A 111,618-nucleotide genomic window follows, 5' to 3' on the forward strand; every position below is an offset into this window, starting at 1 on the left:
CGGTTCTGGAAGAACAACCAGAACCGGTCGAACCCCCTGCTGGATCGGGGTTCTAGGTTGTAATTTCATAGTGTTTCGGTGGTTATAGCGTTGGGGAAACACCCGGTCCCATTCCGAACCCGGTAGTTAAGCCCTTCTGCGCCGATGGTACTGCACTGGTTACGGTGTGGGAGAGTAGGTCGCCGCCGAACTTAATTTGGCCCTGCGGGTTGAGCGCTTCATGCGCTCCCCGCAGGGTCTTTTCGTGCTTGAGCGGCCGACCGGGTGATGGGCGCAGGCGAGCGGGTGATGCGAGTCCGGCTCGGGTTGTTCGTCCCTACCGTGATCGTCATGAACGATCAGTGGGCAGGGGAGGCACCTTTGCGGTGGCGAGCGCGCAGGAGGCGGGGCAGGCACGCCCGCGAGCCCGCGCCGTCCTCGCAGTCATTCCTGCCTGCAGTGCTCGGCGTCGTGCTGCTGGTGTGCCTGATCCTCCTCCTGCTGACGTACCTCTAGCGGGACGGCAGCGCGTCGAACGCGACGGCCTGCGCGATCACGAGCCGGCGGTCGACGCCAGGATCCTGGATCGGGACCAGGTAGTGGTCGCGAACCCAGGTCTTCTTGTCGACGCTGAACACGGGAGTGCCGTTCTCCGTGGTGAAGTCGAACTGATGCCTCATGGGGAACGGTGCTTCTCCGCCTCGACTGGGACGGGCGTCAGGCTCCCGGTCGGGAACCGCCGCTCGTTGCGTTCGATCTTGGCGAACGCGGCCTCGACGAGGTCGACACCGAGCTTGTCCGCCAGCCTGGTGAGGTAGTGCATCACGTCCGCCAGCTCGTCCCGCACGTTCCAGGCGAGGTCTGGGTCTTTCATCGCGTTGGCTGCCTCTTCGGGCGTCAGCCACTGGAAGAGGTCGGTGAGCTCGCCGACCTCCGCGGACAACGCCATCACCAGGTTCTTGGGGGTGTGGTAGCTGTCCCAGTCACGGGCGGCGGCGAAGGCCCGCAACGCGTCCCTCAGGTCCACGAGATCACGCTCACTCATGACCCACTAACTACCACGTTTGCCGAAAGACATGGGTGGACGAACGAGCAAGGATGGCGGCTGCTCAAGCATGGATCGTCCGCGTCAATGTTGATTGGCTCTAGTCATGTCAACATTGAGCGGAATCAACCAGTCGTCCATCCTCGTGCTCGGCGCCACCGGCAAGACCGGTCGTCGCGTCACCTCACTCCTCGGTCCCGCGGCCCGGCCTGCCTCACGCTCGTCGGCGACGAAGTTCGACTGGGCGACCCCAGAAACCTGGGAACCCGCCCTCGCCGGCACCACCGCGGCCTACGTCGTGCCGCCGGACAACCCCGCGGTCCTCGCCGAGTTCGTGCCGGTGGCGGTGAAGTCCGGGGTGACCCGGTTCGTGCTGCTGTCCATGCGCGGCGCTCCCGACGACGATCCCTTCGAGGCCGCGATCAAGGACTCCGGCGTCGAGTGGACGATCCTGCGTCCGACGTGGTTCATGCAGAACTTCGACGAGGACCTGTTCGCGGCGCCCGTGCAGCACGGCGAGCTCGCGGTTCCCGCAGGCCAGGGCATCCACCCGTTCATTGATGTGGTGGACATCGCCGAGGTCGCCGTCGTCGCGCTGACCCAGGCCGGCCACGCGGGGCAGACCTACGAGCTGAGCGGACCCGAGTCGTTGTCGTTCGCCGAGATGCTCGCGCGGATCGTCGCGGTGACCGGAAACCCCGTGCTGTACACCGACGTTGCCCCGAACGAGTTCGCCGCTTCGTTGCGCGGTTTCGGCTACCCGGACGAGATCGCCGATCTCGTCACGATGCTGCTCGTGCGCATCCGCACGGGAGAAGAGGCCCATCTGTCCGATGGCGTGCAACGAGTTCTCGGCCGTGAGCCGCGAACGTTCGCCGACTACTTGGGCAGCAGCAGCTTCGTCTGAAGGCCACGCGTGCCCTCGTTGGTGATCACCGCTTCGCAGAGCGCGCGCCCCGTGCGGGCGCGCCACTCTTGCGCGATGTCGCAGTAGCGCAGGCCCATCGCGTAACTGAGCTGGCCGATGCATTCGCCTTCGAGGAGCACCTCGAGCGTGTGTTCGCCGGTGTGACTGCCATGGGCGATGCGGCAGTCACGGAGCTCGGCGATGACGTGGACGGGCGTGCGGCCGTTGACCACCCGATGCAACACGTACTGATGGGCTTCCTCGCCCATGACGTTGACCTGGCGTTCCGCGGGCAAGGTCGGTGCGATGCCGAGGACTTCGTGGTCGAGCAGCAGCAGCCGTGGAACGCCGAGGTGCAGGTGCACGCCGTAGTAGCGCTGGCCACCACCCATGATGCGGGCGGGACACGAACCGACCTCGCCGCGTTCGGCCAGTTCGAGCAGCAGCGGCTGGTAGTCGGCGGCCTGGTCGCCGCGCAGGTAGCCGGCGGTGATGGCGGATCCGTCGCCGCGCAACAGGTCGACCCGCACCGACTGCTGGTCGTAACGGTTGGCCTGTTCCGGGATCAGCACGGCGGTCGCGGGGATCGCCTCGTCGAGAGGCAGCGCCGTCGAGTGCCTCGCCACCTCGGCGATGGCGTCCTGGTAGTGCGACTCACCGACGATCGCGACCCGGCCGGCCGTGGACAGCCGGCGGATGCGGGAGCGGGTGCGCATGGGCGCGACCTGGTCGGGCGCCGCTCTGTTCTTGCTGCCGATGAACATCAGGGCGAACAACGCGAGCCCGATGACGAAGCCCAGCGGGCCGAAAGCAACGGTCAGAACCAGCGCGAGCACGGCAACGGAGATCAGGACTGCGGCAGGCGAGGGCTCTGTACGTTGCTGCATCGTCATGGGGCATCCTCACGACTCGGCTTCCCGTCACTCTCAGTGTCGGGGATGCCGGACGATGCGTTTCACAAATCGCTCGTTTGGTCTAGTACAACCGAGTTCTTCGCTTCATTCAGTGACTGAATGGATACGCAACCTGATCCATCGCGATTGGTCAGTGCACCAGAGTGAGGCGCGCACGGCCTCGGGGACCTGGTTCGCCGCCACCGGGCAGTGCGGTCAGCACGAGCCCGAACACGAGGCCGTTGAGCTCTTCCAAGCCGAGGTTCAGTTCTTTGGCGACGTGCAGCGGCGTCGTGCCGTTCTCGCGGAGCACCCTGAAGACCTTGGTGAGCAGCTTCGAGGTTTCCCGGCGAGCCAGCCAGCGGCGGTAGTTCGTGCCGTAGAACTGCGTTTCGGGCATGAGGAACTCGGCGGCGAACTCCGCGGGTTCGTCGTGGCCGAGGAGGACGGCGAGTTGCCGGGTGGCGTCGAACCTCGCCTGCTCCGGCGTCGCCGTCGGGTTCAGGAACACGAACGGCGTTCCGTTGTGCCAGCAGGAGAACGCCTCCTGCGCGGCGCAGTCGACGGGCAGCGAGAACACCCGCACCCCGCGCGATTCGAGCAGCTGCACCATGTTCGGCGCCGGCCCGTCGTCGAGGCGCCAGGCAGCGCGCGTGCTGCTCGGCGACGTCCGGGGAGGTGGCAGGTTCGGCTGGGGGAGCACGAACAGACGCTCCAGCCACCCGTTGAACTCGATGGCCAGCTGGGCCGCCGCGGTCGCCTGCACGTCGTCCGGCCCGTTCTGCGGCCGTGGCGGTTCCGGCGCGGTCAGGAACGCCTCCGGAAACGCGAGCGCCCCGGCCAGCGACTCGACGGTGGCTGCCTTGGGCCTGCGCTGCCCGCGCTCGTACTCGCCGATGGCCCGCGCCGACACCCCGGACTTGCGCGCGAGCTCGGCCGCGGTGAGTCCGCGCCGGGTGCGGGCGAGCGTGAGTCGCGACGGGGTGAGCATGATCCGGTCATTGTCGCTGTTGCCGCGCCGCGCTGCCACGCGGGTCCGGTTGGACCGGTCAGGTTGCTCTCGAGCCGCCCGCGAACTTGCGGCGCCGCCTGATCCTGTTCGGTGCTTCCGCCCGAATCGCCCTTTCCCCGGGCTGCCGGATGCTCACCGCTTCAACGCGATCGGGAAGTCCACCTCCTCCGGACCGTCCACATTGGGCGCCTTGAGCTGCGGGAACTCCATCGGCGGCAACACGATCCGATGCGCCCACCGCTCGATGATCTGGTTCTGCGGCGTCGGCTCCGGCTGCGACACCTCGCGCAGCACCACGAGCCGATCCGCCAGCTGCAGCGGATACGTGACGAGGAACCACAACTTCAGCCCCTCGCTGCGCGCGTTCTCGAACAGCGCGAACTGGTCGTGGTCGTTGCCCCGCATCATCGCCGAGATGGCGGGCCCCTTCGCGTAGTCGCTGCGCAACGGCGCGTCCGTCGACCCCGTTCCCCGGTTGCCCTGCAGCGTGCCCAGCAGAATCGGCCGCGACGGGTGCCGCACCAGACCGGCGTTCCAGTGGTCGAGGCGTTGCCACCCCTCCACGGCCAGCAACTGGCGCAGCGTGCCCACCCGATGAATCCAGTCGAGCAGCCCCGGCGCGTTCGTCGGTCCGAACGGCGGCGAGGCGGCGCGTGCGTCGATACCGGCGGCGATCGCGCGGTCCAGGACCGCGAGGCGCAGCCCCAGCTCGGCGAGCCGCTCGGCGGGCGTCGGGGTCAGCTTGCGGAAGGCGGCGTTGGTCATGGGATCGACGGTAGCGACGGGGTCTGACAATTCCGGGAAACCGCAGGTCGTGTACCGCTACGTCGATGCAGGACCCGCCCCGGCCGCCTCCTCCGAGGCGACGTCGCGGGTGATGCGCAGGACCCGCCGGACCGGCACCGCGCCCGAGATGGCGGTGCGGCGAGCGCTGCACCGCCGTGGGCTGCGCTATCTCGTGGACGTCGCACCGCCTGGGACCAACCGACGGCGACGTGTCGACGTGCTGCTGCGCGGAGCGCGGATCGCGTTGTTCGTCGACGGTTGCTTCTGGCACTCGTGTCCCGAGCACGGCCAGCTGCCGAAGGCCAACCGCGAGTGGTGGCAGGTCAAGTTGCACGGTGTGGTCGTTCGAGACCTCGACACCAACGCCCAACTCACGGCGGCCGGCTGGCTCGTCGTTCGCGTGTGGGAGCACGACGACCCGGACGAAGTCGCCGACCGGATCGCCGTGCTCATAGCCTCACGGCAGGTCAGGCCGCCACGGGCGTGAGCTGGTGCAGCACGTCGCGGTCTCCCAGTCGTTCCTGCGCCCACTCCACCACCGCGCTCTCCTGCGCGAACAGCACGATCTGCCGGTCCTCCGACAGCCGCAGCAGCAGGTCCAGCACCGCGCGGGTGCGGGCGTCGTCGGCCTGCACGGTGACGTCGTCCAACAGCAACGGGCACGGCTCGGTAGCCAAGTGCTGGGCGAGGGCGACGCGCAGCAGCAGATAGATCTGCTCGGCCGTGCCCAACGACAAACGCGAGGCCTGGTGCCACGTCTCAGAAGCAGCGCACACGCGCACGGTCAGAGAGGCGGGGTCTACTGCTGCGTCGACATAACGGCCGTCGGTCACGAGAGGCAGCCAGGTGCGGAGGGTGTCTTCCAGAGCCGGTGCGATGGTGCTGTGCACCTTCTCGCGGGCGGCGGTCAGGTAGCGGGAGGCGAGGTCGATGGCCTGCACCTCGGCGGTCACCTCGGCCAGCACCCGCGCGGCGGCCTGCACGCCTTCTTCCGCGTCCGGGACGCTGGGCAGGCCGCGGACCATCTCGGTGACGGTGGCGGCCAGGGTGTCGCTCTGCGCGGCCAGCGACGGGTCGACGGGATCGCAGGCCGCGTAGCGGAGGGAGGTTTCGATCAGCGCGGCGTGGTGGTTCTGGGCCGCGGAGAGGGTTGTCTCCAGATCGTTGAGCGTGCCGGCGGCCAGCAGGGACTGGAGTTCGGCCCAGGCGTTGCGTTCTTCCTCGGCCTCGCGCAGCAGGCGGTCCCAGCCGCGTTGCCACTCGGCGATCGCGCGGAGCAGGTCTTCCGGGCGTTCGCCGCTGCCGCCGATCGCGGTCACGGCGTTGCGCAGCAGGGCCAGCGCGCGGGTGTGGGCGACGGTGGCTTCGGCGACGGTCGCCTCCGCCAGGCGGCGGTCGTCCAGCGCCTGGGCCAGCAGCGGGCGCTGGGCGGCCATCAACGCCTGGCGGCCGCGGACCTTGCAGTCGGTCTCGTAGTCGATCAGCAGGTCCGGCACGGACATGGCGGCGTCGATCTTGCCGCGGGCCGCCAGTTCCACGCGGACCACCTTCTCGGTGCGCGCGACCTCGCAGTCCAGGTCCGCCTGCACGGCTTCCCAGGCGGCGCGGTTCGCCAGGCGCCACAACGTTTCGCGGTCCGGGGGCACGCCCAGGGACGCACACGACGCGACGGCTTCGTCGTGCACGCGCACGGCTTCCGACGCCACCGCGCGCTGGCCCTCTGCCTCGGCCAGCTTGCGGTCCGCGATGAACAGCACGCCCCGCGCATCGGTTGCCATGCCGGCGCGTTCGGCGGCGAACGCCACGGCCGCGTCGCGTTGAGGGCCGTTGCCGCGGGCGAGGGCGCCGCCGACGCCGGCCACCAGTGCTGCCACCAGGACGCCCACCGCGGCGAGTTCCTGGCCGGTCAGGAACAGCAGCAGGCCGACCAGCGTGGTCAGGCAGCTCAGGGCCAGCAACGCGTTGCGCAGGAACGGGTTCGGCATCGCGATCTCCCGCACGCGCGCCGCCGCCACGTCGGCTTCCACCTGGGCGCGGGCCGCGTTGGCGGCGGCCTCGTCCTGGAAGGCCCTGGCGGTGTCCACCTCGATCGACGCGGTGGTCAGACGGCCGCCGGCGGCCGGGTCCAGACGGGTGGCCAGGCCGCGCAGCACCGACGGTTCGGCAGTGGTCGGCGGTGAAGGACGGCGTTCGTTGTGCGCGGCTGCCACGGCAGAAGCGGTCTCATAGGCCGATGCCACGACACGGAGTTCATCGTCGACCGCGGTCTCACCAACGGGAAACTGCGGAAGGGCTTCCAGCTCGTCTTCGAGAGTGGACGCCGACGGGCCGGTCAGCACACGCGGGGTTGGGGCCGCACGCCACGCGGCCAGCGCACGGTTGACCACGTGGGTCAGCTCCTCCTGCGCGGCGAGGCCGGACGGCGGTGAGTCGCCGAAACGCTCCTGCAGCTCACTCAGCCGTGCCACTCGAGCCGACAGTGTGTCGATCACGACCGCATGTTCTTGAACGTCCAGGCGCGCGCGTGCGGCTGCGGCTGCTCGGGCGTGAGCACTCAGTTCGAGGTAACGGGTGTGCTCGCGGCGGGCCAGGCTCAGATCGGTTTCGGCCTCGCGCAAGCGGTTCCGGGCCTCCCGCAACTCGTCGACCGGCGCGCTCAGTCGCAGCAACGCCTGCTCCACCGTGCCGTCGGTGCCCGCCGTGGCCGCCGCACGCCGCAGGTGATCCTGCAGGCCGTCCGCCGCGTCCAGCACGGTCAGCAGCTGTGCCTGGTCGACGCATGCGGTGGCGGCGAACGACGTGCGGTCCAAACCGAGCCGGCGGGCGACGTCCGGAGACGAGTCGTCGTTCAGATCGCGGTCCACCGCGACGACTTCGCCGGACTCCATCGACACCATCGCCGCCACCCGCCACGACTCACCGTGCCACGGGCGGTGCCGCGACGACGGTTCACCGCACAGAGCGACACGGATCGCGGCGTGCCAGGTCGACTTCGCGGACTCGTTCACGCCCGACACCACGGTCAGCCCGGGCGCCAGGGGCAACGTCCGGTCGTGCAACGGCCCGAAGGCGTGCGCGGTCACCGACTCGATCTTCATCGTTCCTCCAGCGCCCGCAGGCCGGTGGTCAGCACGCGGCCGCGCAACGTCGTGTCCAGGGACGGATCCGCCAGCACGTCCCGCACGAACTGGCCGCGCACGGTCCGTTCCGCGGCGACGGAATCGAAGTCCAGCAAGGGGAACGTCTCCGAGCGCTCGGCCAGCAGCCCGAGCGACCGCGACGCCGACACGTCGAACACCTCGCGGGTCACCGTGCCGTCGTCGTGCACCGTGCACAGCACCGCCCCGCGCTCGCCGGTCTCGTCCGCGGTCAGCGGATCGGGGTTGCCGGGGAAGGTGTAGCGAACGGCGTGCTCCGGCGTGTGCACGTGCCCCAGGAACGCGTGGTCCAGCCCGGTGATCGCGACGTCCTCCGGCGCGGAACCGTGGCACAGGGCCAGATTGACCCCGCCGCGGTTCACCGCGAAGCCGTCCAGGAAGTCCCGCGCCGGGCCGGGCCCCACGTGCGCGGCGCCCCACAGCGTGACGCCGTCGACGAGTTCCACGGGCGTCAACGACTCCGAGGAGAACACGTGCACGTTCGGCGTCCAGTCCACCTGCTGGTAAACCGACTGCGGCCCGTACCAGTCGTCGTTGCCCGGCACCAGGAACACCGGTAGCGAGCAGTCGAACGTCGACTGCAGGAACGAGGCAGTGGACGGGGCGCAGCGATCGTGCTCGTACAGGTCGCCGGCGCAGAGCACCGCGTCGGCGTTCGATTCCTGTGCGAGGTCCACGATGCGGCCCAGCGTGTCGCGCAACGCCTGACGTCGCGCGGGACCCGCGCTGGAGAAGCGCGTGTCCAGGTGCAGGTCCGCGAACAGCAGCAGTTTCACCGGTGCCTTCAGGTGAGGTCTATGTTGCCGGACAGGGTCAGGGTCGGTTGCAGGGCCTCGACGACCGAAGCCGTGTCGTCGTGCCAGCCGCGCAGTTCCGCGACGGTCGGGGTGAGCTCGTAGCCGTGGTGCCGGATCGCGCGGCTCAGTGCGTGCCACAGCTGGGAAGCGTCGTGTGCCACGTCAGCGTCCACATGAGACGGAAGGTTGATCAGCAGGGCCCGCACGGGCTGATCGGTGTTGTCGGCGCCGCACGCACGGGCGACCGAACGTTCCACCGCCGTGCGCAACAACTCGGCGCAGCACCGGATCCGCACGCCGTCGAGCTGTTCGGGGCGCGCCAGCAGGTTCGCCACGCAGGTCAAGCGGTCCTGCACGTCCGAGGGGAGGTTCATCGCTGCAGCCACCCCGCGAGCAGTTCGGTGTCGCGGATCAGCACGTCCAGGTCACCGCTGTCGCCACCGATGCGGCACGCGTGCAGCAGGTCGACCGCCCACGACCCGACGACGTCCTCCAGATGCGGCAACAGCTTGCCCGGCTCCGCGAGGTCGTCGAGCACCGCCAGCGCGATCTTCTGCCTGGTCGTCAGGGCGCACTCCAGCACGCGTTCGACCTCGGCGTGCGGCACGCCGCGGCCGAGCCGTTCGCGGCGGAAGCGCGCGTGCGACGCCACCTCCAGGGCCGTCCGGCAGCACGACGCCACCAGTTCGGCTCGCAGGGCTTCCGGCAGGTCCTCGTCGGTGCGCATCGCACGGGCGTCGTTCAGGCACCGGCCAACGGGATCGTCGGACATCCGCACCTGCACGACCGACTCCTCGCCACGGCAGACCTCCCAGACCGTCGCGCTCAACCGCAACCGCCGCAACGCCTCCACCAGCCGTTCGTCGTGGGTGAAGACCACGACCTGACGGGTGAGGCCGACGTCGGCGAGGACCTGTGCGAGTCCATCCACTTTGGACGGGTCCATCGCCTGCACCGGGTCGTCGATCACCACGAACCGGAACGGGCTCTCGTCCACCATCGCGCGCGGCAGGAACAGTGCGAGCCCCAGCGAATGCAGCTCGCCCTGGCTCATCACCGCGAGCGCCGAGTTCGAGACGCCGTCGACCGACACGTCCAGCTCGACGTTGCGGGTGTTGCCGAGTCGCACCGCGCCGAGGTCGACGTTGCTCTGCTGGCGCAGCCGCTGCCAGATCCGCTGTGACTCCTTGGCGAACGGCGCGATGCGTTCGGACCGCAGTGTCGCCGCGGTCCTGCGGATCCAGTTCTCCGCCTCGGTCACGTCGGCGAGCCCCTCGGCGTCCGCAAGCGCTTGCTGGGCCTGGGAGTGCCACTCGAACAACGCGAGCGCCATCGGCCGCCACACCAGGTCACGCCGGTCGATCTGCTCGCGCGCGACCGATTTCAGCTGGTCCACAGCCTGTATGAGGTCTGTGTACCGGTCGAACAACTCCTGCCGCAGCCGCACCGGGTCGTCGATCGAGGCGCAGTTCTCCCACGCCTGCCACGCCTGCAGCGCGGTCGTCGTGTCGAGCATGTCCTGCGCGTCCATCAGCACGTCCGGCACTGGTATGCACGAAGCTCGCGCGGCGGCCACGGCCACGTCCAGCCGGTCCGCGGCCTCGTGCAGTTCCGCAGCGGCCTTGGAGAGGTGCTCGGCGCGTTCCCTGGCCTTGGACAGCCACAGCCCGTCGAGCCGGCCGAGGTCGCACACCGGGCACGACTGGTTGCCGCCGGACTCCTGCAGCTGGATGGCGAGACGCAAGATCTCGCTGCACCTGAGGGAGTCCTGGGCGTTGTCCGTGGCCACCACGGTCACCGCGCCGAGTGCCAGGTCCAAGGTCTCGCGGACCCGGTCGATCTCGTCGTCCGGCGGCAGGGCGATGTCGACGATCTGGTGCAGCAGGCTGGTACCGCCGCCGACGTCCGCGCCGAGCGCGAGGTCCGCGATCGCGTCGAGGTCGGGGGAGCTGCTGCCGAGCAGTTCGGCGGCGCGGCGGGCGCGTTCGTCCGGGGACGCCGCCAGCTCCGCGCGCACGCGTTCGCGCCGGTCGTAGGGACGGGCGACGATCTCGGCGAGCCGTTTGCGGTGCTCGGCGAGCGACTGCTGGGCCTCGGTGATCGCTTCCAGGCCCAGGAAGCGGTGCATAGCCTCGTAGAGGTCCTCAGGTTGTGCATCGAGGACGGTGCCCAACTCGCTGTACGGCAGAAACGGCCGGTAGGTCTCCAACGCGTCGTGCCATCTGCGATCGTCGAACGGCTCGTCGTCCTGCGTCCACTCGCCCTGCGCCAGGTCTTCCTCCGGCGACCAGCGTCTTCGGATCGTCGTGCGGCCTGGGCGCGCGGCCTGGACGATGTCCAGCTCGACGGCGGTGCCTGCCTGATGCAGGTTGCGCCAGCCCTGCCGCCACACGTCGTGCCGCGCACGGGTCCAGCGGGCGTTGTAGCCGGTCAGCGCCAGTTCCGCGGCCTCGGCGAAGCTCGACTTGCCCGAGCCGTTGCGTCCGGTGACGACGGTCAGTCCGGGACCCGGTGCCAGCGGCAGTCGTGCCTGGGGACCGATGCCCCGGAAGCCGCGCACGCGGATCTCCGACACGAAGATCCCGTGTCCGGGTCCGTCCGTCCGTTCCTTCGGCGTCTCCTCCTGCGTGGGCACCCCGGCGAGCGCACTGTCCAACGCTGCTTCGCCTCGGCACGCCGCGAGCACCAGTTCCGCCGCACGTGGGGTGAGATCGTCTTTGGCCAGTCGCCCGGCCATCAGTTCGAGTAACCCGGCTTCACCCGCCACGGTCACATTTCCTCCAGCTGCCACCACTCGATAGGGCGGCAACTTAGGCACCAAATGAGACCTACTGGTGAGTACTCACACGATCGGGTGGTGTTACATAGGGTGACTAAAGTAGTCCGGGCTCGTTATGGCCCCCACACTTCCAGTCCCCTGATCACGAAGTAGGCGTCCGGCACGTAGGTGCCGTGCCTGGGGTAGGTGGTGAACTCGGCCTCGGTCGAGCAGTTCTCGCGTTGGTAGACGGTCGCGTCCCTGCTCAGACGGTTGGCGAAGGACTTGCCGACGACGTTCAGCGGGATGCATTCGCCGGGGTTCGCGGTCTCCAGGTCGAGGCGCTGGACGGAGCCCGTGTAGTCCGGTCCCGTCCAGACGCAGAACTCGCCCTTGTCGCAGGTCTTGTCACTCTGTGCAACGGCGATCCCACTGGAGGCAACCGCCCCCGCGGTGATCACCAAGGCGGCGATGAGGCTCTTCGTCGACATGGGCGCACCTCCGTCGTCTTGGAGTGTGCGTCCGTTTGGGTCAATCGGCCAGACGATCTTGGAGCGCCTTGGCGTCGCGTGGGGCGTAGGCCTTCGCGTCGTTGTCGAAGTAGACGAACACGTCACCGTGCTTGCGCCACTTCCTGACCTTCTTCGCCCACATGTCGAGTCCCTCGTCGGTGTAGCCGCTGACGTACAGCTCGTCGTGGCCGTGCAGCCGGATGTAGACGAAGTCGCTGGTGACCTCTTCGATGAGCGGGTACTTGCCGGCGGCGTCCGCGACCACCAGTGCGATGTCGTGGCGCTTGAGGAGATCGATGAACTCCGGCGTGTTGTAGCTGTCGTGCCGGACCTCGAGGGCGTACCGCATCGGGCGTTCGGCGTCCGTGGTGGTGTGTGCCGGGTCCACGCGGTGGTCGTGGCGTTCGGCGATCTTCGCGGCCTCGGTGGTGGTGCGGGGGAGACCCTCGAAGAAGCCGGTGAGCAGGTCGGCGTCGAACTGAAGCGTGGGCGGGAGCTGCCAGAGGATCGGGCCGAGCTTCGGGCCCAGGGCGAGGACGCCGGACGCGAGGTAGTTCGCGAGGAGCTCGTTGCCGTCCTTGAGGCGCTTCATGTGCGTGATGAAGCGGCTGCCCTTGACGGCGAACTTGAAGTCCGCTGGTGTCTCCGCGGCCCACTTCTGGTAGCTGGACGGGCGCTGCAGCGAGTAGAAGGAGCCGTTGATCTCCACCGAGTTCAGCTGCTCGCTCAGGTAGGCCAGCTCGCGCTTCTGCGTGACGCCCCTGGGGTAGAACACGCCGCGCCAGGGTGGGTAGACCCATCCCGAAGTGCCGATCCTGACCTCGCCCATGTGGTTATCGTGGCATGGTGGACGCCTACCTACAGCGCATCGGTGCCTCTCGCTCGTCGTCGTTGGCGGAGCTGCACGAACGGCATCTGCTGAGCGTCCCGTTCGAGAACCTCGACACCCACATGGACACCAGGATCGTGCTGGAGATCCCGTGGCTGTACGACAAGATCGTGGTGCGGCGGCGCGGCGGGTTCTGCTACGAGCTCAACGGGTTGTTCGCGGAGTTGTTGCGAGACTTGGGGTATCGCGTCGAGCTGCTGGCCGCGCGGGTGTTCAACGGCGAGACCTTCGGGCCGCCGTTCGACCATCTGGCGTTGCTGGTGGACGGTGCGTGGCTGGTCGACGTCGGTTTCGGCGCTTTCTCGCTACATCCGCTGTCGTGGGCGTCGCGCGAGGACCAGCAGGACCCGTTCGGCGTGTTCCGGCTGGTCGATCACGGCGACGACGTGGACGTGATGATGGACGGCTCGCCCGCGTACCGGCTGGAACGGCGGCCGCGTTCGCTGGAGGAGTTCGTGCCGACCTGCTGGTGGCAGCAGACGGCGCCGGAGTCCGGTTTCCGCAAGGGCCCTCGTGCGACGCTGGCGCGGTTGGACGGGCGGATCACCGTGACGAACGAGAAGGTCGTGCTCACGAAGAACGGCCACAAGACCTCGACTCCCGTCGAGGATCCTGCGGCCGCTTTCCTTGAGCACTTTGCCATCAAATTCGAACAGAGTTATTTCCGGCAGAGCAACGCGTCCGGCGTTCTGCGCCAGTTGTAGGCGACGCCGGCGATGTGCTCGTCCTGCGCGCATTGGCCCTTGTAGTGCCCGTTGGCCCAGTCGCCGCCCTGGTCGGGCCGGTTGTCGCCGCGGTCGAACCACAGCACGCGCGAGCTGCTGCCGGTGGCGATCGGCGCGCAGATCAGCGTGAAGTTCGCATAGCCGACAGCCGCGTTTCCGGGCGGGCACTGGAGTTTGGTGTAGCCGGCCGCCCAGTCGTTGGTCACGTACTGCTCGTTGGTGACCCTGGTGGTGTTGTTCCACTGTGGACTACTGACGCACAGACCGCGGTTGCCCGTGTGGCTGATGCCGACGAGCTTTTCGTTCTGCGGACACGATTCCTTGAGGAGCATGTTCCACCGGGTTTCGCGCGGGATCTGACCGGTGCGGCCCGGAGCGTCGACGAGCCGGTTCCACGCGCCGGCGCGCCAGTCGTCGCCGTCGTTGACGCTGATGCGGTTTCCGTTGGCGTCCCAGCGCAACAACGCCCAGCTGTTGCCGGTCTTGTTGGTGTGGAAGCCGACCAGCGGCCAGTAGGCGAAGTCGGTGTCCTTGGCGATCAGCTGGTCGACGAAGCGTTCGAACCAGGCCCGCGCCTTCTCGTTCGACTCGTCGATGCCGCCGACGCCGAACTCGCTGATCCACAGCGGTGCCGTGAAGTGCTTCTGCGCCTCGGTGATGTAGAACGCCTGACGCTGCAGGACGTCGGCGTGCTCCTGCGGCGACAGGTCCTGGTAGCGCGGGTCGCTCGTCTCGCCGACCCCGGTGGCGCCGCTGTGGTTCGGCCCGGTGTAGCCGTAGAAGTGGGCGGAGTAGACGAGCTTTTCGGGGTTGGCCAGCGTGTGGCTCAGGAAGCGGGCCGGCTCCAGCGTCGGTCGGCCGTGCGCGAAACCGTCGACCGGGATGCCCGTCCAGTTGATGCCCTCGACGATGACGAGCAGGTCCGGCGCGGTCTGCTGGATGCGATCCGCGGCCTGCTGCGACGCTTTGTGCCAGTCGTGGTCGTTGCCCCAGCCCCAGTTCGGGTCGTCCCAGACGTTGCGACGCACCTCGTTGTAGAGGTCGGCGCCCACGACGCGTTTGTTGGCCTTGTAGCGGTCGGTCATGAACGCCCAGTCATTGACCCACTGGTCCGTGCTCTGACTCGTGTTCCACCGCTCGTTGCCATCAACGCCGCAACACCACCTCGACGTCGTGGTGTGGTTGTTGAGGATGACGGCGAGGTTGTTGCGGGTCAGTTCGGCCACTACCGCGTCGTAGATCTCCAACGGCCGTTTGCCGTTGAGCTGCGCGTCCTTCAGGCCGTTGACCGTGTTGCTGTCCTTGATCATCTGGTTGGAGAACGGCAGCCGGATGCTGTTGACGCCGATCTCCTTGAAGCCGTTGATGATCGTGGCCATGGTGGCGCGGTCGAGGCCCAGCGGGACCTGGTCGGCCTTCTCGCCGGCGTGGTGGTTGGCGGGGTCGTTGATGTCGCCGGAACCGTTCCAGGTGCCGCTCGCACCGTGCCAGTTGCCGGACTTGAGCTTGAAGCGGTCGCCGTTGGCGTCGACGATCCACCGTCCGCGCGTGCTCAACGGGCCGGTCCAGGACGCCGGTTCCGCCTGCGCGGGAGCAACGAGACTCGCGGCCAGGAGCAGGGTGGCCGAGACGTGAGTCATCTTCACGTATATGAAGTTATCGGCACGTCGAGGCGTCGCGCCAGCCCCTGGGCGTTGTCCGGCGCGGCACCTTTCATGGTGTTGTCGAAGTAGACGTAGGTGTCGCGGTCCCAGTCGCGGATCTTCTGTGCCCACTCGTCGAGCTGCTGGTCGTCGTAAGAGCTGATGTACAGCTCGTCGTGGCCGTGCAGGCGGACGTACGCGAAGTCGGCGGTCACGGCCTCGATGCACGGAAACGTCGGTGCGTCCGACACGACGTGAGCGATGTTGTGCGCGCGCAGCAGGTCGAAGTAGCCGTCGCTGCGGAACGACTCGTGGCGCGGTTCGACGGCGTGCCGGCCTGGCGGAAGCGCCGCGAGGAAGTCTCTGAGGGTGGCGGGGTCGAACCGCAGGGTCGGCGGAAGTTGCCAGATGATCGGACCCTGCTTCGGCCCCAGTGCGAGCGAGTCGAGGAAGGTCTTGAGCGGATCCTCGATGTGCCGCAGACGTTTGATGTGCGTGACCAGCTTCGGGCCCTTGACGGCGAAGGTGAAGTCCGGCGGCGTCTCGGCTGCCCACTTGCGGTAGTTCGACGGTGGTTGGAGGCGGTAGAACGAGCTGTTGACCTCGATCGTGGTGACGTGCGAGGCGAGATGGCTGAGCCAGCGCCGTTGCGGGACGTTGCGGTAGAAGCCGTCGCGCCACTCCGGGTAGCGCCAGCCCGACGTACCGATCCTGATCACGACGTCCGGGTAGCCGGGAGAGGCTGTAGCTACTCCGTAGCACTTTTGGAGGATTTGAGCTACAGTGCTGGTATGCAGCAGCTCAAAGCCATCGGGCAGCGTGAGCTCCGCAACGACAACGCGGAGATCATGCGTCGTGTCGAGGCGGGTGAGGGCTTCGTCGTCACCCGGAACAACAAGCCGGTCGCGCAGCTCCTGCCGTACCGGGAAGAGGTCGTGTCGCGGCCGCCCCTCGGCGACGTGCAGGTGCTGTTCGGGACCCTGCCGCCGGTCGACGCGGACCGCTGGGAGGCCGACCGGCTGGCGGCCGACGAGGTCTTCGGCGCGGACGACCCGCTGGAAGACCCGTGGCAGAGCTGAGTCGCTGCCTGCTCGACACCTGTGTCCTGATCAGGCTCGAGCGGGCGGACCTGGGCGCGTACGTGAACGCCCAGCCGTTCCTCAGTGCGGTGACCATCGCGGAACTGGCGTTCGGGATCGACATCGACGACCCGGTCGAACGGGCCGCCCGCACCGAACGCTTCTACGCGGCGCAGCAGACCTTCGAGGTGCTGCCTTTCGGCCTGGAGGAGGCCAAGGTCTACGGGCTGATGGCCTCGCTGGTGCGGCGCGCCGGCCGCAGCCCGCGGCCGCGCCGGATGGATCTGCAGATCGCGGCCACGGCGGCGGTCGCGCGGATGCCGGTGCTGACCATGAACGTCAAGGACTTCAAGGACCTCGACCGGCTCGTCGAGGTCGTGCCGATCCGGCAGGTCTGAGCCCGTGAGCAACTGATATATCGCGCACCGTCGACCCGCTGACCAGCTGCTTAGCAATGAGACTTTGGACTTCGTCCGCAAAAGACTCGTTGCAAAGGGCGGCGTGAGGGGTGGCGCGACTGATATATCGGTCGGGGTCAGGCCCGCGCCGGGGCACCGGAAAAGAACGCCTGGACCTGTTCCAGGTGGTCCATGCCGATGCCTTTGCGCGGGTCGACCGGCACCAGCAGAGTGCCGGGCCGGGCCGCCGCCCACTCCGGGTCGCGCGGCTGGAACTCGTCGTCCAACCAGGCGATCGGCCGCGTGCCGGCCCACTCGGTGATCGCTGGAACCTTGCCGTGGTGGCCGTCGAGGTGGTCGGAGCCGCGTCCGCCGAAGTCGATCCACTCCAGCTCGGGCAGGCCGAGGCGTGGCCCGATGAACTCGTTCGCCTCGTGCTCCCACGTCGTTGCCCACACCAAGTCCGCGTTGGTCGCTGCGGCCAGCGAGAGCAGCCACGGGCCGTGTGACGGGTCCAGCCACACGCGCAGAGGCCGGAAGAAGCCGAAGGGGCGGATTCGGTGCGTGGTGTAGCCGGCCGGGCGTCGTGTCGGCTTCGCCATGAACGGGTTCAGCGGACCGTCGACGTCCAGCAGGATCGCGGGACGAGACATGGTCCGATCGAATCACCTTGATCGCCGGAGGTCCCGCGAGTTTCCGGGCAGATGCGCGGGCGAAGCGAAGACGACCGGATCGAGACATCTCGACTGCTAATGATCCCGGCACGGATTTCGATACGGGACACATGACTCTCACGGAGATCGCGGCCTGGGGCACGGCAGACCACGTGCGGGCCGCGCTCGAACGTCAGCTCGAAGGCGCGCTGGTAGAGGTCCCCGAGGACGACGACTCACCGCGCCGGGCGTTCAGCGAGGCGTTGCGCAAATCGTTGATGCTGCGCCAGAAGCACCCGTTCGACATCGTCGCGATCGGCCTGCCGGACCTGCTGCGCTACCGGGACCTGGTGGCCGGGTCCGAGGTGACGCTGCGCGCGACCAACATCGAGGCCTACTTCATCCGCAAGGACGGCAGCGCCGAGCAGTACCAGCCCGAAACGGAGTGAAGCCCCGGCTCCGTCGAGAGAGCCGGGGCTTCAGCACCACACACTAGGCAGGCACGGACGCCACACCAGGCGCCAGGAAACGCTTGCCCGTCACCTTCTCCGAGATGCCGGTGCGGTCCAGGTACGGCGTGATGCCGCCCAGCCAGAACGGCCATCCGGCGCCCAGGATCATGCACAGGTCGATGTCCTGCGCCTCCGCGACCACGCCCTCGTCGAGCATGATCCGGATCTCCTCGGCCAACGCCTCCAGCGCGCGCGTCTTTACCTCTTCGCCCGTCAGCGGTGCGGAGCCGAACTCCCACAGCGCCAGGACCTCGGGGTCGACGGTCTGTGCGCCGGTGGAGTCCCACTGCCAGACGGCGCCCTTGCCCGCGGCGACGAACTTCTTCATGTTCTCCGACACCGAGAAGCGGTCGGGGAACGCGCCGTGCATCGTCTCCGACACGTGCAGCGCGACGGCGGAACCGACCAGCTGCAGCAGGATCATCGGGGACATCGGCAGGCCGAGCGGCTCGGTGGCCTTGTCGGCGACCTCGAAGGAGGTGCCCTCGTCGACCGACTTGATGACCTCGCCCATGAAGCGGGTCAGCAGGCGGTTCACGACGAACGCGGGCGCGTCCTTCACCAGCACCGACGACTTCTTCAGCTGCTTGCCGACCGCGAACGCCGTCGCCAGGGTGGCGTCGTCGGTCTGCTCGGCGCGCACGATCTCCAGCAGCGGCATGACCGCGACCGGGTTGAAGAAGTGGAAGCCCACGACGCGCTCGGGGTGCTTGAGCTTCGACGCCATGTCCGTGATGGACAGCGACGAGGTGTTCGTGGCGAGGATGGCCTCGGGGGAGACGTGCTCCTCGACCTCGGCGAACACCTGCTGCTTCACGCCCAGGTCCTCGAACACGGCCTCGATCACGAAGTCGGCGTCCGAGAAAGCGGCCTTGTCGAGCGATCCGGAGACCAGCGCCTTCAGGCGGTTCGCCTCGTCCGGCGAGATCCGCTTCTTCGAAGCCAGCTTGTCGATCTCGCTGTGGACGTAGCCGACGCCCTTGTCCACGCGCGCCTGGTCGATGTCGGTCAGCACGACCGGCACGTGCAGGCGGCGGATGAACAGCAGCGCCATCTGCGACGCCATCAGTCCGGCGCCGACGACGCCGACCTTGGTGACCTTGCGCGCCAGCGACTTGTCCGGCGCGCCGGCCGGGCGCTTGGCGCGCTTCTGCACCAGGTTGAACGAGTACAGGCCCGCACGGAGCTCGTCGCTCATCACGAGGTCCGCGAGGCCCTCGGTCTCGGCGGCGTAGCCCTTGTCGAGGTCGTTCTCGCGTGCCAGCTCCAGCAGCGCCAGGGCCTTCTCCGCACCCGGAGCGGCGCCCTTGGTCTTGCCGGCGACGATCGCCTTGGCGCGTGCGACGGCGGCATCCCACGCCTCGCCGCGGTCGATCTCCTTGCGCGGCACCGTGATCTCGCCGCGGACGACGCCGGACAGCCACAGCAGCGACTGCTCCAGGTAGTCCGCGGAGTCGAACAGCACGTCCGCGATGCCCAGCTTCAACGCCTCGGCGGGCTTGAGCATCTTGTTCTGGTTCAACGAGTTCTCGAAGATCACCGTCACGGCGTCGTTGGCGCCGATCAGGTTCGGCAGCAGCTGCGTGCCGCCCCAGCCCGGGAACAGGCCCAGGAACACCTCGGGCAGCGCGATCGCGGCCGCGTTCGACGCCAGCGTGCGGTAGTGGCACGACAGCGCGAGCTCGAGGCCACCGCCCATGACCGCGCCGTTGACGAAGGCGAAGGTCGGGATGTCCGAGTCGGTGAACTTCTTGAAGACGTCGTGGCCCAGCTGGCCGATCGTGACGCCCTGCGAGCGGTCCGTCGCCTGCTCGACGGCGGACAGGTCCGCGCCGACGGCGAAGATGAACGGCTTGCCGGTCACCGCGATCGCAGCGGGACCCGCCGCGTACGCCTCGTCGAACGCGGCGCCGAGCGACACCAGCGACTGCGGGCCGAACGTCGACGGACGGGTGTGGTCCAGGCCGTTGTCGATCGTGATGAACGCGACCGGCTTGTCCAGCCCGGGCACGGAGATCAGCCGGGTCTTGGCAACGGTGACGACCTCGTCGGGGAAGATCGCCTTTGCTTCCTCAGCGGTGATGGTCACTTGCCACTCCAGTTCGGGTTCTCCCAGATGACCGTTCCACCCATGCCGATGCCGATGCACATGGTGGTGAGGCCGTAGCGCACGTCGGGGCGCTCGGCGAACTGACGCGAGAGCTGCGTCATCAAACGCACGCCGGAAGAAGCCAGCGGGTGGCCAGTGGCGATCGCGCCGCCCCACTGGTTCACGCGGGCGTCGTCGTCGGCGATGCCGAAGTGGTCGAGGAACGCGAGCACCTGGATGGCGAACGCCTCGTTGACCTCGAACAGGCCGATGTCCTCAATGGACAGGCCGGCGCGCTCCAAAGCCTTTTCGGTGGCCGGAACCGGGCCGATGCCCATGACCTCGGGCTCGACACCCAGGAACGAGTAGCCGACCATCCGCATGCCGACGGGCAGGCCGAGCTCGCGCGCGGTCTCCTCCTCGGCGAGGATGCAGCCGGTCGCGCCGTCGTTCAGACCGGCCGCGTTGCCCGCGGTGATCCGGCCGTGCGGGCGGAACGGCGTCTTGAGCTTGGCCAGGTCCTCGACCGTGGTACCCGGACGCGGCGGCTCGTCGGCGGTGGCGAGGCCCCAGCCGTTCTCGGCGGAACGGGTCGCGACGGGCACGAGCTCCGGGCCGATCTTGCCGTTCTTGATCGCGTCGGCGTACTTGGCCTGGGAAGCGGCCGCGTAGGCGTCCGTGCGCTCCTTGGTGATGTGCGGGAACCGGTCGTGCAGGTTCTCCGCGGTCTGGCCCATGACCAGCGCGCTGGTGTCGACGATCTTGTCCGACAGGAAGCGCGGGTTCGGGTCGACGCCCTCGCCCATAGGGTGGCGGCCCATGTGCTCGACGCCGCCCGCGATGGCGATGTCGTACGCGCCGAACGCGATGCCGCTCGCGGCGGTGGTCACGGCGGTCATCGCGCCCGCGCACATGCGGTCGATCGAGTAACCGGGGACCGACTTCGGCAGGCCCGCGAGCAACGCCGCCGTGCGACCGAGGGTGAGGCCCTGGTCGCCGATCTGCGTGGTCGCCGCGATGGCGACCTCGTCGACGCGCTCCGGCGGCAGCTCGGGATGCCTGCGCAGCAGCTCACGGATGACCTTCACGATGAGGTCGTCGGCACGGGTCTCGGCGAAAATGCCCTTGGGACCGGCCTTGCCGAACGGCGTACGGACACCGTCGACGAAGACCACGTTCCGAACGCGTGCCGGCGCTGCTGGTGCGGCCACGGCGTCTCCTCCACTTGTGGTGACAACTCTGTCCACTCCGGCGGGGGGTGCGCGACATCCCTACCGGTCGGTAACGCCAACTCTAACCCTAGTTACTGGTGAGTAACCACAGCGGTACCCCTGTTCGTTGCGTCACACACCTTGCGCACGATCAGGAACAGCGGCAACCCGACGGGGGCCAGCAGGATCGTGATCACCAGAACGGGTGCCATCACCAGTGGGTGGACGTTCAGCCGGCGCCCCTCCAGGTACATCCAGCGCCCGACGAACAGGTCCCACGCGATCATGTGCGCCCATACCAGCGCGGCGCCCGTGTCCGTGCTCATGAACTCGGCCAGCGGTGCGAGTTCCGGTCGCGTGACCAGTGGAATCAACTCCGGCAGCACCGGGATCATCAACGCGACGTAGATCACGACCGGCGGCAGGACGATCAGGTAGGACTCGGCGATCCGCTTCGTCCACGACCACTTCGGCGCGAAGATCATGAGCGCCCAGAACGGTGCGATCAGCAGGAACGTCAGGTCGAACAGGGTGGCGGTCATGCGAGTGCGTACTCCTTCTTGGTCTGCAGCGGCTGGCGCGCCCACACCACGCCGAGTGCGGTGGCGGCGACGAGGACGGCGGCGACGGTCAGGGTGAGCGCGTCGGGCCTGATGAGCGACTGGCCGCGCAGTGCCTGCCAGGTGACGAGCAGGGTCAGGCCGAGGTAGCCGCCGCTGATCACCCAGACGAGGCGCGCGTTCGCCCACCTCCCGGCGAGCACGATCAACAGGGGCAGCACCTGCAGCGCGTGCATGCCGACGAAGTGCCCGATCCGCAGGTCTCCGTGGACGGTGCTCCAGCCGGTGAGCGGCATGTACGAGCCGCCGTCCGGACCGCCGATCGAGTGGCTGCCGAGCACGCCCTTCGCGGGTGACTGGCCGGCGCGCGGCTGCGTCATCAGGAAGCCGACGCTCATGCCGACGAGCGAGATGAGCAGGCCGAGCCGGATCGCCCACCCCTGGGCGGGGTTGTCGAACTTCTTGCGGAACAGCGCCACCGCGATGATCAGGCTGGTGGTGAACAGGACCACCGCCAGCATGCCCATGGCGCTGAACAGCGCGGTGTCGAGCGGCGTCTCGAAGTTGAAGTGGCTGCGCTTACCCCGGACGACCTGCGTGACGATGATCGTCATCTCGGCGACGCCGGCCAGCGCGAACACCGTGCCGAACCATCCCGCGACGCGGCGCGCCCGGCCCTCCAGCAGGCTGACGAACCACGCGAGCGACGCGCTGTACAGCACGAACGACACCGCGAACTTGAACGGCTTGAACCAGATCGGCGAGTCGAGCAGCAGCCGGTCGTCCAGCAGCATGCCGAGCGCGGCGATCGGGGTGAGGACGAGCATGGACAACGTGAAGAGCATTAACGGCCGGTGCCACCGGTATGCGGTCTTCAACATCTGAGCCCCCTGCGACGAATGGATAGCGGTACTCTCCGCTATCGGAAAGGTACACTATCCATATGCGTGTTGGCGAGCTTTCGAAGAGAAGCGGCGTCCCGGTGCCGACGATCAAGTACTACCTGCGTGAGGGACTGCTGCCGGCCGGCGTGCTGACCAGCCCGAACCAGGCCCACTACGACGACGAACACCTCCGTCGACTCCGGCTGGTGCGCGCGCTCGTGGACGTCGGCGGCCTGTCCATCGCGGCCGTCCGCGAGGTTCTCACCGCCGTCGACACCCGCGACGACTCGCTGCACAACAAGCTCGGCGCCGTGCAGGAGGCCATCAGCCAGCCGGGCTCGGTGGAACTCGACCCGCTCGCGATCGAGGACGTCCAGGCGTTCTTCGTGCGGCAGGGTGAAACCGAGTGCGTCGACGTCACCGAGAGCAACGTGACCCACATGCTCGCGGCCGCACTCTCCGCGGCGCGCTCGGTCGGCCACGACCACTTCCCCGAGCTCCTCGACCCCTACCTGGAGGCGATGAAGACCATCGCGCGAGCCGACCTCGAGTACGTCGTCCGCCGCGGGGCACACGACGACGTCATCGAGGCGATGGTCATCGGCACGCTCATCGGCGACACCGTCCTCAAGGCCGTCCGGCGGCTCGCGCACGCCCAGGTGTCGCGCGACGTGATCGGCCCCGGCGCCGAGAGCTGATATCCAATATATTGGTTAAGATCTTGTGTGAGTGCCGGCAGAAGCTAGGTTTTGGGCGTGCTCGAGACTGCCCCGGACCTGCCGGCCATCGCCTCTGTTCTGCTGCCCGGCGTACGGCTGGACGACGCCGTCGTCGCGGCTGACGGCAACATCCACCACGTGCTGCTGATCCCGGGTGTCGCCGCAGTCCGGGTCAGCAAGCGGCCGCTCGCCGCCGCGTCGATGCCCCGGCGGGTGGAGGTGTTGCGGCAGCTGGCTTCCGCCGGCCTGCCGTTCCAGGTTCCGGAGCCGCTCACGCCCGTGACCATGTTCGGTGATCGGGCCGCCGTCGCCGTGTCGTGGGTCGACGGGGTCGCCCTGCCCGAGGGAGCCGGCGATCCGGCGCAGGTCGCCGAGGTGCTGGCGGCCGTGAGCTCCGTGCCGCTGGACGACTCGCTGCTGGCGGTCCTGGACGACCGGGCCAAGGGGCCGTCGTGGTCGGCGATCGTCGCCGAGGAGATCATTCCCCGCCTGCCCGCTCGCTGGCAGGCCGAGGGACGGCGGCGCCTGGACGCCGTGCTGGCCCTCGAACCCGTGCCGGACGCCCTCGTGCACGGCGATCTCAGTGGCTCCAACGTGCACTGGTCGGCGGACGGAAAGCTGCTCGGCGTCCTCGACTGGGACATGGCCATGCCCGCCGACCCCGCCGTCGACGCCGCGCAGATGGCCTGGCACGGGTGGGACAACGTCCGCCGCGCCGTCCCCGCCGCGATATATCGCCGTGCCCGCACCTGGGACGCCCTGTTCGGCATCGGTCACCTGGTGGCCACCATGAACGGCCGCCCCATGACCAACCCCGACGGCTTCATCGCCGCGATCGTCCCCTGGCTGGAGGCCAACGCCGCGTGAGCTGCGCCTTAGCAATGGCTCTTTGGACTTCGTCCGCAAAAGACTCGTTGCAAGGGCCGATCCGGAGCGGTGAAAGACCGGGCGTCCGGTCGGAGAGGTCCCGAGGTGGAGCAGGTGGACGGGGAACCGCGCCGGACGGGCTTCGAGGCCGTCGCGCGGGCGACTGTCTCGCCAACGTCGGGCTGTCAGAGCCGTCGCTGCCAGCGGACCTCGCCGTCGTGCAGTTCGCCGGTGGAGGTCAGTCCGGCGGAGGCGGCGACGGCGGCGGACGCGTGGTGCTCTGGGTGGACGTGCGCCACGACCGTGTGCACCGGCTGGGTGCCGAGCCAGCCGACCAGACCTCCTGCGGCCTCACCCGCGATACCGCGGCCCTGCCACGGCGTGCCGACGACCCACGCGATCTCGGCGACCTCGTCGGCGATCGTCGCCTGGACGGTGCCGACGAGGCAGTTCTCGTCGCGGAGGTGGATCACCCAGTTCAGCCAGCGCTGGGCCGGGTCGGGTGAGCCCGCGGCCAGCCGTTCGTAGCGGGCTCGGAGGGCGGCCGGGTCGAGCGGGGTGCCGCCGATGAACGTGTGCAGCGCCGGGTCGGACAGGACCTCGGCCATCTCCGCGGCGTGCTCGGGCCGGAGCGGGAGCAGGTCCAGCCGGTCGGTGCCGATCATCGGACGTGGCGGTGCGGGAGGGCCACGACGAGGCCGTCGTGCAGCTCCCTGCCGAGGTCGCTGTGGTCGTCCGGCGTCAGGTGCTCGGCCATGTCCTCGGTGAACTCCTCCAGCTCGGTCCTCGACCGGCTCTTCAACGCCCTCTTCAGCGCCGCCACGTCCGACGACGCCGTTCGACGCGCTGACGGCGGCGCTCGGCGGTGCACTCGGCCTGTCCGGCCGGGAGCACGTCGAGGCCGCCGTCAACGCGCAGCTCGATTGATATATCGGATATCAGCTGGCCGGCGGCGGTGCTGTCGCCGTCAGTGCCTTGGCCATCGCTTCGAGCGTGAGCTCGATCTGCCACGACCGGGCCCCGCCCTCGCGCAGCACGGCGGCCACGGATTCGGGGGAGAGATCCTCTGGCGGCTGCCAGCAGGTGCGGCGCACCAGGTCGGGCAGCAGGAGGTTCTCCACCGGCAGGGTGTTGGCCTCGGCGATCGTGGCCAGACCGGTGCGGGCCGCGGCCAGGCGGGCGGCGGCGTCCGGGTCCTTGTCCGCCCAGCGGTTGGGCGGGGGCGGGCCGTCGTGCTGGCCCGCGGGTTCCGGGAGGTCCGACTTGGCCAGCGCCGCTGCCTTGCGCAGGGCGTTCATCCAGACGCCGGACATGCGGCGCTGGGCTCGGCCGCGGAAGACCGGCAGCGAGAGCAGTTCGGCTTCTGAGGCCGGGTTGCGGGCGGCCGCCTCCATCAGGGCGGAGTCCGGGAGGACTCGGCCGGGGGCGATGTCGCGTTCACGGGCCACTGCGTCACGGGCTTCCCAGAGGGAGCGGACCAGGGCCAGTTGCCGCTGGTTGCGCACGCGGTGGATACCCGACGTGCGCCGCCAGGGGTCGGTACGGGGGCGCGGCAATGGCGCCGTCCGTACCGCCTCGAACTCCTCGAGCGCCCAGGCGAGTTTGCCCTGGCGCTCCAGCTCGGTTTCGAGAACGTCGCGCAGCTGCACGAGCAGCTCCACGTCCAGAGCGGCATACGTCAGCCAGTCGGCAGGAAGGGGGCGGCGCGACCAGTCGGCCGCGCCGTGCCCCTTCTCCAGCCGATAGCCGAGCAGTCGCTCGACCAGCGTGCCCAATGCCACGCGTTCGAACCCAGCCAGCCTGCCCGCCAGCTCGGTGTCGAACAGCACGCCGGGTCGCAGCCCGAGTTCGGCGAGGCACGGCAGGTCCTGAGACGCCGCGTGCAACACCCACTCAGTGCCATCCAGCGCCCGCACCAGCGGGTCGAGCCGTCCGCCCAGGGCGATCGGGTCGACCAACCATGTGCCGGCGCCTTCCCGGCGCAGTTGCACCAGATAGGCACGCTGTGAGTAGCGGTAGCCCGAGGCTCGCTCGGTATCCACCGCGACCGGGCCCTTCGCCCCGGCGAGCGCGTCAGCGGCTCGCCGGAGCGCAGCAGGATCGGCGACCACGGGCGGGACCCCATCAGCAGGTTCCGTCAGCGGTACCGGATCTGGTCCGGTTGGTGCGGTTGGCTCGTCGGCGGGTACATCCACAGCGGATGACCCTACGACGATCGCACCACTCACAGGTGTTCTCGGCCGGTTCAGTGCTTCAAACCGGTATCTAACGGATCACGCCGGCACGCATGGCCAGCGCGACCATCTGAGCGCGATCCCCGGTGCCCAGCTTCCGGCCGATCCGCGACAGGTGAGACTTCACCGTCAACGCGGACAGGCTCAGAGCCTCGCCGATTTCCTTGTTGCTCTGGCCATCGGCGACCAGCTGGAGCACCTCGACCTCACGCGCGGAGAGTTCCCGCGGCGTGTTGTCGGTGCCCGGCACCCGAGTACCCGCTGCGAGTACTGGTGCCACGCTCGGATCTGCGTAAACGCCGCCATCGAGAACCCGGCGCACCCCGTCGGTGACCACCATCGGAGAGGCGGACTTCAGGAGGTACGCCTGGGCGCCCGCCTGGAAGGCCGACCTGACCGCGTAGGGGTCGTCGGAGGATGCGAGGACCACGATGCGGGGCCAGCCCTGGGCACGGAGTTCCGTGACCAGGTCGATGCCGGTGCCATCCGGCAGGCCCAGATCGAGGATCGCGAGGTCGCACGGTCCGGTTGCAAGTGCCCGCGCCCGAGCCTCTGCCACCGATGCGGCCTCATGCACTGTCCCGGCTCCCATTTGGGTGAGCCGAGCTGATATCGCCTCCCTCAGCAGTGGGTGGTCGTCGACCACCAGCACTGAAAAAAGCTCTTCCCGCGGGTGCGGGACCATGTTCGCCGGCAACGAGCCGGCTGGCGTGGTACGAACGGCCTGACCTAAGCCGACGGCAGCCACGTCACTACCTCCCTGGAGTCGGTCGTGCCCCCCGACCGGCACCGGAGACTTTCGTCCAATCAGCCGCGCCACTGATCGACCGAAAGTGGTGTCGTCTGGGGCAGCGTAGCCGCCCATGCGGGTCTACGGGACGATCAATCGGGTATCTATCCCTATTGAGTTGTGACAGATGGCCTCATGTGTCACACGATTGGATGACAACTAGATAGGGGGTGTAACGCGGACCCCTCTCGGAGCGACATCTAGGAGTTGGTTGTGTCGAGCAGTTCTGGTCACGAGCGAGCGCGGGCATTGCTCCAGCGTGTGCCCCTCGTCGACGGCCACAACGATCTTCCGTGGGCTCTGCGCGAGTTCGGCGAGGGAACTGGCGAGGACGTCTACACGACGGCCGCCAAGATCGATCTCACGGAACGTCATCCCAGCCTGCACACCGACATCGTGAAAATGCGCGAGGGCGGCTTGGGGATGCAGTTCTGGTCCGTCTGGATTCCCGGCAGGCTCGCCGGCGACGGAGCCGTCACGGCGGTGCTGGAGCAGGTCGAACTGGTCTACGAACTGGCCGGCCGGTACTCCGATCACCTCGCCATCGCGACCACCGCCGCGGAGGCTGAAAAAGTTTTCGCGTCCGGGCGTGTCGCGTCCCTCCTGGGGGCGGAGGGCGGACATTCCATCAACTCTTCACTCGGTGTTCTGCGGGCCCTGCGCCGGCTGGGCGTCCGCTACATGACGCTCACCCACAACGACAACACGCCGTGGGCCGACAGTGCCACTGACCAGCCGGAACACGGCGGCCTCACCGAGTTCGGCCGCGACGTCGTGCGCGAGATGAACCGGATCGGCATGCTCGTCGACCTGAGCCACGTCGCGCCCAGCACGATGCACGCGGCGCTCGACACGAGCGTCAAGCCCGTCATCTTCAGCCACTCGTCGTGCCGCCACGTCGCGGACCATCCGCGCAACATCCCGGACGACGTTCTGGTCAAACTGAGGGCCAACGGCGGTGTGGCCATGATCACATTCGTTCCGGACTTCGTGTCACCGCGTGTCGCTGAATGGGACGCAGCCCTTCGTGACGCGATGACCTCCGCCGGCGCGAGCCATGCCGACATGGGGGAGCGCAAGACGTTCAGCGAGAAGTGGTCGGTGGACAACCCGAAGCCGGGCGCCACTCTCGACGACGTCGTCAAGCACGTCGAGCACGCGCGTGAGGTCGTCGGCATCGACCACATCGGTCTCGGTGGCGACTACGACGGCGTGAAGTCGCTCCCGCGGGGGCTCGAGGACGTCTCGACCTACCCGAACCTCATCGGCGCGCTGCTCGACAGGGGCTGGTCCGAGGACGACTGCGCGAAGCTCGCGGGCGCGAACATCCTGCGCGTCCTCGACGAGGCCGACTGAGGCCCCGCTAAGGCTGGCGCTGTCCGAACATGGTGACGCCGACCGGCGGCAGCCCCACGGCTGTCGCCATCAGCTCGTAGAACGCGGTGCCGTGCTCGGCGAGTTCTCCGTCGAGCGCGGTCCACGACGCGCGCAGCTCCAGATCATCCGTGCGAGCCGGTCCCGCGATGTCGCCGAACCGCGCCGACGACGTCTGCGTCACGGTGCCGCCCAGCGCGGTGAACCCGGCCCCGGACTGCTCCAGCGCCTCGGTCAGCCACGACCACCCGACCTCGGGCAACAGGGGGTCCGACGCGAGCTCGTGGTCCAGTTCGACGCGCACGTACGCCACAACGCGCAGGACACCGCCCCACGCCTCGTCGCCGTCCGGGTCGTGCAGCAGCACGAGCCTCCCGGTCGACAGCTCGTCCGACGGGCCGGTGACCTCCGCCGTCAGCGCGTACGCCCACGGAGCGAGCCGCTGCGGTGGGCGAACTTCGGTGAGTTCGATCTCGGGCCTGTGGCGAACCGACTTGAGCGTCCCCACCGCCCGGCGGAAGATTTCCGGCTCGGTCACACAACTGACTGTATGCCTCGCAAACCGACCGAGTGACGGCGGCACGCCGGGGCGTGGGACCATGAAAGCGATATGAGCGCACAAGTTCCCCTCCTCGTGGCCGCAAGTGGCGGCACCCCGTCGCACACCCCTGTCTGGTTCATGAGGCAGGCGGGACGGTCGTTGCCCGAGTACCGGGCACTTCGCCAGGGCACCGCGATGCTCGACGCCTGCATGGACCCGCAGATGGTCTGCGAGATCACCATGCAGCCGATCCGGCGGCACGGCGTCGACGGCGCGATCCTCTTCTCCGACATCGTGGTGCCTCTCAAGGCGGCCGGTGTCGACCTCGACATCGTCGCGGGCACCGGTCCCGTGGTCGCGAACCCGGTCCGGACGCTCGACGACGTGAAAGCGCTCCCCGAGCTGCACGCCGAGCAGGTCCAGCCGGTCGCGGACGCCATCGGGTTGCTGCTCAAGGAACTGCCGGCCGAGGTCGCCCTGATCGGGTTCGCCGGCGCGCCGTTCACGCTCGCCTCCTACCTCGTCGAGGGCGGGCCGAGCAAGAACCACGAGCGCACCAAGGCGCTCATGCACGGCAACCCCGAGCTGTGGCACGCGCTGCTCGCCAAGATCGCGGACGTCACGGCGGCGTTCCTGCACGCGCAGCTCGACGCGGGCGTGCAGGCGGTCCAGCTGTTCGACTCGTGGGCTGGCGCGCTGTCCGAGCGCGACTACCGCGAGTTCGTGCTGCCGCACTCGAAGCGCGTGCTCGAGACGATCTCCACCGTGCCGCGCATCCACTTCGGCGTCGGCACCGGTGAGCTGCTGCCCGCCATGCGCGAGGCCGGCGCGGACGTCGTCGGCGTCGACTGGCGGATCCCGCTGGACGTCGCGGTCGAGCGCCTCGAGCAGGCCGCTCCGGAACTGCCGAAGCCGGTCGTGCAGGGCAACCTCGACCCGGCGTTGTTCTTCGCGGGCTTCGACGCCGTCGAACGCGAGGTGCGCCGCATCCACGCCGAGGGCAAGGCCGCCGCCGGCCACATCTTCAACCTCGGCCACGGCGTGCTCCCCGACACCGATCCGGAGATCATCACCCGGACCGTCGAACTGATCCACAGCTTGTAATGCACGCAAGAGCGCCGCATGTCGCCGTCGTCGGGGGAGGTATCTCCGGCCTGGCCGCCGCGCACCGGTTGCGGATGCTGCTCGGCCCGGCGGCCAGGATCACGGTGATCGAGCAGTCCGACCGCCTCGGCGGCAAGCTGCGCACCATCGAACTCGGTGGCGTGCGCTTCGACGTGGGCGCGGAGGCGTTCCTGCATCGCAAGCCCGAGGCGCAGGAGCTGATCGCCGAGGTCGGGCTGCAGGACCACGTCGTGCACCCGACGGGGGCGAAGGCGAGCGTCCACGCGGCCAGGCGCACGCACCAGCTGCCCGCGCACACGTTCATGGGCGTTCCGGCGAGCGTCGAGACCGTGCGGCACATGCTGTCGTCCGAGGGCGCGCTGCGGGTCGAGATGGAACCGACGCTGCCGCCGATCGAGCTCAGGGGTGGCGACGTCGCCGTCGGCGCGCTCGTGAAGGACAGGTTCGGCCCGGAGGTCGGCGACCGGCTGGTGAGCCCGCTGCTGGGCGGGGTCTACGCGGGCCGGGCGGACGAGCTGGGCCTGCGCGCCACGATGCCGCAGATCGCGACGCTGCTGGACAAGGGCGTCGGCTCGTTGCTCGCGGCCGCCGCGATGATGATGCCCGCGCCGCCGCAGCCCCGTGCCGCGCGCCCGCCGGTGTTCGCGTCGCTGAGCAGCGGCGTCCAGACGCTGGTCGACCGGCTCGCCGAGGTCGCGAAGCCGGAGGTCCGGCTGGGCCTGCCGGTCCGCGTGCTGTCGTGGCAGGGCGACGGCTGGCGGCTGGAGATCGGCTCGGCCGCGACCCCGGAGTACCTGGAGTGCGACGGTGTCGTGCTCGCGGTCCCTGCCCCGTCCGCGCGCAAGCTGCTGTCCGAGATCGCGCCGCAGGTGTCCGCCGCGTACGGCAAGGTCGAGGTCGCCTCGATGGCCGTGGTCGCGCTGGCGCTGCCGCCGGGCACCGTGCTGCCGGACCGCTCCGGCGTCCTGATCGCGGAGGGGGAGCGGTACAGCGACCGCATCACCCCGTTCACCGCCAAGGCGTTCACGTTCTCCAGCCGCAAGTGGTCCCACTACGGCGGACCGGTCGTGCTGCGCGGTTCGGTCGGCAGGCACGGCGAGACGGCGCTGCTGCAGCGCAGCGACGCCGACCTGGTCAAAGCCGTGCGCAACGACCTGCACGAACTGACCGGCGTCACGGCGGCGCCCATCGACTACGTGGTGCAACGCTGGGGCGGCGGGCTGCCGCAGTACGGCGTCGGGCACGTCGACCTGGTCGACACGATCGAGCGGGGCATCGCCGACGTACCGGGCCTCGCCGTGGCGGGCGCCACGCTGCACGGCGTCGGCGTACCCGCGTGCATCGCCACCGCGGACGCGGCCGCCGCCCGTGTCGCAGCACACCTGCTGGGCCGCGTTCGGCGTTGAGCGGCCCGTGCCAAGATGGACGTATGGCGCGCCTGAACTACAACGAGCTCAACGACACCATCCGCTACACGATGTGGTCTGTGTTCCGGGTCGAACCCGGCAAGCTGCCGGAGGACCGTTCAGCGGCCGCGAACGAGACCCAGAGCTACCTGGACGCGTTGGAGGGCAAGGGCGTCGTCGTCCGCGGCGTCTACGACCTGGCCGGTCTGCGGGCCGACGCGGACTTCATGATCTGGTGGCACGCCGAGGAGATCGAGCAGGTGCAGGCCGCCTACACGGGCTTCCGCCGCACCCCGCTCGGCAAGGTCTCCACGCCGGTCTGGTCGCAGGTCGCCCTGCACCGCCCGGCGGAGTTCAACCGCAGCCACATCCCCGCGTTCCTCGCGGGTGAGGAAGCGCGCAAGTACGTGTGCGTCTACCCGTTCGTGCGCTCCTACGAGTGGTACCTGCTGCCGGAGGAGGACCGCCGCAAGATGCTGGCGGACCACGGCAAGGAAGCCCGCGACTTCCCGGACGTGCGCGCGAACACCGTCGCGTCGTTCGCGCTGGGCGACTACGAGTGGCTGCTCGCGTTCGAGGCGGACGAGCTGCACCGGATCGTCGACCTGATGCGTCACCTGCGTGGCACCGAAGCGCGGCTGCACGTGCGCGAGGAGATCCCGTTCTACACGGGCACGCGCATTCCGGCGGCCGAGCTCGTCACGAACCTGCCGTAGCAACGAGAAAAAGGGCCGCCCCGTGGAGGGCGGCCCTTTTCCGTCACTGCACTACGCCACCTTGTAGGCGTGGATCACGGTGATCTCGACCGTGTTGCCCTTGGCGTCCTTCGCCGTGGCCTTCAACGAGGTCCACTTGGCGCCCGCCGGGTGGTAGATCAACGCGCTGTTGCCGACCACACCCGCGTTGCGCCACGACTTGCCGTCGTCGTGCGAGTACTGCACGCCGGTGATGCGCACCTTGCCCGTGTCGCCGCTGGACTGGGTGAGCAAACCGATGCGCTGCAACGTGCCCGCGGGCACCGCGCCGTTGTCGTCGAGCTTGGGCATGAACCGCACGACGTTCAACGGAATGGTGCTGACCTCGCCCGGCACGCCCTTGGACCTGAACGTCCACACCCCGGACACCTTGCTGGTGAACTCGAACTGCGAGCTCCGGTCGAGGTTCGCCTCCACGCGGAAGTCGGCCTCCGGCAGCGGCACGTTCTGGAAGGGGCTGCCGTCGTTCTCCCCGATCAGCGCACCGTTGCGGTAGAGGGAGGCCTTGAAGCTGTCCACAGTGGAGCCACCCTGGCCGTTGTTCGCGTCGCTCAGCATCGGAACGCTGACGTACAGCTGCGTGCCGGACCGCTGGCCGTACGGGTACGGGGCCTCGGGCAGCGCCGGCGAGAACACCGGCTGGTTCTCCCGCTCCTGGTAGGTCTTGCCGGCCTCGTACGTGCGGAGTCCGGAGACGGTCTGCTCACCGGCGCCGTTCGCGTGGGTGATGCTCACGATCGACTGCCAGCGCACGTCCTCGGTCGTCACGTAGTCGACCGCCTTGCTGCCCGCCGGCACCTGGTAGAGCGCCGAACCGCCGCCCAGGCCGTACACCGACATCGGCAACTCGCCCTTGCTCGCCACGCTGTCCGGCTTGAGACCGCCGATGGTGGCCTCGACGCGAGCCAGGTCGCTCTTGGCCGGTGCGCGGTTGAGGCCGTTCGGCAGGCTGCCGCCGAACGGGTAGGACAACCGGTAGTAGACGCTCGCGTCAGCCACGGTGTTCGCGTGCAGCGTCGCCAGCGACGACAGCTCGTTCGGTGAGAGCGGTCCGCCGACCTGGGCCGCCGAGATGCCCTCGAAACCGGCGAACGAGACCAGGCCCGCCTGCACGATCTGCTGGCCGTACACGCGCCGGTAGGCGAGCTCACCTGCCACGAAGTTGCCGGTGGCTTCCGGTGCCTTCACCGACAGCGGCTGCGCGAGCCGGGCGTCCTGCTTGATCGTCAGGTCGCCGGTCAGCTTCACGGTCGGCTGGAGCACCAGGTCGAGGCCCTGTGCGGAGCTCAGCGTCGACTCGACCGAGTAGGTGCCCTTCGGCAGGCGGACCTTCTGGTCACCGGCGCCGAAGATCGCCTTGAACCCCCTGGTGTCCAGGCCGTCGATGAACGTCATGGCGCTCGCCGGGTCCTGCCCGTCCTTGGCGGTCAGGTCGATGGTGAGGGTGTAGCTCTCGACCTCGCGGTCGACGCCGACGAGCGTGCGGACGGTGTGCGTGCCGGACGTGGCGACGACCTCGCCGGTGTACGCGGCGTCCTGGGTGCCGACGCGGGTGTCACCGGTGACGTTGACCGACGCGGTGCCCTTGGCGGGGACCGTGACCTTCGTGGCGCCGAGCGAGAACATGCCCTGCGGCGCACCGCTGGTCAGTTTCACGTCGAGCGTGATCGCCGCGTCGGTCGGGTTGTTGTAGGTGATCGCCTTGGTCTCCGGCTTGTCGTCACCGTGCGGCCACTCGTGCCGGCCGAGGTTCACCGCGACGACGTCGGCGGTCAGCACCTGGTTGATCGCCTTCGACACGTCGATGCGGCCCGCACCCTGGTCGAACGCGCTGACGCCCGCCGTCGGCTTGGCCGTGGTGGCCAGCGCCGACTTGAGCTGCGCCGGCGTCCATTCCGGGTGCTGCGACTTCAGCAACGCCGCCGCGCCCGCCACGTGCGGCGTCGCCATGGACGTGCCGCTCGCCGCGAGGTGCTCGCCGTTGGTGCCCGCCTTGGCCGCGACGATGCCGACGCCCGGTGCGGTCACCTCGGGCTTGAGGCCGCTGTCTCCAACGCGAGGGCCCTTGCTGGAGAAGAAGGCGAGCGAGTCGTCGCGGTCCACCGCGCCGACCGACAGCGCGGCTTCGGCGGTGCTGGGCGAGCTGACGGTGCCCGGCGAACCGGAGTTGCCCGCCGCGATCACGAACAACGTGCCGTACTGGGCGGTCAGCTCGTTGACCGCCTGCTCGAGCGGGTCGATCTCGGGGGTGTCGCCACCACCGAGGCTCATGTTGACGACCTGGGCGCCCTGCTCGGCGGCCCAGCGCATGCCGTCGAGGATCCAGGACTCCTGGCAGCCGAACTCGACGCAGACCTTGGCGTCGATCAGCTGCGCGCCCGGTGCGACGCCGCCGTACTTCGAGTCGTGGCTCGCGACGGTCGAGCCGACGTGCGTGCCGTGGCCGACGTTGTCGGTGTTGTCGGGGTCGGTGGTGAAGTTCTTCTCCGCGATCTGCTGACCCACGAGGTCGGGGTGCTTCTCGTCGACACCGGTGTCGACGATGGCGACCTTGACCCCCTTGCCGGTGATGCCGCGCTGGTGGGCGGCCGGCGCGCCGATCTGGGCCACGCTGCGGTCCAGGCTGGGCTTGCGGATGCCGTCCAGCCAGACCTTGTCACCGGAGTCGGTCTCGGCCTTGAGAGCGCTCCAGTCGTTGGAGGAGCGCGCGGCGAGTCTGGCCTGACCGTCCACGATCAACGGCATCCGGTCGCGGTAGCCGAACTCCAGCAACGTGGTGACGTCGAAGAGTCTGCGGTCGAGCCGGCCCGCCGCCAGGGGCCCGAGCGCGTCCTTCGGGACGACCGTCGTGTGGCCGTCGGTACCGCGGTGCGTCTTGAACTTCATGCCCTGGCGACCCTCACCGGGCCGGATCGCGACGACCTGCTGTCCCTGTCCCAGCAGGACCTTGTCGCCGGTGACGAGCGTGACCTCGTCGATCGCCTTCTTCTGGGTGCTGCCCTGTGGTGCGGCGGTGGCGACCGCCGGCATCGCTGTCAGTGCGAGTGCGATGAACGCCGCACCCAGCACTTTGGATTTTCCGCGCATTCGAATCCCCTCATGGTTCGAATTTCTGCGCGCTGTGGTCCGCGCAGGCCGGAAGGCCTTCCGCGGCAAAGCGAAGGCAATGCGAAAAGGTCCCCCAACGCTTTCGAACGTATCGATGGTGGCTTGGGTCACACAGGGCTGAACGGGGGATTCTTGGTGGGGAAAAGTTCGCCCGTCAGTTCGATTGCCAGAACTTCCAGCGCGGCTTGCGATTCACCGCCAGTTCGCCGGAAGCGCGGCACCATTCGGCGAACGCGGCGGCGTCCTCGCGCGCCCGGGAGCCCGCCCGACGTGGATGTTCGACGGCGTAGGCGTCGAAGAGCGGCCGAAACCGGTCGCCGAGCTCGTCGGCGACCGCGGGGCCCAGCATCCGCACGATGCTGCGGCGTTTCGACAGCAACGCACGCCGCTCGACGGCGATTCGTTGTTCGTCGAATCCCGCCGGAACAGGTCCTTTTGCGAGCAAAGTGTTTAGCAGTTCGGCCTGCTGGGAGGCAAGCCTTTCGCGTGCGGCCGAAATGTCATTCTGGTCGATCATTTCACCCACGGTGTTTGTCCACGACGGCGCGGATCGCGGCCAGTTCGGACGCGATTTCGGAGTCGGACGGGTAGTTGTCGTCGCGCTCCAGCAGAACGCCGGGTGGCCGCACCCGCGAGCACAGTTCGTCGAGAACGCCGAGTACCTCCGGCAGCACCGCGTGGGCGTGCGTGTCGTGGTAGATGTCGCCGTGCTGTTCGCCGCCGGCCACGTGCACGTAGGCCAGGCGCTCCAACGGGATCTCGTCGAGGAACCGTTCCGGGTCCGTGCCGATGTTGCGGGCGTTCGCGTACAGGTTCGCGACGTCGACGAGCAGCCAGCAGTCCGTGCGTTCGACGAGCTCGGCGAGGAACTGCCCCTCGGACAGCTCGCCGTCCGGCCACTCCAGCAGCGCGGCGATGTTCTCCAGCGCGAGCGGTACGGGCAGCTCGCGCTGTGCCAGTTTGACGTTCGCGACGAGCACGTCGAGCGCGTCCCTGGTGCGGGGTACCGGCATCAGGTGGCCGGAGTCGAGCCCGCCCGCCCGCACGAAGCACACGTGGTCGCTCACCATCGGCGCGCCGACCGCCTCGGCGATCTCACCCAGGTGCTGCACCCTCTTGAGGTCGACCTCGTCCGCGCCGCCCAGCGACAGCGACACGGCGTGGGGGAGCACCGGGACGCCGCGTTCCAGCAGCAGCGTCACCGACTCCGGCAGGTGTCCGATGTGGAGGTTCTCGGCGACGACCTCGACGAAGTCCACGCCGGGCAGCCGTTCCACGGTCAGGTCGATCTCCGAGCGCCAGCCGATGCCGACACCCAGGTCCGTGATGCCCGCCATCAGTCGCCTCCTCCGCCACCACCGCAGCCTCCGCCGCCACAGCTGCTGCCGCTCGACGAACAGCTGCTGCCCGACGACGAACAACTGCTGCTACTGCTACCACATCCGCTGCCGCAGCTGCTGCAGCTCGACGCCGACCCGCAGCCGCCACCGTCCGAAGAGGACTTCCGTGCGCGCCGCCGCTTGAGCGGGATCATCTTGACCACGCTCTGCGAGAGCTCGAAGAGATCGCCGACCCGGTGGCCGCCGACCTTGCCGCAGAAGCCGTACAGGGCCACCGCGTACACCCGGTCACTCGCGCTCACCGGCCGCAGCGCCTCCTTGCCCGCCGTGGTGACCGGGCCGCGGCCGCGTTGCCAGGTGAAGAACAGCAGGGCGATCGGCACACCGATGAAGAACGCCGGTTCGTTGAAACCGAGCAGGACCAGCCCTCCCGCGATCGCGAGGGAGAACCACCACGCCTCGTGGCGGCGGCGAGGGCGTTGCATCAGCCGCCGGTCGAGCAGGTGCTGGTGCAGCTGCGCCATCTCCGTGCTGTTCGCGGCGGACTGCACGATCGTGTCGAACCGGACGGCGGAGCGCGCGTAGCTCAGGATCCGCGCCTCGACCGCCGTGGTGGCGCCGTGGTTGTTGCTGTGCACGGCCGTGACGAGGCCGTCGCGCGAGACCCGCACGAGGCCCGCGTCGATCAGTCGGGCCAGTGCGGCCTCGGCGGCCCGGCCGGGTCCCGCGGTCAGGTAGCCGACCTGTTCCGCGGACAGCTGTGTCGTCTGTGAGGTCATCGGTGTGACCATCGGATTCCCCCTCAACTGCTGGAACTGCTGCAGCTGCTGCTGGAACTGCTGCAGCTGCTGCTACTGCTGGAGCAGCTACTAGAACTGCTGCAGCTGCTCGAACTGTTGCAGTTGCTGGACGAACAACTGCTTCCGCTGGAACAACTCGACGTGCCGCCGCAGCTGTGGTGGCTCCAGTCGTACGAGCTGCTGCAGCTGCTACCGCATCCGCCACCGTGCGAAGTGGACCTTTGCTGGTGGTGCTTGCCCCTGCGCAGACCGAACAACGCCACGTGGTCCGCACCGCTGCGCGGGTTCCGGAACGCGTACCGGAGCACCGTCTTGCCGTGCGACGTGAGCCGGCCCTTGTTCCGCAGGACCACCACGGCGAGGAACAGCAGGATCGCCGTCAGCACGAGCACCTTCGCGTCGAACAGGATCGCGGCGGGGAAGGACGCGACGGCCAGCACGAACAACAGGGCCCGGAACCCGCCCCTGCCCTTGCCGCTCGCCGGGCGCACCATCGAGCGGGCGATCAGGCTGTGGTGCAGCGCGGCCATCTCGTTGCTGCGCATCGCCACCTGGACGACCTGGTGGATCGGCCGAGAGGTGCCGTGCAACCCGGCGAGGACGTACGCCTCCAGCGCTGTCGTCGCGCCGTAGCCGTTCTGGTGGACGGCGGTCACGACCCCCTCGCGGGAGACCCGCACGAGACCGCCGTCCATCAGCCGGGCGAGCACGGCTTCCGCCGCCCTGCCCGGTCCCCCTGCCAGGAACCCGATCTCCTCCGCGGACCAGACCGTCTGCTGCGGTGTCGAAGATTTGGACATCAGCACTCCCCTTCACTGGTGCCAGTGCATCTTCGACGTGAGATCTACCCCTGGGTTCCTGGTGTTACCTGAATCAGTCCGGACAACGGATCAGCCTCCGCCGCCGCCGCAGCCCCCACCGCAGCCGCCGCCCCCGCCGCAACTGCTTCCGCTCGAACACGAGGAAGAACTGCTCGAACACGAGCTGTAGCTGGTGCCGCCGTCCCCGCTGTAGCCCGAGTACGAACCGGAGCCGGAGGAGGCGAGCAGTGCGCTGCGCACCGCCAGATCCGGGTGGATGGCCAAGCCGCCGAACAGGACCACCCCCGCCGCGCCCGCGTACAGGGCAGCCTCCGAGGCCGCCGCCCCGTGGCCTTTCGTGGTGCGGGCCGCGTTCAGGACGCTGTTCCCCTTGCTGGTGCGCAGATGCTTGCCGCGTCGCGTGAGAACGAAGATCAGCACGCCGGTGATGACGAGCTGCAACGTCAGCCAGCCGACGGGCGCGTCGATCGTGATGCCGTTGAGCCAGCGGGCGACACCGATCGCGAGCAGCACCCACAACGCGATGGATCCCTTGCGCAGCGCGCTTTTCGCGACCGCCGGGTTGACCACCAGGCCCATGTCCTCGAGCCGCTGGCCGATCGCCAGCACCACGCCGTCAGCGGACATGGCCGGGATCATCAGGTTCACGGTGCGGTTGGTGTAGCGCTGGGCGTCGGTGATGACGGCGCGGTCCACCGGGTTGAGCGACTTCGTGGTGGAAGTGGCTTGCACGGCGCCACGCCGTGAAGTGCGAAGCTCACCCGTGGTGAGCAACCGCGCGATGGCCGTCTCGACCACGCGCCTCGGACCGCCCGCGAGATACGCGAGCTCGTCCATGTCCAGGGAGCGCACGGGCCGGCCGCTGTGGCCGGCCCGCACGCGTACCCGAACGACGATCGCGACCAGCACGGCCAGTGCCAGTCCGATCCAGTAGAGCTGAAGGAACTCAGGTCCGGACAATCCCCAAGGTCTCTGCATGCGACCCACCCCCTGACTGCCCCGAAAGTGCTTCGGTGGCGTCCATGGTGTGGTCCGGGACACATGCTCACAAGGCTTGTTGACGAAGCCTTAGGGTTGTCCGCTTTCTGTCAATGATCGGCTGAATCGACGATCTGGCCAGCTGGACGATCCGGGCTAGCTCGACGATCCGCCGTCGACTCCGCCGGAGCCTTCGCCGTCGGTACCCCAAAGGGCGATCGAGAAGTTCATTGTGCCTCCCAGGTCCGTCCGGTCCAGTCCGACCGGACTCGACTCAGTCTCCTATTCGGACGGAACGAGTTTCAAGGAGACGGAGTTGATGCAGTAACGCTGATCGGTCGGAGTCGGGTACCCCTCACCTTCGAAAACATGCCCGAGGTGGCTGTGACACGCGGCACAGAGCACCTCGACGCGGGTCATGCCGAGTGCGCGGTCCTCCCGCAGGATGACCGAGTCGCCGGCCAACGGGGAGAAGAACGACGGCCAGCCGCAGTGCGAGTCGAACTTGGTGTCGCTGCGGAACAGTTCGGCCCCGCACGCACGGCACTCGTAGACGCCCTCGGTCTTGGTCTCGGTGTACTCGCCCGTCCACGGACGCTCGGTACCGGCCTGGCGCAGCACCGCGTACTCGGCGGGGTTGAGCTGGGCGCGCCATTCCTCTTCGGAACGCACGACTTTCGGGGTGGCGCCGACAACAGGTTCCATGTCCCTTTATAACGCGGCCACCGGCGCCGGGCTTCCCGGTCGTGGCCCGGCTCGCACCGCCGTAAGGGCTCGTTAAGGAGTCGCTCCGGGTCGGCCCAGGAGATGGTTCAGAAGATGATGGCGAGGATGTCGCCCAGCGCGAACCAGATCGTGAGGATGACGCCCAGCAGGATCAGCCCGACGACGATGACGGCCACCAGCCGCTGGTGCCCGGTCGTGCGGTTCGCCGAGTCGGCGAAGTCCTGCACGCCTTCCAGGTAGCCCTCGACGGTGTAGCCGGGGCGCTGCCGCTTCATCTTGTCGAGATGCGCGGCGAACGCCTTCGTCTCGGGGTCGTGGGGGTCGAGGCCGATCAGTTCCTCCTGGAACTTCTCGCTCTCGTCCTTCGAATCGCCCATAACCCCCAGCTTAGTGCCAGGGGAGTGGGATTCAGGCGTGCTCGTGTTCACGCCCGTGTGGGGGCCAAGCGGCACCGTGGCGAGGTTGACGCGAGGTTGACGCCGACGTGTGGACGTTGATTCGCATGTTGACTGGAATCAACATGTTGACGGATCTGTACACAGGTAGATCCGTCAACATGCGATCAACGTCCGATCAACTGCACGCGGGTTCAGCCTGCGAGGGCGAGCGCGGGCTTGACGGCGCCCACCATGCGGCCGTGACCGAGCACCGGCACCGTGGCGAGGTCCTCGATCTTGCTGACGTCCACGCCCAGCCGCTTGAGCACCGCGACGACGACGACCGCGCGGGCGCGGGACGAGCCGTCGGCGATCTTCAGCGCGACACCCTCGCCGGTGGGCAGGCCGACCGCGTAGACGCCCTCGGCGCCGTCCTTGGCGATGACCCCGGGCAGGGCGGCCATCAGCACGGTGACGTCACGCCCCGTGCCGCCGACCCACTCCGGGTAGGCGTTCATCGCGGCGGCCACGCGGTGCTCGAGGGTTCCGGCGGGCGCGGCGGCCAGACGGCCGAACGCGCGCGCCAGGCCCGTGAGGCTGATGGCGAAGATCGGGGCTCCGCAGCCGTCGACGCCGACCTGGGCGACCGGCTCGCCGGCGACGTCCTCGATCGTCGCGCGGGTCGCGACCTGCAGCGGGTGGGTCGGGTCCAGGTAGTTGTCGGTGGACCAGCCGTTGACCACGCAGGTGGCGAGCATGGCCGCGTGCTTGCCGGAACAGTTCATGTACTTAGGCGCGGGGGACAGGCCGCGAGCCAGGTGCTGGGCGCGGGCCTCGTCGCCGAGCGGGAGGTCCGGCGTGCACTGCAGGGCGTCCTCGGACAGGCCCGCGGACGCCAGGATCTCCAGCGCGCCCGCGACGTGGAAGTCCTCGCCCGAGTGGGAGGCGCAGGCCAGGGCGAGCAACGCGCCGTCGAGGTCGAGGCCGCTGCGCAGCATCGCGAGGGCCTGCAGCGGCTTGTTCGACGAGCGTGGGAACGCCACGTCGTCCGGGCGCCCGATCGACAGTGCGGGGGTGCCCGAGATGTCCGTGGCGACGACGGTGCCGTGGTGCACCGACTCCAGGAAGTCGCCCCGCCAGACCTCTGCCACGACCTCGTGTCCCATGGCGCCCCTCCTGAAGTCGAAGAAACTGCCAACTGTCGACAGTTGACAACGTGGCTAGTGTAACCAGGAGACGGCCGGTGCCGTCCAGATCAGGAGACGAAGGTGACACCTCCGACCCCGCTGCATCTCAGTCTGGCCGGGCAGGCCGTGGACGTCTTGCGCGAACAGGTGCTCACCGGTGAGATCCCGCCGGGCTCCCGGGTCAACGAGGTCGAGGTCGCGCAGAAGCTCGGCATCAGCCGCGGTCCGTTGCGTGAGGCGATCCGGCACCTGGCCTCCGAGGGGTTGCTGACGCTGGTGCCGCACCGGGGCGCGTTCGTACCCGACGCCGACGCGGACGAGGTCAAGGCCCTGTTCGAACTGCGCGCGGCGCTGGAATGCGCGGCCGCGGAACTGGCGGCGTCTCGGCGGACCGACGTCGACCTGGTCCGGTTGCACGAGGTGTGCGCGGAGAGCCGGCGCAACTACAAGACCGGGCAGCCGTTCCCGTACCGGCTGGATCTCGCGTTCCACCAGACGTTGATCGAGGCGGCCCGCAGCCCGCGCATCGCCGAGCAGGTGCGGCTCGTGCAGCAGCGAGTTGTTCTTCTCCGCAGCGCGCTGGAGGACGACCCGCCGCACCAGCACGCGTCGATGGACGACCACGACGAACTCGTCAAAGCGATCGCGGACGGTGACGCGGCCAAGGCGTCGACGGTGATGCGGCGGCACCTCTCTCGCGTGTGTGCACAGATGATGACGAGCTTGAACCACTAACTTTCGAGACATGACGTTCGGTGGTCTGACGTTCGGGGCCAGGCTCCTGCGCCACCGCAAGAGCGCGGGGCTCAGCCAGGAGGAGCTCAGCGAGCGGTCCGGCGTCAGCGTCCGCGCGATCAGCGACATGGAACGCGGCCGGGCCCGCTCGCCTCAGCGCCGCACCACCGAGGCTCTGTTCGACGCGCTCGGCCTCGACGAACGCAGCCGCGAGGAGTTGCGCGGGCTCGCCCGCAACGCGCCGTGGAACCCAGTCTGGTCGTTGCCGCCGTACGTCGCGGACCTCGTCGGCAGGGATGCGGAGCTCGCCACGATCGTCACCACGCACGACCGGCTCGTGGTGGTCCACGGCGCCGTCGGAACGGGCAAGACGAGCCTCGCGGTGAAGGCCGCCCATCTGCTGGAGAGCCGGTTTCCGGACGGGCAGCTGTTCATCGAGGTGGAAGGCGCCGCGCCGCTCGAACGGTTGCTCAAGGATCTCGGCATCCCCGCTGAACACGTGCCAGAGGACGCGAACGGCCAGAGAAGGCTCTACCGGTCGTTGCTCGCGGGAAAACGCCTTCTGCTCGTGCTCGATGGCGCGAGCACAGAGAAGGAGGTGCGCACGCTCGCGACTGACGAACCGGGTTGCCTCACGATCGTGACGTCGAGGCGGCGCCTCGACGCGTGCACCCGAATCAGGCTCGGCGGCCTCACCGAGGAAGCGGCGGTGGAACTGCTCGCGTCGATCATCGGGCCACCGCGCGTGGACGCGGACCCGCAGGCCGCGCGGGAACTCGTCCGGCTGTGCGGGATGTCGCCGCTCGCGGTGCGGATCGCGGGCAACCGGCTCGCCAGCCGGCCGCGCTGGCCGGTGCGGCACCTCGTGGAGCTGATCGGCGAACGCCGCCTGGCCGCGCTCACCGCGGGCGACCTCGACGTGCGGGGCGCGTTCGAGGTGTCGCTGGCGCACCTGCCGGAGACCGCGCGGCTGGTGTTCCGCCGGCTCGGGCGGCTCGCCGGCACCCGCGTCACCCCGGAGCTCGCCGCCGACCTCGCGGGCATCGGCGTGGTCGAGGCGCGGTGCGCGCTGGAGGACCTCGCCGACGTCGGCCTGCTCGACGCGGACGACGCCGGTTACTCGCTCCACGGCCTGGTCAGGGCGTTCGCCGACAGCCTCTCGTGAGCGCCGGTCAACATCATCTGCCAGGGTGATCCGGTGCGCGCGACGACCTTCAGCGAGTTCCTGCGCTTCTACCGGCGCCGGGCGATGCTCACCCAGGAGGGCCTGGCCGCGCGCACCGGCCTGGGCGTGCGCACGCTGAGCGACCTCGAGCGCGGCCGGGTGCGGACCCCGCAGGCGCAGACCGTCGGACTGCTGGTGACCGGGCTCGGGCTCGACGGCACCGAGGCCGCCGAGTTCGTCGCGCTCGCCCGGTCTTCCGAAACGGCCCAGCCACGTCTCGAACGCACCGATTGCGCGCCACCGTCTGTAGAGACTCTGATCGGCCGTGAGCCGGAACAGCAGCAGCTCGCCGAGTGCATCAGCCGTGCCGCCGCGTCGTCGGTGCTGGACGTCGTCGTCGTGCACGGACCTCCGGGCGTGGGCAAGACCTCTCTCGCGGTGGACGCCGCGCACCGGTTCGCCGACCAGTTCACCGACGGCAGCCTCCACCTCGACTTGCGGGGCATGGACCCCACGCCGCTGTCGGCGGAGCGGGCGATCGCACGGCTGTTGCGCGCGTTCAGTGTCCCGGACGCCCGGATGCCGTCCGATCCGGGCGATCGCCTGCGTCTCTACCGGTCGATGTTGCGCGAACGGACCGTGTTGCTGGTGCTCGACAACGCGGCGAACGAGGCTCAGGTCCGGCCGCTGCTGGCCGCCAGCCCCGGTTCGCTCGTGCTGGTGACCAGCCGCAGCGTGCTGGCGGGCCTGGACAGCCGATACCGCCTCGACCTCGGCCCGCTGCGGCACGACGGCTCCGTCGCGCTGCTCGCCGCGACCGCGGGTGCCGGCCGGATCAAGGCGGACCTGCGGGCGGCGGACCTGGTCGCGGAGTTGTGCGGCGGCGTCCCACTGGCCCTCGCCATCGCAGGCCACCGGTTGACCGGCCGCACCACGTGGTCGTTGTGCCACCTCGCCGCCCAGCTCTCCGACGAACGCGAACGCCTCGACGTGCTCGCCACCGCCGACGTCCAGGTCCGCACGGCGTTCGAGCTGTCCTACCGCCTGCTCGGCCCCGACACCGCGATGATCTTCCGCCGGCTCGCGCTGATCCACGGCCCGGACACGTCCGTCGAGCTCGCCGCCGTTGCCGCGGACATCCCGGTCGACGACGCGGAGACGTTGCTGGAGGAACTCGTCGACGCGAGCCTCCTCCGTCCGGATGTACCTGGCCGGTACTCGTTCCACGACTTGATCCGCGACTACGCGCGCGAGCGCTTGCGCAGCGAGGAGTCCGGCCTCCACACACACCGCCTGCGCACGCGCGATTGGCTGCTGACCACCGCGATGCAGGCCGCGTCGGCGTTCCTCCCCGACGACAAGGGCGCCTCGGACCTCGCGAGCGCGGATCGCTGGCTGTCCGCCGAGCTCGTGAACTGGCGTGGCGCGTTCCGGGAGGCCGTCGACGATCGCGCTCACGAACTGGTGCTCTCGGTGGCGCGCTCGATGCACTGGTACTCCGACCATCGCGGGCCAGGCGACCTGTGGCTGGAGGTCTACACCGCCGGCGTCGCCGCGGCGGGGGAGCTGGGCGAACGGGAGCAGCAGGCCCAGCAGCTCAACTTCGTGTGCTGGGTCTACGTCGCTCGCCAGACGCACATCCCGCAGGCCATGCGGTGGCACGAGGAGGCATTGCGGGTCGCCGAGGAGTGCGGCTCGCTGGTCGAGACGGCCTGGGCCCACTACTACCGGTCGGCCATCGAGACCCGCCTCAGTGATCACGCGGCGGGTGTGACCCATGCCAGGCGCGCCGCCGAGTTGTTCCGGCAGGCAGGCCAGCTGATGAACGTGGTGCTCGCGTTGTCGTACACCGGTGTTCTGCTGCAACGGCTGGGTCGCTATGCCGACGCCGTAGAGACGCACCGGGCGTGCGTCGCCGAAGAACGCACGCTGCGTGGCGCTGAACGCGGCGTGGCTCTGGAGAACGCCGCTCAGCTGCTTCTGCGCCTCGCGGACGCGCTCGTGGCGGCCGGCGACCACGAGGCCGCGCTAGGCGTGGTGGCGGAGGCGGAGGAGCTGACCGGGCGGGGCGCGGCGAACCTGCGGTCGATGGCCAGGCTCACCCGCGGCCGGACGCTGCTCTCGGCCGGCCGGTTCGCCGAGGCGCGCGAACAGCTGACCGTCGCGGTGGAGTCGCTCGCCGACCCCGAGGTCAAGGTGGCGGTGCTGATGGAGCTCGCCGCGCTCTGCGACCGGATGGGTGACCAGGACGCGGCGATCCGGCAGCGTGTGCGCGCGTTGGCCGAGTCCGAGCGCTACGAGTCGCCGGGCATGACCAAGCTGCAGCACGACGTCGCCGGTGCGCTTGGAATCGAACTGTCAGCGTAGGACCGTGCTGAGGAACGCATCGGCGTCGAAATGTTCGGTACCGGCTGGCACGAGCCGATAGGTGGTTTCGAGGAACTTCCGCAGCGTGCATCTCGTCAGCCGGAACACCGTGATGTGCCGGTCGGAGATCAGTTCCAGCACCAACGCACGGCCGTGCGGGCTCAACCGGACGTCGCCGTCACCCGCCGGCTTGGTCATGCCCTCGGCGAGCAGGTCCCTGCCCATGACCCAGGTGGCCACCGAGCCGCCCGCGTGGAACTTCATCGTCACCGCGAACGGGTCGTCCGCCTGGTAGATCAGCTCCGTCTCCACCGGGGCCGTGGTACCGCTCGGCCGGACGAAGTCGAAGACGGTGCGTGACGCGACCCGCATCGGAACTCCCTGAAGTGTTCGCCTGTGTACTTCAGTTCACGGACCGGGCGCCGAATTGGTTCACGTTCAAGTGTTCCCATTGCCAATTGATCGGCCGAACCTTTTTCAGGTTCAGGTGTGCGAACGGGCAGACCTGCGGAACTTCTGCCGGTGCTTCTGCATGGTCCTTCCGGCCCGCTGACGATTTGCTGGATGGCATGGTTGCCCCACTTCGTCCCGGCCTCGTCGACACCGTCGTGCGCCAGGCGGGTGGCCTGCTCGTGGGCCGTGAGTGGGAGATCGCCGCCTTGACAGACGCGCTGGGTGGTGCACGGTCGTGCGTGGTCCACGGCGCGACGGGGATGGGCAAGAGCGCGCTGTTGTCCGTCGCGTCGTCGATCGCGGTGCGTAGCGGGTTACGGCCCGTGCGCGGGCTACGGGCGTTGGCGGAGGTCGACCGGCACACGGTGCTCGTGGTGGACGACGTCGAACAGCTTTGCGCCGAGGAAGCCGAGCGGCTGGCGCGGTTCCCCGGTGTCGTGGTGGCCGGGGGCGACCTCGATCCGGACACCTTCGCGCTGGTGGACGCCGTGCGGGTGCCGTTGCGGCCGATCGACGCCGAGGCCGTGGCCGAGCTGGTCCGGCGGCGGTTCGACGTCGAGGCCCCGCCCGAGCTGATCGCGGTGTGCCTGCGGTTCAGCGGGGGTGCGCCCGGCGTGGTGAGTGACGTGCTGGAGCTCGTGCCCGACGTGTCGTTGTTGGACAGGCTTTCCGGGTTGCGGTTGCCGCGGCTGCTGCGGGCCGTGCGGCGGCATTGCCAGGTGCTGGACGCCGACGCGGTGACCGTCGCCCGTGCGCTCGCCGTGCTGGGGAGCGCGCCGCTCGACCTGTTGTGCGAGGTCGCCGGAATGGGGTCCTTTCAGACGCTCGCCGCGTTCGAACGGCTCGTTGACGCACGTCTCGCCGTTGCCGATCCGATGCGGATCCAGTCGCCGGCGTTGAGCTGTGCGATCCGGCACGAGATGGCGCCCGAGGCACGCGAGCGTGTGCACCGCAAGGCTTCAGACGTCATGCATCGGCGGTGTGATCCGCTTGCCGCCGTGGCCGAGCACGTGGTGGCGTGTGCTGAACCCGTCGGGGCGCCATGGGTCGCTCCGATGCTGCACGACGCGGCACGACTGCACCGGGCGGCTGGACGGCCGGCGCGTGCGGCGAAGTGCCTGCGCGCGGCTCTGCGTGAGCCGATGGACGGGCCTACCGCCGCGCGGGTGGCGATCGGGCTGGCAGACCTCCACCTGCGGTGCGGGATCGCGCCACGGGCCGACGAGCTTGCGCGGCAACGGCTTTCCGTCGAGGGTGACGCGCTGGACTGGCTCGCCGCGGTGGCGGTGGACTGGCAGTGCGACGAGGACGTGCTGGACGGCCTGGGTGCGCCAGAGCTGCCGGCTGACCCTGAGCAGGCGTTGCGGGATCTTCCCCAGAGCGGGCCGCGGCTGTTGCCCGCGCTGGTTCTCGCTGGTCTGGGGCTTGTGCGCACTGAATCCGTCGCGGTGCTGGACTTCGCGCCACGGCTGCGCGCCCGGCTCGTGGGCGCGGAGCACGACTGGCTGGTGGCGCTGGAGATGTGGGCGTACCGGGTTCGCGGCGACCACGGGGAGGTCTCCCGGCTCATGCGTGAGCTCGCCCAGGCGTCACCGGCGAGAGGCTGTGTGGCGTTGGGTGCGGCAGCGTTCGTCGCGTCCTGTGTGGACGTTGGGCGTGCCGGTGATGCGCGAGAGATGTTGGTGCGCCTCGGTTACACGGGCACGTTGCCGCCGGCGTTCGTGTGCACGTTGTTGCTGCATCACCGTGCGCGGATGCATCTCGCGTTGGGTGCGCCACGGGCCGCGCTGGCCGACGCCGAACGAGCCGGGGCGGTCGACCTTCTCGGCGAGGTGAGGGCCGCGCTGGAGGAGCCGTATCAGCCGGTGCGCGGGGCGGCGTGGGGAAAGCTGACACCGCACGAGGCTCGTATCGTGCGGTTGGTGCTGGAGGGGCAGACGAACCGGGCGATCGCCACCCGGTTCAACGTCACTCAGCGCGCCGTCGAGCTGCATCTGACCCGTGTGTATCGCAAGGTCGGGATCAGCAGGCGCGTCCAGCTTTCCTCCGTTTTCGGGCCTGCCTAGAGCAGGCTTGAGCGAATCGCCCATGCCACGGCGTGCACCCGGTTGCGCAGCCCGAACCGTTCCAGCAGCTGGTGCAGTGCGTACTTCACGGTCCGTTCGGAGCAGAACAGCCGTGCGGAGACCTCAGCGATCGTCGCGCCGTCGGCCAGGAGTCGCAGCAGCTGCAGATCGCGATCGCTCAGCACCGGCGCCCGTTCCTGCACCGGTTGCCCGCCGACGAGCAGCTTGATCAGGCGTTCGGCGTTGACGTCGGCACGTCGCAGAGGCGTCGCGAGCCCGGCCTGGGCGGCGATCGACGGTGTGAGGTCGTGCACCCGTGCCGCGATCACGACGATCCTGGTCGAACCGATCGCCCGCAGCCGTGCGGCTTGTTGTGTGCACAGTTCGTTGACGACGGCGAGCAGCACCTGTGCGTCCGCGCGGTCTTGCACCACACGTACGCGTGGGGAGTTCTTCAGCAGGTGTGCCACGCCGGCGGCGCTGATCAGGTCACGGGATTCGACCGCGACGCGCACCGGTTCGAGTCCGATGTCCACGGTCGCCAGGGCTGAGCTCATGAGTCCGATCGTGCTGCTTCTCCGCGGCCGTCCACTTCGGAAAACCGAACTGATCCGATGAGCACTTGTCCGGCGTTCGTCGAGGTGCGGAACTCGCCGGTCGGCCAGTGTTCGATCTTGAGTTCGTCGCCGGGGAACACGGGTGCGGTGAACCGGGCGTGCAGTTCGGTGAAGTCCATGCCGCGAACGGTGATCCCGAGCGTGCACAGGCCGTGCAGGATCGGGCGGGTGAACCCGGCTTTGGCGGCGAAGTCCGGGTCCTGGTGCATCGGGTTGACGTCGCCGGTCTCCCGATACCGCAGCGCCTGGTCCGGTGACGTCTGGAAGAAGCTCACGTCCGGTTCCGCGTCCGGCACCTCGAACCTGCGGGTTTCACCGCGTTCGCCGCCGAAACCGCCTTCGCCCTTGATGAAGCACGACGACCGCGTGCGCGCGTGATCCGACGCCCACGTGCTGACGACGAGTGCGCCGGAACCCTTGTCGTAGATGTCGGTGACGGTCTTGGTGACTACCGCGGAGCCACGTGCGGGGACCCTCCGGCGCAGCCACAGCGACTGCTCGGCGTGCAGGACCTGGGTCATGTCGGCGCCGGTCAGCCCGAGCTGCGGGCCGCCGTGCTGCAGCAGCGGGATGGCGAACGCGGGGGAGTAGCCGCCGACCGCCGCGCCGTACACCTCGGCGTCGTCGGCCGACCAGGTGCGGACCTGTCGTTCGACGACGCCGAGGATGTCGTGGTTGAGCACCACTCCAAGATAGAACCAACCCAGGTGAGAACTAACCGAGCGTGCCGCGAATGTTCGCGTGGCCCTTGAGCAGGTTGCGGGCGATCGTGCGGCGCTGGATCTCGTCGGTGCCCTCGTAGATGCGCAGCAGCCGCAGCTCGCGGTACCAGCGCTCGATCGGCAGCTCACGGGTGTAGCCCATGCCGCCGTGGATCTGCAGGACCCGGTCGACGATCTCGTTGGCCTTGATGCCGCCGTAGAGCTTCGCGATCGACTGCGCCTGCCGCGAGTCCTGCTTCTGGTCGACGAGCCACGCGGCGTGCAGCACGAGCCAGCGCAGCGCCTCGATCTCGACCGCGGAGTCGGCGATCATCCACTGGATGGCCTGGTACTCGGCGATGGGCTGGCCGAACGTGACGCGGTTCTTGGCCTGCTCGATCGCCATCTCGACCAGCCGCTCGACGCTGCCGAGCGCACGGGCGGGCAGCAGGTAGCGGCCCTGGCCGATCCACTGCATGGCGAGGTGGAAGCCCCTGCCGACCTCGCCGAGGATGTTCTCCTCCGGCACGCGCACGTTGTCGAACACGAGCGCCGCCGGGCCCCACTGGCCCATGGTCGGGATGGGCTCGGACTTCCAGCCCATGTCGCGGTCGACCAGGAAGCAGGTGACGCCGCCGTCGGCGCCTTTCTCCTTGTCCGTCACGGCGAAGACCATGACGAAGTCGGCTTCGTTGCCCTGCGTGATGAACGTCTTCTCGCCGTTGATGACCCACTCGTTGCCGTCCTTGACGGCGGACGTGCGAATGGCCTTGGCGTCACTGCCGGCACCGGGTTCGGTGATCGCGAAGCACGAGACGCGTTCGCCGGAGATCGTCGGCAGCAGGTAGCGCTGCTTCTGCTCCTCGTTGCCGTGGAACAGGATGTTGTCCGCGTACCCGCCGAACCGGAACGGCACGAAGCTGCGTCCGAGCTCGGCCTCGATCAGCGCGGTCATCATCGCGCCGAGCCCCATGCCGCCGTACTCCTGCGGCGTCAGCACCCCGAAGAACCCGGCTTGCTTGGCCTTGTCCTGCAGCGCTTTCAGCTCGTCCTTCGGCAGGCCGGGCTGGCCGGCGCGTTCGCGGCGCAGCACCTCCGGCTCCAGCGGGATGATCTCCTTGCGCACGAAGGTCCGCACCCACTCGCGGATCTCCTTCTGCTCGGCGTCGAGCGTGAAGTCCATTTCTTTCCCTTCAGACGAACGCGTTGATGCCCGTCAGCGCGCGACCGATGAGCAGTTTCTGAATCTGGCTGGTGCCCTCGTAGAGGGTGGTGACCCTGGCGTCCCGCAGGAACTTGCCGACCGGGTACTCGTCGACGTAGCCGTAGCCGCCGAAGACCTGGATGGCGTTGTTGGCGACCCTGACCGCGGCTTCGCTGGCGTAGAGCTTGGCCATGCTCGCCTCGGTGCCGAACGGCTTGTTCCGGTCAGCCAGGTCGGCGACGCGCCAGGTCAGCAGCCTGGCCGCGTCGGTCTCGACGGCCATGTCGGCGAGGAGTTCCTGGACGAGCTGGAAGCCCGCGATGGGCTTGCCGAACTGCTCGCGTTCCTTGGCGTACTTGAGCGCGGCCTCGAGGGCGCCTCTGGCGGCGCCGACGCAGCCAGCCGCGACGGACATCCGGCCCTTGTCGAGGGCGCCCATCGCGAGCTTGAAGCCTTCCTCGCTGAGCAGGGCGTCCTCGTCGACGTGGACGTCGTCGAGGGTGATCTCGGCGGTGGCCTGGCCGCGCATGCCGAGCTTGCCCTTGATCTCGGTGGCGGTGAAACCCGCGGAGTCGGTCGGGACCAGGAACGCACTGATGCCTTTCGGCCCCGGTCCGCCGGTCCGGGCGAACACCAGCGCGACGTCGGCCCACGTGCCGTTGGTGATGAAGACCTTGCGGCCGCTGATCCGGTAGCCGTTGTCCGTCTTGGTGGCTTTGGTGACGAGGCTGCCGGCGTCGCTGCCGGTACCGGGTTCGGTGAGGGCGAAACAGCCGACCTGCGTGCCGTTCGTCAGACCTGGCAGCCAGCGTTGTTTCTGCTCTTCGGTGCCGTGCTTCGCGATCGACTTCGCGACCAGGCCGAGCGACACCGAGATGATGCCCCGGACGGCGCTGTCACCGCGGGCGACCTCTTCGAGCACCAGGCAGTAGGCGAGGTTGTCGCCGCCCGACCCGCCGTAGCGCTCGTCGATGCCGAGCCCGAGGAACCCGACCTCGCCGAGCGCCGGCACCAGCTCTTTGTCGATCGCCTCGTCACGATCCCAGCGCGTGGCGTGGGGGACGATCCGCTCCTCCGTGAAGCGGTGTGCGAGCTCCCTGAGCTGCCGGTGTTCGTCCGAAAGCGTCAAATCCACAAGGCCTCCCGAATAACCGAACAGTGTTAGGTTAACCCACATGCCCCGGCCGAGCACCCCCCTGCTGAGCCCCGACCGCATCAGGTCGGTGGCTCTGGAGATCATCGACCGCGACGGGCTGGACGGCCTGTCGATGCGCAAGCTCGCCGCGTCACTGGGCGTGCAGGCGGCGTCGCTCTACGGGCACGTCCGCACCAAGGACCAGCTGCTGAACGACATCGCCTCGTCGATCCTGTCGTCGGTCGACGTCTCGGGCTTCGAGGTGGACTGGCGTGTTGGTCTGGTGCAGTGCGCGCGCTCGTACCGTGCGGCGCTGTCGTCACACCCGAACATCGTGCCGTTTCTGGCATACGGCCCGGCTGGTCGTGACGAGTCGTTGAAGCGGCTGGACATCCTCCACGGCGCCCTGGTCGACGCCGGCTGGTCCCGCCGCGAGGCCACGATGATCGCCGCCGGCCTCATGTACATCGTGTTCGGCTCGGCTCTTTCGACGTTCTCGAGCGGCTTTTCCTCGGACCCGGCGGACTACACCGGTCGCTACCCGCACCTCGACCGCGCCCACCTGCTGCCGGGCGTCGCTCGTGAACTGGACCGCGACAGCTTCGAGTTGGCGCTCGCGGCGTTCGTGCGCGGCCTTTAGTGTCTTGGCGTGGCTGCTGCGAAGTCGAAGGCGATCGAGCTAGAGGTCGGTGACCAGCTGGTGCGGGTGTCCAACCCGGACAAGCCGTACTTCCCCGCGCGGGGCATCACCAAGGGGCAGGTGGTCGAGTACTACCGCACCGTGGCGCCTGCGCTGCTGGGGGTTTTGCGTGACCGGCCGGTCGTGTTGAAGCGCTACGTCGACGGGGTCGAGGGCGAGGCGTTCTACCAGAAGCGCGTGCCCAAGGGGGCTCCTGACTACGTGGAGACCGTGCAGGTCCGCTTTCCGTCCGGGCGTCCTGCCGACGAGATCTGCCCGACCTCCGAAGCCGTGATCGTCTGGGCGGCGAACCTCGGCACGTTCGACTTCCACCCGTGGCCGGTGCGTCGTGCCGACGTCGACCACCCCGACGAGCTGCGCATCGATCTCGACCCGCAACCGGGCACCGACTTCCGTGATGCGGCAGCTGTCGCCGGGGTGCTGCGTGAGGTGCTGAACGACGCCGGGCTGGTCGGCTACCCGAAGACTTCCGGCGGGCGCGGTATCCACGTCGCCGTGCGGATCCGGCCCGAGTGGGACTTCATCGACGTCCGCCATGCCGTGATCGCGCTGGCTCGCGAGGTGGAGAAGAGGGCGCCTGATCAGGCGACTTCGGCCTGGTGGAAGGAAGAACGCGGCTCCAGGGTGTTCATCGACTTCAACCAGGCCGCCCGCGACCGCACGATCGCTTCGGCCTGGTCGGTGCGGGGGACTCCGCGGGCCACGGTCTCGACGCCGGTCACCTGGGATGAACTGTCCACTGTGGACCCTGATGACTTCGACGTGCTGACCGTGCCGAAGTTCTTGGAGGAGCGTGGCGATCTGCACGCCGGGCTGGACTCGGAGGCGTTCGGGATCGAGACGCTGCTGGAGTGGTACGCGGCCGACCCGCGCGGGGAGATGCCGTACCCGCCGGACTACCCGAAGATGCCGGGCGAGCCGATGCGGGTGCAGCCTTCGCGCGCCCGCAAACAGGAGTGAACCAGGATGGCGGGCTGCTGAGCCAACCGGTTGTATCAGGCACGGATCCAGTGGGCGACCTCGTAGAATGAGACGAACACGAGAGGAGGTCGCGATGTCCCAGCCCTATGTCGTCCGGTACGTCGGCGGTCCCCTCGACGGCAGGGTCGACTCGCTGCCGTCCACGCCGGAGGACCCGAAGCAGACCGTCACGTACGTGCACCTGCACGGCGGGCCCAAGATCGTGCACGTCTACGACCTGTCGTACGCGGTCGAGTACGGGTGTGAGTACCGGTTGCGCGCCGTCGTCGAAGAGGACTAGCGGGCCCATTCCTCGCACAGCAGGTTCACTCGGACGTGGCCCTCGTGGCCCCGGATGCCGAAGTAGCGCTGGTCCATCACCACCGCGTCGCGCAGCACGTCGTCGGGCAGCTTGGCGAACGTGTAGTAGCTCGCGTGCGGGGTCGCGGCCTCGGCCAGAAGTGTGCCGTTCGCCACGAGTTTCTCGTGGGTGGTCTTGATGTGCTCGATCAGGCCCTGGTTGGCCTCGGGGGAGTTGAGGACGCTCATCAGGCGCAGCGCGTGGTGTTCGTTGGCCAGGCCGGTGGCACCCGTCACGTTCGAGCAGGCGTATCGGATCGACTCGCGGTGCCGGGGCGGCAGCAGCATGTAGGCGAACCGGACGCCGTGCACGGCAAGGCTCTTGGTCGGGCAGACGATGCGGAACGTCCGGTCGCGGTGCAGGAACGCCGACAGTTCGGTGCGGTCGCCGTGCCACTTCGTGTACTGGAACGTGCCGTCGATCAGCACGACCGAGCCGGTGCTGTCCTGCCAGTCGTGGATGCGGCGCAGGTGGCGTTCGTGGACGGTGGTGCCGCACACCCAGATCGGGTCGGACAACAGCAGCGCCGTCCGGCGGTCCGGCAGGTCGAGGGCGGCGTCCGGGTCGTGCAGCAGGCCTCCCGCCACCTGCGTGAGCGGGAAGCCGAGACACTGCGCGAGGTAATGGCACGTGTAGTAGAGCGGGGCGGCGTGGCAGACGTCCTCGATGCCCATTTCCCGCAGTGCCAGGAAGAACGCCGTCAGCAACGGGCTGGAGCCGGGCGCCACGAAGATCGAGTCGAGGCTGTGGTCGACGCCGTCGTTGGCCCGGTGGAAGTCGCGGATGGCCGTGCACAGCGGTTCCGAGTCAGACAGGAAGCTGTACCGGTCCGCGACGTCGACCTGCTCGCGTGGCGACGGCAGGTACTCCTTCACGAACGGGTGCGTGGTCTGCCAGCCCGACAGAAACCGCGCACCGCGCCGGGACCTGGACACCACGTCCAGCTCCCGGTGCAGGCGCAGGAGTTCGCTCATCGCGCTAACCGACCCGGTTGCGGTCGCCGCCGGCCGCCACGTCGCGGACCGTCTCGATCCACGTGGCGGCGCGCCGGCGCACGGTTTCGGTGGTGTACCAGGCCTTCACCGGGGTGAGGACCGTGCGGGCCAGGTCGCGGTACGGCGAGGTGTCGCCGATGACGTCGAACGCCGCCCCGCCCAGAAGCCCGGCGTTCAGCGCTTTGCGCAGCGCGGGCACGTCGACCAGTTCGTCCGACGAGACGTTCACCAGGAACGCCGACGGTTTCATCACGGCCAGCTCCTCCGCACCGATCAGCCCGTCGGTCTCCGGGGTGAGCGGGACGGTCAGGAACACCGCGTCGCTGCGTTCCAGCAACGAGTGCAGATCGACCTGCTCGGCTCCCTCGAAGTGCTTGGCACTGCGGTTGGTGAAGACGACCCGCATGTCGAAGGCCTGCGCGAACCTGGCAATACGGCCGCCGACGTCACCCAGGCCGATGATGCCGGCGGTCCTGCCCGCCAGTTCGAACGCGATCGGCTCCTCGCCCGGCTCGTCGCGGCGGGCAGCGGCGTCGTAGGTGACGACGTGCCGCACCGCGGTCAGCAGCAACGCGAACGCGTGCTCGGCGACCGAGGAACCGGTGTAGCCGGGGGTGTTGTGCACCTTCACGCCGTGGTCGCGGCAGTAGGCCAGGTCGACGTAGTCGTACGCGGTGCCGGTCGTGATCACCGCCCGCAACGCCGGCAACCGCGAGAGGTAGTCGGCGTCGATGGTCGCATTGGCGGTGATGAGCAGTTCGACGTCGTTCGACTCATCAGGATTCGAAATGACGCCATCGGGTGACCAGATCGGTTTGATTCGCTCCTCCAGCATCGGGAGCAGGTCCGCGGGAATCTCGTCGGCGGCCATGCTCACCAGAGCCGTGGGGAGGGGAGCGTTCATCTGTGATTCCATCCGGGAGCTAGATGTCTTTGCGCATGGGTGTGACATCCACGAGCACCGCCGATCGGTGACCTGGGCCGGCACCGTCGCCTTTGGACACCGGATCGAGGTGGTGGCTGACGAGATGATCGCAGATGCCGTAAGCCTGCAGCGGATCGGTAAGCGTGAACCGTTCGAGTATGGCGTCCGCCGGCACGTCGGCGGGAGATTTGCCCACTTGGTCGACTCCGCAGATGACGTTTTCGCCGCCGGACGCATTGACTCGTTCAATCAGATGGGCGAAGTGTATTGGTTCGCCGTCCTGGTGCAGATGGTTCGGCGACGTCATGGCCAGCGCTCCCGGCTCAGCGGCCAGCAGCTTGATGAAGTGCACGCCGAGGTAGAACGGTGTCGTGGCGAGCTCGGCCGGCCAGGCGCCCTGGGCGTAGTCGAACCGGAGTACGGCCTGCAGCAAGGGATTCGCCAGCACATCGGGTGGCAGCGCGGGGAAGGCGCGCACCTCGCCGGGGTGTTCCGCGTTGAAGCCGCCCTGGTAGTAGCGCAGGACGTCGTCGCCGAGCTCCGGATCGTGGGCGGCGGGCAACCAGTTGAGCGAGTCATTCCACGGCAGATAGATAGCAGCGCCATACCGGCGATACCTGTTCAGCCCTGCGCCATATGGGTCAGCAGGGAGATTGGAGAACGCATCTCGCAACGCTGTGTAGTGGACATCGATATTGTCCACCGCAAGGTGGTCGAACAGGTTGTACCGGTCGAACCCATTGACACGCAACGTACCAATCACGGCATCCCCCGAGTGGAAGCGTGTATGCTGCTGAATACTCACAGTAGTCAGCTTGTCAACGCGCGCGTAGCGGGGAAGGCGCCATGACTTCGCTGTTCGTCGATCCGCATTATGCGAGTGCGGAAACGTTCGTGAACCGGACCAAAGACGTTGCGTCACTCATCAACTTCGCCGCGACAGGATGCCGGGTGTGCACCGTCTACGGGGTGGGCGGTGTCGGCAAGAGCGCACTCGCTTACCAGTTCACGGCGGTGCACAAGGAAGAGTTCTCCGGCACGCTTTGGTACACGCTGACGAACGCGCCACCGTTGTCCGATCTGGTCGCGAACATGCTGTCCCAGTTTCCCGACCGCGTGGACGGCGGCAGTGGCGAACCGGTCGAGGAACTGCTGACCTGCCTGGGGTCGCGGCGCTTTCTGGTCGTGCTGGACAACCTCGAGGTGCTGCTCGACTCCGAACGCTTCCCGAACGCGTTCCGGCCAGGCTACGAGGACTACGGACCGTTTCTTCAGCAGCTCGCCACTTCTTCGCACACCTGCATGGTGCTGATCACGTCGCGGGAGAAACCCGAACTCCTGCGCGACGACGACCACCGGATCCGCTCGCTGCGCCTGTCGGGTCTGTCCCGTGCTCCCGCCCGGATGTTGCTGGCGCGCAGGCCGTTGCGCGGTGACGTGGACGCGCGGACCCAGTTGATCGCCCGGTACGGCGGCAACCCGCTCGCGATCAAGCTCGCGGCCGACCTGATCAGCGACCTGCACGGTGGCGACATCGGGGAGTTCCTCAGCGACGGCGACACGGTCTTCAGCGACCTGGAAAACCTGCTGCAGCAACACTTCCAGCGGTTGTCACCGGACGAGAAGCTGGTCATGTACCGGTTGTCCGTCGCGCGCCAGCCGCTGAGCATCCGCGAGATCGGGGCCAAGGCCGCGCTGCACCTGTCCAGCGCGCAGGTCAGCGCGGTCCTGCAACAGCTGCTGCGGCGCTCGCTGGTGATCGAGCGCAGTGGCCGATTCCTGTTGCAGTACATGATCCTCGAGTTCATCACGGCCAGGTTGATCATGGCGCTGGCGGACGAGATCTCCACCGGCCACGCGCGTCTGCTGGCGTGTTTCGGCCTGGTGGACGCGGCCTTCCCGGAGTTCGTGCGGCACAGCCAGCGCCGGTTCGTGGCCGGCCCGGTGGTCGAGGAACTGCGCGAACGCGCGGTGTCGCCCGGCCAGATCGCGGCCCGGCTGCGCGGGGTGCTCGACCGGGCGCGGGTTGACCGGCCGGACCACGGCTCGTTCACCGCGGCGAACGCGATCTCCCTGCACGCGACGCTGGACCCGGACCTCTCGCACGCGGACCTGAGCGCGTTGGTGCTGCGGCAACTGGATCTGTCCGGGGTGCAGCTGGCCGGCGCCGACGCGAGGTACACGGAGTTCGACGGCTGCCGATTCCCCGACACCTACCACTACGTGTTCGCACTGCAGTTCTCGCCGGAGGGCGGCATCGTCGCGGTGGGGCAGAGCGGTGGGGACGTCGCGTTGATCAGCGTGCCGGGCGGGTTGCGGCGCAAGACGTTGCCGGGCAGTGGCGAGTTCGTGCGAGCGCTGACGTTCTCCCCGGACGGCGCGCGGCTCGCGAGCACGGACGACCGCGGGGCGATCCGGATCTGGAACCTCACCACGGATCTGCCGTTCGACCTCACCGGGCCGACCCGGATGGTCCGCTCGATGGCGTTCTCCCCGGACGGCAACACGTTGTTCGCCGGTGGCACGGATCCGCGGCTGCTGGCGTGGCCGGTGCCGCCGGACGGGCTGCCCGGCGAGGCCGTGGCGGTCGGCGAGCACGAGGGCGGCATCTGGGGCGTCGACACGGCACCGACGGGCACGGTGGTCGCGGTCGCCGGCGACCGGTTCGGCCTGGCGTTGTGGGACTTCGCCACCGGCACGAGGCGACCGGTCGACGTGCCGGGCCCGGTCGACGGCCGCTGGGTCAGATTCACCGGTGCGGGCGATCACGTCGTCGTCGGCTGTGACGACGGGATGGTGCGGATCTGGCAGGTGGCCACGGGTGAGCTCGTCGTCGAACTGCCCGGTCACAGCGCGCCGGTGTGGGGCGTCAGCGTCGCGCGGCGGCAGAGCGGTGACTGGCTCGTCACCGGCGACCGCGGCGGCGGCGTGCGGATCTGGGACATCGCCGAACCCGCGCTGGCCAGGTGCCTGCGCACGATCCACCTCGACGACGGCTGGGTCTGGCCGGTGGACACCGATCCGGACGGCACGATGTTCGCGGTGGTGAGTTCGAACGCCACGGTTCGGTTCTGGGACCTGGAGACGGCCGACTGCCTCGAGGTCCTCAAGGGCACGTCGCGGTCGATCCTCTCGGTGGCGGCGAGCGCGGACGGACAGCTGCTCGCCACCGGCTCGCACGACCGCTCGGTGCGGTTGTGGGACCCGGCGACGGGGCAGTGCGTCAAGGAGCTTCCCGGGCACCAGGGCGGAGTGCGGGCGGTCGCGTTCGACCCGTCCGCCGCCCGGCTCGCGTCGGCGAGCGAGGACTGGGACGTCCGGCTGTGGGACGTGCGGACGCTGAGCCCGGTGGCGCGGCTGACCGGATCGCGGAACTGGCTCTACACAGTGGCTTTCGACCCTCCCGGCCGGCAGGTGGCGGCGGGCGGGGCCGACCTGATGGTGCGGGTGTGGGACCTGCGCGGCGGCCGGATGGTGCACGAGCTCGCCGGGCACGGCGGCATGGTGCGCGCGGTCGAGTTCGCCGCGCAGGGCAGGACCCTCTACTCGGTCGCCGAGGACGGCGCGCTGCGGAAGTGGGACCTGGCAACGGGTTCCGGCACCGTCGTGGCACAGGCACCGACCCAGCTGACGTGCCTGGAGTTCCTGGACGAGGACAGCGTGGTCACAGGGTCCTCGGACGGAATGCTCCGGCAATGGCGGCTCTCGGACGGTGCGTGCCTGCGCGAGGTGGACGCGCACCCGTCCGGTGTGTCGTCGGTGGTGGTGACGCCGGACGGGACGTTGGTCAGCGGCGGTCTGGACGGCCGGATCCGGCGGTGGTCACTGCCCGGCTTCGAGCCGGGCGACGGGGCCGAGACCGCCAACGGACTGGTGCGGTCGGTCGCCTACGTCCCGCGGCTGGAGGCGATCGCGCACGCGGGTGCCGACGAGGCCGTGCGGTTGTCCGGCCGGCGCGGCGACCAGGTGCTGCGCATTCCGCGCCAGTACGAGGGATTGGACATCACCGGGGCACAGGGTCTCTCGGAGGCGGAGCGGCAGCTGCTGGTGGCGCTCGGTGCCGTGGACGGACCTTCGGCTGTCCGTCCTGCGCCGACCGAGCCCGGCCGCGGCATGACGATGTTCATCTCCTACTCCCACCGCGACGAGGCGCTGCGCCGCGAGTTGGAGACGCACCTTTCGGCGCTGCGGTGGGAAGGCGCCGTCGAGGGATGGCACGACCGCCGCATCCAGCCGGGGCAGGAGTGGAGCGGCGAGATCGACGCCAACCTGGAGGCCGCCGACCTGATCCTGTTGCTGATCAGCGCGGACTTCCTGGCGTCGGACTACTGCCGTGACATCGAGATGGAACGAGCGATGCAACGGCACCGCGAGCACACCGCGCGGGTGGTGCCGATCATTCTGCGACCGTGCGACTGGCGCGGGTTCCCGTTCGCCGAACTGCAGGGCCTGCCGCAGGACGGTGTCCCGATCACCGCCCACGCCGATCGCGACGCCGCTTTCACCGAGGTGGTAAGGGGAATCCGCGCGGTCGCGGAGGAGTTCAGGGGGTCGCGGTGACGAGTGCGGACGAGTTCCGCCGGCGGTTCGACACCGCCATCCGCCGGGCCGACGCCGTGGACACCTCGTTCACGGCCGAGGCCGACCGGGAGGCGTTCGCCCAGCTGAGCGCCGACTTCCGCACCGCCTGCGCGGCGTTGCGGGACAACCTGGTGGAGCGCGGCCTGCCTGGTTATCCCGTGGTGGACACCGAAGATCGGGCCTTTCTGATCGGCTGCTGGACCGACGACGACGAAGACGACAGCTTCGACCACGACCGGTCCGGGCCGTATTCGATCTACACCTACGTCCTGCTGACGTCCGGGATGGCGACGGAGGCCCGGTGGTTACCGGAGCGGCACGCGTTCGCGGTCGCCGCGGAGCCCGAATGGCTGCCGCTGGCGGTGCGGCGGGACTACCTGAAGAAGTACCGGCTGGTGTCCGCGCGCACGCCGTTCGACTGCGGTGACCTCATCGAGCACCTGACGGCGGTGGCGATCGCGGGCGGGCGGTTCTACCGCTACGGCACGGATCTCTACCTCGCCCAGCATCCCGGTGACGACACCGTGGCCTGGGATCGCTGAGCAACCCTCACGTGGACATGTGGTGGCAATCGGGTTTACCGTACCTGTCATGAGAGCGCTCTCACACATTGTGGTGCGAGAGGAGTTTCGATGCACGTACGGATTCGAGGAACGATCGGCGTCGCGGCGGTGGCGGTGTCGCTCGTGGCGGCGGGACTCGTGGTGGGGCACCGGCCGGCGGTGTCGCACGCGGGGCACAGTTACGCGTACAGCGCCGAGCAGGCGCGGGCGATGGTGGAGCAGCAGGCGATTCCCGGGTCCGAGTTCCGGGTGACCTGCGGGGCCAGTCATCGCGGGCAGAACGACCCGATCGTGTTCCAGAACCAGTCGGGCGTCTCCCACATGCACGAGTTCTTCGGCAACCGGACGACGAACGCGTTCTCGACGCTCACGTCGTTGCGGGCCGGGGCGACCAACTGCAATCCGATCTCCGACAGGTCGGCGTACTGGGTGCCGACGTTGTACAAGAACGGTCAGCCCGTCGCGCCGGACAGCGTGACGATCTACTACCAGGGTATTCACGACCGCACTCGGGCGGTCGCGCATCCGCAGGGGTTGCGGTACGTGGTGGGCAACTCGAAGGCGGCCTCACCGGACCAGAACCCCGCGGCGCGGTGGTCTTGCACCACGCAGTCGCCGTCGAGCCGCGACTTCCTGGTGTGCCCGCCGGGCACCAAGGTCGAGACCTACCTGGACTTCCCGACCTGTTGGAACGGCCGGGATCTCGACTCGGCGAACCACCGCGACCACATGGCGTTCGCGGTGGGGCTGGTCTGTCCGTCGTCGCATCCGGTGGTGGTGCCGCGGCTGGAGTTCCTGATCACCTATCCGGTGAACGGGACCGGGTTGTCATTGGGAGGCACGATTGGTGGAGCGAACGTGACAAGCGCGCCGGGTTACACCTTCCACGGTGACTTCATGAACGCGTGGGATCCCGCCGAGCTGGAACGCCGGGTCCGCAACTGCATCAACGCGGGCTACATCTGCGGGACCGACGGCAACCCGTAGTGATCTTGCTGCCGACCCCGGTGCTCAGAAATGTCAGGGCTGTAGGGCATGCTGGGGCACAGGTGTTCGAACGGTGGGGAGGCAGCGCGATGGCGAAGAAGAGCGGGCTGTCGGCGGACGACGTCGACAGCCTGCGCTCGCAACTGGACGGAGGCACCCAGCCGCTGGTGTGGTTCACGGCGGCCGCGGTGGGCATGGAGGCGGGCAGGTCGGCGAAGCTGCTGGCCTTCACCGACCCGGAAGAGGGCGATTTCATCCAGGTCCGGCCGACGGGCTCGAAGGACGAGATGTCCTTCTCCCCGGCCGAGTTGACGCTGGAGAAACCTCCGCCGCGCAAGAAGCCGGCGACCCCGCCTCCTGCGCCACCGGAGCCGCCGCGCGAGACTGAGATCCTCTACCCCTACGTCCCGGAGGCGCCGGTGAAGCCCGCGGCCCCCAAGCCGAAACCCGCTGCCGCTCCCGCGGAGGCCACACCCGCGAAGCCGGCGCGCAAGCCGTCAGGTTCGAAGAACGCCACACCCGAGGTCACCGTCACCCTGGTGACCACGGGCGAGGGCGAGTGGACCGTGGAGGTGTTGCAGGGCACCCGCAGGACGATCCGCCCGACCCCGGTCTCGCCGGCCGCCGTGGCGCAGGCCGCGAAGCTGCTGACCGAGGAGGTCTCCGAGATCGTCGAGGGCGTCCTGAACGCGGCGCGTGCCCAGCAGCTGGCCCGCGTGGAGCAACTGCGCGCCGAACTGGAGGCAGCGCAGAAGGCTCTGAACGACCTGGGCGCGTAGCGAAGTTACGTGCTGCGACGCACCGGGTGGTTGTCCTTACGCGTTCGGGTGAGAGGGCTTCCCAGGGCTGGTGCCGGGGCGGACCGTGGGATGCGCGGATGTCCCGCGCAGGTCCGGCTTGGAGGACGGGGAGGCCCTGATGGGTACGTGTGGGTGCTGTTCCGGGTGCACGGGGCCCGGCTGCGGCTGCTGTTCGAGCTGCTGACACCAAGATTCGGCGGGGAGCTTTCCGCGTTGTGGTCACGCGGGAGGCTCCCCGCGCCATGTCCGGGTCTGAGGGAATCCTTGGGGCGCCAGGGACTTCTGGGCTGGAGCACGTGCTCGATCAGGGCGGGCAGACCGTGCCGTTCGACGGCACCTTCCCGTCGATCAGGTAGTCGCGCACGGCCGTGGTCGCGCACCCGGACAGGCCCAGCGCGCCGCGCCCGCTGCCCTGCCAGCCGATCAACGCCGACCCCGGCAGCCGCTGCGCCGCGTGCTCGCTGCCGGACGCGGGGGTGGAGAGGTCGTTGGCCGTGCTGAGGACCACGATCGGAGGCGCGCTCTTCAGCGCGTCGACCTTCTCGGCCTTGGGCGGCGGGAACGGGTTGCAGTGCAGCAGCTCGCGGGCGAACACGGCGCCGAACAGGGCGTGCTTGCCCTGCCAGTCCGCGGTCAGGGCCTTCACCCGGTCCGGTGGGATGCGGGTGGCGGTGTCGTTGCAGCCGATCACCAGGCCCGCGTCGAAGCGGGGCGGGTTCTCGTCGAGGTCGTTCACGAGCGGGTCGAGCAGGGTGAACAGACCACTGGCGTCGCCCGCGCGGGCCTTCACCAGGGCGTCGGTCAGCTGGGGCCAGCGCGCCCGGTCCGCCAGGCCGGCGAGGATCGCGTTCAGGGCCGAGCCCGGCGTCAGGTCGACGTACTCGCCGCGGACCCGGTTCGTCCGCAGCTGGCCCAGCAGCGCCTGGACGTCCTCGCGCGGGTTCGCCAGGGCGCAGCCGCGGGTCTTGCAGTCGGTGGCGAACGCGGCGAACGTCGCTTCGGCCGCCGCGGCCCGGGACTCCAGCACGCCGACCTGGTCGAGCGTCGGGTCCGGGGCGCCGTCGAGGACGGTGCGGCCGATGCGGTTCGGGTAGCGCTGGGCGTAGGTCGTGATGACCCGCGAGCCCTCGCCCAGGCCGATGGCGTTGAGGCGGTCGGTGCCGAGGTAGTCGCGGAGCCGTTCGAGGTCGGAGGCCGCGCGCCACGAGTCGAACGCGGTCAGCCTGCCTTCGAGGTCGAGCACGCACTCCTGGGCGGCCTCGCCCGAGGCGACGACGAGGTTCGACTGCTCGGTCTCGGCGGGGTCGTACTCGACGAGTTGCGCGCGCGTCGCCTGCGGGACGCACGACATGCCGTCCGAACGGCCAGTGCCGCGCCGGTCCACGCCGATGATCGTGTAGGTGCTGAGGATTTCCTTGGGCAACGTCGCCGCGAGCCGCGCGGCCTTGATCGTGCCGGGCTCGCCACCGGGGTCGTTCACCACCACCAGCGCGCTCTTGCCCGTGCCGACGCGCATCAGCGCGATGCCGAGCGTGCCGCGGCCGGGACGTCCCGGCGGGTCCAGCACGACGGTCATCCGGGCGCATTCGTACGTCTGGTCACCCTGGGGTGCGTTGGCGCCGAGGCGGTCCTTCATCTGCTCGTTGCACGGCGACCAAGCCAGCGAGTCCTTCTTGTACTCGCTGAGCGGCGGCACGGGCTGCGGTCCCGCGAGCGCGCTCTGGTCGACGGGCTGGTTCTCCTCGCCCTTGACCGCGATCACCGGCCGGCCCGAGGGTCCCGCGCTGCACGCCGTCAGCACGCTCACTGCCAGTAGGGCCAAGGCAGCGCGACGCACAGAATTCCTCACTCTCGTTCACACTCCGGGAGACCGAGCCTCGCATGTGCAAGGTGAATTGAAGGTGAGTCAGGATGGGGGACATGGCTCACGCTGATCGGCTCCCCGTCGCGCGGCTGATGGGTGGCATCCCTCCGACGGCGCTCGTGCTGCTCGGCATCGTGAGCGTGCAGGTGGGCGCGGCCGTCGCGAAGCAGCTGTTCACCGTCGCGGGCGCGGCGGGCACCGTGACGTTGCGGCTGGTCTTCGCCGCGCTCGTGCTGCTCGCGATCTGGCGTCCGTCGGTGCGGATCGACCGCCACACGCTCGTGGTCGTCGTGAGTTACGGCGTGGTCCTCGGCGCGATGAACCTGTGCTTCTACGCGGCGCTCGAACGCATCCCGCTCGGCGCGGCGGTGACCATCGAGTTCCTCGGTCCGCTGGCGGTGGCCGTCGCGGGATCCCGGCGCTGGCTCGACGGACTGTGGGTGCTCCTCGCGGGTGCCGGTGTGGTGCTGCTCACCGGCGTGGAGGGCGGTCTGCTGTGGACGGGCGTGCTGTTCGCGCTGGCCGCCGGCGCGTGCTGGGCGGCGTACATCCTGCTGACGGCCAAGCTCGGCAGCAAGACCGACGACGGCAAGGGCCTCGCGCTCGCGATGGTCGTCGGCGCGGTGGTCGCGCTGCCGTTCGGCATCTCGTCGGCCGGCACCGCGATGCTGGGCCCGGTCCTGCTCGCGGCAGGGTTCGCGGTCGCGCTCATGTCGTCGGTGATCCCGTACTCGCTGGAGCTGGAGGCGCTGCGCCGGATGCCGCCGCGGGTGTTCGGGATCCTGATGTCTATGGAACCGGCGGTGGCCGCGCTGGCCGGTCTGGTGCTGCTGGGGGAGCAGCTCACACCGGCGCAGTGGGTCGCGGTGTGCTGTGTCGTGATCGCCTCGGTCGGGTCGACCCGGTCGGCGAAACCCGAGGTCTAACGGGCTTTGAGCTCGCCCTTCAACACCGATGCCACGTCGTACCGGGCCGGGATCTCCAGCTGGTCGTAGCGGCACGACAGCGGTTCGCGGTCCGGACGCCACCGCGCGAACTGGCCGTTGTGCCGCAGCCGCACGGGGTGTTCGCCCTCGGTCTGGGTGTAGTGGATCTCCAGGACGCGTTCGGGCCGCAGCGCCACGTACTCCGCCTGCTTGCCGCGCCACCGGTTGATCTCGCCGGGAATCCGTTGGCCTGGCTGAGGATTCGCCCACGGGTGCTCGGACGACTCGGTGATCAGGCCAGCGAGCTCGGCGGCCAGCTCGCGGCGTTCGGCGGCCTTGAACGAACCGCAGACCCCGATGTGGTGCAGCAGGTCGTTCGAGTCGTAGACGCCGAGCAGCAGCGAACCGACGGCGGTGCCGGGCTCGGTGTCCTTGTGCCAGCGCAGGCCGGCCAGCACCACGTCGGCGGTGCGGGCGTGCTTCACCTTGATCATCGAACGCTTGCCCGGCGTGTACGGGCCGTCCGACGGCTTGCCCATCACGCCGTCCAGACCGGCGCCCTCGAACAGCCTGAACCACTGCCGCGCCGTCTCGACGGACGTCGTCGCGGGCGTGATGTTGAGACCGGGCAGCCCGAGCAACGCCTCGCGCCGGGCGACCGTCGGCGACTCCAGCAGCACGTCGGAACCCAGCGCCAGCAGGTCGAACGCGACGAACGTGGCCGGCGCCGACTCCGACAGCAGCGCGACCCGCGACGCCGCCGGGTGGATCCGTTCGGACAGCGCGTCGAAGTCCAGCTCGTCGTTCTTCGCCACCACCAGTTCGCCGTCGACGACCACGCGGTCCGGCAGCACGTCCAGCATCGAGGCGACGACCTCGGGGAAGTAGCGGTTGAGCGGCTTGCCGCTGCGCGACTGCAGGAGGACCTCGTCGCCGGAGCGGAACACCACGCAGCGGAAACCGTCCCACTTGGGTTCGAACACCAGGTCTGCAGTATCCGGTATACCGTCGACCGCGGTGGCGAGCATCGGCTGCAGAGGTGGCGTCAGCGGTAGGTCCACGCGCCCATCCTGCCTCTTCAGCTGGAATTTCGCCGCTGATAGCGCAACAACAACACGTCGTCCGCCCGCAACACCGATGCCAGCGTCAGGTCGACGGGCGGGATGACCGTGCCGTGCGCGATCCGCGAGGAGTCACCGACCGCCAGCAACGGCGACACCGTCAGGTTCAGCGCGTCCACCAGCCCCTCGGCGACCATCGTCCCGAACAGCCGGGGCCCGCCTTCGAGGTTGATCTTGTGCAGGCCACGCGCCGCGAGCTCCGCCACGGCCACCTTCAGATCGACCTGGTCCTCCCCGGCGATGATCACCTCGGCAGGCAGCCGCGGCAGCTGGGCGGCCGCGCAGGTGATCACGATCGGCGGCTTGGCGGCGTCGGTGAACAGAGGCAGGTCCGGCGTCAGCGTCCCGCGGGCCGTTACGACCGCGATCGGCAGCTGGGCGGGCCGGTAGCCCTCGATCAGCACGGTTCCGGCGCCCACCATGACGACGTCGGCGAGCTGCCGGCCGAGCCCGAAGATCTTCTTGTCGGCGGGCGACCCCAGCCCGGCGGAGCGTCCGTCGACCGACACCGCACCGTCCACGCTGGACACGAAGTTCGCGGTCACCCAGGTGCGACCCTCGGGATACGCGTAGAGCGACTCGAGGGCTGTGTCGGTCATCTCAACGCCCGGTGAGGGCCACAACATCTGCACGAACACATCCCATCACGCCGATAGGCTGCGGGCATGCGCTTGTCCGACCGGGATCCCCAGATCGGTGCTGACGAACTGATCGAGAACCTGGTGCCGCCACCGAGGTTCGACACCGTCAGCTTCGACAGCTACCTCCCCAACCCGGACGAGCCCAGCCAGGCCGCCGCGGTCGAGGCCGGCCGCCTGTTCGCGGCGCGGGTCAGCGTGAAGCCGAAGAAGTGGTCGCTGTTCGGGTCGAGGGACGAGGACGAGGCCAAGCGAGGCCTCTACCTCGACGGCGGCTTCGGCGTCGGCAAGACCCACCTGCTCGCCTCGCTGTGGCACGCGGTCCCCGGCCCGAAGGCGTACGGCACGTTCGTCGAGCTCACCAATCTCGTCGGCGTCCTGACCTTCCCGGAGGCCGTCAAACGGCTGAGCGCCCACAAGCTGCTCGCCATCGACGAGTTCGAGCTCGACGACCCCGGCGACACCATGCTGGTCACGCGCCTGATCAAGGAACTGATCGCGGCCGGCGTCTTCGTCGCCGCCACCTCGAACACGCTCCCCGACAAGCTCGGCGAGGGCCGGTTCGCCGCCGCCGACTTCCTGCGCGAGATCCAGTCGATGTCCTCGAAGTTCGACGTCGTGCGCGTGGACGGCCCGGACTACCGCCACCGCGGCCTGCCCGACGCCCCGCCGCCGATGTCCGACTCGGAGTTGCAGGCCAAGGCGGCCGCGCGGCAGGACTCGACCATCGACGACTTCGACGACCTCTGCAAGGCGCTCGCCCGCATCCACCCGTCGAAGTACGGGCGGCTGCTGGACGGGGTGAGTGCCGTCCACCTCAAGGACGTCAAGCCCGCGCCGGACCAGAACGTCGGGCTGCGGCTCGTGGCGTTCGGCGACCGGCTCTACGACCGCGACATCCCGGTGGCGGTGTCGGGGCAGCCGCTGTCGGAGTTGTTCACCGAGGAGATGCTGCGCGGCGGGTACCGCAAGAAGTACCTCCGCGCGGTCTCCCGGCTGGTCGCGCTGAGCCGCTGACAGGCGCGAGATTTGGTCGAAACCCCGAAATGGGCACGGGTACCTCAAGACCGAGTTTGACTCCGGCGGCGTTCGAGTATCCACTGGGTGACGAGCGGGAATGATGACGTCCCGACGTCTTCCGGAGGCACCCATGCTGAGTGAAGCCGAACGCCGCTCGCTCGAGGAGATCGAGCAGCGGTTGCTCGCCGACGAGCCGAGACTCGCCCGCGCGATGAACCGCGGGGTCCGGCCGTGGTTGTTCTACGCCTGCCTGCTCGTCTTCGGCGGCCTCACGGTGCTGCTGACGGTGATCGGCGCTTTCGGCCCCGCCTTCCAGTGCCTCCTGGTGGTGGCCGGCGCGCTGGTGCTGCGCAGGTACCCGATCAGGTTCCGGTAGTCAGAAACTCGCTGGCGCTGGACCTGGTCAACCTCGACCATCTGCGGCGTGGGTTATCTGGAAGCGAACGGGCTCGCGTACGCCTTGCCGGACGGCAGGGAGTTGTTCCGTGACGTCTCGTTCAAGGTGAGCGGCGGCACCGTGGTGGCGCTGGTCGGGGCGAACGGCGTCGGCAAGACGACGCTGCAGCGGATCCTGGCCGGTGAGCTGGCGCCCAAGCAGGGCAGCGTGCACGTGCAGGGCGGCCTTGCGGTGATGCCGCAGTTCATCGGCTCGGTTCGGGACTCCTCACTCGTGCGCGACTTGCTGCTGTCCGTCGCACCTGAAGCGCTGCGCCTGGCCGCTCAGGAGCTCGACGACGCCGAGCTGGCGCTGATGGACACCGACGACGAATCCGCCCAGATGCGGTATGCGAACGCTCTCACCAGCTATGGCGAGGCCGGCGGGTACGACGTCGAGGTCCTCTGGGACACCGTCACGGTCGCCGCGCTCGGCCTGCCCTACGACCGGGCCCGGTTCCGCGAGGTGCGCACGCTGTCGGGCGGGGAGCAGAAACGCCTGGTGCTGGAGACCCTCCTCCGTGGCCACGAGCAGGTGCTGCTGCTCGACGAGCCGGACAACTACCTCGACGTCCCCGGCAAGCGCTGGCTGGAGGAACGGCTCAAAGCCACCGACAAGGCCGTGTTGGTCGTGAGCCACGATCGTGAGTTGCTGGCCAACGCCGCTACGCACGTCGTCACGGTCGAGGCGCATTCCGCGTGGACGCATCCGGGCTCGTTCGGCACCTGGCACGCCGCGCGTCACAAACGCATCGAGAAGCTCAAAGAAGATCACCGCCGTTGGAACGAGGAACACGAACGGCTCAAAGAGCTCGTCAGGACCCTCCAACAACAGGCGAAGTACTACGAGTCGATGGCGCCGAAGTACCGGGTCATGTGCGCACGGCTCGAACGGTTCGAAGAGGCGGGTCCGCCGCCGGAGATCCCGACCGACGAGAAGGTCAACCCGCGGCTCAAGGGCGGGCGCACCGGCGTTCGCGCGATCACGTGCGAAGAGCTGGAGCTGACCGGGCTGATGAAGCCGTTCTCGCAGGAGATCTTCTTCGGCGACCGGGTCGCGGTGCTCGGTTCGAACGGCTCCGGCAAGAGCCACTTCCTGCGGCTGCTGGGTGGCGATCAAGTCCGCACCAACGGCGCGTGGAAGCTCGGCGCGCGCGTTGTGCCCGGACTGTTCGCGCAGACGCACGAGCACCCGGAGTGGCTCGGCCGCACGCTCGTGGACATCCTCTGGCACGGTGAGGGCCAGCGGGCCGGCAAGGACCGGGGTGCCGCGATGTCGGTGCTGAGCCGGTACGGCCTCGACAAGGCGGGTGACCAGCGGTTCGAGAACCTCTCGGGCGGGCAGCAGGCGCGGTTCCAGATCCTGTTGCTGGAGCTGTCCGGGGCGACGTTGCTGCTGCTCGACGAACCGACGGACAACCTCGACCTCGCGTCGGCGGAGGCGTTGCAGAACGCGCTGAACGACTTCGAGGGCACGGTCGTGGCGGTCACGCACGACAGGTGGTTCGCCAAGTCGTTCGACCGGTTCCTGCACTTCCGGGCGGACGGCAAGGTGTCCGAAGTGGACGCACCAATCTGGACGTAGAATCCGAAACTGCCCAAAGATCTTGCGAACCCCTTGTGGGACCAGAGAACGCCAGCGAACGTGATCACACACTCGTTGGTGTTTCGTTGGAGGTAGTTGTGCGCAAGAAAACCGGCAGGACCGTGGGCGGTGCCCTCGCCCTCGCCCTCGCGCTGGGAGCCGGGGTCGTTCTGGGGACGGTGCCGGCGTACGCCGACTGGTCCATGTATCCGATCCAGCTCGGCTACCACGGCAGCGCGCGGCCTTCGGACGCCGCCGCGCAGAACGAGACGCGATCTGCCGCTGACCGGGAGTGCTTCTCGCGTTACGGGTTCCGGGCTCGCGGGGTGACGCCTGCCTGGCTGGTCAGCAACAACAGCGGCGGGACCGTGAACTGGTACCAGTACTGGCGCTGCGACAGCAACTAGCGGCTGCAGCGTTTTTCCCGAACGAAGGCGCTGCTGGGCGCTGGTCCGCCAGGTCACAGTTCCCAGCTGACGAAGGCGCCGTCGTCGATCGACCCGCCCGCCTTCTTGTAGGTGGCCTGCGCCGCCGCGTCACCCGCGGCGGTGCCGGTCCACATCGCGTAGCAACCCCGTTCCGCCGCAAGGGCTTTCAGCGCCTCCACCAGGGCCGTGCCGATGCCGCGGCGCAGGAACGCGTCGTCCACGCCCAGCTCGTAGAGGAACATCTCGGTGCCTTTGTCCGGATGTGTCGTCTCCACACCGGACACGAACCCGGCTGGCTGGTCGTCGACGTAGGCGATCAGCAGGTGGCTGTGATCCTGCGCCAGGAACCGCGCGGTCGCCTCGGGCACGGGAGGCGCGTCGAACAGGTGCCCTGCGGCGAACACGTCGTCGGGGGAGGCGGCGCGGCGGATCTTCATACCGCCAGGCTAGGTGAACTTCTCGGGAGAAGCCCGAAGGCGCGTCAGCGGTCCTCCACCACCGCGGGCAGCTTCCCGTTCTTGACGAGCCTGGTCAGCTCCTCGTGGTCCGCCTCGGTCTGGTCGGCGTAGTCGAACGCGTACTTCGCGAACGCCTCGTCCAGGTCCTCACCGCCACCGTTCTGGAAGTACCCGGCGAGCAGGCGCGGGTCGAGCGAACGCGTGTGCGCGCGGGCCAGCAGGGCACCCGCGAACCGGCCGTAGTCGTCGAGGTCGTCGCGTTTCAACGTGGTCGCGTCGATCTCGCCCTTGCGGTTGCGGAACTGCCGCACGATGAACGGCCGGCCCTCGATCGTCGTCCAGCCCAGCAGGATGTCCGACTCCGCCTGCACGAGCCGCGCGCCGTGCACGATCCGCTTGCCCTCGTGCTTGGCGGGCTCGACGTCCAGGAACGGCTGCAGCGCGGACGGCCTGGCTTCCTTGGCCTGCAACACCAACGCCTCGGTGCCGTTGCCGTGCAACAGGATCAGGTAGTTGCGCAGGCCGACGCTGCCGGTGCCGACGACGCGGAACGCCACGTCGGACACGCCGAAGCGCATGATCAGGTTCCGCCGCGACTCGCGCAGGGTGTCCACGTAGGACGGCAGCGCGGCGATCACCGCGTCCTCCGTCGAAGGCGACACGTCGGTGAAGGTCGGCGGGTTCGTGATGAACCGCCACTTCTCGCCGTCGTGCGCGGTCCACTTCGCGGCGAACCGGGCGCTGGTGTTCTTGCGGGACTTCTCGGCGGCCTTGGAGAAGTCGTTGACGAGGTCGTCGGCCTTGACCTTGGACAGCGTGGACTCGTCGCCGAGCGCCGTCCACGAGTCCAGGAACGGGATCTCGGCGAGGTGTTTGATCACGGCGCGGTAGGCGCTCACCGCGTCCTCGGCGGCGTCCCGGCAGCCCTTGTCCGACACGCCACCGACCCGGCCCGCCAGCACCAGGGACGCCACGAGCCGCTTGAGGTCCCACTCCCACGGGCCGGGCAGCGTCTCGTCGAAGTCGTTGATGTCCATGACGATCTGGCCCTCGGGCGTGCCGTAGAGGCCGAAGTTCGCCGCGTGTGCGTCACCGCACAACTGAGCGTGCAGGCCGGTCGCGCACCCGGTGGCGAGATCGCCGGCCTGGAGCCCGGCGGCGCCGCGGAAGAACGCGAACGGGTTGGCGAGCATCCGGCCGACCCGCAACGGGATCAGGTGCTCGAGCCGTCCCGAGTTGCTGGCGTTCATGAACTCCAGCACGGACGGGCGCCGGGCGGCCAGCGACACGGTCCGGTGCGCCTTGAAGTCCACAGAGGACCGCAACGCACGCCCCTGCGCGTAGACCTCTTCCGGCTCAACCCAGCGCCCCAGAGCGGCGGCGGCCTCAGTCCGAACCCTTTCACCCATACGAGTAATCATGCCCCAGCGAAAACCATGAACGGCGCTTTTGTGGACCTCAGGTCCACGAAAGCGCCGTTCATAGAACTCCAAATCACCCCAAATCGGGGCGAACCACCTCGGCGATTGCCTGGACACCCAGGTCGATCTCGTCGCGCGTGATCACCAGGGGCGGTGCGACGCGCAACGTCGACGCGTGCGTCTCCTTGCACAGCACCCCACGCGCGGACAGGGCCTCGGAGGCGGCACGACCCACCGGACCGCCCGGCGCGATCTCGACACCGGCCCACAGCCCGCGCCCGCGCACCTCGGCCACACCGCGTCCGACGAGCTTGTTCAGCTCGGCGTGCAGGTACGCGCCCTGCTCACGCGACCGCTCCTGGAACTCGCCGGTCTCCAGCAGCCGCACGACCGCGCGGCCGACCGCGCAGGCGAGCGGGTTGCCGCCGAACGTCGACCCGTGCTCACCGGGCTTCAGCACGCCCAGCACCGCGCGGGAACCGACCACGGCGGACACCGGCAGGATGCCGCCACCGAGCGCCTTGCCGAGCGTGTAGAGGTCGGCGCGCACGTCCTCGTGGTCGAGGGCGAACAGCGTGCCGGTGCGGCCGAGCCCGGACTGGATCTCGTCGGCGATCATCAGCACGTTGTGCTCGTCGCACAGGCGGCGGATCCCGGCCAGGTACCCGGCGGGCGGCACGACGACGCCGGCCTCGCCCTGGATCGGTTCGATCAGCACCGCCGCGGTGCGCGGCGAGATCGCGGACTCGATCTCGTCGAGGTTGCCGTACTTGACGACCTTGAAGCCCGGCGTGAACGGCCCGAAGTCGTTGCGCGCGGTCTCGTCGGTCGAGAACGACACGATCGTCGTGGTGCGGCCGTGGAAGTTCGACCCGGCCACGATGATCTCGGCTGTGCCCTCCGGCACGCGCTTGACCTGGTACGCCCACTTGCGCGCGACCTTGATCGCGGACTCCACGGCCTCGGCGCCGGAGTTCATCGCGAGCACCATCTCGGTGCCGGTCAGGGCGGCGAGCTCACGGCAGAACAGGCCGAACTGGTCGTGGTGGAACGCCCGGCTGGTCAGCGTGACGCGGCCGAGCTGTTCGACGGCGGCGGCCACCAGGGCGGGGTGGCGGTGGCCGAAGTTCAGCGACGAGTAGCCGGACAGGAAGTCCAGGTAGCGGCGCCCTTCGACGTCGGTGACCCACGCTCCTTCGCCATGCGAGAGAACCACCGGCAGCGGGTGGTAGTTGTGCGTGCTCCATTCTTCGTCCAGGGCGATGAAGTCAGCGCTGGTGGTGGTGTTGTGCTCAGCGATGGCGGTCATCCTCCAAGGCTAGGGGCGCGAACAAGCGATTTCGACCGTGATGCGTTGCGCACTGCCTCAGTTCGTTGCGTAGATTCACCAATCAGTGGGTGATCTTTGCACAGCGGGCGGAATCGACGGTGAATCGCTACGGTCAGATGATGGCGAAGAAGTCGGTTCGTGAAGCTCTGCGACTCGATGAGGTGGATCTCTCCACCCTCGACCCGGCCGGCCGTCCGATCGGCCCCAAGAACAAGAAGGACGCGGCCGGGGACCTCGCCGCCACCGGGGCCGAGCTGGACGACCTGCAGGAAGCGCTCTACGCGGAGAACTCTCGCGCGGTGCTGCTCGTCCTGCAAGGCATGGACACCTCGGGCAAGGGTGGCGTGGTCAGCCACGTCGTCGGCCTGGTGAACCCGCAGGGTGTGCGCATCGCGTCGTTCAAGAAGCCGACTCCCGCCGAACGACGCCAGCACTTCCTCACCCGGATCAGGAAGGTGCTGCCGGAGAAGGGCCGCATCGGCGCGTTCGACCGCTCGCACTACGAGGACGTGCTGGTGCCGCGCGTCGAGAAGCTGCTGACGGCCCCGGAGATCCGGGCGCGCTACCGGGAGATCAACGCGTTCGAGAAGGAGCTCGCCGACTCCGGCGTCACGGTGATCAAGTGCTTCCTGCACATCTCGCCGGAGGTCCAGAAGGAACGGCTGCTCGCCCGCCTGGACGACCCGAAGAAGCACTGGAAGTACAACCCGGCCGACATCGACGTGCGCTCGAAGTGGTCCAGGTACCAGGACGCGTACACCCAGGCGTTGAAGAACTGCGCCGACACGCCCTGGTACGCCGTTCCCGCTGATCGCAAGTGGTACCGCAACTGGGCGGTGAGCCGGTTGCTGCTGGAGACCATGCGCGAGATGGACCCGAAGTTCCCGCCGCCCGTCTACGACATCGAGGCCGAGAAGGCCCGGCTGATCTCCGCCGACCCGTTGCGCTAGACGCAATCTTCATTGCACCTATTGCCTGACTGTAACGGTCTAGGCCACTGTGGGCTGCGCCGCCGACGAGAGTATCCGGAGGTGCGGACGTGGGTGTGGACCGGCGACGTTTTCTCGGAGCCATGGGTGTGGGAGCTGGGCTGCTGATGACCGGAGGAACCGCTGAGGCGGCACCCCTGACGAGGAGAGTCTTCTTCGGCGCCTACACGACGTGGAGCGGGGGAGCCAAGGGCATCGGCATCGGCACCTACGACACGGCGAACGGCCAGCTGAAGACGACCGGCGTGATCTCCGGCGTGGTCAACCCGTCGTTCGTGATCGAGTCGCGCGACGGCCGGTTCCTCTACGCGGTCAACGAGAACACCAAGGGCGAGGTCACCGCGATCAACGCGGGCACGCTCAAGGTGATCAACAAGCAGGCGACCGGCGGCGCGGACCCGTGCCACCTGACGCTCGACCCGTCGGGGAAGTTCCTGATCACCGCGGACTACTCGTCGGGCTCGCTCAGCGTGTTCCCCGTCAAGGCCGACGGCAGCCTCGGTGCGCGCACGCAGAAGGTGCAGCACAAGGGTTCGGGGCCGGACAAGGAACGCCAGGAGGGCCCGCACGCGCACCACATCGTGTTCGACCCGGCCGGCAGGTACGCGCTGGCGGTCGACCTGGGCGCCGACTCGGTGTTCGTCTACTCGTTCGTCGCGGGTCAGCTCAAGCTGGTCTCGACGGCGAAGCTCAAGCCGGGCGCCGGACCGCGGCACATCGCGTTCCACCCGAACGGCAGGACCGCGTACGTCGCGAACGAGCTCGACTCGACGATCGTGTCCTGCTCGTACGCCGACGGGAAGCTCACGCCGGGTCAGGTGCTGAAGACCGCGCCGTCCGGTGGTGTGCGCAACTACCCGGCCGAGGTGCTGGTGTCGGGTGACGGCAAGCACGTCTACCTGTCGAACCGCGGGCACGACAGCGTGGCGCACTTCGCGGTCAACGGCCAGGAGCTGACGCTCGTCGGGCACACCCCGGTCGGCGGCAAGTACCCGCGGCACATCATCCTGGATCCGTCCGGGGCGTTCCTGTTCGCGGCCAACCAGAACTCGAACAACGTGACGTCGTTCGCGGTCGACCGGGCGACCGGCGGGCTGACCCCGTCCGGCACCGCTCTGCAGACCGCGATCCCGGTCTGCGTGCTGCCCACCCGACTGGGTTAACACCCTTCTGGTCGATCGTCCACAGTGGTATCCCGGCCCTTATGGGTCTCATGGCTGGGGTACTTGTCGTAGCACTGATGGCGCCCGCGCCGTTCGCACCGGAGTACGTCGCACTCGGCGACTCCTACGCGTCCGGAGCGGGCGCCGGTTCCTATGTGGACGGGTCCTGCCGGCGCAGTTCGAACGCCTACCCGGCGTTGCGGGGCAAGGACTTCCCGTCGTTCAAGTTCGTGGCGTGCAGCGGAGCGACCACGAAGTCGCTCCGGTCGCAGCTCAAGGCGCTGACCCCGGCGACCACGCTGGTCACGATCACCATCGGCGGCAACGACCTCGGGTTCGTCGACGTCATGACGACCTGCGTGCTCAAGAGCGACTACGCGTGTCACAAGCGGGTGGAAAAGGCTCGGCAGTTCGCCCGCGACCAGTTGCCGGCCAGGCTCGACGCCACCTACACCGCGATCAGGGAGGCCGCGCCGAACGCCGAACTGGTCGTGCTCGGCTATCCACGGCTGTTCACGCAGGTCGACGGCTGCCGCGCGCTGTCCACGATGAAGCGCGTCTCCCTCAACGACGCCGCGGACGAGGTGTCCGGCGTGATCGGCGAGGCGGCCGGGCGAGCGGGGGCGCGGTACGTGGACGTGAGGGAAGCGTTTGCGGACCACGGCGTCTGCTCCCGTGAGCCGTGGATCAACGGGCTGGTCAACCCCACCGGCGACTCCTATCACCCGAACAGGGCGGGGCAGGCCGCCTACTTCGAGGCATTGACAGGGTGAATCCGTAAGTTCTAACTTACCGTTCGTGGAGACTTACCAAACGGCGTTCGCGGCGCTCGGCGACCCGACCCGCCGCGAGATCTTCACGCTGCTCGTGGCCAGGCCGCGAGCGGTGGGGGAGATCGCCGCCGAGCTGCCCGTGTCGCGGCCGGCCGTGTCCCAGCACCTCAAGGTGCTCAAGGAGGCACGGCTGGTCCGCGTCGAGGCGGAGGGAACACGGCGGCGGTACTCCGTCGACCACGTCGGGGTGGCCGCGATGCGCGACTACCTCGACGACGTGTGGGGTCAGGCACTCGCGAACTTCGCGGCGGTGGTGGAGGAACAATGACTGAGGTCCGGAGATCGGTGCTGGTGAACGCGGGCGCGGACCACGCGTTCAAGGTGTTCACGGAGAAGTTCGTGACGTGGTGGCCCGCGGCGCACCACATCGGCGAGGCGGACCTGAAGGACGTCGTCGTCGAACCGCGCGAGGGCGGCCGCTGGTACGAGATCGGCACTGACGGCGCCGAGTGCGAGTGGGGTTCGGTCAAGGCCTGGGAGCCGCCCGCGCGGTTGCTGCTCGCCTGGCACCTCGACGGTGACTGGGACTACGACCCGGACCCGGCGCGGTCGTCCGAGGTGGAGATCACCTTCACGGCCGAGGGTGATGGCACCCGAGTGGAACTGGTGCATCGCAACTTCGAGCGGCACTTCACGAGGCCGGAACGGGTCCGCGAGGGCGTCAGTGGCGAGGGCGGCTGGGGCGGAATTCTGCTCGGCTTCGCGCAGGTGTTCGTGTGATCATGCGCGGGTGAGTCTTCTGAGGGAGGTCACGGCCACCCGGTATGTGACGCCGTTCCGTGAGGGCGGGTCCATGCCGGGGCTGGTCGAGGCCGACGACCTGGGTATGTACGTGGTGAAGTTCCGCGGCGCGGGACAGGGCGTGAAGGTGCTCGTCGCCGAGATCGTCGTCGGCGAGCTGGCCCGGCGGCTGGGCTTCCGCATACCCGAGATCGTCCTGGTGCACCTCGACCCGGAGCTGGCGCGCGCGGAACCGGACCAGGAGGTCCAGGAACTGCTGCGGGCCAGCGGCGGCCTCAACCTCGGCCTCGACTACCTGCCCGGCTCGTTCGACTTCAACCCGATCGTGCGCGACCCCGGTGTGGAGCTCGCGACGAAGCTGCTGTGGTTCGACGCGTTGGTGCTCAACGTGGACCGCAGCTGGCGTAACCCGAACATGTTGCTGTGGCACCGGGAACCGTGGCTGATCGACCACGGCGCCGCGCTGTACTTCCACTACTCGTGGAGCGAGGAACGCCCCGCTACCAAGGACTATCGGTACGACTCGGCCGACCACGCGATGCTGCCCAACGCGGCCTCGGTGTCCGAAGTAGACGCCGAGATGGCGGAGCGGATCACGCCGGAGCTGCTCGACGACGTGCTCGCACTGGTACCGGACGAGTGGCTGGAAGGCGATCCGGCCGAACTGCGGCAGCGTTACAAGGACTTCTTCACCTACCGCCTCGCCAACCGCGGCTGGGTCGACTCGCTGGAGGCCGCGCGTGCCGCACGTGTTTGAGTACGCGCTGCTGCGGGCGGTGCCGCGGCAGGAGCGGGGCGAGTTCATGAACGTGGGCGTCATCGTCTACTGCCGTGAGCTGGATTTCCTCTGTGCGAAGACCTATGTGGACGGTGAGCGGCTGCGGGCGCTGGACCCGCAGCTGGACGTCGAGACGCTGGAAACGTCGCTGAAGCACCTCACGAACTCGTGCGACGGCACGCCCGACGCCGGTCCGGTCAGCCGGACCACGATCGGGCAACGGTTCCGCTGGCTGACGGCGCCACGCAGCACGATCGTGCAGACGTCACCCGCGCACACCGGATTCACCGAAGACCCGTCGGTCGAGGTCACGCGCCTTTTCGAAGCACTGGTGCTGCCGCCCCGGTAGGTTCGTCGCAACCTGAACGGGGCCATTGCGTCCCTAGTTGCAAAGCGAATCTAAAACCGATCGGGGTTGGCGACACATGAGCGCTGGGTATCACCACGGCTACCAGCAGCCGCGGCGTCCCATGCCGCCGCAGCGGCCGTACAAGAAGAAGAGGCGTCCTGGGCGCGTCATTCTCGTGCTGCTGCTCGTCATCGTGCTGGGTGCCGTCGGTTTCGGCTTCTACGTCGACTCGACGCTGAAGCGGATCGACGCGCTGCCGGACTACGAGGGCCGTCCCGCGGAGACGCCGGGCACCACCTGGCTGCTCGTCGGTTCGGACGCGCGAGAGGGCCTCACGCAGGAGCAGAAGGACGCGCTCGCCACCGGCGACGCGGCCGGTCGGCGTACCGACACCATCATGATGCTGCACCTGCCGGACAACAGTGCCGCCAAGCCGGTGCTGCTGTCGATCCCGCGTGACTCGTACGTCGCGATCGAGGGCAACGGCCGCAACAAGATCAACGCGTCGTACGCGTTCGGTGGGCCGCAGCTGCTCGCGAAGACCGTCGAGGGCGCCACCGGCGTGCGGATCGACCACTACATGGAGATCGGCTTCGGCGGGTTCTCCGACATGGTCGACGCGGTCGGCGGGGTCGACATGTGCCTCGACGAGCCGATCAAGGACCCGCTGGCCGGCATCGACCTGCCCGCGGGCTGCCAGGAGCTCGACGGACCGAAGGCGCTCGGGTTCGTGCGGACCCGTGCGTTCGCGACCGCTGACCTGCAGCGCGTCCAGAACCAGCGGAAGTTCCTCAACGCGTTGTTCGAGAAGGTCAAGAGCCCGGCCACGCTCGTGAACCCGTTCCGCGTCATCCCGCTGATGAACGCGGCGTCCGGGTCGGTCTCGGTGAACACCGACGACCACGTGTGGCACCTGGCGAGCGTCGCGCTGAACATGAACGAAGCGACCAGTGGCACGGTGCCGGTCGGGGGGACCCCGACGATCGGCGGCCAGTCGGTCGTGCAGTGGAACAAGGAGAAGGCGTCGCAGCTGTTCGACCTGATCAGCAAGGACGAGCCGGTGCCCGCCGAGCTGATCGCCCCTCCGAAGTAGCTCTTATGACTTGGCGGGCTCGGAAGTGGGCTCCGAGCTGGTCAACCCGGCCTCCTGTGCGATCTCGTCGAGCTCGCGCAGGAGGTCGTCGTAAATGGGCGTCGTGGACATCGTCGTCCCCCCTCTTTCTGGATCTTCCCCCGTTCAGGTGACGGGAGCTTACGCCTCTGTACCCCTTCTTCCGGCGCGATATGCCACCTCAGCGCTAAATGGTGGCTAAAGCCATCTCGTGACCAGGCGTTATGTGGGTCTGCCACATGTTGATCACGCGCTGTGACGCCTACCGTTTCCGGTCATGTCGAGTGTCACGGGTCACACCGCGCTGGTCACCGGAGCCGCGAGCGGCATCGGCCTGGCCTGCGCCCGCGCACTGGCCTCCGCCGGCGCCAAGGTCCATCTGGTCGACCTCGACCCGCACGTGCGGGACCTCGCCGCCGAGGTGGGTGGGGTCGGGCACGTGCTCGATCTGACCTCCTCGGTCTCCGCGTTGCCCGCCGAGGTCGACGTGCTGGTCAACAACGCGGGTGTCCAGCACGTCGCACCGATCCACGAGTTCCCCGCCGAGCGCTTCTCGGCGATGGTCGAACTGATGCTGGGGGCGGCGTTCCGGCTCTCCCGGCACGTGTTGCCGCACATGTACTCCCGCGGGTGGGGCCGGCTGGTCCACATCTCCAGCGTGCACGGGTTGCGCGCGTCCGCGTTCAAGTCCGCCTACGTCGCCGCGAAGCACGGCCTGGAAGGTTTTTCCAAGGTCGCCGCTCTCGAAGGCGCGCCGCACGGCGTGACGTCGAACTGCGTAGCTCCTGGGTACGTGCGAACTCCGTTGGTGGAGAAGCAGATCGCGGACCAGGCGCGGGTGCACGGCATTTCCGAGGCGGATGTCTCTTCGCAGATTTTCTTGCAGCGCAGCGCGGTCAAACGGCTGATCGAGCCTTCCGAGGTGGCGGACGCCGTGTTGTGGTTGTGCGAGAACAGTTTTGTCACAGGCACGTCGTTGGCCGTCGACGGCGGCTGGACTGCTCAATGAGGAGTTGTCGATGATCAAGAAAGTGGTAGGCGCGTCGCTCATCGGGACAACGGTCGAGTGGTACGACTTCTTCCTCTACGGGTCGGCTGCGGCACTTGTGTTCAACAAGCTGTTCTTCCCGACCGCTGATCCGCTGACCGGCACGCTGCTCGCGTTCACGACGTACGCGATCGGCTTCCTGGCCCGGCCGTTGGGTGGTGTGGTCTTCGGCCACTTCGGCGACCGGCTGGGGCGCAAGAAGTTGCTCGTGCTGTCGTTGCTGCTGATGGGTGGCGCGACGATGCTGATGGGCGTGCTGCCGACGTACGCGTCGGTGGGCGTGCTGGCTCCGGTGCTGTTGACGCTTCTGCGGCTGGTGCAGGGTTTCGCGCTCGGTGGCGAGTGGGGCGGGGCCGTGCTGATCGTGTCGGAGCACGGTGATCCGAAGCGCCGCGGGTTCTGGGCGTCGTGGCCGCAGGCGGGCGCGCCGGGCGGCAACCTGCTGGCGACCGGTGTGCTCGCGATCCTGGCGGCCGTGCAGTCGGACGCGGACTTCCTCGCGTGGGGCTGGCGGATCCCGTTCCTGCTCTCGGGTGTGCTCGTGGTGATCGGCCTGTGGATCCGGCTGCAGGTGGCCGAGTCGCCGGTCTTCCTGGCGGCACAGGAGAAGGCGGCGAAGGCGCCGAAGGAGGAGAAGGCGCCGGTGCTGGAACTGTTGCGGCACAACTGGCGTGAGGTTCTCGTCGCGATGGGCGCGCGGCTCGCGGAGAACGTGTCGTACTACGTGATCACGGCGTTCATCCTGGTGTACGTGGTGACCGGCCTCGGGCTGTCGAAGTCGGTGGGGCTCAACGCGGTGCTGATCGCCTCGGCCGTGCACCTGGTGACGATCCCGGTGTGGGGTCACCTGTCGGACAGGTTCGGGCGGCGGTCGATCTACCTGGTCGGCGCGGTCGGCATGGCCGTGTGGGTGTTCGCGTTCTTCGCGATGCTGAACACGAAGGACCCGGTGCTGATCACGTTGGCCACCACCGTCGGACTCGTGCTGCACGGCGCGATGTACGGGCCGCAGGCGGCGTTCTTCTCGGAGCTGTTCGGTACTCGGGTGCGGTACTCGGGCGCGTCGATCGGTTACCAGCTCGCCTCGATCGCGGCCGGTGCGCTGGCGCCGTTGATCGCGACGGCGTTGCTCAAGGCCTACGGGTCGTCGTTCCCGATCTCCATCTACGTGGTGGCGATGTGCGTCCTGACGGTCGTGGCGGTGCTGATGGCGCGGGAGACCCGTGGTGCGGATCTGGAGGAACGTGACAGGGTTGGGGTGTGACACGACGGCGTGAGGCCGAACTGGCGGCGTTGTTCGAGACCGCGTCCGAGCTCGCGGGCATGCGCGACCCGGACGCGGTACTCCGTTCGATCGTGCGCAGGGCGCGGACGCTGCTCGGCACCGACGTCTCCTACCTGTCGATGAACGACCCGGCCGGCACCTACATGCGGGTGACGGACGGGTCGTTCTCGCCGTTGTTCCAGAAGGTCCGGCTCGGCCTCGGCGAAGGCCTGGGCGGGCTGGTGGCGCAGACCGCGCGGCCGTACGCGACCTCCGACTACTTCGCTGACGCCCGGTTCAACCACACGAACCCGATCGACTCGGCGGTGCGCGACGAGGGCCTGGTGGCGATCCTGGGCGTGCCGCTGAAGCTCGACTCGACGGTCATCGGCGTGCTGTACGCGGCCGACCGGACCACGCGGGAGTTCCCGCCGGAACAGGTCGCCCTGCTGCAGTCACTGGCCGACCACGCGGCGATCGCGATCGACACGGCGTCGTTGTTCGCGACGATCCAGTCGCACAACGAGGCCATGAAACGGGCAGAGGAGGCGCACGACCGGCTCACGGACCTGGTGCTGCGCGGCGGTTCGTCGGCCGAGGTGGCGGCGGCCGTGGGGGAGCTGCTCGGCGGGCCGGTCGAGGTGCTGGAAACCGTGCCGTCGCTGGTCGTGCGGGCCAACGGGCGGGCCGTGCTGATCGACGACGTGTGGGTGTGCGCGGTGCTGGCGGGCTCGGAGCTGCTGGGCGGGATCGCGTTGTCCGGGCGCCCGGACCTGTCGGACGCGGACCGGCGGGTGTTCGAACGGTCGGCGGCGGTGACGGCGTTGTTGTTGCTGCTGCGAAGAACCGTGGCGGAAGCGGAGAACAAGGTCCGCGGCGAGCTGATCACCGACATCCTGGACGGGCGGGACCCGGCGGGCCTGGTGGCCAGGGCCCGGCGGATCGGCGTCGAACTCTCGGAACCGCACGTGGTGCTGGTGGCGGACGGGAACCTGTCCGCCGCAACGCATTACGCGTCGGTCTACAGAGGACTCGCCGGATCGCGCGGGCGTGATGTCGTGCTGGCGCTGCCTTCTACCTCCACGGATGTCGCGCGTGAGGTGGCGAAGGCGTTGGACGCCACGGTGGGTGCGTGCGGGCCGGTCGTGGGGCCGCTCGCCCTGGCCGCGGCCTACGAGGAGGCACGGCGGTGCCTGCGGGCGTTGCGGCAGTTGGGCAGGGAGAAGGACGCCGCGACGATGGCCGATCTCGGGTTCGTCGGAGTGTTGCTGGGTGATCGTGCCGACGTGTCCGGGTACGTGCGGTCGGTGCTGGGGCCGGTGCTGGACTACGACGCCGAGCGCGGCACGGAACTGGTGCACACGCTGGAGATCTACTTCCGCTGCGGCGCGAACCTGAGTCGTGCCAAGGCGGAGCTGCACGTCCACGTCAACACGGTCACGCAACGGCTCGACCGGGTCTCGTCGTTGCTCGGCGACTGGCAGTCGCCGGACCGCGTGCTGGAGGTGCAGCTCGCGTTGCGGCTGCTTCGCTTGCAGGGCTGAGAACTCCAGGGCGAGGGCGGCCATGCCGGCCTGCGGCAGGGGGTACGGCACGATGGTGTCCGCGGTGCCGTGCCACCGGGAGCCCGAAAGTGTTCAGATCCGTGACGGCCGTCAACCTCCTGACGAACCACCATGCTGCGGCGTTCGACGATAATGGCCCGATGTCAGCAGCTGTGACTCCACCGGACGGCAACGTGGCCGGCTCGCCGGTGCGCCCGGAAACCGCGGCCCTCGCCCTGTTCGGCGACCACGTGCTCGGACGCCGGGTGGCGGTGTCGACGGTCGGTGTCGTCGCAGCGCTCGGGCGGCTCGGCATCGGTGAGCACGCGACCAGGACGGCGCTGAGCCGGATGGGCCGCCGCGGCCTGCTTCGCACGGTTCGCCGGGGGCGCCAGGCGTTCCTGGGGCTCACCGAGCACGGGACGGCCGTGCTGCTCGACGGGCAGCGCAAGCTCGACGGCGAGGTCGTCGACCGGGACTGGGACGGCCGGTGGACGCTGCTGACGTTCTCGGTCCCGGAGAGCAGGCGCGCGGACCGGCACGCTTTGCGCACCCGCCTGGGCTGGTTCGGGTTCGGGCCGTTGCGCAGCGGCCTGTGGGTTTCGACGTCGGACGCGGACGTCTCGGCGACGCTGGCGGAGCTCGACCTGCTCGAGCACGCCGAGGTGTTCCGGGCCGAGGCGTTCAGGTGGACCGATCCCGCGCGGATCGCCGCCGAGGCCTGGGACCTGCCGGCGATCGCCGCGGGATACGAGAACTTCCTGCTGCGCTGGGCGGACGGGGAATTCGAGCACCTCGACGAACTGGCCCGGCGGATCCTGCTGGACGCCGAGTGGTTGCTGCTGATCCGTCGTGACCCGGTGCTGCCGTCCGTGCTGCTGCCCGACGGCTGGCCGGGAACCCGGGCCGCGGAACGGTTCCGCACGTTGCGCCTCAGGTGGGCGCAACGTGCGGTGGAACTGGCCGCGGACGTGCTCGAATCCGTTGTGGACGAGTGAGGCTTACACCCGTTCGGGCAGGACCGCGTCCCCGGCTGGGGCGTCGGAGTTGCCGAACGGCTTGGCGATCGCCATGTAGACGAGGCCGATGCCGACGACGAGCGTGCCGCTGAGGATCACGACGTAGTTGTCGTACCAGGGCGCGTCCGGGGTGCGCGGCCAGACCATGTTGACCATCGCCGCGACGCCGTACGCGAGCGCCAGGACGTTGATGACGAGGCCCCAGCGGCCGAGCGTGAACTCGCCGGACGGGGTCCAGCCCTTGAGCCTCGCCCGCAGCGCCGCGAACACGACCATCTGGAAGCCCAGGTAGATGCCGAGCGTCGCGAACGACACGATCTTGTCGAGCGCGTTCGTGGACAGCATCGACGCGAACACGATCAGGATCGGGATCACACCGGCGAGCGCGAGCGCGTACGGCGGGATGTGCCGCTTCTGGTTGAACTTCGCGAGTGCCTTGTGCCCGAACAACATCTTGTCGCGGGCGTAGGAGTAGGTGAGGCGGGACGCGGCGGCCTGCAACGACATCGTGCAGGACAGGAACGAGATCAGCACGACCGCGATCACGATCTTGTAGCCGACCGGGCCGAACGCGTTGGTCAGGACGTTCGTGACCGGGTCGGCGTCCTCGCCGCTGATGACCTTGCCGAAGTCCGGCACCGCGAGCAACAGCGACAGGCACGCGAACGTGGCCGCCGCGCCGCCGATGTAGATGGTGCGGCGCATGGCCTTCGGGATGACGCGGCCGGGGTCCTTGACCTCCTCCGCGGTGTCACCGCAGGCCTCGAAACCGTAGTACTGGTAGAGGCCGATGATGCCCGCCGCGAAGAACGCGGGCAGGTAGCTGCCGGAGCCGCCGGCGCCGAAGCTGTCGAACAGCACGCCCAGGCCGTGGATCCGGTTGTCCACCAGCAGCCAGATGCCGACCGCGAGCGCGCCGACGATCTCCGCGGCGAACCCGAAGATGGCGGCCCAGGACAGCACCTTCGTGCCCGCGTAGTTGATCAGCGTGGACACCACGACGATCGCGATCGCGCACAGCACGGTGTTGCCGACCGTGGCCGTGTAGCCGAGAAGTGTTGCCAGATAGGGGCCCGCGCCGTAGCTGACGGACGCGATCGTGACCAGCAGGGCGATCATGTAGACCCAGCCGGTCATCCACGCCCAGCGCTTGCCCCACAGGCGGCGTGCCCAGGGGTACACGCCGCCCGCGACCGGGTACTGCGCCACGAGCTCGCCGAACACGAGCGCGACCAGGAACTGGCCGACGCCCGCGACGACGAAGCTCCAGATCATCGGCGGGCCGCCCAGGGCGAGGGCGGTGCCGAACAACGTGTACGTGCTGACCACGGGGGAGAGGTACGTGAAGCCGAGCGAGAAGTTCGCCCACGGGCTCATGTCCCGCTTGAACTCCGACGTGTACCCGAGGTCCTTGAGCCGGTCTTCTTCAGTCAACACCGGCTTTGGGGCTGTTGTAGTCACTACTACGCCTCCCTGATCAGGTCGGCGGCGCGCTCTCCAATCATGAGAACCGTGACCATCGGGTTCACGGTCGGCATGGTGGGGAACACGGACGCGTCGACCACTCGCAGGCCTTCCAGCCCGATGACCTTGAGGTCACCGTCCACAACGGACCCGATCGCGCACGTGCCGGCCGGGTGGTAGACGGTGTGGGCGGCTCTGCGTCCGTACTCGGACAGGGCCTCGTCGCTCGTGACGTCCGGTCCGGGGGCGATCTCCCGCTTGAGCCACGACTTCAGCGGTTCCTGCTCGGCGATCTGGCGGGCGATCCGGAAGCCGTCGACCAGGGTCTGCTCGTCGTAGCCGTCGGGGTTGGTGAAGTACCCGAAGTCGAGCGCGGGCTTTTCGGTGGGGTCGCTGGACTTCAGCCACAGCCTGCCCTTGCTGTGCGGCCGGGGGATGTTCGGCGTCATGCAGACCCCGTGCTCCACCTTCGGGTAGCCGAGGCGTTCCGTGTTGGTGGTGAACGGGATCTGGTAGAAGTGGAACATCAGGTCCGGCCGCGGGTCGGAGGTGTCGCGCCGGATGAACAGGCCCGCGTCGGAGTCCATCACCGAGTTCTCCGGCAACGGTTTCGTGGTCTCCCAGACGATCACCGACTCCGGGTGGTCGAGCAGGTTCTCGCCGACGCCGGGCAGGTCGTGCCTGACCTCGATGCCGATCTCGCTGAGGTGCTCGGCGTCGCCGATGCCGCTCAGCATCATCAGGCGTGGGGTGTCGATGGCGCCCGCGCAGAGCAGAACCTCTTTGGCGGCCTCGACATAGCCCTTGTCGGTGTGCACGCCGATCGCGCGGTTGCCGTCGAACTCGATCCTGCTCGCCCACGTGTCGAGCAGCAGGGTCAGGTTCTTGCGGTCCAGGATCGGGTGCACGTAGGCGGTGCTCGCGCTGGAGCGCTGGTTGTTCTTCTCCGGGTGGTAGGCGATGGAGAAGAAGCCGACGCCGTCCTGGAAGGGCGCCGCGTTGAAGTTGTCGATCTCCGGGACGTCGACGGCCTTCTGTGCGGCGGCCACGAAGTCCTTGGCGATCGGGTTCCGGTCCTTCTCCACCACCGGGATGATGTTGAGCTGGACCTTGTCGTAGTACGGGCCGACCGCGTCCCACGTCCAGCCGTGGCCCCAGTCGTCGAGGTCCTGCGGCAGCGGGTTGAAGCAGATCAGCGTGTTGTGGCTGGAACATCCGCCGAGCACCTTCGCGCGGCTGTGCCGGATGTTCGAGTTGCCGCGGGGCTGCTCGACCGTGGGGTAGTCGTAGTCGTACTCGGTCTCCAGCAGGTTGATCCAGTTGCGCAGGTTGAGGATCTTCTCGTCGCCGACGTCGGACGGACCGCCCTCGATGACCGCGACCGTCACGTTCTCGTCCTCGGTCAGTCTCGCCGCGAGCACGCAGCCCGCCGTACCGCCGCCGACGATCACGTAGTCATATGCGGTCACTTGTCGGAGTCCTTTCGCGCGAACCAGTTCTGGGCTTGGGGCTTGAGGTTCTGGTAGACGTGCTTGGGCTCCGTGTACTCGTGCAGGCCCGCGGTGCCGAGCTCGCGGCCGACGCCACTGCGCTTGAAACCGCCCCACTCGGCCTGCGGCAGGTACGGGCCGAACTCGTTGATCCAGACCGTGCCGTGCCGGAGCTTCTTCACGACGCGCTGGGCCTTGTCGAGGTCCTGGGTCCAGACGCCGCCCGCGAGGCCGTACTCGGTGTCGTTGCCGAGCCTGATCGCGTCTTCCTCGGTCTCGAAGCGCTCGGCGGTGATGATCGGGCCGAACGTCTCGTCCCGCACCAGCTTCATGTCCCTGGTGCAGTCCGCGTAGACCGTGGGGCGGAAGAAGAAACCGTTCTGCAGCTCGGGTTCGTCCGGTCGCTTGCCGCCCGCCTTGAGGGTCGCGCCCTCCTGCTCGGCGATCTCGACGTAGCTCTCGACCTTGGCGCGGTGCTCGGCGCTCACCAGTGGTCCGGACTCGGTGTCCTCGTCGAAACCGTTGCCCAGCTTGATGAGGTCCGCCCTGCGCGCGACCTCGTTGACGAAGTCGTCGTAGATGCTCGACTGCACGATGAGCCTCGTGCCGGACGAGCACACCTGGCCGGCGTGGAAGAACGCCGCCGTGAGCGCGTAGTCGACGGCGGTGTCGAAGTCGGTGTCGGCGAAGACGATGTTCGGGTTCTTGCCGCCGAGTTCGAGAGCGACCTTCTTCACGGTCTTCGCCGCCGACGCCATGATCCGCTGGCCGGTGGCGAGGCTGCCGGTGAACGAGATCAGGTCGACGTCGGGGTGCTCGCTCAGCGGCGCGCCCACCTCGGGGCCGGTGCCGAGGACGAGGTTCGCGACGCCGTCGGGCAGGCCGGCCTCCTGCAGCAGTTCGAACAGCTTGATCGTGCTGAGCGGGGTGATCTCGCTCGGCTTGGCCACCAGCGTGTTGCCGGCGAGCAGGGCCGGGGCGATCTTCCAGGACACCTGCAGCAGCGGGTAGTTCCAGGGCGCGATCATGCCGCAGACGCCGACCGGTTCGTAGTCGATCCGGCTGATGACGTCCGCCGGCACGCCCTGGATGATCTTCGGGTGCAGCAGCCCGGCGAGGTTGCCGTAGTAGCGGAACACGGAGACGACGTCGTCCACGTCGATACGGCTCTCGACCAGCGTCTTGCCGGTGTCGAGCGTCTCGGTGCGGGCGATCTCCTCCTTGTCGCGTTCCAGCAGGTCCGCGACGCGGTTCAGAACGGCGGCGCGGTGCTCGGGCGCCGCGTGTTGCCAGTCGCCGTGGTCGAAGGCGTGGCGCGCTCTCGCGATCGCGGCGATCGCCTGTTCGCGGGTTTGGTCCTCGAGCTCGGTGAGAACACTCTGGTCGAACGGGTTGATGATCTGCCGCACCGGCGACACGGACGCCTCCCTGTTTCGTGTGTCCACGAAGGACACTGGGGTGTAGCCGGTCGCCGGTGGCGATAAACCGTGACGACCGTCTCTACTTCAAATTCCTGCGCAGTCGGGTGAAAAGCCGAGCATTGCTCATGGCCACAATGCCGACGACGTCTTCCGGATTGTCACCGTCTCGATAGGTCGCCACGAACTTACGGTCCTCGATGGACCCATCTTCGACGCGAACGTCGTTCGTCGCCCGTCCGATGAACTGGATTCGCACGCCGTACTGATCTGACCAGACGTAGCCGCCGTTGGTGTGCGTCGCGACGGTCTCGCCCGCGAGCAGGTTGCGGGTGGCGATCTGTGCCTGTTCGGTCGCGGACGTCCAGTGCTCGGCGCGATGCCCGGCGCAGTTCGCGACATCGCCGACCGCGACGACGTTCTTCAGGTTGGTCACGCCGCCCGCGTCGCACACGACGCCGTTGTCGACCTTGACGGGTCCGCCGGCGAGCCAGTCCGTCGCCGGACGCGTGCCGATGCCCGCGACGACGACGTCGGCGTTGACGACACGGCCGTCCGCGAGGTTGATTCCGCCGTCAACGTTGACTGAATCAACGTTGACTCCCGTGATCAACGTTGATCCGTGGTCGCCGTGCAGATGTCCACATGCTGTGCCCATCTCGGCGCCCAGAACGCGCGTGAGAGGCGTGGGGAGAGCCTCGACGACCGTGACGTCCTTGCCCAGCGCACGTGCGCTGGAGGCGATCTCGGCGCCGATGAAGCCCGCGCCGATGACACCGACGTGCTGTGCGCTGCCGATCGCCTCGCGGAGCTTGATCGCGTCGTCGAGCGTGCGCAGGACGTGTGTATTGGAGATCGTCCGCGGTATACCGCCGGTCGCGATGACGAAGCCGTCGGCCTCGACCGTGGTGCCGTCGCTGAGCGCGAGTTCCTGGGGAGAGAGCAGCCCGGTGGCCTGGACACCAAGGCGCCAGTCCGCGTCGAGCGCGTCGAGGTCTTCCTGGTCCGCGAGCGGCACCGCCTCGACCTTGCCGAGGAGGAAGTCCTTCGAGAGAGGAGGCCGGTCGTAGGGGAGATGGATCTCGTCTCCCACGATGACGAGCCGTCCGTCGAACCCCTGCTGGCGCAGTGCCTGCGCCGACCTCAAACCGGCGAGTGATGCGCCGATGATCGCGATCGTCCTCACGCCACGTCCCTGTTCACTTCGACATCGACATAGACCACTCCATCTTTCACAAAGACGGGATAGGTCTTCACCGGTCTTTTGGCGGGCAGACAAGACGGCTCGCCGGTGCGAAGGTCGAAGCTCGCGGCGTGCAGCGGGCACTCCACGAAGCAGCCCTCCAGCCATCCCTCGCTCAGGGAGGCGTCCTGGTGGGTGCAGGTGTCGTCGATGGCGTACAGCACGCCGTCGGCGTTGAAGACCGCGATCGGCGCATGAGGGCCGACGATGCGCACCGCCTCTCCTGGGGGCAGGTCCATGAGAGCGCAGGCGCGGATCATCGTCGGCCTCCGTTGCGTTGAGCGGCACGCGTTCCGAATGACGCAACACAATGTGCGGCTCCAACGACGCGCCGTCAAGAGTTCGAGCGGGTTGTTTTGCCTGCCGGTTACTGTTGCGCGATGAGCAACTCCGACTCGGCAGCTCAGGTGCAGTCCGTCGACAGAGCCATCAGCGTGCTGGAACTACTCGCCCAAGGCGAGGCCGGCATCACCGAAATCGCTGGTGAGCTGGGTGTGCACAAGTCCACGGTGTCCAGACTCGTCTCCGTGCTGGAGGCGCGGGGCCTGGTCGAGCAGCTCGGGGAAAGAGGCAAGTACGCCATCGGTTTCGGGGTCGTCCGGCTCGCCGGTGCCGCCACCGGCCGCATGGACCTGACCAAGCTCGGCCAGCCCGTCTGCCAGACCCTCGCCGACGAGTTCGGCGAAACCGTCAACATCGCCGTGCACGACGCCGGCGTCGCCATCAACATCACCCAGGCGCGCGGCTCCGCGGCCGTCTCCGCCGTGAACTGGATCGGCCAGCGCACGCCCCTGCACGCCACCTCGTCCGGCAAGGTCCTGCTCGCCCACCTGGACCTGGCCGAGCGAAAGCGCCTGGTCTCACTGCCGCTCGACTCGTACACCGAGAACACCGTCGTGGACGCCTCGCGGCTGCTGGCCGAACTGGAGGTCGTGGCCTCGCAGGGGTTCGCGGCGTGCTTCGAGGAGCTGGAGCTGGGGCTGCACGCGGTCGCCGTCCCGGTCCGCGGGCATCGAGGTGAGGTGGTCGCGGCGATGAGCGCTTCCGGTCCGTCGTACCGGTTGTCCCGGGAACGGGTCGAGCAGATCGTGCCGACGATGAAGGTCGCGGCCGCCGACCTCTCGGCGCAGCTCGGCTACTTCGCGGGCTAGCTGCCTATTCACCCACAAGCACCCCACCAGCCCCATTTTTCGACACGCGGGGACCTTTCGTTTCCTTATGGGAAACGCGAGGCCCCCGCGTGCCGACTGGCAGCAGGGGGGTGGCGGCCGAACGCGGTATTGACAGCGGGCCGTGCTGGCCGCAATTTGTTGCTGATCGCGGAACGGGTTCCGTTTCGCGCAACGGCGGCGAAGGGGTGTCCAGATGCCTGGGGAAATGCCTCGCGTGGTGCTCGTGGGGGCCGGGATCGTCGGGTGCGCACTGGCCGACGAGCTCACCGAGCGCGGCTGCACCGTCACGGTCCTGGACCAGGCACCGGGTCTCGCCGTGGGCGGGTCGAGCGGCCACGCGCCGGGCCTGGTGTTCCAGACGAACTCCTGCCGCAGCATGACCTCGTTCGCGCGCTACACGGTCGAGAAGTACACCGCGCTGGGCTGCTTCGACCAGATCGGCGGGCTGGAGATCGCCACGAGTCCCGAACGCCTTGCCGACCTCACGCGACGCCACGGCTGGGCCACCTCGTGGGGCGTGGAGAGCCGGCTCATCGGGCCGGACGAGGTGGCGGAGCTGCACCCGTTGCTGGACCGGGAGCGGATCCTCGGCGGGTTCCTGATCCCGAGCGACGGGCTGGCGAGGCCCGTCGTGGCGGCGGAGGTGCAGGCACGGCGGGCGATCGAGCGCGGGGCGCGGTTCGCGTTCGGGCAGAAGGTCGTGGCCGTCGAGACCTCCGGGGACCGGGTCATCGGCGTGCGCACCGAGACGGACACCTTTCCGGCCGACATCGTGGTGTCGTGCGCCGGGATGTGGGGGCCGGTGCTCGGCGAGATGGTCGGGCTGAGCATTCCGCTCGTGCCGATGGCCCACCAGTACGCGTTCACCGGCGATCTCGACGCCAGTGCGGAAGCGCTTGCGCGGCAACCCATTCTGCGGCATCAGGAAGCCGACCTGTACTTCCGGTCGCACGGTCAGGCGCTCGGCATCGGGGCGTACGGGCACCGGCCCATGCCGATCGCGGCAAAGGACATCACCTCCTCGGAGTTGCCGTTCACCAAGGAGGACTTCGAGGCGTCCTGGGAGTCGGCGGTCGAGCTGATTCCCGCGCTGGCCGAGGCCGGGGTCGATCGCGGGTTCAACGGGCTGTTCTCGTTCACCAGCGACGGGATGCCGTTGCTGGGCGAGCACCCCGGGCTGGCCGGGTTCTGGGTGGCGGAGGCGGTGTGGATCACGCACTCCGCCGGTGTCGCGAGGTCGATGGCCGAGTGGATCGTCGACGGCCGGCCCGAGCTCGACCTTCATTCGAGCGACCTCAACCGGTTCGAGCAGGTGCAGCTGGCGCCGGACTACGTGCTGGAGCGCAGCTGCCAGAACTTCGTCGAGGTCTACGACGTGCTGCATCCGTTGCAGCCCATGGAGAGCCCGCGGCCGATTCGGACGAGTCCGTTCTACGAGCGGCAGAAAGCCCTGGGAGCGTTCTTCCTGGAGGCCTCCGGGTGGGAGCGGCCGCACTGGTACGAGGCCAACGCGGACCTGCCCGAGGTCGCCGAGGTGCCCGAGCGGGGCGAGTGGGCGAGCCGGTACTGGTCACCGATCTGCGGCGCCGAGGCGCTGGTGACGCGCAAGCGGGTCGCGCTGTTCGACATGACGCCGTTGAAACGGCTGGAGGTCAGCGGGCCGGGCGCGCTGGAGTTCCTGCAGCGCATGACGACCAACAACCTCAACCGCAAGCCCGGCGCGGTGGTCTACACGCTGTTGCTCGACGAACAGGGTGGTGTGCGGAGCGACCTCACGATCGCGCGTCTCGACGCGAGCACCTTCCAGGTCGGTGCGAACGGCAACCTCGACCTGGCGTGGCTCAGCAAGCACGCGCCGGACGACGTGCACGTCAAGGACATCACCGCGGGCACGTGCTGCATCGGTTTGTGGGGACCGAAAGCGCGTGACCTCCTCGACGAGGTCTCGCACACGCTGGACACGCGGAAGGGCTACTTCACCGCGCAGAAGGCGTTCGTCAAGAACGTTCCGGTGACCGCGCTGCGACTGTCCTATGTGGGCGAACTCGGCTGGGAGCTCTACACCACCGCGGACCTGGGCCCCAAGCTCTGGGACACGCTGTGGGAGGCAGGGCAGCGGCACGGCGTCATCGCGGCCGGGCGCGGCGCCTTCAACAGCCTGCGACTGGAGAAGGGCTACCGGTCGTGGGGCACTGACGTCACGACGGAGCACGACCCGTTCGAGGCGGGCCTCGGGTTCGCGGTCCGCAAGGACAAGGAGTTCCTGGGCAAGGAAGCGCTGGAGAGCCGTTCCTCCGGGAAGAAGCTCACCTGTCTCACGATCGACGACCCGCACAGCGTCGTCATGGGCAGCGAACCCGTGTTCCATCAAGGCGAACCGGTCGGGTACGTCACGAGCGCGGCCTACGGGTACACGACCGGGCTCAACATCGCCTACGCGTGGCTGCCGGCCGGCGTCGGCGAAGTGGAGATCGAGTACTTCGGGCAGCGGGTGACGGCGCGCCCGGCGCAGGAGCCGTTGTTCGACCCCGAAATGAAACGGCTCAAAGGCTGAAACGCACTTTCCGACCCTGCTCGACTGAGAGGCGGCGCATGACCGGCAGCCTGATCTCCACCCTCGAGGGCCGCTACTACACCGACCCCGCGATCTTCGCGCGGGAACAGGCGAACATCTTCGAGAAGATGTGGTTCTGCGCGGTGAAGTCGGGCGACCTCGCGGCCCCCGGCGACTTCCGCACCGTGCAGGTGGGGCGGGAAAGCGTGCTCATCGCGCGGGACCGCCACGGGCACCTCAACGCGTTCCTCAACGTCTGCCGGCACCGCGGCGCGCGCATCTGCGTCGACGAGGCGGGCAGCGTGAAGCGCGCGTTCCAGTGCCCGTACCACGCGTGGACCTACGCGTTGGACGGCAAGCTGATCGCCGCGCCGAACCTCACCTCGATGCCGGACGTCGACCGCGTCGAGTACGGGCTGACGAAAGTGCACCTGCGCGAATGGCTCGGCTACGCCTGGGTGAACCTCGCCGACGATCCGCCCAGTTTCGAGGACGACGTGCTGAGCGCCGTGACGGAACGCCTCGGCTCGCTGGAGGGCATCGACGGCTACGAGATCGACCAGTTGTCCGTGGGCAAACGAATCGTCTACGACGTCAAAGCCAACTGGAAGCTGATCATCGAGAACTTCATGGAGTGCTACCACTGCGCGACGATCCACCCCGAGCTCACGGAGGTGCTGCCCGAGTTCGCCGACGGCTACGCGGCGCAGTACTACGTCGGGCACGGCGCGGAGTTCGGTGACGACATCCAGGGATTCACCGTCGACGGCAGCGAGGGCTTCGAAAAACTTGCGTCGCTGGAAGAGGAGAGAGACAGGAAGTACTACGCCATCACCGTCAAGCCGCAGGTTTTCATCAACCTCGTGCCGGACCACGTGATCCTGCACCGCATGTACCCGGTGGCGGTCGACCGGACCGTCGTCGAGTGCGATTGGTTGTATGCAAAGGAAGTGGTCGACACCGGGCGTGACGTCACTCGCTCGGTCGAGCTGTTCCACCGGGTGAACGAGCAGGATTTCGAAGCCTGTGAGCGTTGCCAGCCGGCAATGGCCTCGCGTGCCTACGCGCGCGGCGGAGTGCTGGTGCCCTCAGAGCATCACATCGGCGGGTTCCACGCGTGGCTCGTCCAGAAACTGGAATCAGCCGACTAGGGGATCGACGCATCACCCGTGCACGCGAAAGCTTGCACGGGTGATGGAGCAGACGGACTTCTTGCTCCCGGACGGGGAGCACGATCTCCTCCGCCGTATCCGGCAACTGGCCGAGCGAGCGGAACGGACGGCGCACAACCGGTCCAACTTCGTGGGACCACCGCCGTCGCAGGAACACCTGGACATTCTCGCGGAGATCAGAATGCTCTCCGAGGAGATGACCACAGGAAGACGGGCCGAGGCGTTGCCCCGGCCCGCCAGACCCGCTGATGACCTGATTCCGAACGGATGACGGTCAGCGGCGCTGGCCGCGCACCATCTTGACGAGACCCTTCATCGTCTCTTCCAGTCCGGAGCCGAACGGGTTGTCGTGCACCAGGTACGTCCACGTCGAGCTCGGGCGCTTCACCCCGGCGTCGGTGAGGTCGAAGCCGTCGTCGGTGATCTTGGCGGCCTCGTACTTGTCGCCCGCCAGTTCCCACGACTCCGGCACGATCTTGTTGAACGCCGGGATGGCCTCGCGGTGGAACTCGTCCAGCGGGTTCTGCCGTGCCAGCGCGCGCAGGTGGATGCCCTCGCGCAGGTCCGACAGGAACGTCAGGTGGTGCGTCCACAGATCGTCGAGGAAGAAGAGCGTGATCTTGCGGGCGGCCTCGCCGGCCACCTCGTCGGACACGCCTTCCTTCTTGCCGAGCTTCTCCAACGCCGCGTCCGTGCGCAGCACCACGTCGCGGTGCTGGAGCAGCAGCTGCCGCTGGTGCTCGATCAGCTTGTTGTAACGCCAGGTGTTGCGGTGGATCTCCAGGTTCACGCCCTCGGCCACGCGCTGCGCGTGCTCGAAGGTGTGCAGCAGGCCCTTGTCGTTGACCCGGCCGTCAGCGTCCACATCGGACGGATCCTCGGCGTCCGGCGCGTACTGGGTGATCAGCTCGTCCTGCATCGACGAGAAGAACACCGAGCCGCCGGGGTCGCCCTGACGTCCGGCACGGCCGCGCAGCTGGTCGTCCAGCCGTGACGACGAGTGCCGTCCGGTGCCGATCACGTACAGGCCGCCGAGCTCGGCGATCCGGTCGTGGTCCTCACCCTCGTGGCCACCGAGCCGGATGTCCGTACCGCGACCGGCCATCTGCGTGGACACGGTGATGCGCTGGTACGAACCGGCGTCGGCGATGATCGACGCTTCCTCGGCGTCGTTCTTCGCGTTCAGCACGACGCACTCGAGCCCGGCCTCGCGCAACTTGGAGGAGATCCGCTCGGACTCCGCGACGTCGAGCGTGCCGACGAGGATCGGCCGCCCGCTCTCGTGGGCGGTCTTGATCTCCTCGACGATCGCCTCTTCCTTCTGCTCCAGCGTCGCGTAGAGGCGGAAGTGCTCGTCCTCGCGGATGTTCTCCTTGTTCGGCGGGATCACGAGCACCTCGAGCTCGTAGAACTCGCGCAGGGTCTCCGCGACGGCGACCGCGGTACCGGTCATGCCACAGCGCGTCGGGTACCGCCCGAGCAGCGCCTGGACCGTCATCGAGTCGAGGATCTCGCCAGACTCGGTCGTCTGGACGTTCTCCTTGGCCTCGACCGCGGCCTGCAGACCGTCCGGCCACCGCTGCAGCTTCGCGATGCGGCCGCGCGAGTCGTTGATCAGGTGCACCTTGCCGTCGCGCACGATGTAGTCGACGTCGCGGTGCAGCAGCACCTGCGCGTGCAGTGCGACGTTCACCTTCGACAGCGTGGAGGTGACGTGCTCCTGCGAGTAGAGATCGATCTCGCCGAGCGCGCGCTCAACGGCCTCGGAGCCCGCGCCGGTGAGGAAGACGTTGCGCTCTTCGTCGTCGATCTCGTAGTGCAGGTTCTGCCGCAGGCGCTTCACCAGGTCCGCGATGACGGGGTCGGCCGCCTCCGCACTGGTCGAGCCGGCCAGCACGAGCGGCACGCGGGCCTCGTCGACGAGCACCGAGTCGGCCTCGTCGATCAGCGCGACCTCCTGCTCGGGCACGATCAGGTCCTCGGGCCGCGTGGCGATCCGGTCGCGCAGGATGTCGAACCCGATCTCGCTGACCGGCGCGTACGTGACCTCGCACTGGTAGGCCTCGCGGCGCTCCTCGGCCTTCGAGCTGCCGTTGATCCAGCCCACGGTGACGCCGAGCAGCCGGTACAGCGGCCCCATCCACTCCGCGTCGCGCTGGGCGAGGTAGTCGTTGACGCTGACGACGTGGACGCGCCTGCCCTTGATCGCGAACCCGGCCGCGGCCATGGCACCCGCGAGCGTCTTGCCCTCACCGGTGGCCATCTCGACGACCAGCCCGCTGAGCATGCCCAGCGCACCCAGCACCTGCACGTCGAACGGCCGCTGCCCGATGGCGCGCTCGGCGGCCTCACGCGTGAGGGCCACCAGCTCGGTGTCGTCGTCGCTCTCTTCGCGCAGCTTCGCGGCGTGTGCGGTCAGCTCCTCGTCGCTGAACGCTTTGAACGCGTCAGCGTGTTTCTCCACGTCCTTGAGCAGTGCCTGGAACGGGGCGAGGTCGACTGAGCCCGGTTTCTGCGCGAACCTGCGCATCCGCTGCTTGAAGCGCGCCATGAGAGTGGTCACGACGCAGCAACGTACGGCATCGGCCGCAGGTTCCGCAGAGGTCTTGACAGTGAAGCTCGTTTTGTCCGGTTCAGCCGGTCAGCCGCGGAGCTTGCACTTCACCCGTGCCTGGTAACCGGCGATGTGGCCGGGCTCCATCTCGTCCGGATCGGTCCGGCGGACCTCGTAGACGCCGCTGCTCACGACCTGGATGTGGGCCGCGTGGCAGCGCCTCTCGAAGCCGTCCCTGTCTCGGAACGCCATGCCTGCCAGCTTGACCGGGCGGACGGGGCCGACGAATTCCCGGTCGTTCACCGCGGAAGCGGGTGCCGTCAGGCTCAGCATCGTCGCCGCCAGCACGCCGGCGGCGACGACACCGCTCAAGAAGGTGTTCTTGGAGTTCATGCCGCCACTGTCGGGCAGCTCGGGTGACGGTGCACGCCGAGATCGAGGCGTGGTCACCCGTTCAGGGAGTGCTAGCCGTTCGCCGGCTGGGTCTCCGGCAGCTTGAGCACCGACACCAGCGTGCACAGGCCCATGACCAGCAGGAACGCCGAGACGGACATCGACGTCCCGGTCGCGCCCAGCAGTGCCGTCATCACGAACGGCGTGCCCCCGCTGACCAGGATCGACGCCAGCTGGTACGCGAGAGAGGCGCCCGAGTACCGCACGTGCGGTTCGAACAGCTCGCCCAAGTAAGCGGCGATAGGGCCGTACACGAGAGAGGACGCGATGCCTCCGACCGTGGACGCGACGAACAGCAACAGCAGCGAGGCCGTGTCCACGAGCAGGAAGTACGGGAACGCCCACACGGCCAGACCGATGGCGCCCGCGATGATCAGTGGGCGCCGGCCCAGGCGGTCGGACAGGTGTCCCGCGTACAGGATCACCGGGATGCTCACGATCGACGACAGCAGGCTCACGACCAGCACCGACTCCCGGCTCAGACCGAGCGTGGTGGTGGCGTAGGAGAGGACGCCCGCGATCGACACGTAGAAGATCGCGTTCGAGGCGAACATCAGGCCCGCGCCGAGCAGGATCGGTTTGCGGTGGGTGCGCAGGGCCTCCTTCAGCGGTGCCTGCGCCACGACGGGTCCTGAGGCACGTCGTTCCTGCAGTTCGCGGAAGACCGGGCTGTCCTCGACCTTCAGCTGGATGAACAGCACCACGGGGAAGAGGAGCGCCGACGCCAGGAACGGCACACGCCAGCCCCACGACGCGAACGCCGCCGGCGAGAGAGAGGTGGTGGCGCTGATGAACGCGATGTTGCCCAGCAGTACGCCGATCGGGACACCGGCCTGGCCGAACGTGCCCGCGAAGCCGCGCTTCTTCGGGCCTGCGGACTCGGTGAGCAGCAGGACGACGCCGCCCCACTGACCGCCGACCGCGATGCCCTGCAGGAAGCGCAGCAGGACCAGCAGCAGCGGCGCGCCGACGCCGATGGACGCCGTGGTGGGCAGCAGGCCGATGAGGAACGTCGCCGCGGCCATCAGCCCCAGGCAGATGACGAGGGCGGGCTTGCGGCCCACCCGGTCGCCGACGTGGCCGAAGACCAGGCCGCCGATCGGGCGCGCGACGAAGCCCGCCCAGAACGTGCTGAACGACAGGAGCAGCGCCACGATCGGCGTTGCCTCGGGGAAGAACAGTTTGGGGAAGACCAGGGCCGCAGCTGTTGCGTAGATGAAGAAGTCGTACCACTCAAGGGATGAACCCACGAGTCCGGCTGCCATCAGCCTGCGTAAGGTCTTCTGTTCAGTCGGGGCAACACTGACCACGGCTTCTCCTTCACCACGTGTCGATGAACGGGCGTTTCTTCCTGTCGGAACGGGAAGTTGCGGGGGCCAGCGCCGTGGCGATCCAGCGGCGCGTGTCGGCCGGGTCGATCACGTCGTCGATCTCGAAGACGCTCGCGACGTTGAGCGCTTTGCCGTGTTCGTAGGCCTTGGCGACCATCTGGTCGTAGCGCTGCTTGCGTTCTTCCGGGTTTTCGATGGCGTCGAGTTCGCGTTTGAAGCCGAGTTTCACGGCGCCTTCGAGGCCCATCGGGCCGAACTCGCCGGTGGGCCAGGAGATGGCGAACTGCGGCACTTTGAGCGAGCCCGCTGCCATTGCCTGGGCGCCGAGGCCGTACGCCTTGCGCAGGACCACGAGTCCAAAAGGGACGGTGAGGTTGGCGCCCGTCACGACCATGCGGGTGAGGTGGCGGACGGTGGCGGTGCGCTCGGCGTCGGGGCCGACCATGAAGCCCGGGGTGTCGGCCAGGGAGACGATCGGGAGGTCGAACGCGTCCGCCAGCTGGAGGAAGCGGGCGCACTTGTCGGCGGCGTCGGCGTCGATCGCGCCGCCGAGGACGGTGGGGTCGTTGGCGATCAGGGCGATGGGGCGGCCTTCGACGCGGATCAGGGCGGTGACGATGGCCCTGCCGAAGCCCTGGCGGAGTTCCAGCACACTGCCGGTGTCGGCGAGGGTGTCGATCAGCTTGCGGATGTCGTAGGCGCGGAGGCGGTTCTCGGGGATGGCGTGGCGGAGGAGGCGCTGGTCGGCGCAGCTCCAGGCTTGGCCGGAGTCTGATCGCCCGGAATTGTCGGTGCTGTCTGGGATAATTGAATTTAGGGGTTCCCCCGAGGGCGCGGACGAAGGCTGCGCGCTCGCGCGGGGGACGCCTGCGGGAGCCTGAGCGGTGGCTTGGAAATACGAGAGGTACTTCTTCGCGACGGCCACCGCTTCTTCTTCGGTCGCCACCGCGATGTCCACGACGCCGTTGGGCACCTGGACGTCCAACGGGCCGATGTCCTCCGGGCGGAACGTGCCCAGGCCGCCGCCCTCGATCATCGCCGGGCCGCCCATGCCGATGTTCGCGCCCTCGACCGCGATGATCACGTCGCACGTGCCGAGCAGCACCGCGTTGCCCGCGAAACACCGGCCCGCGACCACGCCGATCAGCGGCACCTGGCCGCTCAGCTGGGCGAACGCGTGGAACGAGCCGCAGTCGAGGCCGCTGACCATGCTGTGGTCGGTGTCGCCGGGCCGGCCGCCGCCGCCCTCCGCGAACAGCACCACAGGGAGGTTCTCCTGCTGGGCCAGCGCGAACAACCTGTCCTTCTTCTGATGGTTGCGCAAACCCTGTGTGCCGGCGAGCACGGCGTAGTCGTAGGACATCGCCACGATCCGTTGGCCGTTGACGACGCCGATGCCGGCCACCATGCCGTCGGCGGGCGTGCGTTCGATCAGCTCGTCAAGCGAGCGGCGCGCGCGTTGGGCCGCGATCGCGAGACCGCCGTACTCGACGAACGACGTGCAGAGGTCCGCGATGTTCTCGCGCGCGGTGCGTCCACCGGCCGCATGCCGCCGTGCGGCTGCATCCGGGCGATCGAACTGATGACGTTCGAGCACCTCGGCCAGATCCGGGCGCACCGAAGAAAGATCGACCTCAGCGGAGTCCTCAGTGGACTCGCCGAAGCCGGAGGCCAGCACCTGACCCTCGGACACCGTGTCGCCCACCGACACCAGCACGTCGCCGGACACCCGGACCACGTGCTGCATCTTCATCGCTTCCAGCACCACGGAGTCCGGCGACACCGCGACCACGGTGCCGGCCAGTGGAGCCCGCATGCCGTCAGCGGGTTCCTCGGTCACGAAATCGGTCGTCGCGCCCACGATGTCGCGGGCCAGCAACGACCGGAGGAACTCCAGGTTCGTCGAGACGCCCTCGATCCGGAACTCGCCCAACGCCCGCCGCGCCCGGTTCAGGGCCACGTCCAGGTCCTCGCCGTGCACCACGAGCTTCGCGAGCAACCCGTCGTACCGCGTCCCGACGCGGTAGCCCACGTATCCGTGCGTGTCGACGCGAACGCCAGGTCCGGAAGGCAGTGCGAACGACGACAACACACCACCGGACGTCTGGTTCACACGCACCTGCACGGCCGCACCGCGATCAACGGGCGTGTAGTCGACGTCGCCGCCCCACGCCAACAGCAGTTGCGTGCGCACGAGGTCCACACCGGACACCATCTCGGTCACGGTGTGCTCGACCTGCAACCGCGGGTTGACCTCCAGGAACGCGAACGAGTCCCCGGCCACCAGGAACTCCACGGTGCCCACGCCGGTGTAGTCGACAGCGGCAGCGATGGCAGCAGCTGCGTCGTGCAATGCCTTACGCAGCGCGGGTTCCAACAACGGCGCGGGAGCGATCTCCACGACTTTCTGGTGCCGCAACTGCAACGAGCAGTCGCGGTCGCCGATCACCGAGGTGCCGACGAGCTGCACCTCGATGTGCCGGGCGGAGGGCAGCAACCGTTCGAAGTAGACGTCCCCGACCCCGAACGCGGCCAGCGCCTCCGCCCGGCACGCCTCGACCGCGCCGTCGAGGTCCTCGGGCGCGAACACCGCCCGCATGCCCTTGCCGCCACCGCCGGCGATCGCCTTGACCATCACGGGGAACTCGCCCGGTGCCGCGTCCAGCACCGGAATCCCCAGCGACGCGGCCAGTTCCCGTGCTCGCCGCTTGTCGCCCAGCAGTTCCAGAACGTCGGCGGAAGGCCCGACGAACGCCAGTCCGCGCTCCGCGCACGCCCGAGCGAACGACGCGTTCTCGGACAGGAAGCCCCATCCCGGATGCACGGCCTGGCACCCCTCGGCGGCGTCCAGGATCTGCTCGACGTCCAGGTAGGGAGCGGGCCCACGCAGTGCGACGGCGCGGTCGGCGAGCGTCACGTGCAGGGCGGACGCGTCATCCTCCGCGTACACCGCCACGGTGCGAATGCCCAGGTCGGCTGCCGCGCGCAACACGCGGACGGCGACCTCACCCCGGTTGGCGACGAGCAGCACGGCAATCCTCCTGAGCGACCGCTTAGTATGTGACGGCGGTCGCATGTTGCCATCTGAAGTGAACGGAAGTCCATACGGAACCGATCGTGGGGCTGAGGCGTCAACGGAACGCTTCGCCGCATTCGGGCGATTGAGTTGGCAGACTTCCCCGCAAACTTGCGAAGGGCTTCAGGAGGCCGCAGTGGTGTTCAAGAGGATGATGCGCGCGTTCGGCGTGGGCGGGCCGACTGTCGACACGGTGCTGACCAACCCGAACGTGCGTCCCGGCGAGGTGCTCTCCGGCGAGGTCAGGATCGCCGGTGGCGACCACCCCGCCGAGATCGACCACGTCACGCTCGCGCTGCTCACCCGCGTCGAGGTCGAGAGCGGCGACAACGAGTACAACACCAACATGGAGTTCCACAAGTTCTCCGTGGGACAGCGGATCATCGTCCAGCCGCACCAGAACCTCTCGCTGCCGTTCCAGATCCCGGTGCCGTTCGAGTGCCCGCTCAACGTCGTGAGCGACATGCAGCTCTCCGGCATGCAGCTGGGCCTGCGCACTGAGCTCGAGGTCCGCGGCGCCGTCGACCCCGGTGACCTCGACCCGATCTGGGTGCACCCGCTGCCGTCGCAGGACGCGGTGCTGCAGGCGTTCGGGCACATGGGTTTCCGCTTCACCAAGGCGGACAACGAGCGCGGCCGCATCCACGGCGTGCCGCAGCAGCTGCCGTTCTACCAGGAGATCGAGTTCTACCCGCCGCCGCAGTTCGCTGGCCGCGTCAAGCAGGTCGAGCTGACGTTCGTGACGACGCCGGGCGAGCTGCACGTGGTCCTGGAGGCCGACAAGCGCGCCGGGCTGCTCCGTGCGGGCGGTGACGCGTACGGCCGTTTCGCGGTGTCGCACCAGCAGGCGATCGGCACGGACTGGACCGCGACCATCAACCAGTGGATGTCGCAGGTCTCCGGTAGCCGCTGGTAGATCTCAAGCTGCGGATCACGCCCGGTGACGGGATGATTTTCTCCGAGATCCCCGAGTGCATCGGGGTGTAGCGGGAGGAGGCGTCCGTGACCATCGAGAGCATTCTCGGCGCGCTCATCATCGGTCTGATCCTGGGCTTGCTCGGCAAGCTGTTCGCACCCGGCAAGCAGAACATCCCGATCTGGCTGACCCTGCTGGTCGGCATCGCGGCCGCGTTCATCGGGTCCTGGATCGCCCGGCTGCTCGGCGTGCAGGACACGCCCGGCATCGACTGGATCGAGGTGATCGTGCAGATCATCGTCGCGGCGGTCGGCGTCTCGGTCGTGGCCGGCATGTACGGCCGCAAGTCCGTCAGTTAGTCAGACCATGAACGGCGCTTTCGTGGACCTCAGGTCCACGAAAGCGCCGTTCATGGCTTTAGCATCCTCAGGACGAGGTCGGCGTACAACGCGCCGATCTCGTCCGGAGTCCGCCTCCCGTCCGGCCGGTACCAGCGCGCGACGTCGATGCACAGCGACAGCACGGCCAGGGTCGCGCCCTTCAGGTCCGCCACGTCGAACACGCCCTCCGCGACCCCGTCCGCGATGAACGACCGCATCCGCTGGTCGATCTGCCGGCGCAGCTCCGCCACCTCCGCGTGGTGTTCGGGAGTGAGCGCGCCGAGCTCGTACTGCACCACTCGCGCCGTCGTGTGGAACTCCGCGTGCCACCCCGCGAACGCCGCCACCGCGTTCCGCAGGCGCTCCACCGCGCCGGCGCCCTGGATGCCGGACAGCATGGTCAGCGACGTCTCGTGGCCGATGTAGGAGATGTTGAACAGCAGCTCCTCTTTGGACCGGTAGTGGATGTACACGGCCGCGGGCGACATTCCCGCGAGAGAAGCGATGTCACGGGTCGTCGTGGCGTGGTATCCCTTGCCTGCGAACGCGTGGGCGGCGGCGATGAGCATGCGGCGGGCGGCGTCCGGGGTGACCGAGCGCCAGGTCTCGTCGAGCAGGGCGAACTCGTCCAGGCCGACAGTGGTCATCGGGCTGCTCCTCGCGTGTTGACAGGTGATGGATCGTACTGCACGCTAAGCGGGCGCTTAGCGCTAAGCAACCGCTTAGTATGGAGGTAGTCGTGCAGCGGACGCTGTTCAACGAGGATCACGCCGCGTTCCGGGAGTCGGCGAAGGCGTTCGTCGAGCGCACGATCACGCCGAACGTCGAGAAGTTCATCGAGCAGCGCGTGATCGACCGGGACGTGTGGCTGGAGGCGGGCCGGCAGGGCCTGCTCGGTCTGGAGATCCCCGAGGAGTACGGCGGCAGCGGCGCGAACGACTACCGGTTCAACACGGTGTTCGCCGAGGAGCTGTGCCGGGTCAACGCGGCGGTCGCGTCGTCGCTGGGCATCCACGGTGACGTCGTGGCGCCCTACCTGGTCGACCTGTGCACCGAGGAGCAGAAGCAGCGCTGGCTGCCCGGCATGTGCACCGGTGAGATCAAGACCGGCATCGCGATGACCGAGCCCTCCGGTGGCTCCGACCTCGCCGCTTTGAAGACCAACGCCGTTCGGGACGGATCCGACTGGATCCTCAACGGCTCCAAGACGTTCATCACCAACGGCTACACCGCCGACATGATCGTCGTGGCGGCCCGGACCGACCCCTCGAAGGGCGCGCGCGGTATCACGCTGTTCGCCGTCGAGACCGGCATGCCCGGCTTCGAGCGCGGCCGCAAGCTCGACAAGGTCGGCCAGCACCCGTCCGACACCGCGGAGCTGTTCTTCTCCGACGTGCGGCTCTCGCAGGAGCACGTCATCGGCGAGGAGGGCCAGGGCTTCATCTACATGATGGAACGCCTGCCGCAGGAGCGGATCGGCGGTGCGATCTCCAACCTCGCGCACGCGCAGGGCGTCTTCGACGAAACGCTGGAGTACGTCAAGGAGCGCAAGGCGTTCGGCCAGGCGATCGGCAAGTTCCAGCACAACAAGTTCCAGCTCGCCGAGCTGCGCACCAAGCTGGACGTCTCGCAGGCGTTCATCGACACCCTGACCATGCAGCACGTTCGCGGCGAACTGAGCTCGGTCGAGGCCGCGCAGGCGAAGTACTGGAGCGCCGACGTCGAGAACGAGGTCATCGACGCCTGTGTGCAGCTGCACGGCGGCTACGGCTACATGACCGAGTACCGCGTCGCCCGCGCGTGGATGGACGCCCGCGTCACGAAGATCTGGGCGGGCTCCAACGAGATCATGAAGGAACTCATCGGCCGCGACCTCGGCCTGTAAGGGGTGTTCTGTGGCTGAAGCAGTCATCGTCTCCACCGCCCGGTCGCCGATCGGCCGCGCCCGCAAGGGTTCGCTCGTCTCGCTGCGGCCGGACGACCTGGCCGCGCAGGTGATCTCCGCCGCGCTGGGCGACATCCCGGCGTCCGAGATCACCGACCTGCACCTCGGTTGTGCCGAGCCGCAGGACGAGCACGGCCAGAACATCGCGCGCCGGGTGGCCGTGCAGCTCGGGTACGACAACCTGCCCGGCACGACCGTCAACCGGTTCTGCGCGTCGTCCGTGCAGACCGCGCGGATGGCCTTCCACGCGATCAAGGCGGGGGAGGGGCACGGGTTCATCTCCGCCGGCGTGGAGTGCGTTTCCCGGTACATGCACTCCGGTGCGCCGTCGTTCAACCCGTTGTTCGACGAGGCGCGGCAACGCACTCAGGCCACGGCCGCGTCCAACGCCCCGTGGACCGATCCGCGGCTGGACGGCAAGCTGCCCGACTACTACATCGCGATGGGCCAGACGGCCGAGAACGTCGCGACGCAGATGGGCATCTCGCGGCACGACCAGGACGAGTTCGGCGTGCGGTCGCAGAACCTCGCGGAGAAGGCGATCGCGGACGGGTTCTTCGCCCGCGAGATCACTCCGGTCGTGCTGGCCGACGGAACCGTGGTGTCGACCGACGACGGTCCGCGCGCCGGCGTCACGTACGAGGCTGTTTCCGCGCTGAAGCCGTCCTTCCGGCCCGAGGGCACGATCACGGCCGGCAACTGCTGCCCGTTGAACGACGGCGCGGCCGCTGTCGTGATCATGAGCTCCACGCGGGCGAAGGAGCTCGGCCTGACTCCGCTGGCGCGCATCGTGTCCACCGGTGTTTCCGGGCTGTCGCCGGAGATCATGGGGCTCGGGCCCGTCGACGCCACCCGGCAGGCTCTCGGTCACGCCGGTCTGTCCATTTCGGACATCGACCTGGTGGAGATCAACGAGGCGTTCGCCGTCCAGGTGCTCGGCAGCCAGCGTGCGCTGGGCATCGACATCGACCGGGTGAACGTGCACGGTGGGGCCATCGCTCTCGGGCACCCGTTCGGCTCCACCGGCGCGCGGATCATGACGACGCTGATCAACGGCATGCAGGCCCGCGACGCGCAGTTCGGTCTTGAGACGATGTGCGTCGGCGGCGGTCAGGGCATGGCGATCATCCTGGAAAGGCTTTCGTAGTGGGAATCCTCGACAAGTTCAGGCTTGACGGGAAGGTCGCGATCGTCACGGGCGCGTCCTCTGGCCTCGGTGTGGCGTTCGCCAAGGGCCTCGCGGAGGCCGGGGCGGACGTCGTGCTCGCGGCTCGTCGCGCGGACAAGCTGAAGGACACGGCGGCCCTCGTCGAGTCGGTCGGCCGGCGCGCTCTCGTCGTGCAGGCGGATGTCTCGCAGCCCGACGACTGCCGTGAGGTGGCTCGTGCGGCTGCCGAGTTCGGCACTGTCGCCGTGCTGGTGAACAACGCCGGTGTGGCTTCCGCGGTGCCGGCTTCGCGGGAGACGCCGGAGGAGTTCCTCGGTGTCATGGACGTGAACCTCAACGGTGCGTACTGGATGGCTCAGGCCGCCGCAGCGGTGATGAAGTCCGGCGGCTCGATCATCAACATCTCCTCGGTGCTCGGGCTGGTGACCGGCGGCATCCCGCAGGCCGCGTACTCGGCGTCGAAGGCCGGTCTGCTCGGTCTGACGCGGGACCTGGCGCAGCAGTGGACCGGACGCAAGGGCATCCGGGTCAACGCGATCTGCCCCGGCTTCTTCGCGTCGGAGATGACCGACCAGTACCCGCCCGGCTACCTGGAGAAGATGCAGGCCGCGCTGCCCGCCGGGCGCATCGGTGACCCGGAGGAGCTGGCGGCGGCCGTCGTCTTCCTGGCCTCTGCTGCCGGCGGGTACGTCACGGGCGAGACGCTCGTCGTCGACGGTGGCGCTGTCATCGTCTAAGAGCAGGCATCGTTTAGTCGTTGGACACGTCCGGGACGATCAGCACGTGATAGCTCTTGACCACGTGCTGGTCGTCGACGTGGAGTCGACCTGCTGGGAAGGATCTCCGCCTCCAGGAGAGGTCTCGGAGATCATCGAGATCGGGATCTGCCCGCTCGAGGTGTCCTCCGGCGTGCGCGGTGAGCGGCGCAGTGTGCTGGTGCGGCCGACGCGGTCGCGGGTCAGCGAGTTCTGCACCCGGCTGACGACGCTGACCGCCGACCAGGTCGCTGACGGTGTGTCGTTCGCCGAGGCGTGCGCGGTGCTGCGCAAGGAGTTCCGGTCGGACCGCCGGGTCTGGGCCTCCTACGGCGACTACGACCGCAAGATGTTCGAGCGGCAGTGCAAGGACCTGGGCGTGGGGTATCCGTTCGGGCCACGGCACGTCAACGTCAAGACCTTGTTCGCGCTGGCGCACGCGTTGCCACGTGAGGTCGGCATGGCCGAGGCGGTGCGGCTCGCCGGGCAGAAGCTCGACGGCACGCACCACCGCGGCCACGACGACGCCTACAACATCGCCGGACTGCTGGCCGGACTGCTCAGAAAGTGATCACGTCGGCCGTGTTCGGGTTCGCCTTGCCCGCCAGCACGGACTGCCAGACCTCGACGAGCTCGTCCGGGCCGCTGTGCCGTGCGATGCCGACCCAGCCGCCCGCCTGAGCGGTGAAGGCGTGCCAGGCCGCTCCGAAACGCTCGGCGAGCCCCTCTGAGCCCCAGTCGGCGGTGCGCTTGCGGAGCTGCTCCGGGGCGAAGAAGAACTGCGAGCGCGGGTCCGCCGAGGCCTTCTGCTGGGTGAGGCCGATCGAGATGTCCTTCACCAGGTTGTCGCCGAGCCTGTCGTGCAGCGTCGAACGGACATCCGCCGAGCCGCTGAAGTCCAGGTACACGCTCGGTTCGACGTCCACGGCGGCGTCGTAGGGGAGCACGGTGTCGTAGAGGCCCAGGCTCTCGGTGAATTCCACGTTGCGGGGCGAGGTGAGGCCCACCAGGCGCACGCCCTTGTCGCGCAGGCACTGTGCGGTGCCGAACGCCGTCTTGCTGGAGGCGGAGGAGAGCACGACGGTGCGGGCGCCGTAGAAGTCGTTGTTCGCCACCTGGTCGGCGAGCAGGAACGACGTCATGAACAGCGGCCGGTAGAGGACCTGGAGGTCTTCCTGCTCCGCGTTGTACGCGGGGTCGTTGGTGGTGACGAGGTAGCTGTTGTAGACGGCCGGCAGTTCGGCGCGGTGGTCGGCCGTGTCGACGAAGCCGGCCGAGGTCAGCTTGGCGCGGACCTTGAGGTGGCTCGACATCGGCAGGAAGCCGTAGACGCGGGTGCCGGCGGGCAGTGAGTCCAAAGTGGAGTCGACGACGTCGGCGAAGCCCCACAGCGGGATGACGCCCCGGCCTTCCGCGGTGGTGGGGAAGAACTTCCAGTAGCCGATGAGGTCGCCGATCACGCCGTAGGTGACGTTGTTGGCGGTGAGGCCGGTGTGGCTGACGCGCAGCAGCACCTCGCAGTCCTCGAGCTCGGGGGACAGTTCGTCGTGGAGGACTTCGGTTTTGGTGAGGTCGTCGCGGTCCACGACGACGGTCCAACGACTGATCATTGCCTGGATTCTCCTTGGTCGGGAGGTACGCTCCGGTCGTGACCGTGCCTGAAAGACTGATCGACGCCGCCACCCGCCTGTTCGCGGACAAGGGGTACGAGCGGGTCGCCGTGCAGGAGATCGTGGAGCGCGCCGGTGTCACCAAAGGCGCGATGTACCACTACTTCGGGTCGAAGGACGACCTGCTGCACGAGATCTACGGGCGGTTGCTGCGGATGCAGACCGAACGGCTGGAGAAGATCGCTTCGGGTGACGGCACGGTCACCGAGCGGCTGCGCGACGCGGCCATCGACGTGATCGTCACGAGTGTCGACAACTTCGACGCGGCCAAGGTGTTCTTCCGGTCGATCGATCATCTGTCCGCCGAGAAGCAGAAGGAAGTGCGGGCGGAACGGCGGCGCTACCACGAGAAGTTCCGCGGTCTGGTCGAGGAGGGGCAGCGGGACGGGATCTTCCGGGCGGACGTGCCCGCGGACCTCGCCACGCACTACTTCTTCGGCTCGCTGCACCACCTGGGTACGTGGTACCGCCCGGACGGGGAGATCCCGGCCGGGCGGCTGGCGGAGCACTACGCGGATCTGCTGATCCACTCGATCAAGGAACAATGACGCTGACGATCTCGGCCACGCACGCGGGCTTGTCGTTGCCCTCGATCTCGATGACGACCTTGGTCACGAGCTGCTTGCCCAGCGAGATGTCCGTGATGTCCAGCAGTTCGACGCCCGCGCGCACCCTGGCGCCGACGAGCACCGGCTGCGGGAAGCGGACCTTGTTGCTGCCGTAGTTCACACCCATCTTGATGTTCTTGACGGTGTAGATGTCCCGCACCAGGAACGGCACCAGCGACAGCGTCAGGTAGCCGTGCGCCACCGGGCCGCCGAACGGGCCCTTCTTCGCCTTCTCGACGTCGATGTGGATCCACTGGTGGTCCAGCGTCGCGTCGGCGAACAGGTTGACCTGCTCCTGCGTGACCTCGTGCCACTCGCCGAAACCGAGGTGCTCGCCCTTGGCCGCGACCAGTTCGTCGATGTTCTCGAAAGCGCGCATGTGGGCCCTCAGTCCTTCGGTCCGCCGGCGACGTAGATGACCTGGCCGGACACGAACCCGGCGCCCTCGCTGACGAGGAACGACGCGGTGTGCGCGATGTCCTCCGGCTGGCCGACGCGGGCGACCGGGATCGTCTGCGCGGCACCGTTGATCAGGTCCTCGAACGAGATCTTCATGCGCTCGGCGGTCGCCTTGGTCATCTCGGTGGCGATGAAGCCGGGCGCGATCGCGTTGACCGTGACGCCGAACTTGCCGAGCTCGATCGCGAGGGTCTTGGTGAAGCCCTGCAGACCGGCCTTGGCGGCGGAGTAGTTGGCCTGGCCGCGGTTGCCCAGCGCGCTGGTGGAGCTGAGGTTGACGATGCGGCCGAAGCCTTCCTTCGTCTGGTGCGCCTGCACGGCCTTGCTCATCAGGAACGCGCCGCGCAGGTGCACGTTCATGACCGTGTCCCAGTCGCTCGCGGTCATCTTGAACAGCAGGTTGTCGCGCAGCACGCCAGCGTTGTTGATCAGCACGGTCGGCGCGCCGAGCTGCTCGGCGACCTTCGCGACCGCGGCGTTGACCTGCTCCTCGTCGGACACGTCGACCTTGAGCCCGATGGCGCGCCCACCGCCCGCGACGATCTTGTCGGCGCCGTCGAGCACACCCTGCTCGTCGAGGTCGAGCAACGCGACGGCCAGGCCGTCCGCGGCGAGACGCTGCGCGACCGCGGCACCGATGCCACGAGCCGCGCCGGTGACGATCGCAACCCTGTCGGCCACGGGTCCTCCTTCGTTGGGGGATGGTGAGCTAAGCAAGCGCTTAGTAACGTACCTATCAGTCCGCTTGACGTCCAGCGCCGCGCGGACGACC

General features: G+C 68.6%; 111 protein-coding genes and 1 rRNA gene. 53 read left to right on the forward strand and 59 right to left on the reverse strand.

Going from position 1 to position 111,618, the window contains the following annotated elements:
* The first annotated feature begins 74 nt into the window (after positions 1–74).
* Both rrf and B0F77_RS47770 read left to right on the forward strand, forming a co-directional pair.
* Positions 75–191: ribosomal RNA gene (gene rrf, locus B0F77_RS08310) — 5S ribosomal RNA — on the forward strand.
* A 139-nt stretch (positions 192–330) separates the two neighbouring features.
* Positions 331–495, forward strand: a complete 165-nt coding sequence (locus B0F77_RS47770; RefSeq protein ID WP_158102645.1) for a hypothetical protein — start codon at positions 331–333, stop codon at positions 493–495.
* Here B0F77_RS47770 and B0F77_RS08320 read toward each other — a convergent pair.
* A complete protein-coding gene (locus tag B0F77_RS08320; protein ID WP_211293719.1) occupies positions 492–659 on the reverse strand; it encodes an LURP-one-related family protein in 168 nt (55 codons plus the stop codon). The two genes, B0F77_RS47770 and B0F77_RS08320, sit on opposite strands and share 4 nt — an antisense overlap.
* Positions 656–1,024, reverse strand: coding sequence for a nucleotide pyrophosphohydrolase (locus B0F77_RS08325; protein ID WP_086662225.1), 369 nt, complete (start codon positions 1,022–1,024; stop codon positions 656–658). Before B0F77_RS08325 ends, B0F77_RS08320 begins: the two co-directional genes overlap by 4 nt.
* Positions 1,025–1,130: 106 nt before the next feature.
* Here B0F77_RS08325 and B0F77_RS08330 point away from each other — a divergent pair, with 106 nt between their 5' ends.
* Positions 1,131–1,931: a Rossmann-fold NAD(P)-binding domain-containing protein gene (locus B0F77_RS08330; protein WP_086662226.1), complete on the forward strand. Its 801-nt coding sequence runs from the start codon at positions 1,131–1,133 to the stop codon at positions 1,929–1,931.
* Here B0F77_RS08330 and B0F77_RS08335 read toward each other — a convergent pair.
* From B0F77_RS08335 to B0F77_RS08345, 3 genes are all read right to left on the reverse strand, one after another.
* Entirely contained in the window at positions 1,904–2,824 is a 921-nt protein-coding gene (locus tag B0F77_RS08335; protein ID WP_086662227.1) for a hypothetical protein, read from the reverse strand. The two genes, B0F77_RS08330 and B0F77_RS08335, sit on opposite strands and share 28 nt — an antisense overlap.
* 151 nt (positions 2,825–2,975) lie before the next feature.
* Complete coding sequence (locus B0F77_RS08340) at positions 2,976–3,815, reverse strand: helix-turn-helix domain-containing protein (RefSeq protein WP_143466636.1); 840 nt, start codon at positions 3,813–3,815, stop codon at positions 2,976–2,978.
* A gap of 153 nt (positions 3,816–3,968) precedes the next feature.
* The gene (locus B0F77_RS08345; RefSeq protein ID WP_086662229.1) at positions 3,969–4,601 is read right to left on the reverse strand and encodes a hypothetical protein; all 633 of its coding nucleotides are present in this window, start codon (positions 4,599–4,601) and stop codon (positions 3,969–3,971) included.
* Between the two features lie 49 nt (positions 4,602–4,650).
* Between B0F77_RS08345 and B0F77_RS08350 the strand changes: the two genes are divergently transcribed.
* Positions 4,651–5,109: a very short patch repair endonuclease gene (locus tag B0F77_RS08350; protein ID WP_245847886.1), complete on the forward strand. Its 459-nt coding sequence runs from the start codon at positions 4,651–4,653 to the stop codon at positions 5,107–5,109.
* Here B0F77_RS08350 and B0F77_RS08355 read toward each other — a convergent pair.
* The 6 genes from B0F77_RS08355 to B0F77_RS08380 form a co-directional block, all read right to left on the reverse strand.
* Entirely contained in the window at positions 5,090–7,720 is a 2,631-nt protein-coding gene (locus tag B0F77_RS08355; RefSeq protein WP_086662230.1) for an ATP-binding protein, read from the reverse strand. The genes B0F77_RS08350 and B0F77_RS08355 overlap by 20 nt on opposite strands.
* Positions 7,717–8,556 (reverse strand): metallophosphoesterase family protein, encoded by an 840-nt coding sequence (locus B0F77_RS08360; RefSeq protein ID WP_086662231.1) that lies wholly within the window; start codon positions 8,554–8,556, stop codon positions 7,717–7,719. The genes B0F77_RS08355 and B0F77_RS08360 overlap by 4 nt, the downstream gene beginning before the upstream one ends.
* An 8-nt stretch (positions 8,557–8,564) precedes the next feature.
* Positions 8,565–8,951, reverse strand: a complete 387-nt coding sequence (locus B0F77_RS08365) for a hypothetical protein (protein ID WP_086662232.1) — start codon at positions 8,949–8,951, stop codon at positions 8,565–8,567.
* Positions 8,948–11,350, reverse strand: coding sequence for an AAA family ATPase (locus B0F77_RS08370; RefSeq protein WP_086662233.1), 2,403 nt, complete (start codon positions 11,348–11,350; stop codon positions 8,948–8,950). The genes B0F77_RS08365 and B0F77_RS08370 overlap by 4 nt, the downstream gene beginning before the upstream one ends.
* A 119-nt stretch (positions 11,351–11,469) precedes the next feature.
* Positions 11,470–11,826 carry a peptidase inhibitor family I36 protein gene (locus B0F77_RS08375; RefSeq protein ID WP_086662234.1) on the reverse strand — a complete coding sequence of 119 codons (357 nt, stop codon included), beginning with the start codon at positions 11,824–11,826 and terminating at the stop codon, positions 11,470–11,472.
* Between the two features lie 40 nt (positions 11,827–11,866).
* Positions 11,867–12,676 (reverse strand): DUF72 domain-containing protein, encoded by an 810-nt coding sequence (locus B0F77_RS08380; RefSeq protein ID WP_086662235.1) that lies wholly within the window; start codon positions 12,674–12,676, stop codon positions 11,867–11,869.
* 17 nt (positions 12,677–12,693) lie between these two features.
* Between B0F77_RS08380 and B0F77_RS08385 the strand changes: the two genes are divergently transcribed.
* A complete protein-coding gene (locus B0F77_RS08385) occupies positions 12,694–13,440 on the forward strand; it encodes an arylamine N-acetyltransferase family protein (RefSeq protein WP_245847887.1) in 747 nt (248 codons plus the stop codon).
* Here B0F77_RS08385 and B0F77_RS08390 read toward each other — a convergent pair.
* Both B0F77_RS08390 and B0F77_RS08395 read right to left on the reverse strand, forming a co-directional pair.
* A complete protein-coding gene (locus B0F77_RS08390; RefSeq protein WP_086662456.1) occupies positions 13,395–15,101 on the reverse strand; it encodes a glycoside hydrolase family 5 protein in 1,707 nt (568 codons plus the stop codon). The two genes, B0F77_RS08385 and B0F77_RS08390, sit on opposite strands and share 46 nt — an antisense overlap.
* Before the next feature lie 2 nt (positions 15,102–15,103).
* A complete protein-coding gene (locus tag B0F77_RS08395; RefSeq protein WP_086662237.1) occupies positions 15,104–15,823 on the reverse strand; it encodes a DUF72 domain-containing protein in 720 nt (239 codons plus the stop codon).
* A gap of 72 nt (positions 15,824–15,895) precedes the next feature.
* On the opposite strand from B0F77_RS08395, the gene B0F77_RS08400 reads away from it, so the two are divergent.
* Together B0F77_RS08400 and B0F77_RS08405 are read left to right on the forward strand one after the other, a co-directional pair.
* Complete coding sequence (locus tag B0F77_RS08400; RefSeq protein WP_086662238.1) at positions 15,896–16,183, forward strand: type II toxin-antitoxin system Phd/YefM family antitoxin; 288 nt, start codon at positions 15,896–15,898, stop codon at positions 16,181–16,183.
* Complete coding sequence (locus tag B0F77_RS08405; RefSeq protein WP_086662239.1) at positions 16,171–16,581, forward strand: type II toxin-antitoxin system VapC family toxin; 411 nt, start codon at positions 16,171–16,173, stop codon at positions 16,579–16,581. Before B0F77_RS08400 ends, B0F77_RS08405 begins: the two co-directional genes overlap by 13 nt.
* 137 nt (positions 16,582–16,718) lie before the next feature.
* On the opposite strand, the gene B0F77_RS08410 is transcribed toward B0F77_RS08405, so the two are convergent.
* Positions 16,719–17,234 (reverse strand): HAD domain-containing protein, encoded by a 516-nt coding sequence (locus B0F77_RS08410; protein WP_086662240.1) that lies wholly within the window; start codon positions 17,232–17,234, stop codon positions 16,719–16,721.
* A gap of 131 nt (positions 17,235–17,365) precedes the next feature.
* On the opposite strand from B0F77_RS08410, the gene B0F77_RS08415 reads away from it, so the two are divergent.
* A complete protein-coding gene (locus B0F77_RS08415; RefSeq protein ID WP_086662241.1) occupies positions 17,366–17,683 on the forward strand; it encodes a hypothetical protein in 318 nt (105 codons plus the stop codon).
* 43 nt (positions 17,684–17,726) lie between these two features.
* Here B0F77_RS08415 and B0F77_RS08420 read toward each other — a convergent pair whose 3' ends face one another.
* The 4 genes from B0F77_RS08420 to B0F77_RS08435 form a co-directional block, all read right to left on the reverse strand.
* The gene (locus tag B0F77_RS08420; RefSeq protein WP_086662242.1) at positions 17,727–19,835 is read right to left on the reverse strand and encodes a 3-hydroxyacyl-CoA dehydrogenase NAD-binding domain-containing protein; all 2,109 of its coding nucleotides are present in this window, start codon (positions 19,833–19,835) and stop codon (positions 17,727–17,729) included.
* Entirely contained in the window at positions 19,832–21,046 is a 1,215-nt protein-coding gene (locus B0F77_RS08425; RefSeq protein WP_086662243.1) for a thiolase family protein, read from the reverse strand. Before B0F77_RS08425 ends, B0F77_RS08420 begins: the two co-directional genes overlap by 4 nt.
* 92 nt (positions 21,047–21,138) lie before the next feature.
* Positions 21,139–21,588 carry an ABA4-like family protein gene (locus B0F77_RS08430; protein ID WP_086662244.1) on the reverse strand — a complete coding sequence of 150 codons (450 nt, stop codon included), beginning with the start codon at positions 21,586–21,588 and terminating at the stop codon, positions 21,139–21,141.
* Positions 21,585–22,433: a hypothetical protein gene (locus B0F77_RS08435; RefSeq protein WP_245847917.1), complete on the reverse strand. Its 849-nt coding sequence runs from the start codon at positions 22,431–22,433 to the stop codon at positions 21,585–21,587. The genes B0F77_RS08430 and B0F77_RS08435 overlap by 4 nt, the downstream gene beginning before the upstream one ends.
* 116 nt (positions 22,434–22,549) lie before the next feature.
* On the opposite strand from B0F77_RS08435, the gene B0F77_RS08440 reads away from it, so the two are divergent.
* Together B0F77_RS08440 and B0F77_RS08445 are read left to right on the forward strand one after the other, a co-directional pair.
* Positions 22,550–23,188, forward strand: a complete 639-nt coding sequence (locus B0F77_RS08440; RefSeq protein ID WP_086662246.1) for a MerR family transcriptional regulator — start codon at positions 22,550–22,552, stop codon at positions 23,186–23,188.
* Between the two features lie 57 nt (positions 23,189–23,245).
* Complete coding sequence (locus tag B0F77_RS08445) at positions 23,246–24,076, forward strand: aminoglycoside phosphotransferase family protein (RefSeq protein ID WP_086662457.1); 831 nt, start codon at positions 23,246–23,248, stop codon at positions 24,074–24,076.
* 185 nt (positions 24,077–24,261) lie between these two features.
* On the opposite strand, the gene B0F77_RS08450 is transcribed toward B0F77_RS08445, so the two are convergent.
* From B0F77_RS08450 to B0F77_RS08460, 4 genes are all read right to left on the reverse strand, one after another.
* A complete protein-coding gene (locus B0F77_RS08450; protein ID WP_086662247.1) occupies positions 24,262–24,741 on the reverse strand; it encodes a GNAT family N-acetyltransferase in 480 nt (159 codons plus the stop codon).
* Positions 24,738–24,899, reverse strand: coding sequence for a hypothetical protein (locus B0F77_RS47775; protein WP_158102646.1), 162 nt, complete (start codon positions 24,897–24,899; stop codon positions 24,738–24,740). The genes B0F77_RS08450 and B0F77_RS47775 overlap by 4 nt, the downstream gene beginning before the upstream one ends.
* A 115-nt stretch (positions 24,900–25,014) precedes the next feature.
* A complete protein-coding gene (locus B0F77_RS08455; RefSeq protein ID WP_086662248.1) occupies positions 25,015–26,271 on the reverse strand; it encodes a ribonuclease D in 1,257 nt (418 codons plus the stop codon).
* Positions 26,272–26,341: 70 nt separating this feature from the next.
* Positions 26,342–27,058, reverse strand: coding sequence for a response regulator (locus B0F77_RS08460; protein WP_015099292.1), 717 nt, complete (start codon positions 27,056–27,058; stop codon positions 26,342–26,344).
* Between the two features lie 255 nt (positions 27,059–27,313).
* Between B0F77_RS08460 and B0F77_RS08465 the strand changes: the two genes are divergently transcribed.
* Positions 27,314–28,456, forward strand: a complete 1,143-nt coding sequence (locus B0F77_RS08465; protein WP_086662249.1) for a dipeptidase — start codon at positions 27,314–27,316, stop codon at positions 28,454–28,456.
* Positions 28,457–28,463: 7 nt separating this feature from the next.
* Here B0F77_RS08465 and B0F77_RS08470 read toward each other — a convergent pair whose 3' ends face one another.
* A complete protein-coding gene (locus B0F77_RS08470; RefSeq protein WP_245847888.1) occupies positions 28,464–29,012 on the reverse strand; it encodes a DUF3000 domain-containing protein in 549 nt (182 codons plus the stop codon).
* Between the two features lie 72 nt (positions 29,013–29,084).
* Here B0F77_RS08470 and hemE point away from each other — a divergent pair, with 72 nt between their 5' ends.
* Genes hemE through hemQ form a run of 3 tightly spaced genes read left to right on the forward strand, consistent with a single transcriptional unit; the run spans position 29,085 to position 32,262 of the window.
* Positions 29,085–30,119 carry a uroporphyrinogen decarboxylase gene (hemE, locus tag B0F77_RS08475; protein WP_086662251.1) on the forward strand — a complete coding sequence of 345 codons (1,035 nt, stop codon included), beginning with the start codon at positions 29,085–29,087 and terminating at the stop codon, positions 30,117–30,119.
* The gene (gene hemG, locus B0F77_RS08480; protein WP_086662252.1) at positions 30,119–31,546 is read left to right on the forward strand and encodes a protoporphyrinogen oxidase; all 1,428 of its coding nucleotides are present in this window, start codon (positions 30,119–30,121) and stop codon (positions 31,544–31,546) included. Before hemE ends, hemG begins: the two co-directional genes overlap by 1 nt.
* A gap of 23 nt (positions 31,547–31,569) precedes the next feature.
* Positions 31,570–32,262 (forward strand): hydrogen peroxide-dependent heme synthase, encoded by a 693-nt coding sequence (hemQ, locus tag B0F77_RS08485; RefSeq protein WP_086662253.1) that lies wholly within the window; start codon positions 31,570–31,572, stop codon positions 32,260–32,262.
* A gap of 51 nt (positions 32,263–32,313) precedes the next feature.
* Here hemQ and B0F77_RS08490 read toward each other — a convergent pair whose 3' ends face one another.
* From B0F77_RS08490 to B0F77_RS08530, 9 genes are all read right to left on the reverse strand, one after another.
* Positions 32,314–35,388: a S8 family peptidase gene (locus B0F77_RS08490; protein ID WP_086662254.1), complete on the reverse strand. Its 3,075-nt coding sequence runs from the start codon at positions 35,386–35,388 to the stop codon at positions 32,314–32,316.
* A 175-nt stretch (positions 35,389–35,563) separates the two neighbouring features.
* Complete coding sequence (locus tag B0F77_RS08495) at positions 35,564–35,926, reverse strand: SCO6045 C-terminal-like domain-containing protein (protein WP_086662255.1); 363 nt, start codon at positions 35,924–35,926, stop codon at positions 35,564–35,566.
* Position 35,927: 1 nt separating this feature from the next.
* The gene (locus tag B0F77_RS08500; RefSeq protein ID WP_086662256.1) at positions 35,928–36,746 is read right to left on the reverse strand and encodes an MbnB/TglH/ChrH family RiPP precursor modification enzyme; all 819 of its coding nucleotides are present in this window, start codon (positions 36,744–36,746) and stop codon (positions 35,928–35,930) included.
* The gene (locus B0F77_RS08505; RefSeq protein WP_158102647.1) at positions 36,746–37,528 is read right to left on the reverse strand and encodes a TIGR04222 domain-containing membrane protein; all 783 of its coding nucleotides are present in this window, start codon (positions 37,526–37,528) and stop codon (positions 36,746–36,748) included. Before B0F77_RS08505 ends, B0F77_RS08500 begins: the two co-directional genes overlap by 1 nt.
* 23 nt (positions 37,529–37,551) lie before the next feature.
* The gene (locus B0F77_RS08510) at positions 37,552–38,349 is read right to left on the reverse strand and encodes a TIGR04222 domain-containing membrane protein (protein WP_086662458.1); all 798 of its coding nucleotides are present in this window, start codon (positions 38,347–38,349) and stop codon (positions 37,552–37,554) included.
* Positions 38,350–38,439: 90 nt separating this feature from the next.
* Complete coding sequence (locus B0F77_RS08515) at positions 38,440–39,348, reverse strand: TIGR04222 domain-containing membrane protein (protein ID WP_086662258.1); 909 nt, start codon at positions 39,346–39,348, stop codon at positions 38,440–38,442.
* Between the two features lie 282 nt (positions 39,349–39,630).
* Positions 39,631–40,053, reverse strand: a complete 423-nt coding sequence (gene msrB, locus B0F77_RS08520; RefSeq protein WP_086662259.1) for a peptide-methionine (R)-S-oxide reductase MsrB — start codon at positions 40,051–40,053, stop codon at positions 39,631–39,633.
* A gap of 107 nt (positions 40,054–40,160) precedes the next feature.
* Positions 40,161–40,451 carry a hypothetical protein gene (locus B0F77_RS08525; RefSeq protein ID WP_086662260.1) on the reverse strand — a complete coding sequence of 97 codons (291 nt, stop codon included), beginning with the start codon at positions 40,449–40,451 and terminating at the stop codon, positions 40,161–40,163.
* A gap of 212 nt (positions 40,452–40,663) precedes the next feature.
* On the reverse strand, positions 40,664–41,617 hold the full coding sequence (locus B0F77_RS08530; protein ID WP_086662261.1) for an asparaginase: 954 nt from the start codon (positions 41,615–41,617) through the stop codon (positions 40,664–40,666).
* A gap of 102 nt (positions 41,618–41,719) precedes the next feature.
* On the opposite strand from B0F77_RS08530, the gene B0F77_RS08535 reads away from it, so the two are divergent.
* From B0F77_RS08535 to B0F77_RS08545, 3 genes are read left to right on the forward strand one after another with little or no spacing between them, the layout of a single operon-like run.
* Positions 41,720–42,373 carry a GntR family transcriptional regulator gene (locus B0F77_RS08535; protein ID WP_086662262.1) on the forward strand — a complete coding sequence of 218 codons (654 nt, stop codon included), beginning with the start codon at positions 41,720–41,722 and terminating at the stop codon, positions 42,371–42,373.
* A 10-nt stretch (positions 42,374–42,383) separates the two neighbouring features.
* Complete coding sequence (locus B0F77_RS08540) at positions 42,384–43,538, forward strand: XRE family transcriptional regulator (protein WP_086662263.1); 1,155 nt, start codon at positions 42,384–42,386, stop codon at positions 43,536–43,538.
* Positions 43,539–43,571: 33 nt separating this feature from the next.
* On the forward strand, positions 43,572–45,905 hold the full coding sequence (locus B0F77_RS08545) for a helix-turn-helix domain-containing protein (RefSeq protein ID WP_086662264.1): 2,334 nt from the start codon (positions 43,572–43,574) through the stop codon (positions 45,903–45,905).
* On the opposite strand, the gene B0F77_RS08550 is transcribed toward B0F77_RS08545, so the two are convergent.
* Positions 45,897–46,277 carry an SsgA family sporulation/cell division regulator gene (locus B0F77_RS08550; protein ID WP_086662265.1) on the reverse strand — a complete coding sequence of 127 codons (381 nt, stop codon included), beginning with the start codon at positions 46,275–46,277 and terminating at the stop codon, positions 45,897–45,899. The two genes, B0F77_RS08545 and B0F77_RS08550, sit on opposite strands and share 9 nt — an antisense overlap.
* Positions 46,278–46,474: 197 nt before the next feature.
* Between B0F77_RS08550 and B0F77_RS49680 the strand changes: the two genes are divergently transcribed.
* Positions 46,475–48,424, forward strand: coding sequence for a helix-turn-helix transcriptional regulator (locus B0F77_RS49680; protein ID WP_245847889.1), 1,950 nt, complete (start codon positions 46,475–46,477; stop codon positions 48,422–48,424).
* On the opposite strand, the gene B0F77_RS08560 is transcribed toward B0F77_RS49680, so the two are convergent.
* The 4 genes from B0F77_RS08560 to B0F77_RS08575 are packed head-to-tail and all read right to left on the reverse strand — an operon-like array spanning position 48,421 to position 52,081.
* Positions 48,421–48,981 (reverse strand): helix-turn-helix transcriptional regulator, encoded by a 561-nt coding sequence (locus B0F77_RS08560; protein ID WP_086662266.1) that lies wholly within the window; start codon positions 48,979–48,981, stop codon positions 48,421–48,423. The two genes, B0F77_RS49680 and B0F77_RS08560, sit on opposite strands and share 4 nt — an antisense overlap.
* A complete protein-coding gene (locus tag B0F77_RS08565) occupies positions 48,978–49,724 on the reverse strand; it encodes a MaoC/PaaZ C-terminal domain-containing protein (protein ID WP_245847890.1) in 747 nt (248 codons plus the stop codon). Before B0F77_RS08565 ends, B0F77_RS08560 begins: the two co-directional genes overlap by 4 nt.
* Positions 49,725–49,755: 31 nt before the next feature.
* Entirely contained in the window at positions 49,756–50,925 is a 1,170-nt protein-coding gene (locus tag B0F77_RS08570) for an acyl-CoA dehydrogenase family protein (RefSeq protein WP_086662268.1), read from the reverse strand.
* 10 nt (positions 50,926–50,935) lie between these two features.
* A complete protein-coding gene (locus B0F77_RS08575; protein WP_086662269.1) occupies positions 50,936–52,081 on the reverse strand; it encodes an acyl-CoA dehydrogenase family protein in 1,146 nt (381 codons plus the stop codon).
* A gap of 40 nt (positions 52,082–52,121) precedes the next feature.
* On the opposite strand from B0F77_RS08575, the gene B0F77_RS08580 reads away from it, so the two are divergent.
* The 3 genes from B0F77_RS08580 to B0F77_RS08590 all read left to right on the forward strand — a co-directional run bounded on the left by B0F77_RS08580 (position 52,122) and on the right by B0F77_RS08590 (position 54,042).
* Positions 52,122–52,721, forward strand: a complete 600-nt coding sequence (locus B0F77_RS08580) for a TetR family transcriptional regulator (protein WP_086662270.1) — start codon at positions 52,122–52,124, stop codon at positions 52,719–52,721.
* Between the two features lie 9 nt (positions 52,722–52,730).
* Positions 52,731–53,741, forward strand: coding sequence for a non-homologous end-joining DNA ligase (gene ligD, locus B0F77_RS08585; protein WP_086662271.1), 1,011 nt, complete (start codon positions 52,731–52,733; stop codon positions 53,739–53,741).
* Between the two features lie 67 nt (positions 53,742–53,808).
* The gene (locus B0F77_RS08590; RefSeq protein ID WP_245847891.1) at positions 53,809–54,042 is read left to right on the forward strand and encodes a hypothetical protein; all 234 of its coding nucleotides are present in this window, start codon (positions 53,809–53,811) and stop codon (positions 54,040–54,042) included.
* On the opposite strand, the gene B0F77_RS08595 is transcribed toward B0F77_RS08590, so the two are convergent.
* Genes B0F77_RS08595 through B0F77_RS08605 form a run of 3 tightly spaced genes read right to left on the reverse strand, consistent with a single transcriptional unit; the run spans position 54,039 to position 56,827 of the window.
* Positions 54,039–55,076, reverse strand: a complete 1,038-nt coding sequence (locus B0F77_RS08595; protein ID WP_086662273.1) for an aminotransferase class I/II-fold pyridoxal phosphate-dependent enzyme — start codon at positions 55,074–55,076, stop codon at positions 54,039–54,041. The genes B0F77_RS08590 and B0F77_RS08595 overlap by 4 nt on opposite strands.
* Positions 55,077–55,080: 4 nt before the next feature.
* Positions 55,081–56,001 (reverse strand): 2-hydroxyacid dehydrogenase, encoded by a 921-nt coding sequence (locus B0F77_RS08600; protein ID WP_211293721.1) that lies wholly within the window; start codon positions 55,999–56,001, stop codon positions 55,081–55,083.
* A gap of 19 nt (positions 56,002–56,020) precedes the next feature.
* Entirely contained in the window at positions 56,021–56,827 is an 807-nt protein-coding gene (locus tag B0F77_RS08605; RefSeq protein ID WP_211293722.1) for a 2OG-Fe dioxygenase family protein, read from the reverse strand.
* A 41-nt stretch (positions 56,828–56,868) separates the two neighbouring features.
* On the opposite strand from B0F77_RS08605, the gene B0F77_RS08610 reads away from it, so the two are divergent.
* The 4 genes from B0F77_RS08610 (at position 56,869) to B0F77_RS08625 (ending at position 62,932) form a co-directional block, all read left to right on the forward strand.
* On the forward strand, positions 56,869–60,582 hold the full coding sequence (locus B0F77_RS08610; protein WP_086662275.1) for a TIR domain-containing protein: 3,714 nt from the start codon (positions 56,869–56,871) through the stop codon (positions 60,580–60,582).
* The gene (locus B0F77_RS08615) at positions 60,579–61,145 is read left to right on the forward strand and encodes a hypothetical protein (protein WP_086662276.1); all 567 of its coding nucleotides are present in this window, start codon (positions 60,579–60,581) and stop codon (positions 61,143–61,145) included. The genes B0F77_RS08610 and B0F77_RS08615 overlap by 4 nt, the downstream gene beginning before the upstream one ends.
* A 90-nt stretch (positions 61,146–61,235) precedes the next feature.
* Positions 61,236–62,153: a DUF1996 domain-containing protein gene (locus tag B0F77_RS08620; protein WP_086662277.1), complete on the forward strand. Its 918-nt coding sequence runs from the start codon at positions 61,236–61,238 to the stop codon at positions 62,151–62,153.
* 89 nt (positions 62,154–62,242) lie between these two features.
* Complete coding sequence (locus tag B0F77_RS08625; RefSeq protein ID WP_086662461.1) at positions 62,243–62,932, forward strand: DUF6319 family protein; 690 nt, start codon at positions 62,243–62,245, stop codon at positions 62,930–62,932.
* Between the two features lie 325 nt (positions 62,933–63,257).
* On the opposite strand, the gene B0F77_RS08630 is transcribed toward B0F77_RS08625, so the two are convergent.
* A complete protein-coding gene (locus tag B0F77_RS08630; RefSeq protein ID WP_245847892.1) occupies positions 63,258–64,760 on the reverse strand; it encodes an alpha/beta hydrolase in 1,503 nt (500 codons plus the stop codon).
* Between the two features lie 113 nt (positions 64,761–64,873).
* On the opposite strand from B0F77_RS08630, the gene B0F77_RS08635 reads away from it, so the two are divergent.
* Positions 64,874–65,743, forward strand: coding sequence for an EamA family transporter (locus B0F77_RS08635; protein WP_245847893.1), 870 nt, complete (start codon positions 64,874–64,876; stop codon positions 65,741–65,743).
* Here B0F77_RS08635 and B0F77_RS08640 read toward each other — a convergent pair.
* Entirely contained in the window at positions 65,740–66,804 is a 1,065-nt protein-coding gene (locus B0F77_RS08640) for an ATP-dependent DNA ligase (RefSeq protein WP_086662280.1), read from the reverse strand. The genes B0F77_RS08635 and B0F77_RS08640 overlap by 4 nt on opposite strands.
* A gap of 17 nt (positions 66,805–66,821) precedes the next feature.
* Positions 66,822–67,463 carry a pyrimidine reductase family protein gene (locus B0F77_RS08645; protein ID WP_245847894.1) on the reverse strand — a complete coding sequence of 214 codons (642 nt, stop codon included), beginning with the start codon at positions 67,461–67,463 and terminating at the stop codon, positions 66,822–66,824.
* Positions 67,464–67,529: 66 nt separating this feature from the next.
* Between B0F77_RS08645 and zapE the strand changes: the two genes are divergently transcribed.
* From zapE to B0F77_RS08665, 4 genes are all read left to right on the forward strand, one after another.
* Positions 67,530–68,519 carry a cell division protein ZapE gene (gene zapE, locus B0F77_RS08650; RefSeq protein WP_086662281.1) on the forward strand — a complete coding sequence of 330 codons (990 nt, stop codon included), beginning with the start codon at positions 67,530–67,532 and terminating at the stop codon, positions 68,517–68,519.
* Positions 68,520–68,652: 133 nt separating this feature from the next.
* Positions 68,653–68,898 (forward strand): DUF3040 domain-containing protein, encoded by a 246-nt coding sequence (locus B0F77_RS08655; RefSeq protein WP_158102648.1) that lies wholly within the window; start codon positions 68,653–68,655, stop codon positions 68,896–68,898.
* A gap of 48 nt (positions 68,899–68,946) precedes the next feature.
* Positions 68,947–70,542, forward strand: coding sequence for an ABC-F family ATP-binding cassette domain-containing protein (locus B0F77_RS08660; protein WP_086662283.1), 1,596 nt, complete (start codon positions 68,947–68,949; stop codon positions 70,540–70,542).
* 98 nt (positions 70,543–70,640) lie between these two features.
* The gene (locus B0F77_RS08665) at positions 70,641–70,949 is read left to right on the forward strand and encodes a hypothetical protein (protein ID WP_086662284.1); all 309 of its coding nucleotides are present in this window, start codon (positions 70,641–70,643) and stop codon (positions 70,947–70,949) included.
* Between the two features lie 53 nt (positions 70,950–71,002).
* On the opposite strand, the gene B0F77_RS08670 is transcribed toward B0F77_RS08665, so the two are convergent.
* The 3 genes from B0F77_RS08670 to rocD all read right to left on the reverse strand — a co-directional run bounded on the left by B0F77_RS08670 (position 71,003) and on the right by rocD (position 74,158).
* Positions 71,003–71,407, reverse strand: coding sequence for a GNAT family N-acetyltransferase (locus B0F77_RS08670; RefSeq protein WP_086662285.1), 405 nt, complete (start codon positions 71,405–71,407; stop codon positions 71,003–71,005).
* A gap of 44 nt (positions 71,408–71,451) precedes the next feature.
* Complete coding sequence (locus B0F77_RS08675; RefSeq protein ID WP_086662286.1) at positions 71,452–72,837, reverse strand: DUF2252 domain-containing protein; 1,386 nt, start codon at positions 72,835–72,837, stop codon at positions 71,452–71,454.
* An 85-nt stretch (positions 72,838–72,922) separates the two neighbouring features.
* The gene (rocD, locus tag B0F77_RS08680) at positions 72,923–74,158 is read right to left on the reverse strand and encodes an ornithine--oxo-acid transaminase (RefSeq protein WP_086662287.1); all 1,236 of its coding nucleotides are present in this window, start codon (positions 74,156–74,158) and stop codon (positions 72,923–72,925) included.
* Positions 74,159–74,298: 140 nt separating this feature from the next.
* On the opposite strand from rocD, the gene B0F77_RS08685 reads away from it, so the two are divergent.
* The 12 genes from B0F77_RS08685 to B0F77_RS08740 all read left to right on the forward strand — a co-directional run bounded on the left by B0F77_RS08685 (position 74,299) and on the right by B0F77_RS08740 (position 84,997).
* The gene (locus B0F77_RS08685; protein WP_086662463.1) at positions 74,299–75,129 is read left to right on the forward strand and encodes a PPK2 family polyphosphate kinase; all 831 of its coding nucleotides are present in this window, start codon (positions 74,299–74,301) and stop codon (positions 75,127–75,129) included.
* 122 nt (positions 75,130–75,251) lie between these two features.
* Positions 75,252–76,331, forward strand: a complete 1,080-nt coding sequence (locus B0F77_RS08690; protein WP_245847895.1) for a lactonase family protein — start codon at positions 75,252–75,254, stop codon at positions 76,329–76,331.
* Positions 76,332–76,408: 77 nt separating this feature from the next.
* Positions 76,409–77,104, forward strand: coding sequence for an SGNH/GDSL hydrolase family protein (locus B0F77_RS08695; RefSeq protein WP_245847896.1), 696 nt, complete (start codon positions 76,409–76,411; stop codon positions 77,102–77,104).
* Positions 77,105–77,129: 25 nt separating this feature from the next.
* The gene (locus B0F77_RS08700) at positions 77,130–77,432 is read left to right on the forward strand and encodes an ArsR/SmtB family transcription factor (protein WP_086662289.1); all 303 of its coding nucleotides are present in this window, start codon (positions 77,130–77,132) and stop codon (positions 77,430–77,432) included.
* Positions 77,429–77,884 (forward strand): SRPBCC family protein, encoded by a 456-nt coding sequence (locus B0F77_RS08705; protein WP_086662290.1) that lies wholly within the window; start codon positions 77,429–77,431, stop codon positions 77,882–77,884. Before B0F77_RS08700 ends, B0F77_RS08705 begins: the two co-directional genes overlap by 4 nt.
* 10 nt (positions 77,885–77,894) lie before the next feature.
* The gene (locus B0F77_RS08710; protein WP_086662291.1) at positions 77,895–78,662 is read left to right on the forward strand and encodes a HipA family kinase; all 768 of its coding nucleotides are present in this window, start codon (positions 77,895–77,897) and stop codon (positions 78,660–78,662) included.
* Positions 78,646–79,032, forward strand: a complete 387-nt coding sequence (locus B0F77_RS08715) for a DUF3037 domain-containing protein (protein WP_086662292.1) — start codon at positions 78,646–78,648, stop codon at positions 79,030–79,032. Before B0F77_RS08710 ends, B0F77_RS08715 begins: the two co-directional genes overlap by 17 nt.
* A 76-nt stretch (positions 79,033–79,108) precedes the next feature.
* Positions 79,109–80,125 (forward strand): LCP family protein, encoded by a 1,017-nt coding sequence (locus B0F77_RS08720; protein WP_086662293.1) that lies wholly within the window; start codon positions 79,109–79,111, stop codon positions 80,123–80,125.
* 295 nt (positions 80,126–80,420) lie between these two features.
* A complete protein-coding gene (locus B0F77_RS08725) occupies positions 80,421–81,152 on the forward strand; it encodes a 3-hydroxybutyrate dehydrogenase (protein WP_086662294.1) in 732 nt (243 codons plus the stop codon).
* Between the two features lie 10 nt (positions 81,153–81,162).
* Complete coding sequence (locus B0F77_RS08730) at positions 81,163–82,455, forward strand: MFS transporter (RefSeq protein WP_086662295.1); 1,293 nt, start codon at positions 81,163–81,165, stop codon at positions 82,453–82,455.
* On the forward strand, positions 82,452–83,999 hold the full coding sequence (locus tag B0F77_RS08735; protein WP_245847897.1) for a helix-turn-helix domain-containing protein: 1,548 nt from the start codon (positions 82,452–82,454) through the stop codon (positions 83,997–83,999). The genes B0F77_RS08730 and B0F77_RS08735 overlap by 4 nt, the downstream gene beginning before the upstream one ends.
* Before the next feature lie 161 nt (positions 84,000–84,160).
* On the forward strand, positions 84,161–84,997 hold the full coding sequence (locus tag B0F77_RS08740) for a PaaX family transcriptional regulator (RefSeq protein ID WP_086662296.1): 837 nt from the start codon (positions 84,161–84,163) through the stop codon (positions 84,995–84,997).
* 3 nt (positions 84,998–85,000) lie between these two features.
* Here the strand turns inward: B0F77_RS08740 and B0F77_RS08745 are convergent, their stop codons facing one another.
* Genes B0F77_RS08745 through B0F77_RS08765 form a run of 5 tightly spaced genes read right to left on the reverse strand, consistent with a single transcriptional unit; the run spans position 85,001 to position 90,893 of the window.
* Entirely contained in the window at positions 85,001–86,455 is a 1,455-nt protein-coding gene (locus B0F77_RS08745; protein ID WP_245847898.1) for an APC family permease, read from the reverse strand.
* A gap of 26 nt (positions 86,456–86,481) precedes the next feature.
* Positions 86,482–87,951 carry a GMC family oxidoreductase gene (locus B0F77_RS08750; RefSeq protein WP_086662297.1) on the reverse strand — a complete coding sequence of 490 codons (1,470 nt, stop codon included), beginning with the start codon at positions 87,949–87,951 and terminating at the stop codon, positions 86,482–86,484.
* Entirely contained in the window at positions 87,948–89,426 is a 1,479-nt protein-coding gene (locus tag B0F77_RS08755) for an aldehyde dehydrogenase family protein (RefSeq protein ID WP_086662298.1), read from the reverse strand. Before B0F77_RS08755 ends, B0F77_RS08750 begins: the two co-directional genes overlap by 4 nt.
* Positions 89,427–89,472: 46 nt before the next feature.
* Complete coding sequence (locus B0F77_RS08760; protein WP_086662299.1) at positions 89,473–90,576, reverse strand: NAD(P)/FAD-dependent oxidoreductase; 1,104 nt, start codon at positions 90,574–90,576, stop codon at positions 89,473–89,475.
* Positions 90,573–90,893, reverse strand: a complete 321-nt coding sequence (locus B0F77_RS08765) for a bifunctional 3-phenylpropionate/cinnamic acid dioxygenase ferredoxin subunit (RefSeq protein WP_086662300.1) — start codon at positions 90,891–90,893, stop codon at positions 90,573–90,575. The genes B0F77_RS08760 and B0F77_RS08765 overlap by 4 nt, the downstream gene beginning before the upstream one ends.
* Positions 90,894–91,013: 120 nt before the next feature.
* On the opposite strand from B0F77_RS08765, the gene B0F77_RS08770 reads away from it, so the two are divergent.
* The 4 genes from B0F77_RS08770 to B0F77_RS08785 all read left to right on the forward strand — a co-directional run bounded on the left by B0F77_RS08770 (position 91,014) and on the right by B0F77_RS08785 (position 95,802).
* Entirely contained in the window at positions 91,014–91,784 is a 771-nt protein-coding gene (locus B0F77_RS08770; protein ID WP_169730904.1) for an IclR family transcriptional regulator, read from the forward strand.
* Positions 91,785–91,998: 214 nt separating this feature from the next.
* Positions 91,999–94,359 carry a GcvT family protein gene (locus B0F77_RS08775; protein ID WP_086662301.1) on the forward strand — a complete coding sequence of 787 codons (2,361 nt, stop codon included), beginning with the start codon at positions 91,999–92,001 and terminating at the stop codon, positions 94,357–94,359.
* Between the two features lie 38 nt (positions 94,360–94,397).
* A complete protein-coding gene (locus B0F77_RS08780) occupies positions 94,398–95,510 on the forward strand; it encodes an aromatic ring-hydroxylating oxygenase subunit alpha (RefSeq protein WP_086662302.1) in 1,113 nt (370 codons plus the stop codon).
* A gap of 43 nt (positions 95,511–95,553) precedes the next feature.
* Complete coding sequence (locus B0F77_RS08785) at positions 95,554–95,802, forward strand: hypothetical protein (protein WP_086662468.1); 249 nt, start codon at positions 95,554–95,556, stop codon at positions 95,800–95,802.
* Positions 95,803–95,805: 3 nt separating this feature from the next.
* Here the strand turns inward: B0F77_RS08785 and secA2 are convergent, their stop codons facing one another.
* The 4 genes from secA2 to B0F77_RS08805 form a co-directional block, all read right to left on the reverse strand.
* Positions 95,806–98,094 (reverse strand): accessory Sec system translocase SecA2, encoded by a 2,289-nt coding sequence (gene secA2 / locus B0F77_RS08790; protein ID WP_211293723.1) that lies wholly within the window; start codon positions 98,092–98,094, stop codon positions 95,806–95,808.
* Between the two features lie 78 nt (positions 98,095–98,172).
* Positions 98,173–98,478, reverse strand: coding sequence for a hypothetical protein (locus B0F77_RS08795; protein WP_086662304.1), 306 nt, complete (start codon positions 98,476–98,478; stop codon positions 98,173–98,175).
* Positions 98,479–98,549: 71 nt separating this feature from the next.
* Entirely contained in the window at positions 98,550–99,788 is a 1,239-nt protein-coding gene (locus B0F77_RS08800) for an MFS transporter (protein WP_245847900.1), read from the reverse strand.
* A gap of 70 nt (positions 99,789–99,858) precedes the next feature.
* Positions 99,859–102,906, reverse strand: coding sequence for a carboxyl transferase domain-containing protein (locus B0F77_RS08805; protein WP_425435644.1), 3,048 nt, complete (start codon positions 102,904–102,906; stop codon positions 99,859–99,861).
* 175 nt (positions 102,907–103,081) lie between these two features.
* Here B0F77_RS08805 and B0F77_RS08810 point away from each other — a divergent pair, with 175 nt between their 5' ends.
* Positions 103,082–103,861, forward strand: a complete 780-nt coding sequence (locus tag B0F77_RS08810; protein ID WP_086662307.1) for a sporulation protein — start codon at positions 103,082–103,084, stop codon at positions 103,859–103,861.
* Positions 103,862–103,947: 86 nt separating this feature from the next.
* Positions 103,948–104,220, forward strand: a complete 273-nt coding sequence (locus B0F77_RS08815; RefSeq protein ID WP_086662308.1) for a GlsB/YeaQ/YmgE family stress response membrane protein — start codon at positions 103,948–103,950, stop codon at positions 104,218–104,220.
* A 50-nt stretch (positions 104,221–104,270) separates the two neighbouring features.
* Here the strand turns inward: B0F77_RS08815 and B0F77_RS08820 are convergent, their stop codons facing one another.
* Positions 104,271–104,888 carry a TetR/AcrR family transcriptional regulator gene (locus B0F77_RS08820; RefSeq protein ID WP_086662309.1) on the reverse strand — a complete coding sequence of 206 codons (618 nt, stop codon included), beginning with the start codon at positions 104,886–104,888 and terminating at the stop codon, positions 104,271–104,273.
* Positions 104,889–104,980: 92 nt separating this feature from the next.
* On the opposite strand from B0F77_RS08820, the gene B0F77_RS08825 reads away from it, so the two are divergent.
* The 4 genes from B0F77_RS08825 to B0F77_RS08840 are packed head-to-tail and all read left to right on the forward strand — an operon-like array spanning position 104,981 to position 108,680.
* On the forward strand, positions 104,981–106,126 hold the full coding sequence (locus B0F77_RS08825; RefSeq protein ID WP_030469051.1) for an acyl-CoA dehydrogenase family protein: 1,146 nt from the start codon (positions 104,981–104,983) through the stop codon (positions 106,124–106,126).
* A 10-nt stretch (positions 106,127–106,136) separates the two neighbouring features.
* The gene (locus B0F77_RS08830; RefSeq protein WP_086662310.1) at positions 106,137–107,333 is read left to right on the forward strand and encodes an acetyl-CoA C-acetyltransferase; all 1,197 of its coding nucleotides are present in this window, start codon (positions 106,137–106,139) and stop codon (positions 107,331–107,333) included.
* Positions 107,333–108,091, forward strand: a complete 759-nt coding sequence (locus tag B0F77_RS08835; protein WP_045314876.1) for an SDR family NAD(P)-dependent oxidoreductase — start codon at positions 107,333–107,335, stop codon at positions 108,089–108,091. Before B0F77_RS08830 ends, B0F77_RS08835 begins: the two co-directional genes overlap by 1 nt.
* 46 nt (positions 108,092–108,137) lie before the next feature.
* Positions 108,138–108,680, forward strand: coding sequence for a 3'-5' exonuclease (locus B0F77_RS08840; RefSeq protein ID WP_086662311.1), 543 nt, complete (start codon positions 108,138–108,140; stop codon positions 108,678–108,680).
* Here B0F77_RS08840 and B0F77_RS08845 read toward each other — a convergent pair.
* Positions 108,670–109,719, reverse strand: coding sequence for a DUF2855 family protein (locus B0F77_RS08845; protein ID WP_086662312.1), 1,050 nt, complete (start codon positions 109,717–109,719; stop codon positions 108,670–108,672). The two genes, B0F77_RS08840 and B0F77_RS08845, sit on opposite strands and share 11 nt — an antisense overlap.
* Before the next feature lie 38 nt (positions 109,720–109,757).
* Between B0F77_RS08845 and B0F77_RS08850 the strand changes: the two genes are divergently transcribed.
* Complete coding sequence (locus B0F77_RS08850; protein WP_245847901.1) at positions 109,758–110,327, forward strand: TetR/AcrR family transcriptional regulator; 570 nt, start codon at positions 109,758–109,760, stop codon at positions 110,325–110,327.
* On the opposite strand, the gene B0F77_RS08855 is transcribed toward B0F77_RS08850, so the two are convergent.
* Entirely contained in the window at positions 110,314–110,766 is a 453-nt protein-coding gene (locus B0F77_RS08855; protein WP_086662314.1) for a MaoC family dehydratase, read from the reverse strand. The two genes, B0F77_RS08850 and B0F77_RS08855, sit on opposite strands and share 14 nt — an antisense overlap.
* An 8-nt stretch (positions 110,767–110,774) precedes the next feature.
* Entirely contained in the window at positions 110,775–111,527 is a 753-nt protein-coding gene (locus B0F77_RS08860; RefSeq protein ID WP_245847902.1) for an SDR family oxidoreductase, read from the reverse strand.
* Positions 111,528–111,618: the final 91 nt, after the last annotated feature.

The organism is Lentzea kentuckyensis (assembly GCF_002150765.1).
GTDB classification, from domain to species: domain Bacteria; phylum Actinomycetota; class Actinomycetes; order Mycobacteriales; family Pseudonocardiaceae; genus Lentzea; species Lentzea kentuckyensis.

Excerpts from the sequence above, each read along its gene's own strand:
- B0F77_RS08705 (WP_086662290.1), top strand. The coding sequence starts at position 77,429 with ATGACTGAGGTCCGGAGATCGGTGCTGGTGAACGCGGGCGCGGACCAC.
- B0F77_RS08580 (WP_086662270.1), top strand. The coding sequence starts at position 52,122 with ATGCCCCGGCCGAGCACCCCCCTGCTGAGCCCCGACCGCATCAGGTCG.
- B0F77_RS08765 (WP_086662300.1), bottom strand. The coding sequence starts at position 90,893 with ATGATCCGCGCCTGCGCTCTCATGGACCTGCCCCCAGGAGAGGCGGTG.
- B0F77_RS47770 (WP_158102645.1), top strand. The coding sequence starts at position 331 with ATGAACGATCAGTGGGCAGGGGAGGCACCTTTGCGGTGGCGAGCGCGC.
- B0F77_RS08730 (WP_086662295.1), top strand. The coding sequence starts at position 81,163 with ATGATCAAGAAAGTGGTAGGCGCGTCGCTCATCGGGACAACGGTCGAG.
- rocD (WP_086662287.1), bottom strand. The coding sequence starts at position 74,158 with ATGACCGCCATCGCTGAGCACAACACCACCACCAGCGCTGACTTCATC.
- B0F77_RS08625 (WP_086662461.1), top strand. The coding sequence starts at position 62,243 with ATGGCGAAGAAGAGCGGGCTGTCGGCGGACGACGTCGACAGCCTGCGC.
- B0F77_RS08450 (WP_086662247.1), bottom strand. The coding sequence starts at position 24,741 with ATGATCGGCACCGACCGGCTGGACCTGCTCCCGCTCCGGCCCGAGCAC.
- B0F77_RS08595 (WP_086662273.1), bottom strand. The coding sequence starts at position 55,076 with ATGAGCGAACTCCTGCGCCTGCACCGGGAGCTGGACGTGGTGTCCAGG.
- B0F77_RS08845 (WP_086662312.1), bottom strand. The coding sequence starts at position 109,719 with ATGATCAGTCGTTGGACCGTCGTCGTGGACCGCGACGACCTCACCAAA.
- B0F77_RS08570 (WP_086662268.1), bottom strand. The coding sequence starts at position 50,925 with ATGGACTTCACGCTCGACGCCGAGCAGAAGGAGATCCGCGAGTGGGTG.
- hemQ (WP_086662253.1), top strand. The coding sequence starts at position 31,570 with ATGGCGCGCCTGAACTACAACGAGCTCAACGACACCATCCGCTACACG.
- B0F77_RS08610 (WP_086662275.1), top strand. The coding sequence starts at position 56,869 with ATGACTTCGCTGTTCGTCGATCCGCATTATGCGAGTGCGGAAACGTTC.
- B0F77_RS08740 (WP_086662296.1), top strand. The coding sequence starts at position 84,161 with ATGTCAGCAGCTGTGACTCCACCGGACGGCAACGTGGCCGGCTCGCCG.
- B0F77_RS08590 (WP_245847891.1), top strand. The coding sequence starts at position 53,809 with ATGAGACGAACACGAGAGGAGGTCGCGATGTCCCAGCCCTATGTCGTC.
- B0F77_RS08495 (WP_086662255.1), bottom strand. The coding sequence starts at position 35,926 with ATGATCGACCAGAATGACATTTCGGCCGCACGCGAAAGGCTTGCCTCC.
- B0F77_RS08355 (WP_086662230.1), bottom strand. The coding sequence starts at position 7,720 with ATGAAGATCGAGTCGGTGACCGCGCACGCCTTCGGGCCGTTGCACGAC.
- hemE (WP_086662251.1), top strand. The coding sequence starts at position 29,085 with ATGAGCGCACAAGTTCCCCTCCTCGTGGCCGCAAGTGGCGGCACCCCG.
- B0F77_RS08675 (WP_086662286.1), bottom strand. The coding sequence starts at position 72,837 with ATGGGTGAAAGGGTTCGGACTGAGGCCGCCGCCGCTCTGGGGCGCTGG.
- B0F77_RS08335 (WP_086662227.1), bottom strand. The coding sequence starts at position 2,824 with ATGACGATGCAGCAACGTACAGAGCCCTCGCCTGCCGCAGTCCTGATC.
- B0F77_RS08635 (WP_245847893.1), top strand. The coding sequence starts at position 64,874 with ATGGCTCACGCTGATCGGCTCCCCGTCGCGCGGCTGATGGGTGGCATC.
- B0F77_RS08430 (WP_086662244.1), bottom strand. The coding sequence starts at position 21,588 with ATGACCGCCACCCTGTTCGACCTGACGTTCCTGCTGATCGCACCGTTC.
- hemG (WP_086662252.1), top strand. The coding sequence starts at position 30,119 with ATGCACGCAAGAGCGCCGCATGTCGCCGTCGTCGGGGGAGGTATCTCC.
- B0F77_RS08720 (WP_086662293.1), top strand. The coding sequence starts at position 79,109 with ATGAGCGCTGGGTATCACCACGGCTACCAGCAGCCGCGGCGTCCCATG.
- B0F77_RS08490 (WP_086662254.1), bottom strand. The coding sequence starts at position 35,388 with ATGCGCGGAAAATCCAAAGTGCTGGGTGCGGCGTTCATCGCACTCGCA.
- B0F77_RS08510 (WP_086662458.1), bottom strand. The coding sequence starts at position 38,349 with ATGTCCAAATCTTCGACACCGCAGCAGACGGTCTGGTCCGCGGAGGAG.
- msrB (WP_086662259.1), bottom strand. The coding sequence starts at position 40,053 with ATGGAACCTGTTGTCGGCGCCACCCCGAAAGTCGTGCGTTCCGAAGAG.
- B0F77_RS08500 (WP_086662256.1), bottom strand. The coding sequence starts at position 36,746 with ATGGCGGGCATCACGGACCTGGGTGTCGGCATCGGCTGGCGCTCGGAG.
- B0F77_RS08795 (WP_086662304.1), bottom strand. The coding sequence starts at position 98,478 with ATGAACTCCAAGAACACCTTCTTGAGCGGTGTCGTCGCCGCCGGCGTG.
- B0F77_RS08435 (WP_245847917.1), bottom strand. The coding sequence starts at position 22,433 with ATGCTCGTCCTCACCCCGATCGCCGCGCTCGGCATGCTGCTGGACGAC.
- B0F77_RS08340 (WP_143466636.1), bottom strand. The coding sequence starts at position 3,815 with ATGCTCACCCCGTCGCGACTCACGCTCGCCCGCACCCGGCGCGGACTC.
- B0F77_RS08530 (WP_086662261.1), bottom strand. The coding sequence starts at position 41,617 with ATGGGACACGAGGTCGTGGCAGAGGTCTGGCGGGGCGACTTCCTGGAG.
- B0F77_RS08540 (WP_086662263.1), top strand. The coding sequence starts at position 42,384 with ATGACGTTCGGTGGTCTGACGTTCGGGGCCAGGCTCCTGCGCCACCGC.
- B0F77_RS08785 (WP_086662468.1), top strand. The coding sequence starts at position 95,554 with ATGGAGCAGACGGACTTCTTGCTCCCGGACGGGGAGCACGATCTCCTC.
- B0F77_RS08365 (WP_086662232.1), bottom strand. The coding sequence starts at position 8,951 with ATGAACCTCCCCTCGGACGTGCAGGACCGCTTGACCTGCGTGGCGAAC.
- B0F77_RS08345 (WP_086662229.1), bottom strand. The coding sequence starts at position 4,601 with ATGACCAACGCCGCCTTCCGCAAGCTGACCCCGACGCCCGCCGAGCGG.
- B0F77_RS49680 (WP_245847889.1), top strand. The coding sequence starts at position 46,475 with ATGGTTGCCCCACTTCGTCCCGGCCTCGTCGACACCGTCGTGCGCCAG.
- B0F77_RS08690 (WP_245847895.1), top strand. The coding sequence starts at position 75,252 with ATGGGTGTGGGAGCTGGGCTGCTGATGACCGGAGGAACCGCTGAGGCG.
- B0F77_RS08410 (WP_086662240.1), bottom strand. The coding sequence starts at position 17,234 with ATGTCTCGTCCCGCGATCCTGCTGGACGTCGACGGTCCGCTGAACCCG.
- B0F77_RS08855 (WP_086662314.1), bottom strand. The coding sequence starts at position 110,766 with ATGCGCGCTTTCGAGAACATCGACGAACTGGTCGCGGCCAAGGGCGAG.
- B0F77_RS08330 (WP_086662226.1), top strand. The coding sequence starts at position 1,131 with ATGTCAACATTGAGCGGAATCAACCAGTCGTCCATCCTCGTGCTCGGC.
- B0F77_RS08695 (WP_245847896.1), top strand. The coding sequence starts at position 76,409 with ATGGCGCCCGCGCCGTTCGCACCGGAGTACGTCGCACTCGGCGACTCC.
- B0F77_RS08620 (WP_086662277.1), top strand. The coding sequence starts at position 61,236 with ATGCACGTACGGATTCGAGGAACGATCGGCGTCGCGGCGGTGGCGGTG.
- B0F77_RS08505 (WP_158102647.1), bottom strand. The coding sequence starts at position 37,528 with ATGACCTCACAGACGACACAGCTGTCCGCGGAACAGGTCGGCTACCTG.
- B0F77_RS08400 (WP_086662238.1), top strand. The coding sequence starts at position 15,896 with ATGCAGCAGCTCAAAGCCATCGGGCAGCGTGAGCTCCGCAACGACAAC.
- B0F77_RS08775 (WP_086662301.1), top strand. The coding sequence starts at position 91,999 with ATGCCTGGGGAAATGCCTCGCGTGGTGCTCGTGGGGGCCGGGATCGTC.
- B0F77_RS08820 (WP_086662309.1), bottom strand. The coding sequence starts at position 104,888 with ATGACCACTGTCGGCCTGGACGAGTTCGCCCTGCTCGACGAGACCTGG.
- B0F77_RS08525 (WP_086662260.1), bottom strand. The coding sequence starts at position 40,451 with ATGGGCGATTCGAAGGACGAGAGCGAGAAGTTCCAGGAGGAACTGATC.
- B0F77_RS08600 (WP_211293721.1), bottom strand. The coding sequence starts at position 56,001 with ATGAACGCTCCCCTCCCCACGGCTCTGGTGAGCATGGCCGCCGACGAG.
- B0F77_RS08320 (WP_211293719.1), bottom strand. The coding sequence starts at position 659 with ATGAGGCATCAGTTCGACTTCACCACGGAGAACGGCACTCCCGTGTTC.
- B0F77_RS08550 (WP_086662265.1), bottom strand. The coding sequence starts at position 46,277 with ATGCGGGTCGCGTCACGCACCGTCTTCGACTTCGTCCGGCCGAGCGGT.
- B0F77_RS08390 (WP_086662456.1), bottom strand. The coding sequence starts at position 15,101 with ATGACTCACGTCTCGGCCACCCTGCTCCTGGCCGCGAGTCTCGTTGCT.
- B0F77_RS08325 (WP_086662225.1), bottom strand. The coding sequence starts at position 1,024 with ATGAGTGAGCGTGATCTCGTGGACCTGAGGGACGCGTTGCGGGCCTTC.
- B0F77_RS08440 (WP_086662246.1), top strand. The coding sequence starts at position 22,550 with ATGCGTGTTGGCGAGCTTTCGAAGAGAAGCGGCGTCCCGGTGCCGACG.
- B0F77_RS08780 (WP_086662302.1), top strand. The coding sequence starts at position 94,398 with ATGACCGGCAGCCTGATCTCCACCCTCGAGGGCCGCTACTACACCGAC.
- B0F77_RS08655 (WP_158102648.1), top strand. The coding sequence starts at position 68,653 with ATGCTGAGTGAAGCCGAACGCCGCTCGCTCGAGGAGATCGAGCAGCGG.
- B0F77_RS08770 (WP_169730904.1), top strand. The coding sequence starts at position 91,014 with ATGAGCAACTCCGACTCGGCAGCTCAGGTGCAGTCCGTCGACAGAGCC.
- B0F77_RS08415 (WP_086662241.1), top strand. The coding sequence starts at position 17,366 with ATGACTCTCACGGAGATCGCGGCCTGGGGCACGGCAGACCACGTGCGG.
- B0F77_RS08560 (WP_086662266.1), bottom strand. The coding sequence starts at position 48,981 with ATGAGCTCAGCCCTGGCGACCGTGGACATCGGACTCGAACCGGTGCGC.
- B0F77_RS08725 (WP_086662294.1), top strand. The coding sequence starts at position 80,421 with ATGTCGAGTGTCACGGGTCACACCGCGCTGGTCACCGGAGCCGCGAGC.
- B0F77_RS08375 (WP_086662234.1), bottom strand. The coding sequence starts at position 11,826 with ATGTCGACGAAGAGCCTCATCGCCGCCTTGGTGATCACCGCGGGGGCG.
- zapE (WP_086662281.1), top strand. The coding sequence starts at position 67,530 with ATGCGCTTGTCCGACCGGGATCCCCAGATCGGTGCTGACGAACTGATC.
- B0F77_RS08645 (WP_245847894.1), bottom strand. The coding sequence starts at position 67,463 with ATGACCGACACAGCCCTCGAGTCGCTCTACGCGTATCCCGAGGGTCGC.
- B0F77_RS08685 (WP_086662463.1), top strand. The coding sequence starts at position 74,299 with ATGGCGAAGAAGTCGGTTCGTGAAGCTCTGCGACTCGATGAGGTGGAT.
- B0F77_RS08670 (WP_086662285.1), bottom strand. The coding sequence starts at position 71,407 with ATGAAGATCCGCCGCGCCGCCTCCCCCGACGACGTGTTCGCCGCAGGG.
- B0F77_RS08515 (WP_086662258.1), bottom strand. The coding sequence starts at position 39,348 with ATGCAGAGACCTTGGGGATTGTCCGGACCTGAGTTCCTTCAGCTCTAC.
- B0F77_RS08380 (WP_086662235.1), bottom strand. The coding sequence starts at position 12,676 with ATGGGCGAGGTCAGGATCGGCACTTCGGGATGGGTCTACCCACCCTGG.